Below are 115,343 nucleotides of genomic sequence, written 5' to 3' on the forward strand. Positions count from 1 at the left end.
TGAAAAATGAGCCTTAAAAATGCGTTTTTTATTTTTTAAGGATAATTTTTTTTGAAGAAAAATGATGTTAGTAAATACGCAAAGATGGGTATCTCTAGAAAGGGAGTCGTTTGACAAAAGTAACAACCTGTTGTTAAAATCAAGTTGTTACTTTTGGTAGCTGAGTAAAAAAATTAAAATAAAGGGTTTCTTAGGAAGATACTGAAACTCTAAGTTTTCAAACTAGGGGGAAGAAAAAAGATGAAATTGAAATCGGTAGGACTCACTTTAGGATTAGCCACTATGCTACTTTTAACGGGGTGTGGTGATGGAGATAGTAAAAAAGACGAGGGCAATGCAACAGGCAATGCGCCAAGCATAGGGGAGCAAGTAGATTATAAGATTATTGGAATTGAACCAGGAGCTGGGTTGACTGATCTTGCGGAAAAAACTTTAGAGAAATATGATAACTTAAAAGGATGGGAACTTGAACAAAGTTCAACACCTGGGATGTTAGGTTCTTTAGAGCAGGCTATTCGCAATGAAGATCCAATTATTATTACTGGATGGACACCACATTGGATGTTTTCATCTTATGATTTGAAATTTTTAGAAGATCCTCAAGGGACATTAGGTGGAGAGGAAAACATTAATACACTTGCACGTAAAGACTTGGAAAAAGATTTACCTGATGCGTATAAAATCCTCGACAATTTCTATTGGGAACCAGAAGATATGGAAGCTGTAATGTTTGAAGCACAAACGAGTTCATTTGAAGAAGCAGCAGACAAATGGATAGAAGAAAACCAAGACAAGGTAAAAGATTGGACAAAAGATGCGAAAAAAGTAGATGGAACAGAAATTGAATTAGCTTCTACGCCATGGGATTCAGAAAGAGCTTCAAGTAGTGTACTACAGGCAGTATTTGAAGAACTAGGATACACTGTCACAATTACACCCGTAGATCCTGCCATTATGTTTCAAGCAATCGCTACAGGGGTAGCTGATGCAACAGTAGCTGCTTGGTTACCAACAACACATAGCTCATTTTATGAAAAATATAAGGATGACCTAGATGATTTAGGTGAGAACTTAAAAGGGACAAAAAATGGATTTGTAGTACCTGAATATATGGATATAGACTCCATAGAGGATTTACAGCCTAAAAAGTAATTAATTTTTACACAGAAAATGCCTCGTTGTCTATTTGATCGAGGCATTTTCACTTTTAAGGTTACTTAAATATTTGTTTATTTTAAAAGTATTTTTTGTTACATCTACTATATTGACAGATACCTATTTCACATATAGTATTAATAGTCCTGTCAACTATATGTTGACGTAAAGGGAACTTTAAAAAGTTCATTCTTAGAAAAAAGGGTGGATATTATGAATAAAGAAGTATTAATGGAAAGTGCGCGCAAGATGAAGGCAAATGCTTACGTACCTTATTCCAAATTCCCAGTTGGAGTAGCACTATTGCTAAAAGATGATACTGTAATTAATGGAGTAAATGTAGAAAATGTTTCTCTAGGTGCAACTAACTGTGCAGAGAGAACCGCTATTTTTACGGCAGTAGCAAATGGTTATCAAAAAGGTGATTTCAAGGCTATTGCTGTAGCAGGTGATACGGTTGATTTTCTTCCGCCCTGCAGCATTTGCAGACAAGTTTTAGCAGAGTTTTGTTTACCTGACATGCCTGTATATTTAACAAACGAAAATAAAGATATTTTAGAATTGACTTTAAAGGAATTACTACCATACGCATTTACAGATTTAGAAATGTAAAAATAGAAATACACTGACCAATTTCCTGAGACAGGAGATTGGTTTTTTATTGAGAGAAGCTTAGAGTTAATGGTATTTATAGATCTATTTTAAAATTTTTACTCTACATATTCATTTATCGGATTACCTTTATCTCGCTTTGTAATAAAAAGAATAGCGGGTATTATCAAACAAGAAACAATTAGTAAAACGAAGGAAATAGCATTTTTATTTGCATCATTTACCCCAGAAGCAAACATAACACCATATAAACTAGATGCAAGAATATTTCCTATAAATCTGGAGGTCTGTAGTAAACCTGAAGAAATGCCACTTTGTTCTTTTGAAACAATCGAATAGAGAGAATTTTGTGTACCAATTGATAATGCACCATTACTTATCCCTATAATTGATAACACGGTGAACACCCATAGTAAATCTGAAGTGTGATTAAAGGCAAATAATAATCCAACACCTAAAATTCCTACAATTGCTCCAAACATTAATGGAATTCTAAATCCTACTTTCTCAATCCACCGCGTTGCAATAGGTGTCATCATCATGGCAAACAATGAAATAGAGAGCAACATGATTCCTGCTGATTTGGAGTCAAGCATAATCACATTTTGTAAGTAAGTAGGCATAGATAAAATTAAAGAGAAAAAGACCAGTGTTACTAGTATAAACTGAATATAAACTAATGATATTTTTGGGTTTTTTGCTAAAAACACCACATTTAAAAATGGTTCTTTTTTCTTTTTTTCGTAGTAGTAAAACAAAAGTGAAGTTAAAATCGATAAGACTAACATTCCTACATTAAAACTATTTTCTAATGATTGGAAAAACATCATCCAGCATGACAGTAATGTGCCAAATAAGATTATGCCAAGTAAATCCCATTTGAAAGGTTGACTGGCCATTTTACTATCTTTTGGTATACAAACTAAAGCGAATATTGCTGAAGTTATGATAATAGGGAAATTAACATAAAAAATAACCGACCAACCAGCATACTGAATTAATAATCCACTAATTGTTGGACCGAGTGCTGCTGAAGTAGTGGAACATACAGCTAAAGTTGCGATTACTCTATTTTGATTTTTATCAATATATGAACGGACAATCCCTATTCCAGCGGGAAAAAGAGCTGAGGTTCCAATGGCTTGGATGGTTCTCATTCCTATTAGAAACATGAGATTAGGGGACAATGGTGCTAATAAGGAAGAAATAGAAACTAGGATTAATCCTGATAGATAGATTTTTTTCCTACCATAATGATCACTAAATTTTCCGGCAAGAGGTAAAAAGATGGCACTTATAATAAAGTAGGAAGATATTAATAAAGAAATATCATGTGCTGTAAGTTGAAATTCATGTTGGATGGCTGGCAAAGCTACCGTAATCATAGTTGTATTTAATGGGTTTAAAACGACTCCTAACACTATAGCAGCAACTAATAATTTGGGGTATTTAACCAAATTATCGTTGTTTCTTACTGACATTATTATTCCTTCTTTCTAACGTTTGAAATTTCCAATAGTACGCATAAATTATATCAAAGTTTTAAATTGCTCGCCTGCTCGATTTCCTTTAGTAGGTTGAAATAAAATTGGAATTGCTGATAGACTTGGTAAATAAGCATGAAAATTATCCTTAAAAAAATTGGACGTTCCGAAATGAAATTAAAAAAAAGCATATGTTAGCGAGGTATAAATACGTGATGAAAATAATACCCCCTAAGCCTTTTTTCTATAAAGGTGGAGACAAGGCTGTTTTACTATTACACTCTTTTACAAGTAATACGATTGATATGAAAAAGTTAGGGAAGTTTTTACAGAAGCACAATTATACTTGCTACGCACCATTGTACAAAGGACATGGTTTAACAGCAGAAAAACTGCTCACTTTTAGACCGACTGATTGGTGGCAAGATGTACTAGATGGTTACCAATTTTTGAAGAATGAGGGCTATGAAAAAATAGCTGTAGTTGGTCTTTCGCTTGGTGGTGTATTTGCATTAAAAGTAGCTCAACAGTTATCCGTAACTGGTGTTGTGACAATGTCTGTACCCATACATAGAGAAGCAACTTTTCTACAACAGCGTGTTTTTCATTATGCAAAAGGATATAAACAGCTCGAAGGAAAAAATGAAGACGCAATAAATATAGAAATAACACGTCTACAACAGATGCCTATCAACTCATTAGTTGAATTCCAGCACCTCATTCAAAGAACGATTGAACAATTAGCACTTATTACCTCACCAATTAGTATTTTATATGGTGTATTAGATGATGCGTTATATAAAGACAGTGCAGAGGTAATTTTTCAAAACGTTGCGACACCGCATAAAACGATGAAAGGGTATCCGAACTCTAAGCATTTAATGACATTAGGCACTGACCAAAACGACGTGAACGAAGATATTCTGACATTTTTAAATGATTTACTTTGGTAATTTTTAATCAATAGAAATACGTAAAAATAAAAATACAGTGGGAAATCAATACTTCCCACTGTATAGGGCGATATTTATTGTTTCAAAAATGTAAGTGATTTAATTTCGCCAATGAAGGTTGAGGCTAATAGTAATGCACCACCGAGCATTTGAAGCATTGTCATTTGCTCTTGCAGTACTAAAGCCGAAATCAAGATAGCTACAAATGGATCAACATAGCTTAACATCGCAATACTTTGCCCTTTAAGTTTCTCCATACCAGAAAAGAATAACCAAAATCCAATACCCGTATTAAAGATCCCTAAAATAAAAATAAAGGGAATGGAAGCACTCGATACGTTAAACATGCCAAAGCCAGAAGTTAAGAAAACATAGGGCATAAGAAGAATAGCAGTTGTACCGAGCTGAATAATTGTCAGCTCCAGTTTCTCCATCCCTTTAATAAATTTATTTAATAGCAATAAAGCAGCGTAAAAAGCAGCGGCAACTAATCCATAAAAAAGTCCGAGGAGATCCTCCGTTTTAGATGCACTCAGACCTTCCCCTACAATTAAAACTAACCCCAAAATCGCCACCATAATACAAACTACTTTTTTCAGTGACAATTGTTCTTTCAGTATAATTGGAGAAAGAATCATCACAAACACTGGTGCAAAATAGTAGCCAAGTGTTGCGTTGGCAATGGTCGTATGGTCATAGGATTGGTAGAGAAAAATCCAATTTCCCCCTAATGCAATACTGGAAAATAATAAAATGGATGCATTGGATTTCATTAAATGCCATGATATTTTTTTCTTCATCATAAAGAAAAGTACGGTTAAAAATAAACATCCTATAAGACTGCTTAGTAAAGCTCTTTCGCTCGAAGAAAGATCAATTTTTCGTACAACTAAACCGATTGTACCGAAAATGATCATGGATAAAATAAACTGAATTTTAGATTGCATCGTTTACTCCTTCGAATCTGCGAAACAGCTTATATCTCGCAGATTCTTAATCTGTTTTGTATATAAGCTTGTTCAGTGCTGCCTGAGCAGCTGGAGTAAACGGTGGTGGTGAAGTTGAAAATGGCTTCCAAATGCAAACATTTGTTTTGGATAATGGCATAAAAAATTCCTCCTGTTTCACTTAAAATTTTATTCTTTATTTATTATACTAAATATAGGTAAGGGAATATTTATAATATTTCGATTTTTACGTAATGTATTTTAGTTGCTGAGGGAAAAAAGCAATTGTACATAAAATAAAAAGTATCAGGGGGATTGGCATGGTTACGATTAAAACTGTTGAGAAAAGTGAATTGGATTTTTTGACGGATATGCTTTATGAATCTATCCATATTCTTGAGAACAAACCTAAAAAAGAGGATTTAATCAACTCAAGTCCTATTAAAAAATATCATGAAAGCTGGGGGCGAAAAGGAGATACAGCATTCATTGCAGTAAATACGAATCTCCAACCTGTTGGCGCTGTTTGGTATCGCTTGTTTAACGAGAGTAATAAAGGATATGGCTATGTAGATAATCATACGCCTGAATTAGGAATAGCATTGACTCCAGAAGTTAGGGGAAAAGGAATAGGAACTTTGCTGATGAAGGCAATCATTCAGCAAGCAATTAATGATGGTTATAAATCCATTTCTTTAAGTGTAGACCTTGAAAATAGACAGGCGGTACATATTTATAAAAAATTAGGTTTTGAGGATTATGAATTATTAGGAACGTCTATGACAATGGTTTATAGAGTTAAGGGAGTTTAGATGAATATTTATTGTAAGAGCGCATTACATCAAACCAAAGTCGCTGTCACGACAATTGTTCAAATGATAGATAGGTTAGCAGTACAAGACTTGCAAAAAAGGCCTACAGAGAATAAGTATTCTATTGGTGAGTTATTAACACATATTGCTTTAATTTGTGAAGCGGATTCTCTTATTTCAGACGGATCTTCCAAAGCCAAGATGGATGAATATTATACGAATGTCTCCTATAACAGTCTGGATGAATTAAAACACGGGTTGATAAAAAATTATAAGATTTTAGAAGAAAAATACGAGAGGTTTACTGAGGAAGAACTGCTAGAGGAAGTGACTTCTTATTGGGGTGTTACTTATTCACGCTATGAATGGTTGATAGAAATCGTTGCTCACCTTTACCATCACAGAGGACAACTACATGCCATGCTTGTACATTGTTATGGAATCGATTTACAGGTTACGTTATTTGAATAGTAAAAGCGGAGGGGTGAAAATGAAATATATTGGTATAAATAAGAAAACAAAACGTTTATTTTTTGGGTTTATTTTGTTTTTAGTTTTGGCATTCATAAGTTTGAATTTGGCAGACTATGCTAAATCGAACTATAGAGATGCTCGTAATCACTTTATCAATGAGTTTAATGGAAAAAACCTTAGCGACAAGGATATTATAAATATCGAGCAGACGCTTCAAGCGATGAATGAACAATTTCATACGTCAGAAAGCATTGCAATTTACGACAAAAGAGACGGCATTGAGAATGTTCAATATTTAAATTTAGATTTTAAAGAAGCGAAACATGTGTTTCCTTTCAATGCGGATAATAAATCGAATTTGCTAACTACATCATTTTATAGCATTGAAGGATTTAAAGCAGGAAATTATTATATTGTCCATCGCTATTTTCCCGATTGGTTTTATGTATTCCCGATTGGACTGTTTACGATAAGTGCAGTATTTTTTGTCCTCTGGGCTAGAATTCAACTACCGTTTAAATACGTTACAAAGCTATTTAAATTCAGACTTAAATTTAACTAATCGATGAGGTGGCAACATGTATTGGGAAACCCTTCCTAATTGGGTTTGGATTATTTATTACACATTTATACTAGCAACATTGGGAACTGCAATAGTTAGTATAGTAAAAAAGAAATTAATAATTAGATCTACTATTACAATAATTCTTACAATGACCATACCGATAATTAGTATTCTCAATAGCATCGGTAGAGAAAAAGGCGTGGATGAGTTCGAACACTTTATTACACATTTACAACAAGGATCTACTTGGACTATTTATGTCCTAACAGGATTCTTTTATTTACTTGTTTGGTGGGCTGTTTTTCTAATCAATAGTAAAAAGAGGGATCTATCTTATTGAATACTGTAAAGCTAATTAGTTGAATTAACGGGATAGCTGAGGGAAACTTAAGTTTACAAATGAAACTAGCTAGGAGATGCGAGATGACAGAATTTTGGGAATTGAGTTTTATAGAAAAGCAAACGATGTGGGGATTTGAACCGACTGACTCAGCAATCATCGTAAAGGATTTATTCCTTGAAAGAAATGTTAAGGAGATACTAATACCAGGTGTTGGATACGGTAGAAATGCAAAGGTTTTTACTGACAATGGGATTGATGTAACAGGAATCGAAATTTCACAAACAGCGATTGATTTGGCGAGACAAAATGGAATTGATTTTACTATTTTTCATGGTTCTGTAACTGATATGCCTTTTAATCATAAACAATATGATGGGATATTTTGCTATGCGCTAATTCATTTATTGAATCCTCAAGAGCGTGCGAAGTTTATACAAGATTGCTATAATCAGCTAAAGCCAAATGGATATATGATTTTTACAACAGTTTCTCAAAAAGCACCTATGTATGGAAAGGGGAAACAATTAGCCAAAGACTATTACGAGGTAATGGAAGGCGTTAAAATGTTCTTTTATGATGCTAACTCTATACAACAAGAATTTGAACAATATGGGCTCGTAGAGTTTACAGAAATGGACGAGCCAACGAAGCATGCGGAAAATAAACCGCCTATAAAATTTATTATGATAACATGTAAGAAAGTATAATAAGTACATCGGAACATTGTAAATCGTCGATAAAAAATCTACCCCTATTCCATTTGAGAGAGGCGAGTTTCAATGAAATATTTCACAAAAGAATGGTACGAGCTGTGTCAAAAAACAAGCTTTCATTTGAATTTGGAGGAAGAAAAGCAAGCGGAAACATTCTCTGAAGAATATTTTCAGCAACTTTTCAATTACGAATTAAATAACTGGCTTGAATTACAAGAAGAAATTTCTTCTATATTAGCAACAAATGATGATCATAACGAATATGAACCTTTTAATAGAAATTTGGCCATTAAACAATTCCATGATGGTTTCATTTATAATCAGCATCGTTTACAGAACGATTTACCAGAAACGATACTGAAACAGATAGCAGATATACGAGTTTTTGCTTTATATAAAGCAACGCGTAAAGTTATAAATGCTTTAACGAAATTTTGTGAGCAAAATGAACGGTCTGTTACCGCAACAGGTGCCGCGTATAGAAAATATTTTAAAGAAGCTTCCCTTTCATTTGAAAAAGACATCGTTGAACACTTTGGATTTCATGATTGTACGATTACAAAATCAGTGCAGCATGACATGTCCTTAACATTATACCTAGATAATTCAGGGGGTTTTACAAATATAGAGGAAGTCACTTTTGAAAATTATAAGGTTATAAAACAAGAGGGTTTGTTGGAAGATTCTTGGTGGCTGTATAACGAAATATATAAAGAAAATGACAAATACGAATTTCACGTTTTACTTCAAAATAGAGATATGGAATTAATTGACTTTATCATCTGTGCAGATTACGTTTCCTTAAAAAATAACGATAACGAAGATTAAAAATTAGGGCTTTACTCTGATCCAGAGTAGAGCTCTTTTCTTTAATCATAAAATGTGCTTTATGGTAAAATAAAGGAAATTGCATACTGTATGTTTATGGTTGGATATGAATTTATTTAAAGGTTATGTGTGATTTAGGCAATCGGAGTTATCAAGACCTGTAACAATAGAAATGGATTTGCAATCATTATCTGAACAGTTAAATGCTTAAAAGACGTAAATAGAGTAGGGATTAGATGATAAGAAATAAAATCGTACTTAGTTGTTCAATTGTTATTTTAGGTATATGCATGTATTTATATTTCCCGTTTCCTAACAATGAAATGTTAGATGCTTATTCTACATTCATGTCGTTTCCTATTAGCAATCAAGATGGATACATAGTGCTTGGAATAATTGGTTCTGCAATGTTTCTAATTGCTATTATATTACTGGTGATAGGCATGAAGAAATATCATTTTCGGACTATCGTACTAGTCGTCATTGTCTATACATTTTTACCAAAGCTCCTCATTATGACTTACCAAGAAACATTAGCGAGTGGCATTATGGCCATCTCATATGATGGGGAGGGCCAGTGTAATTTTGAAAATGTAAGTGAAGACTTAATAAATGGTGAATGTAACTTGATATTACATAATCGAAGCAACGAAGCGGTGACATTTGAATTAGAATTTTTAGACTCCTATTTCATGGAAGATGGTGTACGAATGGAATCACTTATGAATGTAGTTGGTCCATATAGTGTAACAATCGAAGCAAATCAAGAAAAATCAATTTTTATAAAGGAACTACTCGATTTATCAGGAATTCCTAAACATATTGAAAGTGGAACATCTTTTAATGTACATGTTTATTTAATTGACGGAGAGACAAAGCGAACGCTGTAGGTCATTTGAGATGGATTATTGACTGTGTGTACTGCGATTAAGAGCTTTCTTGAGGGGTATGTTATCTCTAAAGTTTCATCAGTATTTATGCATATTTGGTTATTTTTTGAAACTTTGTAATAGGTTGAATCGTATAAATAGTAACTACAGAAGTTAATGGGGGTGAAGGCACATGAGTAGAAGGAAAATCTTTGCAATCTTTTTCTTAGTCATCTTTGGAGGACTGATTGTAGCGGGTTTTTACACTATTAATGATGTACAAATTGAAAGCACCTATAAACTTAATGAGCAAAGTATTATAGAAAGAAATGGCGAACACTATTTGTTCATTGATAATCGCGAGTTGTTATTATCGAAGAAGTATTACGATAAACTCGAATTAGATAAATACAACGAATACAAAATTAAGTATGTCTATAATCGCTTGAAAAATAATGAGGGTGAAGTTGTAGCACTTAAAAGATATGGCGAACAGCCTTGGGGTCAATAAAAAATGAAGAATCGCCGATAGAATCGTATGGATCGCCGCTAAAATATAAAAAACCGCCGATAAATCAGCAAGAATCGCCGATACCCCTTAATAAACAAAAAAAGGTCGATATAGCATGTGTTAATAGATAATAGAATAAAGTTAAATGTTTCCATACGTACTTTTAGTTGTTGTTCGAGTTAGTCAAACTAACGTCCTTAATAAAAGGGAGGCTATATATGTTAAATCGAGTTCTTGAACAATTTAGATTGCCAATAAAATCAGTTAATGAGGTGGCAGATTCCCATAGTTCTACGGTTTATAAATGCACATTATTTAATGGAGAAAATGTTTTTTTGAAGATTCCTTATTCAAAATTAAAGTACCAGCGTGAATTAGAAGCTTATGAAATTTTAAAAGGAAAAGTAGCCATTCCAGAAATGTTGGATTATTGGTCAGGTGATGAGGTATGTACAGGTGCATTTGTATTATCCGAATTAAAAGGAAAGCCATTACATTCGGATGCTTCACCATCCGTAGCGTATCAAGTAGGAGTTCTTCAAGCATCAATGCATTCCATTGAACCGCCAACACAAGAGCTTACTGGTATTCAAAATGAATTTCCTAATTGGTCTAGTTTTGTCCAACGGCAATTTTATAGTTTTGCCGAGGATGTAAAAGATGTTTTAGATGAACGTTTATACATATATGCCATTGAAAAATTCGAAAGATTGAAGCAACAGCTCCCTTCTCCTGATGGACCTAGCTTTATACATATGGATTTTCGTCCAGCAAATATCATTGTTGATGGTCATAAAGTGACAGGCACCATCGATTTTGAGTCCGTACGATTTGGTTCAACAGAAATCGATTTTACGAAATTGTATCGGGATTTTCTACGCTTTGATTCGGCATTGTACCATGCGTATCAACAGGGCTATAACAGTGTTAGACCATTAATTGATTTAGAAGTTGTATTACCTTTTTATCAATTTACAGATGCCTTCAATAGTATCGGATGGTGTAAACGTCGTGGTATGGAAGAAAATGCTTTGTTTTTTGAAAAGAATTTAGCGATTTTGAAAAAATTTTTAAAATAATGCTATGTGCAATTTTCATTACGGGGTCAGTGCATGATTTCATTCATTCTTTTTTAATAGGTATGCCTATGTAGTACTGTGGCGCTAGGTCTTGCCCCGTTGCTATTCATAATTTTATAAATGGGATTAAATAACTTCCATCTTTTTATGTTTGTTTTGATGAAGTATCCAAAACTGTATAAACCCTACACTAGTCTGCCAACTGACGGATATCAAATTGTTACAATATTAAAAAGAAAAATGGGATGGCTTTTGCGGGAGGTATAAAAAATGAAAGAAAAAAAGTTTGATATTTTATTGTTATTGCACTTAATGTTTGGACTCCTCGTTTTGGGAATTAGTATTTACGTCAATGTTACGGAAAGTTATCAATTATTCCCGCTTTTATTTGTTTTGATGGGAGTTATGTTCCTAATAATAGGGCTACGAGAATATAAAAGAACAAAAAATTTTTGGTGGGGAATTTTCTTTTTAGGCATTGCATTATTCATGTTATTCGTTGCAGCCCAAGGTATTGTGAATTAAAAGGTTTTTTAACTAAGGTTGCTTTACTCCAACGATGAGGGTAAGGGAATGTTTAATTTAGGAGTGATTGAATGCATTTAGGGAGTGAGCAATATCAGATACATGATAGCTATTTCTTCGTTATTGATTTAGGTATATATGACATTATCGGGATTGTAGGGTGCATTGTGCTTATTTTATTTTTCGTAAGGTATAGAAGAAAAAAGAAAACTATTAATTAAAGGGATAAAGGAGGAGGCAATGGATTATACATTTTTTATTTTATTACCGTTATTATTTTCTTTTTTATGGTTTATGAATTTAGTTCAGTTATTAGAAAAACTTAAACTAAATAAAAATATAAAAAATCAAAAAATACTTGGTTCTCTTTGGAGCATTTGCTTTACATTATCGATTTTATTATTCTTATTAACATTATATTAGCAGACAACATTTCAAAATGTACGTTTATGAATTCAATTTGAAATATAGATAGAGGAGTTATAGGAAAATGATTGTAGCACCAAAAGAGCATTATCGTTTAATAAAGAACAAACTTGAAGACGCACCAACGTTTGTATTTAGTGTCTTGGATTTTACTATTAAAGGTACTGTTTATGCTGATTCTACCGATTATAAATCATTGCTTATTCTAACAGATTCTGGATTGTACTATATTGCAGGGCAGACAATAGATGAGCTATTAATACAGAATCTTGTTAAATTTTTTGAGGCATCTGTAAATCAAGCGAAACGCTTTACATTATTTTCTGCTAATTCTTGTTGGAATCAGGCAATTGAAAAATGCCTTCATAAGAATGTAGGGAAAATTCAAAGATATGCTTTTTCTTTTGATGCAATGAAATATAAAAAGAGAAGAAGCGATACTTACGAGTATGAAGTAGCAAAAATAGAGCAATTTGATATGCAACATTGTTTGGAGTTTGATAAAAAATACTACAATGAATATTGGGATTCTATAGATAATTTCTTTGAAAATGGCATTGGATTTTGTGTGAAGGATAAAGGAAAGGTAATTAGTGAATGTGTTTCGATATTTAAGTCTACACGATATGCAGAAATTGATATCGTTACCGATTTGAATTATAGAGGCAAAGGCTTAGCAAGCATTGTGGCTGAACAGTTTATAGATTATTGCCTTGCAAACCAAATTCAACCGCGCTGGGATTGTGATGTTGATAATAGTGCTTCTATTCGCTTAGGTAGTAAATTAGGTTTTACAAATGCGAGCAAATATAACGTTTATTTTAAAAATAGTCACAATGTCCAACGATAAGCTAATAAGCATTGTTCATTTTTCACTGTGACACTATTTTCGTCTTCCTGTCATACAATAATCGTGGGGTGATTAAATTGCCAAGAGCAAAATACCGTGATGCAGATGTCGCTTTGATGGCGAGGATGATGAGAGCAGAAGCCGAAGGTGAAGGTAAACAAGGTATGTTGTATGTTGGAAATGTCATTGTTAATCGGCTTGTATCAAATTGTTTAGATTTTAAAGATTTAAGATCGATTGACGATGTAATTTTTCAAGTACAGGGTGGAAATTATTCTTTTGAAGCGGTGCAAAAAGGGAATATGTTTTATCAACGAGCAAGGGAAACCGAGAAAAGATTGGCGAAACAGAACTTGGACTATTGGAGAGAGCACCCAGCGAAATTTGCCCTCTGGTACTTTAATCCATATGCACCGTGCCCTCCAACATGGTATGGCCAACCGTTCACTGGTCAATTTAAAAATCATTGTTTCTATGAACCAGCACCAGATACATGTGAAGGGGTTTACACTGGATAAGCAACAGTTTCGAATCGAGGAGCTTTTATTAGCTCCTTTTTCTGTACATAATGTATAAGCCATGCGTATGCATTTTGCTGTTGCATTCACTTAATTTTCCAATATTTTGTTGCCTTTTTCTCTAAAATCTTATAAGGTAAATATAAATAGTGTAAATTTACACTTTTATATAAGAGGAGGACAAGGCAATGATAGTTTTGCAATTAATATTCGTGTTCATCGGTGTGTTATTTTTTACTGGAATAATTGCTTTTACTTTATTATTAAATGGTGCTATTCATTATTTATATCTACTCTTCGTGCTATCGATAAGCTTCTTTTTACTCTATACGTTTCTATTTTTAGATTGGTTTAAGACAAAGAAGCGCAAAGTAGTGGTTTCGACAATTATTGGTGTTGCTGTTTTAATCGCTTCTATTGCACCGATTCAGTATCATTATAAAATGAGTATGGCTACTGTCGATGCTGAAATTGATGAGTATGCCTACGAACCATTCGTAGACCACAATAAGGTTGTGAAGAACGATACAAAAGCTTCATTACAATTGAAAGACCCATTACCGCGCTTAGATGGTGCAACGGCAATGTATCCATTATATGCAGCTTTTGTAGAAGCGACATATCCTAAAAAGGAATACCCGTACTATGATAGTGAGGTTAAAGTAAGTCGAACGCCAGAGGCTTATCAAAATTTAATTTCAGGTGATGTTGATGTAATTTTTGCTGCGGCTCCTTCTGAGTCACAAATTAAGATAGCGGAGATCAATGGGCTGACATTTGAAATGACACCGATTGGGCGTGAAGCATTTGTCTTTTTTGTCCACCATAAAAATAATGTTGAAAATTTATCGCTAGAACAAATTAAACAAATTTACGCTGGAGAAATAACAAACTGGCGAGAGGTTGGAGGAGCCAATGACTCGATTCGTGCATTCCAACGTCCTGCTGATAGCGGTAGTCAAACGACACTAGAAAAAATGATGGGTGATACTGCACTAATGGAGGCGCCAGCAGAAGATGTAGCATCTGGAATGGGCGGCATTATCCATGAGGTTTCTCAATATCGTAATTATAAAAATGCAATTGGTTTTACATTTAGGTACTATTCAACTGAAATGGTCGGCAATAAAGAAATTCAATTACTGTCCATTGATGGTATTGCACCAACAAAGGAAAATATTCGAAATGGTACATATCCACTTACATCTGAATTTTATGCAGTGACGACGGGGACAGAAAATCCTAATGTTAAGCAGTTTATTGATTGGATTGTGTCACCAGAGGGGCAGGCATTAGTTGAAAAGGTGGGCTATGTTCCAGTAGAAAGTTTTTAAATTATTTGCTATACTAAAATGACAACTAGATATGATAGTTTTCTAGGGTTCCGTAGCGATAGCTAGTCTGGTCCGAGAGAAAACCACAAAATGCATTTTTGTGACACGGAAGGATAAAAGCCTGGGAGATACTGTTGAAAAACAGTGTTTCTTAAGGCTTTTTTTATTTGCCCTCAATGCTAGTGCCCTAGATTTTGCTACAAACTAGGAAAGAACTTTGAAGCTATTTTGTGTCTCATATCTAAAATGAAATGGAGGAATACAAATGAACAAACAATGGATTAGTGTCTTAGTTGCCGCCTTTTTTGAGGTAGGCTGGGTAATCGGCTTAAAGCATGCAACAAGCATATTAGAATGGCTTGGAACAGCAATTGCCATCTTTATTAGCTTTTATTTATTAATTAAAGCTGGTGAGCATTTACCTGTTGGGACGGTCTATGCAGTATTTGTAGGACTGGGAACTGCTGGTACGGTTTGCGCAGATAGCCTGCTGTTCGGAGAACCATGGAAGCTCGCTAAAATCTTATGTATTGTCGTGTTGCTTGCAGGTGTTGTTGGTTTGAAGCTTGTAACAGGTGAACCGAAGGATAAAGAGGTGAAAGCATAATGGCATGGGTAGCATTAGTAATTGCAGGAGTTTGTGAAATGATGGGTGTTTTTATGATTAGTAAATACAATGATGAAAAATCCATAAAAAATTTAGCTTTCATGATTGTAGCATTTACGGTTAGTTTTTTAGGGCTTGCCTTCGCAATGGAAACATTACCAATGGGGACGGCCTATGCCATTTGGACAGGAATAGGGGCAGCGGGTGGAGCGTTGTTAGGTATGCTGTTTTTCAACGAGTCTAAAGATTGGCGACGAATCGTTTGTATTGCCCTCGTTTTAGGTGCCGCCATTTGTTTGAAATTATTATCTTAGGTGTCAGGCACACAAACAATTCTGTAAATTATTTTATGTATAACAAAGTAAAAATCCACGAAGCCTCCAGCGGGATTGCACGTACCGCAAGTCGCAACAAACCGCGCTAGCGCTTGTTGCAGCTTGTATCGTGTCCGCTGAAAGCGAAGTGGATTTTTACTACATAGTAAACTTATATTTTGCTAGGTGCACATACTAAGTGTCAGGCACACAAACAATTTTGTTTATTTTTGTTCTTTTACATCTTTCGTCCATTCAGCAACTTTATCTGGATTATTTTTAATCCATTCTTTTGCTGCATCTTTAGGATCATCACCATTTAAAATATCTAACATAACTGCTTCTAAATCTTCTGATGTCCAGTGGAAATTATCTAATACAGAATATACATCTGGTTGATCTTCTTTTAAGCCTTTACGTACAAATGTATTAATCGTTTCTTCTCCGCCATATACACCTTTTGGATCCTCTAAATATTTTAAATCATATTTAGCAAATTTCCAGTGTGGAGACCAGCCAGTAACGATAATGTCTTCTTTATTTTTAATTGCTTTTGAAAGAGCAGTTGTCATAGCACCTGAAGATGAAGTTAATAGATTCCAATCTGAAAGGTTATCATATTCTTCTTGTGCTTTTTCAGTTGCCGCTGTAATGCCAGCACCAGGCTCGATTCCTGTAATTGTATGGTCTGCTTCATTTGTTAAATCTTCAATTGAATTGACGTCCATATAGCTCGGTACAACTAAGCCAATTTTCGCACCAGCAAGGTTTTCACCTAGCTCATCTAAATCTTTTTTATATTTTTCATATTGTGTTGCATGTGTATGTGGAAGCCAAGCAGCGACCATGCCATCTGCTTCTCCTTTAGAAACAGCTTCCCACATAATAGCGTTATCAAGAGGTGTTAATGTAACATCATATCCTAAGTCCTCTAAAACTTGGCCGACAACGTTCGTTGAAGCGATTTCTGTATCCCACTCAACGTAGGTTAAATTTACATCTTTCGAGTCCTCACTTTTAGACGAATCGCTCTCACTACATGCAGCTAGCATAAAGCCAAGCCCTAAAGCCATCCCTAATTTAGATAATGTTTTCAGTTTCATCAAATCTTCCTTTCTTCTCTGGTTATTTAGCATTCTAGTAATACACAAAACGTCGAAGTGCGTTCATGTATATCCTTAAATGCTCAATTAAAGCACTTTCTTTCTATTAAAGCTTTGAGTTAAGCGATCGATAATAATCGCGAAAATCACGAGTCCTAAACCTGCAACGAAACCATTGCCTACTTGTGTACGTTGCAATGCTGTTAATACTTCACGACCAAGACCTGGTGCCCCAATCATAGAAGCGATAACAACCATTGAAAGTGATAGCATAACGGTTTGGTTAATGCCAGCCATAATTGTTGATTTAGCAAGCGGAATTTCTACTTTAAATAATTTTTGTCCAGCAGTACTGCCGTATGAATCAGCTGCTTCCACTAATTCTTTTGGTACTTGTCGAATTCCTAGGTTTGTCATACGAACAGTAGGGGGTAATGCAAAGATAACGGAAGCAAATACACCTGGCACAATGCCGATGCCGAAAAAGGCAACTGCTGGAATTAAGTAAACGAAGCCAGGCATCGTTTGCATGAAATCAAGAATTGGTTTAATAATATTTTCGGCAATGTTTGACTTGGACATTAAAATACCAAGTGGTATGCCTATGATGATAGAAATTACACTAGAGAATAAAACAAGCGTTGTGGTTTCCATGAGATGATCCCATAAGCCTTGGTTATAGATAAATAACAGGCCTATTAGTGTAAAGCTAGCAAGCCCCAATTTTTTGCCTACAGCGAAAAACGCTAATATAACGATAAGCAAAATGAGAATAATAGCTGGTATGCTAATTAATAAATCAGTGACCTGGTTCATGAGTAGTTTTCCGTATTTTTGAATCACATCAAAGAATGCTGAAAAATTACTCGTCAACCAGTCCATAGCTGACTCTACCCATGGGGCAAGTGGTAAGGTTGGAATATTGTCTAAAAATTTATTCATGTGTTACTTCCTCCTCAGTGAATGTTGAAAGTGCTTCGATAACAACACCTCGGATGAGAACACCAAGCAAGCGTTCATCTTTAACAACTGCAATAGGAGTAGGGGAATTATGAATTAAACCTAAAATATCTTGTAAAAGCATATCTGGTGGAACGGTTAACATCTCAGATTGAACGATTGAATGTACCGTTTGTTCCTGTTTTTTAGCAGCCGCTAGTGCGTCATCAGCGGTAATATACCCTTTCAAATGTCGGTTTTTGTCAACAGCTATTAGTAAACTTACAGCTTCTTGGCGCATTCTTTTCAGCGCTACTGTTGGTCCATCAAGGTCGACATTGACATAGACAGGTCGAACCATCACGTTTTCAGCTGTTAGAACTCTAGAGCGATCGACATCTTCAACGAATGTTTTTACGTAATCATTAGCTGGGTTCGTTAAAATTTCTTCCCCAGTCCCAATTTGAATAATGGAACCATCTTTCATAATGGCAATGCGATCACCAATACGAAGTGCCTCATTTAAATCATGCGTAATAAATAAAATCGTTTTTTTCAATGTTCGCTGTAAATCTAGCAATTCATCTTGCATTTCTTTACGAATCAAAGGATCGAGAGCGGAAAAGGCTTCATCCATTAATAAAATCTCTGGGTCGTTTGCGAGTGCACGTGCTAAGCCTACACGTTGTTGCATCCCGCCTGAAAGTTGGTTTGGATATTGATCTTTATAGGCAAGTAAGCCTGCATTTGCAAGAGCTTGTTCCGCTTTTGATTTGCGCTCTTCTTTTGAGATACCTCTAATTTCAAGGCCGTATTCGGTATTTTGTAGAAGTGTACGGTGAGGGAATAAACCGAAGTTTTGAAAAACCATACTCATTTTACTTCGTCGGGCGGTTCGTAAGCTTTCTTTCCCCATTTTAGAAATGTTTTCTCCATCAATATAAATATTGCCACTTGTAGGTTCGATAAGTCGATTTAATAGTCTAATCAGCGTCGATTTACCACTACCTGATAAGCCCATGATGACGAAAATTTCCCCTTCATTTACAGTAAAGCTGGCATCGTATACACCAACTGTTGCACCTGTTTCTTTTAAAATATCTGTCTTACTTTTTTGTTGTTTGACGAGTTCTAAAGCTTGGGGAATATGTTTACCAAATACTTTAGAAACATGTTCTACTTTTATTTTTTCCATAGAACCACTCCTTTCGTGCTCTAATCCCACTTGTAAAAGCGTGAGATGTCTCTCGAATAGTGTTGCTGAATCTAGTTACTCTTAAAAAGAAACATCAAATGGATGAAGAAATTTCATATGACAATTGTTTCGTTTTTATTACACTATTTGAGGATAATGATACCAAAAATAAACAAGTAACAACTTAACACTAACAAAAGGTTGTTACTTTTGTCAAATTGAGAAATTAGAAAAAATCCGCATAAACGCTGTTATAGCAGCGCTTATGCGGATTTTAATTTGGATATAAAAAACTTTGAACACGGCCTAAACTTTCGTCATTGCCGATAAAATAAATAATATCTCCTTCTTCAAATGAAGCATATGGGCCTGGTGAAAGTAATAATTCATTTCCACGACGAATACCAACAATTGTGCTAGAGGTATTTTGCCAAAAATTTAATGCTTGCAAAGTTTGATGAATACATGGGCTTTCAGCTGTCATTTCAATTTGATATGGGATAAAGGGATTGACCGAGCGGAAATGTTCCGTACGACTAATAAGTTGTTTCGTTTTTTCTTGTAAATGCAACAATTCATGTTGTTGCTTTTGAATACTTAATAAAAGTTCATTTTGTAGCTCATGAACGGATTGGACATCTTGGAATTGTCGGACAAAGCGTGCAGCCATTTCATACGATTTAATGATAACTCCACTACCTTTAGAAGCCTCGACAATTTCTAAATCTTGCAAAACGGCTATCGCTCTTCTCGCTGTTTCAGCTGAAACATTGTATTGGCTAGCTAACGAAGATCTTGCATAAATTTTATCACCAATTTGATATTTTTTTTCTACAATTTTTGAGGCAAGATCCACCGCAATTTGCTGGTATTTGGGCTGCCTTACTTGTACATTTTTTTCTAAGTTCATGCTTAAACTTCCTTTCATCATAACAAACCTACCTTCGCTTATTATAGACTAGCCTGCACAGAAAAAATAGCACCTCCATAAGCTATTAGTATATGATTTAAGCATCATTTAACAGCTTTTTATTTAGATATGATATTTTAATAAAAAAGAGCTGTTGTTTGACAGTTTTCAGTTATTATTATAAACTAAGTTACGTTAAGTAAGTTATGTATGTAGAAGCATTAATTTGGAAAATACAACTAAATGTTTAGAATAGAAAGTTGGCGATAAATATGACAATTACTACTAAAGTAGTGGATATAGTGAAGGACAAAATGACAATTGTTAAGCAATCTGAAACAGAAAATATTTGTCTAGTAGGTCCAGTAAAGTTACCTATTAAGCAAGGTGATTTTTCAGCAACTTTTCAATGGTATAACTGGTTAAAAGTTGGTAGCGATTTAACGAAAGAAGAAATAATGGATGGGCTAGCAACGGCAAATTTAGCTTTTTCTCAGCAATCATCCGTACTAGTTTACGGTGATTTCGCCAATGAAGAAGATGCTTTAATTCGTATGCATAGCATTTGCCATACTGGCGATATATTCGGTAGCCAACGCTGCGACTGTGGCTATCAATTACATGAATCTATGAAAATGATTGTCGAACATGGGTGTGGAGCGATTTTCTATTTAGCTGATCATGAAGGACGTGGCATCGGTCTATTTTCTAAATCGCTTGCTTATTTATTGCAGGAAGAAGGATTAGATACTGTAGAAGCAAATCTTGCACTTGGTTTCCAAGATGATACGCGTTCATATGAAGATGCGGTTACCGTTTTAACAGCTCTTCGTGCGAAGCCTGTCACATTGATTACAAATAATCCGAAGAAGCTTACTGCTTTGCAGTTGCACGGCTTAGCAGCAGACGGACATATCCCTTTATGGGGAGGTATAACGGAAACAAATCGTTTTTATTTAGATACAAAAGTGGAGAAATCTGGTCATATACGGAAGTGAAGTAAGTGGAGGGTACAAAGATGACGACAGATGAAAAATATATGCAATTAGCATTAGATTTAGCAGCTAGTGCAAGAGGGAATACGAACCCCAATCCTCTTGTCGGAGCTGTTATTGTAAAAAATGATGTAATCGTAGGCACTGGCTTACATCGAAAAGCGGGAGAACCTCATGCGGAAGTGCATGCTTTTCGCATGGCAGGAGAGCATGCAAAAGGTGCTACACTTTATGTAACACTTGAGCCATGTTCACATTATGGTAAAACGCCTCCTTGTGCTAATTTAGTTAAGGAATCAGAAGTAAGCCGAGTTGTAGTAGCGATGCAAGATCCTAATCCAGCTGTAGCGGGTAATGGTATCCAATTATTGCGTGATGCAGGCATTGAAGTTGAGGTAGGTGTATTAGAGGAAAAGTCGCGCCGTTTAAACGAGCGCTTTATCCATAATATGCTTACGAAACGACCTTTTGTTATTTCCAAATATGCGATGACATTAGATGGGAAAATCGCAGCGCATACAGGGCATTCTAAATGGGTAACGGGTGGAGAAGCTCGAGAGGATGTCCATCATATTCGCCACGAAGTAGATGCAATATTAGTTGGTGTAGGAACAGTAATAGCTGATAATCCATCTTTAACGACGAGACTTCACGATCGCCAGGGCAAAAATCCAATACGCATCATTATGGATAGCTCTCTTCGTACACCGACAGATGCCAATGTATTGAATGTAGAAGAAGCGAAAACGATTATTGTTTGCAGTGAGGATGTTAAGCAAGCGCAAATCGACACGTTAGAGGCTAAAGGTGTCACTGTCTTACCTGTTCGAAAAGGTAATGAAGGTCTTCATATTGATGATATGTTAGAAAAACTATATTTACTTGGTATTACTGATATTTTAGTAGAGGGTGGAAGTACAATCAATGCTTCATTTTTACAAAATGCCGCCATCGATAAATACGTTATATACGTAGCGCCTAAAGTTTTAGGTGGGAGTTTATCTTTAACACCTTTTGCGGGCTATAATGCGCCAACAATGGATGAGGCATGGGATGTTGTATTTGATTCAGTTGATAAGGTAGGGCAAGATTTACGCATTATTGCTTATCCGAAAAATGGTGAAGGTAAGTGAATTTTCAAGCGGATGTATGTATAGTAGGGGCTGGACCAAGTGGTGCACTTCTCGCGCATTTGCTAGCGAAAAAGGGTCTGTCTGTGATACTGCTGGAACAAAGCGCAGCACTTGGGCAGGCTTTTCGTGGTGAACATTTAAATGAAGAAGGTGAAGCTGTTCTCAAAAATCATCATCTTTTTGAAGCCATAGAAGCACTTGGCTTATTACGAATGGAAAAACTAGAATATTATGCGAAGGGCGAAGCGTTTAAAACGATTTTTCCTAATACAACTGTAGGACATTTAGGGATTCATGTTCCTCAAGCACATTTGCTTAAAGGCATACTCCAACATACAGCGCACTTTCAAAATTTTAAGTGTTTCCTAAATACAAAGGTGACATCCCTAGTGACGGATACTACAGGACGATATGTCGGCGTTATTGCAACAAAGGATGAAGAAGTGATTGAAATCAAGAGCCAGCTTATCATAGGAGCGGATGGTCGATACTCAACTATTCGAAAACGAGCACATATCGCCATTCAAAAACAGAAACATGGTTTTGATTTACTCTGGGCAAAAATTCCTGCTCCTCAAGGCTGGGAGCCCGCTATTAAAATGGCGCTAATCGATGGTATGCAATTGTCTCTTTTCTCACAGACAGGGGGCTATATTCAAATTGGTTGGAATATTAAACAGGGTGATTTTCCACAGCTTCGAAAACAGGCAATTACTCCGTTTATTAGCCAGCTTATAAAGGCTTTTCCAGAATTAGAGGAAACCGTTCCTCACCATATTCGTTCTTGGCAAGATTTTGTCTTACTTGATGTGTTTAGTAGTCATTGTGACTGTTGGGGGACACAAGGGCTTGTCCTTTTAGGCGATGCCGTTCATACGATGACACCTACTGGCGCATTCGGCTTAAATAGCGCGCTAAAGGATGCTGATTGTCTTGCATCTTTAATAAATGAAGATTCGATTAAACAATTTAATGTGAGAGATTTTCAACAACTGCGAGAACAGGCCATTGAAGAAGTATTAGCGCAGCAAATTGAAAAAGAACAAACTTTTGCCTTTCACTTTATAGACCAGGCATCTTGAAAGGAAGAAGATATAAATGAAATTTGGCTTTGATATAGATGATACGTTGATCGATTTACGTGCACATGCCTTTTCACTTTATAATAAAAAACTAGGCAAAAATATTACAATCGAAGCATTTCATGCATTGGATAGAGTAGAGATTCACGAACCATTTGGCTTAACGGACGTAGAAGGCTCTGCCATGTGGAACAGTTCTTTGGATGAAATCTATTTTACGGATTGTCCGATTTTTGAAGCTGCACTTGAAACATTGCAAGCATTACATCAGCAAGGACATGAAATTTATTATATTACGTCACGTCCAAAACAACATTGTCAACAAACGCAACAATGGATGAAAGCGCAAGGTTTCCCAGTGGAAGAAGGGCATTTCTATTGTGGTATGCAAGATGTGGAGAAAGTAGCTATTATTAAAGAACTTGATTTAGATGTTTACGTTGATGACAAACCAGCAGTGTTAGAAACGCTACAAGGCATTAACACAAAAGTGATATTAAAAAATCAATCGTATAATCAGCTTGTAGCATTGCCACGTTTAAATCATTGGCATGAGTTTTTAGGCATAATTAATGACTGAAAGGATTGGTATAACGAGTTTCGTTGTACCGATCCTTTTTTTGATTATTTTCGTAATGTAATTATATGAATTTAAAGAAATATGGAGTTAGCCGAGGATAAGATGGATTCATTGTTAGTTACTATTCGAGTATCATTTTTAGTAGTGCTTTTCTAATTGGATGTATTGTTGATTGCAAGATTTAATGAATCTATTTTATAAAGGTGTCATAGCTGTGTACTTCTGACTTAAGATATCAATTCTGTCCCCATATACTTTTAAAGAAAAGCTTTCCTACCCTATTTAATTGCAAAGTATGACATTTTTTTGATGTACCATCATTTTTTATTTCAATATAAGAGACGTTTATTCTAAGTTGTTTTTCAGTCAAGAAGAGAAAATATTACACATCAACCGACAGAAAAACGACGGTTACCGACAGAAAAAATGTCGGTTGAAATGGCGGTTATGGGGATGATAAACTAGTAATAACATTAAATAGTAAGTGGAGATATAGCGGTTTCCTATCATTATGATACAAACAAAATAGCTATATTTCTCTATAAACGAGAGCACTTGTAAAATAATTTATTGAAATAATGTAAAACTGACGGACTTGAATACTGTGATTCTGTTCTAGAAATCGGTAACGCAACGATTATTCCGTTACATATCAGAAGTCGATTCTCCCACATCATATAAACATCCATGCAATGAAACAAATAGAACGAGATTCGACATACTTCGCATTTTTGCAAAATACTTCTAGACAGAAAAAAGGGCTAAATAGTTTTCTAAATAGGAGGAAACATCAAGGTCTTTTATTCCATGAAATAATACCTCAATTCACTATAAAGCTGAAGTCTTTTTAGCAATTACAATTATATTATTCAGCACCGTCACCCCCCTTTCGGAAATAAACACCATTCATAAAACGACGACAACGATTAAAATGTTAGCAATGTGTAAATCTGTGCAACACCTAAGATTTATTTCTGTTTATATAGATAATAATGGTAATTAATACCATTACTAAAAATTAAAGGCTTAATTTTCTGAATATTATAACTAATTAGATGTGGCTAAACTGTTGACATATTAATTTTAATATTAATAAAGGAGGACGAAATAATGTCAAATCTTTTAGAAATTAATAATCTTAGAAAGTCATATGGTGACAAAGTTGTTTTAGACGATGTTTCTTTTAATGTGCCACCAGGCGCAATCGTTGGATTTATCGGAAATAATGGGGCTGGTAAATCGACAACATTTAAAGCGGTATTGGAATTAGTTCATAAAGAGAGTGGTACAGTGAAGCTATTTGGTAAAGAAAATCTAAATAAAGAAGTCAAACTTAAAGAAAAGATAGGGGTGGTATTTGACGCGATTAATCTGCCGTCTAACCTTACAATAAAGCAATTAGGAAAAGCTTTTTCTAAGTTATTTTCTTCTTGGAATCAAAATGAATTTAATCGCTTAGTGGATATTTTCGCTTTACCTAGAAATAAAAAAGTCAGTTCATTCTCACGTGGAATGTCGATGAAAATATCAATAGCTGTGGCATTATCACATAATGCGCAATTATTAATCCTAGATGAAGCAACCGGCGGTCTTGATCCTTCTTCAAGAGAAGTGGTGTTAGATGAATTGGAAAATTTTGCGAAAGAAGCGGATCATGGTATTGTACTTTCATCTCATATTATGAGTGATATTGAGAGAATAGCAAGTCATTTAGTCTTTATTAGTGAAGGTAAAATAACTTTAAATGAAGAGAAAGACATAGTATTTGAGAAATATGCTTTTGTAGATATAGATGATAGTGAACAACTAACACTATTAAATAAGGATATTATTGTCGCTCGAAGAAAACATGGTGCTTCTTTCACATTACTTATATCAGATAAGGAAAAATTGCCGAGTGGGTTGATTGCCCGAAAAGTTTCTATGGAAGAAATCAGTGTATTTTTAACAGGAAGTGCGAAATAATGAAAGGGTTATTGTTTACAAACTTATATTTAGTTCATCGAAGTATTTTTGTGTACACATTGATAGGAATAGGGCTCACTGCTTTTTATTTAAAGCTAACTGGAGGGGCATACGCAGTTTTTAGTGCTATTACGTTGTGTATAGTAATAACAATGCCTGTATGGGAAATCCTAAAAGTTGAGGCTCAGTCCGGTTATAACAAGTATTTACTCACTTTACCGGTTAGTAGAAAAAATATAATACAAAGTTATTATTTAGTCTATTTCTTAGTAGTAGTTATAGGTGTAATACTATTTGTCGGTATCCTTTATATCTATGGTTTATTTTCAGAGGTTTCAATTGAACTTAGCTTATTTCAAACTATTGCTTATACTATTCTCTCGATGTTAACACTTGGGGGAATAATATTCCCATTAATTTTTATTCTGGGGGAAGAGAAGTCAGATTTTATTTTACTACTGAGTCTATTATTTATGGGTTTAGTAGTAAATTCACTCCGCTTGGGTGTGGACTACGTAATAGATCAACTACCGTTGTTAAAGTTTAATCTTAATCCATTAAAACAAGTTCCGTTCATATTCTTATTAATAGGTATTTTAATTTTTCTTATATCTTTTTTTATTTCTTTCTTTATTTATAGTAAAAAAGAATTTTGACTTATGCTATTTATATTAGAGGTGATTAAAATAATGAAAATGACAGGTTTGGTATTGACAAACTTTTATATGGTTTATCGAAGTTTGATAATATACATGGTTGGAGCAATAGTAACAGGTGCTATTCTTTTTATGTATATTGGAGATGATACATTTTTTGGAATTGATGCAGAGTTCTTTGTTCCTAGGGTTATATTCCTATTAAGTATACTTCCTGCATTTGAAGTGTTAAAAGTTGCAGCTAAGTCAGGTTATGATAAGTATGTACTTACCTTCCCAGTTCGAATAGGTACTATTGTGAAAAGTCAATATATTTTTCTTGCTTTTATTACAGTTGTAGGGATAATGGTGGCTCTGGGTGCTCTTTATATATTCAGTCTACTTTCTTGGATATCGCTAGATATTATTTTATATCAAGAGGTGATATCTATGTTTACTATATTTATTTTAACTGGTTCGGTAACATTTCCACTTATCTATCTGTTTGGTACAGCAAAGTCAGATATTTTTGTTTTGCTAACTTTCTTTGCTTCGTATTATGTTGTTGGTTTAATAAGTAAGGCAATGCAGTATACAGCTGGTTTAATGAATATAAATTTACATAAATTTAATATACTTATTGGTTTTTCTGTAATATTTATTTTAATTGGTTTATTAATCTATATTCTTTCTTATTATTGTTCCGTAACTATCAATAAAAAGAAAGAATTTTAAGTCATACTTTTAAAAAAAGGAAGTGTGAAGAGAGATTATGCATATGCTAGGTCTTCAATATACAAACTTTTTTATGGTTTATCGAAGTGTGTTGATGTACGCAGCAACAAGTATAGTATTATCTGGTATTTCTTTGTGGATTTCAGATGTCTCAGAGTCTTTCGTATTGGGTGAGGGCGGTAAGTGGTTAGCCATTCGGTTTATAATGCTGCTTATGATGTTACCAATATTAGAATTGTCAAAAATTGAGGCTAAGTCCGGTTATGATAAGTATGTGCTTACTTTACCAGTGCGTAGAAGTACTATTGTACAAAGTTATTATCTATTCTACTTTTTATTTATCATTATCGGAGTCATACTATCCTATGGCGTCGTATATATATATACACTATTGTTCCAACTTCCCTTTAATAGTAATAACGTTGTTGAGTTGATTGCTGTTGATGCTGTTGCTTTGCTCTTAGCGGGAGCAATAGTATTCCCCCTTCTTTATAACTATGGAGTAGAAAAGTCTGACGTTATTATAATAGCAGGGGTATTTGGATCGTTTATTTCTATAAATAATGTAAGCGAGATACACTATTTGTTGGAACGTCCACCGTTGTCAAATCTTAATTTAAATCTATCAATATATCTGCCATTTTTATTGCTTCTAGTAGGCATTTTGTTATTTATACTATCTTCTCTTATATCACTCTGCATCTATCGTAAGAAAGAATTTTAAGCTACTTAACATAATATTTAGGGGTTTATTGCGCTCCTTATATATGGATAATAAAGTGCTATGCAGAGGAATTATAGTTCCTAAATTCTATCCTAGACCATTGAAAAATATACCATAATCTACTTTATATGAAAAAATCTAAATAGTGAGTATGTATCAATGTAGTATTAAACTAATTGGAGGGGATTTAAATGGAAGGGTTATTGCACTATTTCAAGTATTTGAAGCCCAATTCTGAATACTACGGTGAAATGGAGATAAAAGAAAAGGAAGATACATACCAATTGAGTGATATTCCAGATAATTATTCTGTTATATCAGATAGTGACTCAATTTGGAAATTTTATCATGTGAAAGACGCGATACTTCCAGAACAGGGTTGGAAAATTCATGTAACGTCCTTATTAGAGGATTCAAATATTATATTAGAAAAGGTAGCGCGATTATGCATAGCTAAAAATATTGAGTTTAAGCATCTTAAAGACAAATATAGTATGTTAGCGTTAAATTCAAAAAATGCAAATCGTGCTTCATCTGGAAAGTTTATAACGATTTATCCAATGAATAATGAAATCTTTGTTGAATTGTTAGAACAGATTTCTACAACACTTCAAGATTTTAAAAATGGCCCGTATATTCTTAGTGATAAGAGATGGAAAAATAGCAATGTGTTTTGGAACAAATCGTCCTATGATGCAACTGTATAAAGCGGGGAGGTGTCCCCAACAAACATTTTTTGAGTCCATGAACAATCGGACTTTAGCACATACTGAGAGTAATGTTTTTAATCTTATCGTGTAACGAAAACAACCAAGAGACAATATGTTCTCTTGGTTGTTATTATTTAAGCAGCGGCTAAGCTGACACAGGGGTACATGTGCGGGGGTGGTCAAGTATTTACCTATTAAATAAAACGAGCAATATCTTTTAACGGTAAACGAGACGAGCCATAAGCAGGTGCCGCACCTTTACCGATAGCAATAAGGACTACAGGGAAAATATGCTCTGGTAAGTCAAATCGTTCAGCAAATTTCGCTTTATCAAAACCGCCCATTGTGACAGTATCATAGCCTTTTTCCTTGGCGATAAGCATAAGTTGCATTGAAATAAGACCTGCATCAAATGTTGCGATATTTTTTCGTACTTCTAATGGTGCTGGTGGGTAAGTGCGTAGGGTATTCGCAATCATTAAATCCTTTTGTGCATCCCCCATATGACCTTCTGCAACATTTTGTGTATAAATTTGTTCAACTTGTTGATACATTTCGGCATTTCCTAATACTGCAATAACAGCTGATGATGTTTCAACTTGTTCTTGGTTATTGGCAATCGCACGAAGCTCTGTTTTCACCGCTTCATCTTGAATAACAAGAAATCTCCATGCTTGTAAATTGCTTGATGAAGGTGCACTTGTTGCTTCTTGAATGATTTCTTCAAGTTCTACTTGAGGTATTTTAAAAGTAGGATCATAAACACGCACGGATTTTCGATCCTGCATAATTGTATATAGATCTGATTTGTTATTCGTTGTTGACATAATTTCCTCCTAATAAACTTACTAATGGTAAGTTGATAATAGAATCTTACCATTAGTAAGTTTATACGTCAAATAAAAATTTGTATGTGTTACAATAGAAATAAGGAATGAAAAAATGGGAGGTTATTATATGACTAAATCAAATTGTTCACATATATGTAGTAGCTACCATCAGGCAATTGAATTTATAGGAAAACGTTGGATGGGCATGATTATCTATACGTTATTACCTGGTCCAAAAAGATATCATGAAATCCATGCCACGATCCCTGGAATTTCTGATCGTTTACTAACCGAACGTCTAAATGAGCTTGTTCAAGCAGGACTAATCGAGAAAAAATACATTGATTCATCGATAAAAAAAGTAGAATATGCGTTAACACCGAACGGTTTAGCTTTTCAGGAAGTCATACGGTCTATTCAAAAATGGATTGATTTATGTGATTTTGAACAAACTACGAAAGAGTCAATCTAAAAAAGACAAAGTACCTCGAGAGTACCACTCTCTTAAGGTATTTTGTCTTTTTTCTATAAATCGTAAGAAGCGATCCTATTTATTCTACATGAACATCAAAAATAAATGATTCTTTTCCGTTATTCCATAAGGCATTCAGTTCATAAATATAATATCCTTCTTTAGAAGGCATCGTTATTTTATCCTCTTTAATTTCAACATTTTCAATTGTGCCATCTTCATTCATTTTAGTTGCAGTAATGGCGATTGGACTCTGTTCAATATTAAATTTTAGTATCTCTCCTTTTTTAACATCTAATGTTTCGAAGTTATCTGCTATTTCATTAATATCAGGAGAACCTTTCAGCCTCATTTCAACATCGTCCTCTTTCCATTCAAATTTACTTGGAAGCATATTATATTGTTCACCATCCAAAATAACTTGGCCCACTGGTTGTTTAAAAACACTCTTAGGAAACACATTGCATCCGGTCATAAGAATGACAATTAGTATTGGTATAATTACTTTATTCATTTGACCATTCTCCTTTTTTACGAATTAGGCAATACTATTATACCGTTTTTGTAAAATTTTACTATATACTAGTAGAACAAAAAAGAGACTGTAGGCAAACTCACACTGAGTTTATCTACAGTCTCACGCTTTATTATTAATCTATTTAACGGTCGGTAAAATTTTATTTAAAAGAATGGCAACTATTGCAGCGGTCGCTACCGGAGAACCAAATAAATATTGAACCGTTGTTGGTAAAGAATATAAGAAATCTTTCGGTAATAACGTTAGTGCTAATGTTAAAATGATTGGCACAGCGATAACGTACATTTCTTTTTCACCGATACGTTCATTTTTCATTACTTGTAACCCACTAATTGCAATGATGCCACAAACGATAACGAAGACACCACCGATAACTGCAGAAGGAATGGCAGAAATTAATGCAGCTAATTTACCAGAAAAACCGAACAAAATAAACCAAGCACCTGCAGCAATAAAGACACGACGACTTGCAATACCTGTAATGGAAATCACACCTGCATTCGTTGAATAGCCAGTTACTGGAGTAGAACCTAATAATGAGGCGATGAAGCAGCCGATACCTTCTCCGATAACCCCGCGATTAATTTGCTTATCTGTCAATGGTTTTTCAATAACATTACTAACTGCAAACCATGTACCTGTTGTTTCAGCCAGTAATACAATATAAATAATAATCATTGTTAAAATTGCTGAGAAGTTAAATGTAAAGCCAAAGTCTGCAAAAGGAATTTGTGGTAAGCTAAACCACTTTGCTTTTCCAACTGCTGATAAATCTAATACACCCATTATATTAGCAGCGATACAGCCTATAAGTAACGCGATAATAACAGATGCAATACGAAATGCACGACCTTTTTGACGGAACACAGAGCCTAGCATTACACATACAATTAAAACGATAGCTGAAATAAGCGCTAAATAAATATTTTGGTTAATCGTCGCACCAGCGCCTTCAAAAATATTACTACTTATACCTATAGGCATTAGCGATAATCCAACAACGAAAATAATTGTACCTCCTACAATTGGAGGAATAAAAGTTTTGACAATTTTATTGAAAATACCTGTGTAGCCTAAAATAATGACAAAAATGGCACCAATTAAGCTTGCTCCTAACACAGAGCTCCAACCAAGCTCGCCACTGCCACTAGCTGCATATATACCGACAATTGCTCCTAGTGGTACATAAGACGGCCCTTGTGCAATCGGTAGCTTCATGCAGAAATGTGTTTGTACAATTGTCGCTATCCCTGCTGCAATAAAAGTCGATTGTATCAATGCACTAGATTGACCTGATTGCAAACCTATTAACATTGCAATAAGAAAGGGAACTACATAAACATCCATTGCCATAACATGCTGTAAACCTAGAAGAACAGATTGGCCGAATGGCACTTTTTCATCGGGTAAAACGGTTAAATGCGTGGTATTACTTTTATCGTTTGCTAGATTGTTTTTTTGCGTTTCCACTAAGACGTACACCTCAAAATTTAAGTTTTTATATGATGATTAGGTTGAATCTTACATTGGTTCGTTCGTGTCCTCCTACTGCTGCTAGAGCAAAGAGGAGGGCATTGTTTGCGTTAAATTATTTAGCTCTTTCATGAACTTTAGTGCCTTGCACCCACACTTCACGAATATTTTCAGGACGAACAAGATACATGATTTTTTGGAAAATATCATTCAATGCTTCATTGTTATCATAGATTGGAAGTTTGGCAGAGGCTATTTTTGTATCGATTATTTGAACATCCCACGTATAGTTTTCCTGTAAGCGACCTACTGGAAGGCTTAAACTTTCGCCACCACCTGCTGTTGCTAAATAAAATGCTTCATTGATTGTTATGCGTGAATTTGGCACCCCACGTTTGTCTGCAGAAAGAGCTGTATCAACGCCATCTTCTAACATTCTAGATGACATAACAGCTTGTCTTGCGTTATCGAAAAGACTCGGAGAGAAACCACCCGAAATATCTGATCCTAAACCAATATCCACCCCTTTTGAATGGAAATGGGCAATTGGAATGACACTGTTAGCAAAATAAGCATTTGAAATTGGACAATGACCAATTGCTGTACCCGTTTCAGCAAATAACGCTGCATCATCATCGCTTAAAAAATTGCAATGAGCCATAACAGACTTATCACCTAATAGACCAAAGTCATGTAAAGCATAGGCATCATTTTTGTTAAAGCGGTCTTGTACATAACCATGCTCCCAATCGCTCTCACTACAGTGAGATTGGATATGTGTATCGTATTTAGCAGCTAATTCTCCTAAACCTTTTAAAGCACCATCTGTACAGCTTGGGATAAAGCGAGGCGTTACAACAGGATACACACCTTGTTTTGTAGTTTTAGCTAATTCTTTAACAGCTAAAATAAATTCTTCTGTATCTGCTAACGCTGTATCTGTGTTCGCATCTCGATAAAAATCTGGGTTTTGTTCTTGGTCATCCATGACAACTTTCCCTACTAGACCACGTTGTCCTTTTGTAGCACATATTTCAGCTAATAATAGGCTCGCCTCTTTATGGACAGTTGCAAAGTATAACGATGTAGTTGTGCCATTCGCAAGGAGGGTACTAACTAAATCTTCATACACTTCTTTGGCAAATGCTAAATCCGAGAACTTCGATTCAATAGGGAAGGTATATGTGTTCAGCCAGTCATTAAGAGGAATGTCTAAAGCAGTTCCAGCCTGCGCCCATTGCGGTGCATGGACATGTAAGTCGACAAAGCCTGGGAAGAAATACTGTCCATCAGTTAGTTGGTGGAAGTTATCTTTCCCTTCGTATGTATTAAGTAATGGTTGATAATCCAGATGTTCGGGAGCAACAGCCTTCTCTATCATACCGTCAGCGTTAATGCAAAATAGATAATCTTTTAAAATTTGTACTTCTTTTGGTGACTTACTTGAAAAAGCAGTCCCTTTAAAAATTTGCGTATATTCACTCATGGTTTACACCTCAACGTTCGTATTTTAGTATCAGCAGGGAATATTATAGGACAATTAAACTGTAAAGTCTATAAAAAAACGAATAAAAGCTTTTTGATTTAATAGAGATTTAAGGGGAATTAACATAAAATGAAAAGAGTTTTACAACAATTTTATGGAATGGAAATATATAGTGAGAGGCGGAAGAGGAATGAAAATAAGGGTTGAAAACTTAAAAATTTTTGAATAAAATATAGTTGAGAATCATTATCATTTAAATATCTTGCGAAAAAGGGAGGTAGCCGTATAGTTTATTGAATCCCGCAAGGCATAAAAATAGAGATTAGATTATTATAACTGTCACTGCTAGAGTCACTATATTTCTAAACGGAGAAAGGAGCATACTATGAAAAAAATAAGTAGGGTATTCATTCTATTTGTAGTTATTATAGGATCAGTAATTCCTAATTTTGCTTTGGCAGCAAGTGAGAGTGGACAAGAAAATCCATTTGAAGCGCCAGAAAAATATGTGTCCTATCTAAAGTCATTTGGTGATACTTATGATGAATTCATTCAGCAGTATAGTGAATTATCGAAAGAAAAGCAGGAAATAATTTTAGATGTTCTACAAAATGGTGGAAATTTTGATGTAGAGCTAACTGAAAGCAGTTTGCAAAGCGATGAAAAACACAGGTATACTAGAGCAACAGTAGGTAATAGACCTGTATCATTTGATGCAGATTTTAGATTGTTCGGAATAACTTTTGTGAAAGTAAGATTAGAAGGTAGATTTGAATATAGTAATCAAAAGGTAATCTCAGTACAGTATAAAAATGCTTACATTGTTCAGAATTTTGTTCCTTTAAGTGGATTTGAAAGAACTTCCTTAGATGCGTATGTAAGTGATGATAAATTCTATGCGAGTGCAGCATTTACGGCTTTTGTAGGTGCAAAAATAGGAGATAATATTATTGGCGTGCGTCCAAGAACCTTTAACATTCAATTAAATTCTGATTATAGAGGGAATGTGAATGGAAATGCATGGTAAGAAAGCAATCGTTATAGTGGGATTATGTCTTTTCGTTTTTTTGATCATTTTATTTACCATTATTAGTTTAAGAGCCAATTATTAATTAAATAGATTTATCAAAAGACTCAAGGTAAATACTAGAGTCTTTTTTTGTGAAAAAAATCGGTGAAACATATATAAAATATTGTTTTATAAATTGATTACTGGAAAAATTTTATAAAATATATGTTTGCTTTATTAATATTCATTAAGTATCCTTTTATTAACAATAAAAAGGGGAGGGGATGCGGTGAATCGTCAACATATAGGGGTATTATTTGGAGGAGTATTGTTGCTCGTAGTAGCAATGGGTATTAGCCGCTTTGCTTTTACGCCCATTTTGCCATTTATGCGGGAGGATGTCGGCTTTTCGTTTAATGTTGCCGGCTTTTTAGCATCCAGTAATTATATTGGTTATTTTATTGGCGCATTGTGGGCTGGATTTATTTATCGCCAAAAGAAAAATTTTTTACTGTTGAGTGTTGTGTTAAACGTCATTTCTGTTGTTCTTATGGGGCTAATTGAAATTTATAGTGTTTGGCTTGTCCTGCGCTTAGTTGCAGGAATTACAGGAGGACTTATATTTGTTTTAACTTCTAGTATTATTATGGATTATTTAGCTAAACAGTCACTGACAAAGTGGTCAGGTTATTTATTTAGCGGTATAGGGCTTGGTATTGCCATATCAGGTTTGTTCGTACCTTTCATTGAAGTACGTTTTGCTTGGCAAGGTACTTGGATTGGGTTAGGAATTTTATCAGCCATTTTATTATGTATTACATTTTTCTTATGGAGAAATTTAGAAGTTCAAGACAGTGCCAAAGTTACCAAATCATCTGATACAAAATTGTCGCGAGGTTTTATGCCTTGGCTTATTGCTGCGTATGGTCTTGAGGGACTTGGCTATATTATTACAGGAACATTTTTAGTAGATATTATTCATAACATACCATCGCTCCAATCTTACTCTTCCTATAGTTGGGTCATTGTTGGTATAGCTGCTATTCCGTCTGCTCCAGTTTGGACAGTATTATTAGAAAAGTTTTCTGCAATAAAAATATTGTTTGTGGCTTACATATTACAAGTGCTAGGGATTTTGTTGCCGGTATTTTCACAAACAGTGTGGAGTGTCTTATTGTCTTCCTTTTTATTTGGCTTAACATTCGTGGGCATTGTAACATTAACAACCGCATATGCCAGACAGCTCTTTCCAACTCAGAGTGGTCCAGTCGTGTCAGTATTAACAACATTTTATGCATTTGGACAAATAATAGGCCCAATAATTGCTGGACAACTAGTAGTAGTATACAGCAGCTATAAAGCAGCACTCATCTTTGCTGGAGTCATCGTATTTTTAGCGTTAATAGTGATGTTATGCGGTAAATGGATCGTCATAAAACAACAAGAAAAAGCAGCCAATCTAAACATGCAGTCCACACCTTAGTGGTAGTGTATAGTGAGGGTGCCTGACACTCGAAAGATTCTGAATTGTTCGGGTGTCAGGCACTCTTTTTATTTTTCCCTAAATCGACAAAATGTTATAATTATAGATAGTAAATCAATCAATTGGAGTGATGCGAATGAGTGTAAAGACTTTACGTAAAATCCCACTTGAGAGTTTTGTAGATTTAAAGGTAGATTATGTTTTTAAACAATTTTTTGGTACAGAGCAGAATAAAAATATTACTGTGGTTTTTCTAAATGCTATTTTAAAGCGTACTGGCCGTAATGCTATAAAAGAGATTTCTTTTATGCGGCAAGAATTCGGTAGCGAGCATGTAGATGATAAGCAGTCACGCTTGGATATTTTAGTGAAAACCCAAGATGATTTATTTATTAATGTTGAAATCCAACTAACAAATAAATACGACATGATGAAACGAACGCTGTATTATTGGTCTCGAATTTATACCTCTCAGCTTCGAAAAGGAATGGGTTATTATAAACTTCGACCTACAATAACTATCAATATTTGTAATTTTAGTTTATTTGAACAAACAAATAATTACCATTCTCTTTTCCAACTATATGACTTTGATGAGAAGTTTAAAATGGACGATGTACTTGAAATTCATTTTATCGAAATAAATAAATTTATAAAGCAATGGTACGCAAAGCAATTAAATTCTTGGGAAAATGTGCTTGCTAGATGGTTAATGTTGCTGGCAATGGTTGATGGTCGTAAAGGTAAAGTCTATGAAGAAATCTATTTGGAATTGGAGGAGCTCGCCATGAAAGATGAGGAGTTATTAAATGCTTTCAGTGTTTGGCAAGATTTAAGTCAATCCCCTGAAGATTATTATGCTTACCAATCTCGTTTGAAATATATTCTTGATGAGGCGGCGAAGCTTGAAGATACAAAATATATAGCTGAGCAGGAAGGGCTATTAAAAGGAATAGAACGGGGAATGGAGCAAGGTATTCAGCAAGGTATTCAGCAAGGTATTCAGCAAGGTATTGAACAAGGTATCAAACAGGGAGAAAATAAGATGCAAAAGGAAATCGTATTGAAATTATTAAAAAGAAATACAGATGTTGAAACAATTGCTGAATTAACTGGACTAACAGTTACTGAAATTGAACAGCTAAAAGAATTACTTGATTAATTCTTTAGGTGCCAGACACTCGTAATTTTCAGAATTGTTTGGGTGACTGGCACTTATTACATTTTCTTCTTACGATTTGAAATGAAGAAGTACAAACTGATTACTAGCATGCTGTAAATAAAAATCCATATATATTGCCAATAAAAAACAGCAGGTATTGTTTGGATGCTATCATCTGCACTCATCATTTTTAAAGAAAGATGTACAGGAGGTAGAAGCCATATAAGTCCTTGTACTTGCACGATGACATTTTTTAACGAAGCGATGGCTAAAGAAATGATTAGGATACTAAGTACCCCCCACCAAGAATTTTGTCTATTTTGGACTAGTTCCCTTGTGAAAAGGGAAGAGAGTGCAATACTAAGGATCGAAAGGCTAAAGTGAGCTAGAAAGCCTAATATTATATGTAAGGCCCTTGGTTTTTCACCAAATGCATCAATCATTATCGGATAGAATACTGCAACACAGCTTAAACAAAAGCCAATCATTATACAAATCAAATAAAGCGCCCTAAAATATGCTTTTTCTCCCTTAGAATGGAGTATAGTAATTACTTTTTGTCCTTCATCCTCCCCATGAAATATTGTTACGGTAAACCATCCCATTAACATAAAAAGAAATGTCGAAGTAAACGAGTAACTATCTAATATTGGATTTGGCACAAATGCATAATTGACTACCATACATAAAATGAAAATGAAAAAAGGCGGAATATACTTATACGTTCTTATATAGTTAACTATTTGATAGTGCAATAAACTCATCATTTCCCTTGTAAACCTCCTAGAAATGGGTATGGAATTGATCCTTCTTTGGATTGAGAGGTATGAGCTGTTTAATGGACGCTTGGTGCTGAAGTAATGTCAGAAGGATTTTATCACTATCTGGACTACTAACTTTTACAGTCACCTCTTGATTGCCATTCGTTAATGTACGCATTACTTTAATTTGCATAAGAGAAGAAAGTGCATCAAGTGATTTTTGACTTGATAACTCAAAAATTATTTGATTGTATGGAATATGGTTTTCCTTAAATGATTCCAGTTGTAACACTTGGCCCTCTTGAATTAATAAAACTCGGTCTACAAGATTTTCTAATAATTTTGTTTCATGGCAAGTTAAAATGATACTATATCCATTTTCCTTTAATGACAAAAGAATTTCTTCTAAATCAATTTGAGCGCGGGGATCAAGTCCAGATAAAGGTTCATCTAAGATGAGAAGATGTGTATCTTCAAGCATCGCCTGCATAATCATAATTTTTTGCTTCATCCCTTTTGAAAAATGGGTAATTCTTGTTGAACGAGACTCCTCCATATTAAATATCTTTAGTAGTTGATCTATTTTTTGCTCTAAAGTTTTTTTGGGGATGTCACTAATTTTGCCCATATAAAAAAGATACTCTTCAGGGGAAAATAATAGATGCGAAGGAGTGACTTCTGGTACGTAGCCGATTTTTAAAGATGGTAAATGTTTGTTCACTGTCCCGCTATCTGTATCCACTATGCCACCGATAATTTTGAGTAGCGTACTCTTTCCAGAGCCATTCTTTCCGACGAATGCTATAATTTCTGCGTTATCAATGGAGAATGAAATGTTGTCTAAAACTTTTGTGGCTTTATATTGTTTAGAAATATTTTTGACTACCATTATCGTATTCATAAGGACACACCTTTTTGTAAGTGATAATTCTAATGATTCTATTATAAATTAATCCTACACAAAATACCTCTTAAAATGGTTTTATTTTCTAATTTAGCAAAAATAAAAGGGTCTGCTCATACTAAAGAGTAGACCCTTTTAAAAAGTCACAATGAACGATATTTTTTTAAGCTAATGATATTTAACATAATAAAGACAATAGCAAAGCAAGCTAGAATTACTAAATTTACTAGAATTTCATTAAAGGAAAATCCTTTATACATTACGCCATTTAAGGCATCGGCAGCATAGTATAATGGCATGATGCGACCAATATATTGTAACCATTCCGCCATATGATCTAGTGGGAAAATACCCGAAAAGAATACTTGTGGCACAATAACAATTGGGATAAATTGCATCATTTGAAACTCTGAAGCGGCGAAGCTAGATAAAAGTGCACCTAATGATAAAGATACAAGTGCAATCAAAATATTAATAAGAAACACGAGCCAAATGGAACCTATATGGACGATATCAAGAACATAAATTCCAAATAGAACAATTATAATGGTTTGAATAAGGGCAAAAAAACCGTAACCAATCAGATAACCTGCTACAATTTCGGCACGTTTAATAGGTGTTGCTAGTAATCGCTCTAATGTTCCAGACATACGTTCCTTTAATAAGGCAATACCAGTAATTAAGAAAACAAAAAAGAAAACAAAGAAACCGATAAGCATTGGGCTGAAAATATCAAAAATAACCGTATCTTTGTCACCGTATACATAGTCGGTCATTATCGCCATATTAGAAACTTGTTCTGGTTGTAAAACTTGTGACAACTTCATCATAACGGCTCTAGCAGTAGTAGGATCGTCATTTAATAAGGTAAGCTTCACTTGATTGTTGTGAAGTGCTAACCAACCGTCATATTGTTGCTCTTTTAGTTTGGCAATAGTAAAATCATTTTTTTCAATTACATCAAAATCGGCAGCTTCTAGTTTTTCAATAAGCTCTGCTGGACTATGTGATACAACTAGCGTTACTACAGGCTCATTACTATTAAAAATAAAATACATTAATGAAAGCACGAGGAGGGGGGCAAGAAATAGCAATGCAAGTGTACGCTTATCGCGTCGCATTTGCTGAATAATTCTTAACACTAGGGCGCCAATTCTCATAGTATTGTTCCTCCAGCTTTTAAAAACACTTCATCAAAATCTTTAGCTTGATATTTTGTTTTCAACTCGTTCGGTGTACCTTGTGCAAGAATATGGCCGCTACGAAGTATTGCTAATTGATCACATCGCTCTGCTTCATCCATTGCGTGTGTCGTCACTAAAATTGTTTTGTTCTCTTGCTCTTTAAGACGAATAAGCTCCTGCCAAATTTCTTGTTTCAATACAGGATCTATCCCTACTGTTGGTTCATCCAAAATCAAAAGTTTTGGATTTTGAATCAGAGCAATTGCAAGTGACAATCTTCTTTTCATCCCTCCAGAATAATTTATTACTTTATTATTTAATTCGTCGGTTAAACGAACAAGATGTGCAGCGTACGCGACGCGCTCCATTCGTTCTTTTTTTGATAATTGATAAAGCTTTGCAAAAAAATGGAGATTTTCTGCACCTGTTAAATCTGTATATAGCGCATCGGATTGTGCCATGTATCCAATATCCATTAACAACTGTTCGTGAGGAACTACGTAATTGAATACATGGATAGTGCCACTATCTGGCTTCAACATGCCCATGATTAGCTTAATTAATGTTGTTTTCCCACAACCAGATGGGCCAAGTAAACCAATTAACTGACCAGTTGGAATACCCAAGGAAAGTGGGGCAATAACTTGTTTATGATGAAAACGTTTTTCGACAGCATTTAATGTAATTGCCTGCTCTTCCAAAAAAACAACTCCTTATGAGGTGCCTGACACGCAAACAATTCAGAATTGTTTGCGTGTCAGGCACCGTAATACGTATTTAGTGCTGCTTCCAAGCGTTGTTCTAAATGTTGTGAAATATAGCCAAAAACAAACTGTTCCTTTTCCATCTCAATTTGTGAGGACCTAAAAATTTTTGCGAAAAATCCTGACTTATTTTCGAGTGAAAATTGTTGCAGTGCTTCGGTGCGTAATGTTGAAACGATTTCATTTTCAATATGGCGTTCACGGATTTTTTTTACAATATCCTTTACGCTACCTTCTTGTAACTCTAGCATTTGCTTTTGGAGATTTTCATTTATCTGTCTCAGTTCATTTGTTTCATTTTGGATGTCTTCGATTTTGCGACTCGATTCGGAAGATAGCGCATTTTGAGCTAAAAAATCTTCGTTAATCGTTATGTGCAATGTCCCTTGCTTTTCATTAGGTTCCATATGAAATAGCCCTGTTTGTATCATTTGCTGTAGGACACTACCTAAAACATCGATTTTATTGGCTAAATCATCAGATGAGACAAGAGTGGTAGCAGTAATTTGGTGCTTAATTTGCTGATTGCTATCATCAATTCCTAGAAGAAGTTTTAAGCCCTTTACACGGTATTCGTCCTTTAGAAGTAGTATCATACGAAGTCGTAAAATGGCAGGGAGGTCCAACCGAATATTTGTCATTTGATGATTAGAGGCACTATCAAAAATATACTGGTCAAAAGGCTTAATGTAGTAACGGAGCATAGCATCCGTTATTTCAAACCAACCTGCAACTTCTGAAATACTATAATATTTTTTTTCATGGATGTGTGTTAAATAGGCATCACCATAAAGTGTTTCTTCTAATGGTGTATGTTGTAGAACGACAAACAATGGATCATGCTGCACAATTCCGAGTACTAATTCTTTTGCATCACTTATTTCAAGCATTCCTTCTACACCCCACTTTATTTTTCATTTGCTAAATTTCGCATTATCTCTCTATTAGGTTTCTATTCTTTTTAACCCAATTGTATGCATATTTAGACAAGGATAATTTAATATTTTAATGTTTCTTTAAAGATAGTAGTTTGAAATATCTAAACTGCTCTTTACATTAATCGTTATCCTGCTACCGAATTTGTGGAAATGTAGAACTCATTTGTATGCGGTGATTAATGAATGAAATGATTAATCGACTAGTACTCCTGTAATGATTATACAGTTGAAATAGATGTAATGACCCAGATGGACACCTAAAAATAGGAGAGGACAGGAGAAATAATCCATTACTCAAGCTTAAAAAATAGCTAACGATAGTACGATAAAAGTTAGCCGAGAAATCCACTAACTTTTAAAAATAACTACTTTGAAAGTGGATGGATAGTAATCGTATGATTGCTCAAAAGCTGGTCGTTAAGCATGACTTCCATTTCAGTATATATAACGTTGTCCTTAACGAGTATCTGCATTTCAGTGTACTTATATTGACATTGGAATTCACGAATATATTGCGTGATAATTGATAAATTGTCGTTGTTTTTAACTTCTACTTCCACAAAAAAGGGCAATGTTAATTGTGGTGGTGAAAAACAGCCACGGCGAATCCAAATAGCTTCATTTACATAATAACGGATTGGCAATTGTCGATCACTCGCTATAAATAAGTCCATTTAAATCTCCTTCATTTTGTAAATTCAAGATGTCTCATAACTATTTTAAGTATAGCTTTTTCTGCTCAGAATGTCGTGAAAGAGCCTTAGGTATTGATATTGTGTTGCTTGCAACCATCGTATGTTTGTTGCCTGTTGAAAACTGACGTTCACTTCTGAAGCTGTTGGTACGCTAGAATCGATTCAATGAAATATGTTAGTGCAGGTGGTTGAAAATCATCTTGACGATATATGAACCAAGTAGGGATATGCGTTTGCTTTGTAGCCAATACATGAATAGCGAGTGGTTGCGAAGCGATATATTTTTCTGCGATTGCACGTGGCAGGAGCGTTACTCCAAGTCCTGCTGCTACACAGCCGATAATGCCATCAAGTGTTCCAAACTCCATTCTTTTCTTTGGTTGCACACCGTCTTCATGTAACCAGTGTTCAAAAATTGCCCGATAAGAGCAGCCATGACGGAAAGTAATAAGTGTGCAATTTTCTATATCTCGCAAGTTTTCAATTGGTTTATGCGGGATTGACGAAATGATTACTAGCTCCTCATTGATAAATTCCTTTGCTATAATATGCTCTTTATAAACAGGCCCTACAACAAAAGCACCATCTAACTCATAATTTTCTAATCGTTCAATATTTTCCGTCGATGTACTCGTTGAAATTGTTAACTCTATCTGTGCATACGACTTATGAAAATTAGTTAAGAGCGTTGGTAAATGGAGCGCAGCGGTAGTTTCCATTGAACCAATACGTAAAACACCCTTTTTTTCTCCCGTATCATGGAGTATTTCAAAGGATTTTTCATGCAAATATAGCATTTTTAATACGATTTCATAAAATTGTTCTCCTTTAGCTGTTAAACGGATTCCGCGATGTCCTCGATAAAAAAAGGTTACATTATATAATTCCTCAAGATTTTGTATTTTCATTGAAATATTAGATTGTGAGTAATTAAGTTCTGCGGCTGCTTTAGAAAAACTTCCTGCTTGTACGACCGTCCGAAAAATAAGCAAATCATTAAAATTCAAGATATTCCCTCCTGCTATCAATTTATTTGATATCTATTATAAATAATCGGATCTATTTGTGATATCTAAATATTAGTTATAGTAAATGTGAAGGGGAGGGGAACTATGAATAAGCAAACAGTTCGATATTTAATTGGAGGCGTATTTGCATTCATTGTTGCAATGGGCATTAGTCGTTTTTCCTATACAGTCATTTTACCTTACATGCAAGAAGCTTTTGCGTTTAGTCGAGCAACTGCAGGATTTTTAGCTACGAGCAATTATTTAGGCTATTTTGTAGGTGCTATTATTATTGGGCGTCTACAAATACAAGAGAAACGGATTCCCTTCTTACAACTAGCATTAGTTATAAGTATTGTAACTACTGGTTTAATGGGGTGCACTGAGGTGATTTTTGTTTGGTATGTGCTTCGGTTTATTTCTGGCGTAATGAGTGCTTTTATTTTTGTCATTGCTGCAAGTCTAGTGCTCGATCAATTAGCTACGAGCAGGAAATCACACTTGTCAGGGATTTTTTATAGTGGTGTGGGGATAGGAATTGCATTAAGTGCTTTAATTGTTTCACCAATACATGCTTTATTTAACTGGTATGGCACATGGTTTGCCTTAGCATTATTTAGCAGTATCTTACTAATATTTATTGTCATTTTAATAAAGCCAAACACACTTAAAACACAACAGCATACTAGTGAAACACCAATATTGCGTAAAGCTTTACCGACAAGGTGGATTAAATGGCTAGTACTTGCCTATAGTCTAGAAGGACTTGGCTATATTATTACTGGAACTTTCATCGTATCCATTGCAAATGAATCAACAAGCTTTCAGGGGGATGCAGTCTTTGTATGGTTTGTCGTTGGCATTGCAGCCATTCCATCTTGTTTTATTTGGTCAAAACTCGCACAGCGTTGGGGTTATGTAATGACATTATTTATAGCTATGTTATTGCAGTCATTAGGGATTGTGTTACCAGCATTGTCCACAAATACTTTTACAATTTACACAAGTGCTTTTATATTCGGTGCGACATTTATGGGGATTACAACGGTTGCAACTACTTTAGCAAAGCAAATTGTCCCTTTAAATAGTCATAAAATATTAGGTGTTTTAACAGCAGGCTATGCACTAGGGCAATTGCTTGGACCTTCACTAGCGGGAATATTGGCCAACTATACAAACAGTTATCAATATGCGCTAATAGGTGCATCTGCTGTTGTACTAGTAGGAGCAATCTGTCTAATAAACGGAATAAAATATGAAAAAAACAATAGTGAACTCCAACAAATACGGTAAATAAAAAGAAGTAAGCAAGTAATGATACTTGCTTACTTCTAGTATTAGTGAATATCACGTTTTTTGAAATTACCACCGCGAACTTCTGAAACATCAGAAATAACAACAAAAGCACCGCTATCAATATCTTTAATGATTGTCACAAGCTTATTTTCTTCCATACGGTTAATGACACAGTTCAAAATTTCAGTTGGTTCGTTTGAAAATCCGCCACGCCCTTGTGTATAAGTAACACCACGTCCTAAACGAGCTTGAATGGCGTCACCAATTTCCTCAGATTTTGCACTGACAACACGAACATCTTTTGATTTTTCTAAACCTACTTGAATAATATCAATAACGTTTTTCGCAATATAGTACGTTAAAGCTGAATATAATGCGCTTTCTAATCCGAAAATAAAGCTTGCCCCTAAGAAAATAAAGGCATTAATAAATAATATAATATCTCCGACTGAAAACGGAATTTTACGTGATAATAGTACGGCTAACACTTCAGAGCCATCTAATGCACCACCGTTACGCAAGACAATTCCTATTCCAATTCCAAGTAACATACCACCTGATAAGACAATTAATAAAGGATCGTTTGGACCTAAAATTGTTTTAACATCATGTAATAGAACTGTGGAAATCGATAAAGCCGCTATCCCAGTACTACTCATTAATGCAAAAGTTTTTCCTACTTGTTTGTAGCCAATATAAATAAATGGGATATTAAGTACAAAGAGTAGCACCCCTAACGGAATTCCGAATAAATGGGCACCCATAATACTAATACCTGTTACGCCACCATCAATGACATTGTTCGGTATTAATACCGCTTCAAGTCCATATGCTGCGATGACTGCGCCTATAATAATCATGATAAATTTTCTTATATTTTCAACTGACTTGCCTTTTTTCATAAATCTTCTCCATTTCTTTACAATTTAAATCCAGTAATCGTACCTACATATTGTTACTTAAGATTTTGGAATAATATTTAATGCGATCGTTTTTGTTTCCGTTTTATTGCTTGAATCGGACATATTATAGTATCTCGTTAATAAATCATTTAAATCATTTTGAAAGTTGTTAAACTGTTCCTTTGTTAAAGATAAGTCGAGTAATGAAAAAGTAGCTTGATCCTCGACGCATTCTTCTTCAAATAAGTTTAAGTAATTTTGATATTGAGACAGTAGTGCTAATTGATAGTAAGAAATATAGTTTAGCTTTTGCTTTTTCGTAAGCTTGGACCACTCCTCCGCATCTATTTTTGCTGCTCCCTCATTTAAAGCATAAAATTTTTCCGTGACAGAACGTACTTTGCGTTCTTTCACAATTTTAATAATGTTTTCATCCATTAATATTTGAATATGGCGATATAATGTAGCTTGCGGTACATCTTTAATTAAAGAAATCATCTCTAACGTACTTAAACCGTCTTCTGTATTATGCATCAGTGCCTGCAAAATCTTCATTCTCACTGGATGCATTAAAACCTCCGCTTTATTAAGCATTATCGAGCCCCCTATCTGTAGAAAAGAGATGGTATCAATGGAAAACGCAAATGTTATCAATGTGAGAACATTATCAAAAAATATAATATATTTTTAAACAGATGTACAGTAAAAAGCCAATGAAATTATTATATGAATATGATAATATTATTCGTTTGTTAAAAAACTTTGCGTTTTATTAGGGTGTAATGTGTAGGGATAATTGTTGCCATTTTGTTTTGGATGCGGAACTTGGGGCTAATACTTTCAAAGGTCAAAGCTCTCTACGTAAATTTACAGATGAAAAGGCATCAAGGTGAACTTCTTGATGCCTAGTGTAGAAAAATATAAACAAGCAGATGTTTTTAAATTAAAAATAAAGCAACAATTGTCGTAACAATAAGTCCTATCGCTACAGGCAATAAATTGCGCCGTGCAAGCTCAAAGGGACTGACGTTACAAATAGCAGCAGCGGGAATGAGTGCCCATGGTATAAGTGTACCGCCACCAATAAAAGACATATTATTTAGCTGCAACAATAATAATTTCCCTGGCTTGTTTACTGCTCGTATAATCATCCTTTGTATCAACGATAATTTGCTCGAAGATAGTGGTCATTAATTGCTTGCGTTCGTAATCATCGGCATTCAACCATAGTGTATCAATATTGCGGATAACAGTTCGGATTTCCACATGTTGACGCTGATCCTGCTGCTGTAACGTTTTTAGCTTTGCGTATAACTCCTTTTCTTGATGACGAAGCTTTTCACTTTCTTCTATTAACTCGTCGATGCCGATAATATCATGTTCGAACATGGTTTTCTTCTTATGTGAAAGCTTTTGCACAACAGCTAATTCCTGTTGTAATGACGACAGTTGTGCCATTGGGAATATTGCGTCGCCTTCGTTACTTTGAAAATGGCCACCGACCAAGTCATCCCATTTTGCAAAGATGGTTTGCACTAAATTGCTTTCTAAAATCATATGACTAGTACAAGCTTTTCCAGCTTTCTTGCCAGAACATCGATATGTTTTTTTCTTGCCAGCTTTATGACCAGACATTGCATGCCCGCATCGAGCACATTTTAAAAGTGAGGAAAAATAGTAATTACTTGATTCGCGCTTTCCTCCAAAGGTTCTGCGTTTTTCTAACAAATCTTGTAGCTCCCAAAATTCATCACGATCTATAATCCGTTCATGATTGCCTTCAAACAGCACACGTTCTCGAGGAGGCTTTTTAATGTCTTTCGGATTAGAGCTAAACATTAAGTAACCTGCGTATGTCGGATTATTAGCAATATCTCGCACAGTATCGACATGCCATTGTCCGCCTTTTCGAGTAGGGGTTCCTTTATTCGTTAATTGGCGGGCAAGTGAGAAAAAACCTAATGACTTGGCTAATTTAAAGATATCCTTCACAATTTGGGCTTCTTCTTTATTGATAGCTAATTCACCATCCACTACGTGATAGCCATAGGGGGGCGTGCCACCTTTCCAGTAACCCAACTTCACTTTCTTTTCCATTCCTAAACGGACACGTTCTGCTGTATTTTCTCGCTCCCACTGGGCAATCGCAGCAACAAGTGTTATAAATAAACGACCCATCGCATTTGTCGTATCGTAAACTTCTGTAGCGGATTTAAATTTACATTCATATTGATCTAACTCAGCTAAAATTGTGTGGAGATCAGGGACAGAGCGAGTTAAGCGATCTAGCTTATACACAAGAAGGACAGCGATACCTCCTTGCTGAATGCGCTGTAGCATTGCTTGGAAATGGGGTCTATTTAAATCTTTAGCAGAATACCCATCATCGATGTAGGGCTCCTCAACAATTTCCCATCCTTGTGAAACACAATAAGCCTCTAATTTTTCGATTTGTGCAGCAATCGAAAATCCATGTTTAGCCTGTTCATCTGTGCTGACTCGAACATAGATGACGCACTTCATCAGTATTTCACTCCTTCTAAACTTCCTTTCTTTTATATATTTTACTAACTATAAAAATAATACTTTATATGTAGATGGATTTGGATGTTGATTAAAAAAATTGATTAAAAAAGAACGAGCCGTTTTTCAATAACTGGGTATTATTTTTGATGATGGGAAGAGCCTGTTGTATGTTCAGGCTCTAGCCTTTAGTTAATTAATCAACATGTATGGTAGGGATGCCAGCTTTAGCAAGACACGAAAAAAGGTTGGATTTTGCATTTGTTCAAATTAAGTCATAGGTGTAATGAGGGAAGTATGAGTAATGTGCACAAAATTTAAAATGGAAATGAATTGGACGCTTAATTTCGCCAAATATTTTCGTATGTTTGTGCTTCTAGCTGGAGTGCTTGAAGGATTTTCGAGTTTGTTTGAGAAGCTACATGTAATTTAGCTGTTTTGACGTTTAACACAGCATATACAATGTTTTCTGGGATAGAGTCGTTACATCGTGCTTCTAACATTAAAGTGAGGATTGGTTGAATGTTTCGTTCATTAATTTTTTCAGTGTTTCCTTTAAAAAACAATTTTATTAAGTGAGGAATGCCATCAATAATTAAACCTAATTCGGGAGACGAACGAACAATTAACCCATTATTAGATGTCCATAACGATTTTGGTGGATCAAACCATTCGATTTCTTTGTTACGAGTAAATTTTTTAAATGCCTTTATTGCTTGGGTATAGGAATTAATTTTTCTTTCATGAACTTCAGACAGTAAAGCATCTAAATTTTCTAGAGATTGATTTTTCTCATAGCAAAATTTAATCCGTTCTCTTAATTGTTTCCAATGATCTTTTACTGGGTGATAATCACCTTGATTTTTAATTTCAGTAATTTTGTTCATCTTTGCCAACATTGTTTGCCTAACTGTGAAATCAATGAATTGTGTTAAACCGACAGACAATTTCTCCTTTTCCACTGTCGTTATTTTCAATCACCTTCCTTTCTAAAATCATTTTAACAGAAAGTGGCTCAAATGGAGATAGTAAATTGGATTTAGTTGGTATGCAGCATCCATGGGCAGTATCTGTATTTGGGGGAAATGTATGTTGTGAAAAAAAGTCTGAAATGAGTAAGAAAGAAGGAGCGCTTGCCAAGGTTCTAATTTGAAATATGTCTTAACGAAAGTGACAAGCCTATTCGACATATTCTGATAAAAAGGAGTGTGGAGAATGACGATAGTCAAAATGACAGAAGATAAAGTAAGGAAATTATTTCCGATTATTGAAAGCATTCTGTCTCGTGAATACGGAAGGAAGGTAACGCTAAAAGACTTAACAGTGGGGGGCATTACAGTTTATAAAAATGATTGCGCGAAGTAGCGAAGTTTAAAGATTTTAATACAAGTTTAAATACTTTTATTAAAAAAATAAAAGCACCTAATTAGGTGCTAAATAATAACTAAACTATTAATATTTATTATAGCCATCTAAAAATTTCCTCCAACCAAATTCAGTAATTTTGAAGTCATTATATTTTAGAAGAAAATAATCAATAGTATAGTTGTATCTTTCTAGTTCTTCACGACTATATTGAATTACTGTTGGGGAAGACGGATCACTGTTTGACCGCATTATATTATCATAATCTTCTGGTCGTTCAACCCAAACATGATTCATACTAAGTGGTTCATAATTAGTCCAGCTATATTTTTTTAATGACTGCAAACCTATTTTTATATTAGGGTATGTATACCAATCCTCGTAATTTTGCCCTAGTATTTTTTTGTTTGGCATTTTTTCTATTACATCTTTAGCCATTGTTTCTATAAAATCATTTAGCTGTTGTCTAGCTTTAGCTACATCCTCTTTGGCAGTATCTTGATATTTAATGGATCTTAAGTGTTTATTCATTGCAGATTCAAAATTTAATTCCCACGGCGAAAGAGACAAATGATAGTTTATAAAATAATCATATGGCAATTTTAAATCATCATTTTCAATTACCTTGTATTCAAATTTTACTGTAACAATTTCGGTTATTAATTCTGGGTACTTTTCTTTTAAATATGATTTTAACTGACTAGCTGATTCAATTTTAGTATCAACTTTTTTAGCTTCCATTTCATTAGTGTTATCTTTTTTCTTTTGGTTTTTATTAAACTTAACTGTAGATTCTACTTTCTGATCAACTTCTTTAGCGTTTACAGTTTCCGTTAGTACGGGGGTAAATAACATTGATATAAGAAAAGTGCTTGTAACTAAAGGTAATGATAGTCTTTTCATTAATAAAACCTCCTTTTATTAAAAATTATACCATATTTTAGATGTTTAAAAGAGGTATTTATTAATAAAATATTGAAGAAAAAGGGTATTTCATAATGCGAGATTTTTCAATTCAATATAGAGCCAAGTTAGATAGACATTTTAAAAGAGTATTTGGTTTTTTAATTAAAAAATAGAAATACGCTATAACTATATCTAATTTAGATGTAGTTATAGCGTATTGAAAAAAAGTACCAAGTAGTTTTACTCTAGATACTTTTTATACTGTTGATTGGAGCGAATGTCAGCGACTTGGAATACGTGGTCACTCCGCGCTTACGGTGTGATAGACCTCACTATTTAGTAGATTTTACTTCATTTAAATAGAAATCATACAATTGATCGATAGAACCATTTGATAACAAAGGAATAGCCTTTTCAATTTTCTCTCGTTCCCAATCAAACCAACGCATTTCTAATAATTTATTTATTTCTAAATCAGAAAAACGTTTTCGTATTTCTTTGGCTGGATTTCCTCCGACAATCGTATAAGGCGGAACATCTTTTAATACAACAGATCCTGCAGCAATAATCGCACCTTCACCGATAGTAACCCCAGGCATAATCATTGCATTCATACCAATCCAGGCATCACTTTTAATAACCGTATTTCCTTTTGGCTCATAAGAACGTTCTATTTGTTCCGTAAAAGGATACACTGTTATCCATTCTGAATGGTGATTATGATTACCACCCATTAAAATGATGACACCACTGGCAATACAAACGTAGTTTCCGATAATCAGTTTATCTAAATGCCAACCAAAATCATTAATAGGATTAAATAGTTCACGAGATTTATGGTCACCCCAAAGGTATCTGACACACCCGTCCTCAAAATTTTGATTTCCATAATAACCCGAGTAGTATGAATAGTCTCCAACTTCAATGAGCGGATTTGTCACTAAATCCTTAATATATTTAATTTCTGACCAATGATTATATTTTTGATTGTTCATTATGCTTACCTCGCTTCTAAGTAATTAGTTTTCATGTATCTACCTAGAAGCTTAATCGCACAGCGACGTTTTTAAGTTTTCTTAAACGACGTATCATCGTCCTCAACCTCTCACATTTAATGAGGAAATAGTAACTTATATAAATTAGTATGTCAAACGAGATATTGTGATTAGATGTACCGTTGTTTAAAAACTTGAGGGAATGGGTAGATGGATGAAAATAAGTTATGGAAAAACAAGTTAAATTTATATTTTTTTACATGATTCATTGCTGTTGATAGAATACTACAATATTCGTATAGAAAGAAATTAATATAAAGCTGTGAAGGAGGAGAATAATGAAAAAATTAATTATGGTGTTTTTAGCTGCATTAATAGTAGCAGTAATTCATCCGACAATAACAGAAGCAAAAGTAATGCATGATGGAGCAGAAGTTGTCAAAGGTCAAACAGGTAAAATGACTTTTACAAAGGATATCAAGGTATATAAGAAAAATCCAAACGGCACATTTGATTCGTTAGTAGTAAAGCGAAATAACTTCTTTAGAACATATGATATTGAAAAATATGATGGTAAAACTTTTTATCAGATGGGGCAATATCGGGTACAAGCAACAGATTTAGTAGTGTTCAAAGAAGTCCCATTAAAAATTCGTGCTTCCTTCTATCAAAATCCATCGTATATTAATATAAATCGTGAGAATGGAAATTATGGAAGGTACTTCAGAAAAGAGGACTCCTTTTCTATTTATTTTAAGGATACCCCAAATGGACAAATAGTGGAATATTGCGATGACATTAATGATGGGACTTACGATTCTTGTAGACGTTATCTTGGTACAGATCTTAAAATTGCTGACACGATACTAGGAGAAGAAAAGCGTTATGAGCTAATAGAAAATACAATTGGAAAACACGCTCCATTAAAAGAATCGCAACCAGATGTCATGTATGAAAAGGGAAGCATTTTTGTCACAGGTGGGTTGATTATTAACGGGTATGTATTAGTCTTTGTAACGGAAAAAGGCTATTATATTTGGCTACCTGATAATGTATTAAAGTTAGTCGGAGATAAATAAAGCTTTTTTTAAATAACTTAAGGAGTTGCTTTAGAATAACCAAGATAGCTTAATCGTCATCTTGGTTATTACTTTTCTTTAAAAAGTTTATGTTAGAAAATAAAATTTTTAATCCGATTATAAAATAAATAAACCCAAATGTCTTTAATGTTATATTCGTGGTTATGTCACTATCGGTTATGCTCATTAATAAATTGCCGAAGAAGACTAAAATAAGTCCAATTAATCCAGTAATATATCTCAATGATTCATCTCCTTATTACAAAAAGCCACTCGGGTGAGTGACTTGTATTGTGTCTTACACATTAAATGCAGTCGAGATTATTCTAAATGATCAATAGCATATTGAGCTTCTTCTTTGGTGAATTTTTCTCCGTATTCAGATATTAATTGATCGTAAATAGCCGAATTTGACATATTCATCATATCAGCGTATGATTTTGCTTTTTTCAATGCATTTTCTTTCCAATCAAATACAATATTATTTATAGCGTATTGAGCAGCATCCGCAGGGAAATTCTCCCCATATTCCGATGTTAATTGATCGTAAATCCCTGCCTTTGACATATGCATCGTTTTAGCATATTGCTCTGCTTTTTTTAACGCCGACTTATGCTCACGTGGGACACTTGCCTCTTTTGCCTTCGCTTCTGCTTTAGCTTTGGCCTCTGCTTTAGCTTTAGCTTCTGTATCTGCCTTAGCTTGTGCTTCTGCTTTCTCTTTAGCTTTCTGTTCTGCTAACGCTTTTTCTTCTGCTTCCTTCGCCTCACGGGCAGCTTTTTCTTCTGGCGTTTCTTCCACTTTCGCTACAGTTTCTACTTGTTTTTGTGTATCTTCTTTTTCTGTAATTTCTACTGGATCTGCTGTCATGCCAAAACCAATAAAGGAAACAATCATTACCGCTACTGATATTCCAGTAAACTTAATTTGCTTTTTAGCTTTTGAAACATCCTTTTTAATAAATTGAATAATAGTCAAAATTGCAAAAACTATAATAGCTAAAAAACTTAACACTGCTACAATTAAAAATAAATTATCCATGAATATATCCACGCTCCTTATTGACTATTTTATTGGTAAAATTGGAAAAATTATATATAAAAATAAACAATTTTATATTATTAAAGCCTATTATTGATATTGGTTTTCAAATGTTTGCTAAAAAATGGTCAACGAAAAGTTGTGGAAAAACGAGTTAATTTTGTTATATTTTTGACATTCTTGTATTCGGTTGATAAAATAATACGATATTAGTAGGCAAAGAAATGAGCTACAAAAATGATTAGGAGGAGCATAATGAAAAAATTATTTATCGTTTTATTAGCAGCATTTATATTTGCAATCGTGAATCCAACAAAATCAGAGGCTATTAGGTTTGATGGAGCCGAGGTGCATAAAGACCAAACGGGGAAAATGACGTTTACAAAAGATATTAAAATTTATAAGAAAAATGAAGACGGTACGTTTGATTCGTTAGTAGTGAAGCGCAATAATTATTTTAGAACGTATGAAATTGAAAAGTATGATGGTAAAACATTTTATCAAATGGGACCATATCGTGTACAAGCAACAAATCTAGTAGTTTTTAAAGAAGTACCGATGAAAATTCGCGCATCTTTCTATCCAAATGTAACGTATATTAATATCAATCGAAATAGTGGCGAGTATGGGAAACTCTTTACGGAATGGCGTGACACTTCCATCACGGATATGAACGGTGATCAAATGTTGAGATATTGTAGGGACACAGGAAATGGCTTAAAGTGCGAAAAGCATTATCCTGGTTCAGATATGAAAGTAGCCGATACAATATTTAAAAAAACCGGTGTACGTTATGAAGTAACGGAAGACTCTGAAGCGAAAACCTATCCATTAGAAGGTTCTAAAACGGAAAAAGCGATGCCAAAAGGAAGCATGGTTTATTCAGTGAGTGATTCCATTAATGCTTTTCTATGTGTAAAAGAAGACTTGGAAGCTAATGACGACCAATGTACTTGGCTTCCTGTAGGGATATTAAAGCCGATTTATTAACGTGCTTAATAGGAATGCATACTATACAACAAATAAGCCCAGAACTTCAATGAGCCTGGGCTTTTTATTTTAATTTTTTTTTATCTAGTTTAAGGCCATGTACGTTATTGGTAGAGGCAAGTAAAGAAAATTCCTCCCATAGATGCTGCAATACCCACAGCATTTCTTTCCGGCTCTTTGTAATCTTAACGTAGCAGATTTGTAGTCTTTCTCTTTTATATAAGCTATGACTGAACTAATAACAACTGTGGGAATAAGATCTTTAGAAGTGAATGTAATAAATTCACTAATAATTTAACTCTCTCTTTTTATTTTCGGCTTGATAATTTCAAGCCGTTTTTTTACTTTATTCGAATTCTTTACGTATTGCTTTAAATTGTTGCCTTTTTTTAGAAGCCTCTTTATCATATGTCTTCCATTGGTGACAGTGTACCGCCACCCACCCAAATGCCAGTGATTTGTCCGAGTGCGGTAAGGGTTGCTGTACCTCCACCAATAGCATTGCCGAATAAACTACCGACAGAACCAGCTAATGAAATGCCAGAGAAGCCCGAGCCGTCTAAACCTGTAATGGCACCTACAACTGCAAGGGTAATGACTGCAATTTCCTTCGTTAATGGAACAACAGCGGCTAAACCGACGCCTAAATCATTCACAATACCATGAGAAGCGGCAGGGAGAAAGTCACCGATAATTTTCGTAAATCCTGAGTCACCAAGGTAGAAGAAGGCTGCTATTGGGATAACGGGTCCAAATACTTTAAATCCAAATTGGAATCCTTGAATTAAGTAACTTGTCGATTTCTCAAATCCTTGTTTTTTGTGTGCCACAAGACAGAGCACTAACAAAATAAAGACAGCTGTTCCACCAATAAGGGCAGTGGCATCACCGCCTTGTAATTTCAATACGGACATAGCGATAACATCGAGTAAAAAGGTGATCGGAATTAGAAGGGCAAAAAATCGTTTTTGTCCAGATGTTAGCAAATGTTCATCTTTCACTTGCTCGATACCATCAGTTGTTTCGTGTGCTGTATGAAAATGAAGTGTGCCTCGTTTCATATCACGTTTTAAAAAGTAAAAAGCAACAATTGTTGTAACAAGCCCCATTGTAATGACAAGTGGAATGCTTGCGGATACAACATCTCCTACTGGGATACCCGCAGCATCAGCAGTTAGCTTCGGCGCCCCTTGAATGACAAAATCACTAGACAAAGCAATTCCGTGACCAAATAAATTCATCGCCATTGCGACACCTAATGCTGGTAATCCTGCACGAATGGCGACGGGTAAAAGAACAGCTCCTAATAGTGCAACAGCAGGAGATGGCCAGAAAAACCAAGAAATAATCATCATTAAAATCCCAATTGTCCAATAGGCAAGAGTTGGTGTTTTAATGAATTTTGTAAAAGGTGCAACCATGACCTCATTAATACCAGAAGTCATTAATACACGACTCATTGCAACAATAATGGAAATAATTAGTATGGTAGATAACAGTTCGGTAATCGCGTAAATAAAGCTGTTAAAAACACCACTTATAGAAGAAGTGAGATCACCAGTAGCGACAATCGCAAGTAGGAATATGCCTAGAATGCAAATGAGGGTAGTATCCCGACGTTTAACCATAAAGCCAATGATTAGGACAATAAACACAACATAAATCCAATGGAGAGCAGTAAGTTCAATCCCCATAATTTTTCCCCCTCAAAATAGGTCTAATTATAGAATATGAGAGGAAATTTAGATGGTGATTTGTTGCGAAAATAAAATGTGGGAGTCGATATGATAAAAATACACAGCTAGTTCATATCGTGAGAATTATGTTTAAACTAGGACCTGTCGCTATTAAGCCTTCAACATAACTTATGGAGAAGTTACTGCCATTCCTATTGGTGCTCGTACAGTATTGCATTTTCTTAAGAAAGCGGGTAAAAAGAGTGGTCAATCGGTTGTAGTGAATCGTACTTCAGGAAGTGTAGTAAGTTATGCCAGTAAACCCTAGTAGCAATGTTAAACAAAATAAAAAAATGTACACTATTAAAATTGAATTTAGTAATGTACATTTTAATAAATTTGCAACATTATTAACAAGTTATGATGTAAGAAACCATCAAGAACAATTACTTTTCTTTAATAATACAGATTTGTTTGCAGGTGTTGGATTAAATCGTTTACTAACTGTCTCGTTTTTGGTGAATAGCTGTTTTATTTAAACAAGTTGAGTTATTATCAACTATTGTGAAGGAATTTATTTTTTTACTGCATACTTTTCTAAATCTGCACTTGCCCGGTTTACCATCGCTGCCATTTGACCTCTCGTGACATGATCAAATGGATAAAATCCTCCATCATCTTTTCCTTGAATAATCCCTTTACTACTTAATTTTAAAATATCTGCATATGCCCAAAAATCTTTTGGAACATCATAAAAACTGGACTCATCTGTAGGCAATGGATAATGTAACACTCTCGATAATATACCTGCTAATTGTGCTCTTGTGATATTGGCATTTGGATCGAAAATGTTTTCATTTGTTCCATTCACAATATGATACTTATAGGCAATTTCAATAGCCCGTTTTGCCCAATGATTTGCTGGCACATCCTTGAAATAATTAGGTACAGTTTCGTTTGTTTTGTCTAAACCGATGGCACTAATAAGGATAGCAGTAGCTTGAGCTCTTGTTAAATTACCATTTGGATCGTAAGTGTATTCGTTTTTGCCGCTAATCCAACCTTTTTGGTAAATGGCCATAATATCCTGTTCTGCCCAATGGTTTTCCGTATCTATAAAGTTATGTTCCCCATTCGCCCAAGAAGAATAAAATTTCCAAATACCATTATCCGCTTGAGGTAACTCCCAGCTACCTGTTCCTCTTAAATGATATTTCTCTACAAGTCTTAACTTATATTTTAAAGATAAATCATTTTCGTACCATATCGTGTATTTTCCTGGTACAAGCTTTTTGCCATCGATATAAGTAGGAGAGTCACTGCTTTTTACTGTAAATTTGGCAAATGCTGATTTTGAAGTATTATCAAAAAGAAATTTTCCATTATGGCTATTCACAATAGATTTTACTGCATTATTAGCAATGCCGTCGCCTCCTATTGCCACATCATCCTTCCATATTCGTCCATAAAAAGGGAGGCCTAATACTATTTTATTGGGATTAATCCCTTTATCTAATAAATATTTAATCGAATTTTCAACAAATGATAAACTTGCGACAGGACCAACTGAACCACCATTATAGCTTTCATCATACGCCATCACCATTAAATAATCGCTATACTCACTTAGTTTCATGTAATCATAAGAACCATGCCACCCAGTTGTCCACCCATTTGGATTTGCAGCTACTGCTATGGATATTGTTTTATTATTAGGCATTTTTTCACGTAATAATCGGATGAAATCTGTAAACTCTTCTTTATTTGTATAGTTTAAATTTTCTATATCAATATCGACGCCATCTAAATTATTTTTTAAAACTGAATTAACGATTTGAGTAGACAATATTTCTCGATTTGTCATTGCGATTTGTGCCAATTTACGGTCCCAATGATTAGAAATGAATGGCACAACTTTTAATCCTCTATTATGTAATGCATCGACTAAACTTTTATCAATCGTAGCACTCAAACTTCCATCTGCATTTAAATCAAAAAAGCCGGGTGTTGCCGTATTTAACGCACCTTGAGTCATATCTATATTTTTTATGAAAGAGCTAGTATTGCCGCTATATAAATATGACATATGTATATCATTCGCTGAGGCGTTAGCACTAAATGGAGTAGCTAATAATGTAGTGAGCAAAGCTGGTAGTATCAAATATTTTTTTAATGGATTCTTCATTACTTTCTTCCTTTGTAATAGATTTTATCCACTTTATTATCTATTACTTTAGTAAACGATATCAATTATTAAAATATGGTTTCATTGAGTTGTTTTGTAAATTTATGATATTAAGAGTTTAATAAAATAAAACTTTCAAGCAGGCTTTTTTTACATGTTGAGAATTTGCACTTCTCATAAAGTTTCATTAATTGTAGTTGAAATTGAAAAATTTCGTTTATGATTAGCATTTACATAATTGGTGTGGGAGGCATTTTGGATAGGAGAGAGAAGTGCAATTGCGAGCTTGTGTAGTATACTGAAAAAAATAATTAAATTAATTTACAAATAGATTTTCGCATGATAAGCTAAAAAAGTCCTAAAATGAACGGAGGTTCACGTATGCAATATTTAAAAGAGGAAATAAAAAATCGAATCTTATTAGCTGCATTGGATGAATTTAAAGAAAAGGGTTATTCAAGTGCATCCATTAGAAATATAGCTAGTAACGCTGATATTGCATTAGGTACAGTATACAAATATTTTAAAAACAAGGAGGATTTATTTAATTCGATAGTAGACCCCGTCTATAATGATTTGTTTGCTGCCATTAATAAAATCATAATGACTGAAGTTAACCCGGATGATAAATTGATTGAAATTAAAAATAAGATTTTGGATATTTTCAAAGGGCACAGTAAAGAACTATTAATACTTTTTGGTAAAAGTAAAGGTTCTAAATATGAGAATTTTAAGGACGAACTTGTGGATGTACTACATAAAATTCTTCAAAAAGAAACATTCTCTCGTTTTGAAGATAAAAGCGTTGTGAAAGAACCATTTATTTTCTATGTCCTTTCAGCAAACTTTATAGATGGAATATATACCATTTTGAAGACCCAAGAAAATGGTGAAAAAATTGGTATGCTCATTGATCAGTTAATATTTTTATCATTTCACAGTATTGAAAGACGATTTAAAGAAATGTCTCACATTTACTAATGTGGGTATTTTTTTAAAACAAAAATGAACGTATGTTCACGGTTGTTCATTATAGTAATTTTACGTATTTTAGCACATTCAACAGGAGGAGATTACAATAGCAAAGTATCTTTATAAATTAGCAAATTGGTCAACGACACATAAAAAATCTGTTCTTTTTAGTACTTTAGGGATACTGATTATACTAGTAGCCTTAGTATTGTATTTTAAACCATCATTTAATGGAGAACTTACTATTCCAAATACGCCAGCTGACAAAGCAGCTGAACTAATTAAAGAGGAATTTGCAGGTGCTGCCAAACAATCTACCCTAAACATTGTATTTAAGGCTCCCGATAATGAAACATTAGAATCAGAAGATGCTCAAAGCAGTATTTCAGACCTTCTAAAGGAGATAAGTGAAGATACTAAAGTAGCAAGTGTGTTATCACCGCTAGAACTAAACAATCTAAATGAGGATAAAACGATTGGTTACGCACAAGTTACATTTGCAGTAGAAGCAGATAAAGTTTCAGAGAAGTCGAAAGAACATATTTTAGATAGTATTAATATCACAAGAAATGCAGGTATCCAAACAGAAATAAAAGGTGGAGATATAGTTTTCTCTGATATAGAGTTTGAGGGAATTTATGAAGTTATCGGAGTAGTAGTTGCCTTTATCGTATTAGCAATAACATTTGGATCATTTATTGCAGCAGGCCTACCAATTCTTATAGCGGTATTAGGTTTAGGTATTAGCTTATTAGGAATTATGTTTGGTGCTTATTTTATTAATTTAAATTCTATTTCTATAATTCTAGCAGCAATGCTAGGTTTAGCAGTAGGGATTGACTACTCCCTATTTATTATTACACGATTTAAAATGGAATTAGCAAAGGGGCATACTGTAAACAATTCAATTGCAATTGCTATCGGAACATCTGGGAGTGCTGTAGTATTTGCGGGGTTAACTGTTATTATTGGTTTACTAGGGTTATCAGTAGCCCAAATACCATTCTTAACGCTTATGGGCGTTTCAGCAGCTATAAGTATATTTGCAGCTGTTCTTATTTCAATTATCACGTTACCAGCAATTTTAGGTATGGTAGGCCATCGTTTGTCGCCTGCGAAGAAAAATTTATTATCGAAAAAGATTGCTGGTAATAGCAAGAAAAAGGATGGAACGAAAGCGGACTTGTGGGGGAGATTAGTTACTAAACACCCTATCGTTGTATCGTTATTAGCTATTGCATTCCTTGCCATTCTTACAATTCCATTCTTCCATATGAATTTGGGTCTGCCATCTGATGGGACAGCTAAATCAACAGAGATGACGGAAAGAAGAGCGTATGATTTACTAACCGAAGCATACGGAGAAGGTGTTAATGCACAATTAATTGTTGCCGCAAAAGTAGATGCATTGACAGAGGAAATGCAACTAGCTGCAGGTGAGATAGTTCAAGAATTAAGTGAATTAAAAGATGTAAAAACGGTTTCACCACCAATTCCAGGCCCTTCAGGTAAAGTCTTTATGATACAAATTACACCACAGTCTGGACCAGATGATATAAAGACAAAGGATTTGGTAAATCTTATAAGAGACAAATCTAAAGAAACCAAAAATGAACATGGTATTGAACTAATGGTAACTGGAACAACGGCCATGAACATTGATATATCACAACAATTGAATGATGCTCTCCCATTGTTTGCATCCTTGATAGTCGGGCTTGCCTATATACTTTTAGTAATGGTCTTTAGATCACTATTAGTACCGTTAAAAGCTGTTTTAGGTTTCTTGCTTTCTTTAGGAGCAACATTAGGATTTATGGTATTCGTTGTGCAGGACGGACATTTCGTCCATTTCTTTGGCTTCCCAGCACAATCTCCAATACTAGCATTTTTACCTGTTATTACAATCGGAATATTATTCGGATTAGCTATGGACTACGAAATATTCTTAGTTAGTAAAATGAGAGAAATTTATATCCATTCTGGAGATAGTCGGAAAGCTATTTTATATGGCATGAGAGATAGTGGCGGAGTAGTAACTGCTGCAGCTCTCATCATGATGGCAGTATTTTTCGGATTTATGATGAATCCAGATGCGATGATTAAATCAATAGGAATGGCCCTCGCTTTTGGAGTATTCTTCGATGCATTTATAGTAAGAATGACCATAGTTCCTGCTGTCATGTCTCTAATGGGGAAAACGGCTTGGTATATTCCTAAGTGGTTAGATAGGATTCTTCCGAATATTGATGTAGAAGGCGAATCTATTACACATACAGAAAAAAATAATATAAATTAAGAAAGCTGCATAATGCAGCTTTTTTTTGTAGCAAGAAAATGAGGTGGGACATCCCTGTATTTAGCAGTAGGTAAAAATCACAACTTATTTAAGAATTTGCGTAAGATATTTAAGTTAAAAACTAGATAATTCATGTTTTAATATAGGTAAATCTAATATAGGGGAATACTATGATAAAGATTGTAAAGTTATTGTTTACGTCTTTTTTATGTATTAGCATTTCCTTATCATTAATCACCAATGTTTCTGCGAGTGAAGATGGAAAACTTGAAAAGTTTATTACTCCATAAGAGATATGAGTCCAGAGGAATTAGAAAATATATTAAGTGAACAGTATAAAAAGTTTTTAGGAGATTCTTATAAGGATATGAACTCAAATAGCAACTATTTAATTTCGACATTATCTATAAGTGAAGATATTACGCAACAAGTAGCCTTACGTAATAATTCATCAATGTACTTGAACTCCAAAATTTTTAGTGCAACAGGTAATCCAGGCACTTACACATACCAAAGTATAAAATCAAACTTAGCCATCTGATTATACAGACTATCATTGGAAAGTTGATCATGCTTCACATAAATTAAGCAGTGATTCAAAAAGTTGTACAGTCTATCTAAGAGGTCATCCTGAAAATGCTTACGGAATTGCACTTGCACTTTCTTTAACTGCATCACATACTTTTTATGCAAATTAATTGAAGCATTTAGGTAAAATAAATCTATTATATTTTAAGTTGCATTTTGACAGATAAAATAAGGGAGAGGAAACGAATGAGGAAAGGTATAAATATCACATTAATTTGTCTAATGGTTTCTGTTTTTTGTTCAACTACTCATTATCGTGCTGAGTCAACATATGACAACGATCCTGACCTATTACTCATACCTTACAAAAAAATATTAGAAAACTTAAGTAATGAATATGGGGTAAGAATGTATATTCCAGAAAAAAATAAAGAAAAATTTTTAAATAGCGTCCAAGATATGACACTACAAGAATTTGAAAAACGATTAAGACAACAATACAAAGATGCAGAAAAGTATATAAATCAATCTGCTGGAGAAAGCGTTGAATTCTATCCTCAACCAATTCCTAACGCAAACCAAGAGGTATTAGCAATTCCGTTACATTAATACTCTAAATATAAAGATTGGGCACCCATAAAAGTGAGTGTCCGATCTTTTTAAATTTTAAGGAGGACATTAAGCGTCGGACTATTGATACAAAAGGATATTTAATCAAATATTTTAACTTTCTTGACAACAATAATGAGAAATATATAATTAAATTATAATGAGAATCATTATCAATTAAAGACTTTAATACATTTATGTAATAAACCATAGATGTTTTATTTTGTTGTTAATTGAGAATGGTAATCATTTAGGGGTAGTAGTAGTAAAAGCTTTAAAAGGAGGTAGAAACGCTCAAGATAGGTCTAACTAATCAAAAATTCTGGATTCCTTGCGATTGAAATAATGTAATATTCAGGAGGTCAGAGTAGGTATGAAGAAATTTATACAATATGTAGCAATGGTGTTGCTCATTTTTGGTGCAGTATTACCTAACCTTGGCATGGAAGTAAAGGCGGCGGTGAATACCGAAGCTAGTTGCACAATTGACTATTCAGCAAGTTTAAATGTTTTAAAAGCTGATTCAAAAACTGGTTCCGTAACGGAAGAAACTTCAGTTATGGTTAAGAGTGGCTATGTAAAAACAGAAGCTGCTATTAAAAAACAAAATGGTCAGTATACAGTTGATATTACGGTGCCAGGAAGGTTTTCAACTTGGTATAGAGGTTTTAAAGTTGAATCAGGTGGGGAATTAAAGGAAGCTATTAAAAGACAAAAAGACACAGATGGCAATGAAGTATATACATTCGCAATCGACCAATATAATAACCCCATCCGAGCATGGGTTGACATATACGTTAAATTGGAAAAACCTATACCTTTCACATACGACAATAGGTACACTGTTTACCTAGTCCTTTCAAATGTTGAGGAGAGCAAACGGGTTTGTGAGGAAGCAGAACAACAACTAGAGCAAACACAGCAAGAAGAACAATCTCAGCAAACAGGCCAAACTGAGCAAACAGGCCAAACTGAGCAAACAAAACAACCCGAACAAAAAGCACAATCTCAGCAAACAGGCCAAACTGAGCAAAAAGAACAGTCTCAACAAACAGGCCAAACTGAAGTAAAAGCACAATCTCAGCAAACAGGCCAAACTGAGCAAAAAGAACAGTCTCAACAAACAGGCCAAACTGAAGTAAAAGAACAAACTCAGCAAACAGGCCAAACTGAGCAAAAAGAACAAACTCAACAAACAGGCCAAACTGAGCAAAAAGAACAAACTCAGCAAACAGGCCAAACTGAGCAAACAGGCCAAACTGAGCAAAAAGAACAAACTCAACAAACAGGAAAAACTGAGCAAAAAGAACAGTCTCAACAAACAGGCCAAACTGAGCAAAAAGAACAGTCTCAACAAACAGGGCAAACTGAGCAAAAAGAACAGTCTCAACAAACAGGGCAAACTGAGCAAAAAGCACAAACTCAACAAACAGGGCAAACTGAGCAAAAAGCACAAACTCAACAAACAGGCCAAACTGAGCAAAAAGAACAGTCTCAACAAACAGGCCAAACTGAAGTAAAAGAACAAACTCAGCAAACTGGTAAAACTGAGCAAAAAGAACAGTCTCAACAAACAGGAAAAACTGAGCAAAAAGAACAAACTCAACAAACAGGCCAAACTGAGCAAAAAGAACAAACTCAGCAAACTGGTAAAACTGAGCAAAAAGAACAGTCTCAACAAACAGGCCAAACTGAGCAAAAAGAACAAACTCAACAAACAGAAAAAACTGAGCAAAAAGAACAAACTCAACAAACAGGAAAAACTGAGCAAAAAGAACAGTCTCAGCAAACAGGCCAAACTGAGCAAAAAGAACAAACTCAGCAAACAGAACAAACAAAGGGTAGTTCAGAAGGAAATACCAAAGGCAGTGAATCAGGTTCTGGGGAGAACAATAATAATTCAAATACCGATGGCAATTCCAACTCTAGCACTGGAAACTCTGAACAAACAACAAGTAATGGGACAACTACGATAGAAGGGGATACAGGGAACTTTACTCAAGAAGGACAAGTTCGATTTGAAATTCCACAAAATGCAAAAGAGATCACAACATTTATAGAAAAAGCAAGTACAGTATTTCAAGATAACAAATATAAAGTGACACTTGCTTTAAATACTGGCAATAACTTGCGAGAATTTGTTGTGAAACAAAATGGTAAAGAAATTGCAAAATGGTCCAATCCAAAAGTAGCTTCATTAGTATTTTTTGCAAATACAAAATCTTCTACACTTTCATTTGAAATAGACACATTAGAGAACCTTGTTTTTGAAGCAGTAACGAATAATAAAACGATCACAGCAAACGTAATAGCTACTAAGATTGATGAAGCATCACTTCCAAAAGTTAATGATAATGCAAATGTTCCGAATGCAGGAGCATTACCTAGTGGTGGTGCAATGCAATCAACTAATGGGCTGTATACAGTGGACTATACATTCATCAAGGGGTCAGGTTCTGGGACTTCAATGATGGACCAATATGTAAGGAAACCAGCGTATGTCGTGAAAAATGGTTCTTCATATGAAGTTCAATTAACTTTAACAAATAGTTCATGGATTACAGGGTTTATGGTGAATGGTGTAACACCTACTACAATTACTGATACAAATGATATCCGAATAGTTCAATTTGCATTACCAAGCATATCTGGGCGTTATAATGCATGGGTAAAAGTAGATATTGAGGATTTGAACTATCATCATGACTATAATATCTATTTAGAATTTCATGAATCTTCACTTTCAAAAATAAGTGATAGTACAACCTTCCTAATTACAGGTGGCCCAATTATTCCAATTCCTCAGATGAAAAAGGATTTACCTAAAGATGAAACAAAGCTAGACCAAACGGTAGGTAACTTTATTCAAGAGGGCGCAGTGAAATTTGAGATTCAACAGAATGCAAAAGAACTAACGGCATTCTTACAAAAAGCAAACACTGTATTTGAAGATAACAAATATAAAGTGACGCTTACATTGAATACAGGTAACAATTTGCAACAATTTATTGTGAAACAGAATGGTAAAGAAATTGCAAAATGGTCAAATCAAGCAGCATCACGAGTGCTTATAGCAAATGACAAAACAGCTACACTTTCATTTGAAATGGAGACACTTGATAACCTTGTTTTTGAAGCGGTAACTGCTAATAAGACAATTACCTCATATGTAACTGCAATGAAGACAATGACAAATGAAAAGATTACTCGCCAGCCAATCACATATAAAATGGAAGCTGATCCAAATGGTAAAATACCTGATTTTATTACGAACTATCTAGCACCTTACTTCACGAAAGCAGAATTAGTGACGATTGATGGTAAACGTTATATCGAAATGACACTAATCGGTAAGGCGTATGGTTTCGAAACACTTGCTTATATTGATGCAGAAGGTAAGCAACAAGATATCGAGATTATTAGTTCGAAAGGTGAAAAATTGGATCAAGTGCGCGTAGTCCGTTTACCATTAGTGCAAGATAAAAATGGCGTAACGAAAATATTTGTCGATTCTGGAAGCTTAGGCTATGGGGCGTACACATTATTCTTTACGTTTAATGTCCCAGCTTTAGAGGAAGAAGCAACGATTGTAGAAGAGGATACAAATATTGTGAATAATACTATTGTTGAAAATCCATTTACAGATATCGACAATGTATTCAGTAAGGATGAAATTTTAGCTTTATATGCTGCTGGCATTACAACAGGTACATCAGCCACAACATTTAGTCCAAATAGAAATATCACGCGTGCGCAATTTGCAGTGATGATAGCTCGTGCTTTAAATATTTCATCCAATAAAGAAACTGCGTTTACGGATGTGAAAGGCAAATGGTATGAAAAAGAGGTACAAGCACTTGCAGAGATTGGTATTGTTAAAGGTGTCAATGCCACAACATTTAACCCAAATGCAAATATTACACGTCAACAAGCAGCAGCAATTATATTGCGTATGCTTGAATATAAAGGCTATAAAGTAACAGTGGATAAAAATGCTTTAACATACAAAGATGCTAATAAAGTATTTGACTACGCAAAGCAAGCCGTGTCTGAATTACAAGCACTAGACATTATGACGGGATCCAACGGCTATTTAAACCCGCAAAGTAATTTAACACGTGCACAAATGGCGAAAATTTTAAAACGGTCACTAGAGTTAGTAAATTTAATCTAAAAGATTAATAATTTTAAGTTAGGTACTATTACTATCCCGACTACTCTTTCTAATAGGTGGATGAGGTGATTGTGCTTGCATATACATCGCTAAACTATTTTAGCCTTTCGCAGTTACCTCATCCAATTAAAAATGCAATTCTAGTTAAAACTGAATTGCATTTTTTAGCTTTTATAATAATTTGGATTTCTTCTTTTTGTAACAACCTCGATAACCTCATCTACTCCTTGACTCTAATTTTTTTAAAACCCCCCTCTATTTGAAATCGCTCGATTAACTTGAGACGCATAATTTTCTGGATGTTTCCAAAAATAGATAGGTTGAGTTCTAGCAACCTTCAAATATGCCACTTTGCCCTTTCTTATTTGAAATGTATAGAAGCTAAACGTAATTGATTGAATATAATTTTACTGACGAAGCTTTAACATATCCGAGGAAGCGATGCAATAGTATTAAATGATATGGCATATATTGTACTTTAATCCTTAAACATAGGAGTGGGGCAAGTGACAGATGTAGATTTGTTTTTAAAGAACTTACATTATTTTGATAAAAGATTTACGTTAATAATCAATCAAAACAATAATCAGCTAAATATAGCGTATTTAGAGTTGTGTGAGTTAATCGATAATTATTCTTCTTTTATTACAAATCGAGACAATGAAAAACATTGGAATCAACTAAAGCAATCGATTGAAATAATAGCATTAATCGAAAATCTCAGAAATAACTCTGCTGTTTGTATCCAAATTATCGAAAAATACCGAGCGTTAGTATTGGCATATGAAAAAAAAGGGATGTCCGATTATTTTCGTAATATAGGGGATTGCATTGAAAAGGAATTTGGAGACTTTCAAATTAACAGTCAGTCGAAAGTACTTATGGTAGGTTCTGGGGCTTTCCCTTTAACATTATTAATGGTTGCAGAACGAACAGGCGCAGAAGTTTTTGGAATTGATATTGATGATGAAGCGGTTCAATTAGGAAGGCATGTAGTAAATAAGTTAGGAAGTCATTTAGCGATTCAAATTGATAAGAAGAGCGTAGGGGAATTAGAAATTATTAAACAGATTAGTCATATAATATTTAGTTCCACTGTTAGCAATAAATATGACATATTAGATCAATTGTATGGGCTAACGAATCAAAATGTGCTCATTGCTATGCGTTATGGTAATGGGGTTAAGTCTCTTTTTAATTATCCAATGCAGAAAGTAGACGAAACCAAGTGGCATATAGTTGAGGAAATTATACACCCTCAAAGTGTATTTGATGTTATTTTATATCAAAAAGTACCATGACTTATATAGATGAGGTGAAGGCAATGACTGATTTTAATAATGTTTTACTGTTAGGAACTGGGCCAACAGCAATTCAATTAGCTGTAAATTTCAAAAATTATTTTAATAGTAAAGTAGCAATCGGCGGTCGCGAATCTTTACGCTCCAAGGCTTTCTTTAAAGCAGTCGTACAGCATCACCTTGTATTTAAGGTAAATGTACAAAATCAACAACATCAGTCAGTTGCAGGACAATGTACGATTGATGCTTTTTTTAAAGGTTATCATTTAGTATCTGGTAATTGGGATACCATTGTGCTTAGCATTACAACAGATTCGTATATATCAGTTTTAGCGCAAATCGATTCTACAGTATTGAAGAGAGCTAACTGTTTTATCTTGATTTCTCCTACATTTGGCTCTAGTCATTTAATAACTCATTTCTTAAAAAAAATATCACCTCAGGCTGAGGTAATTAGCTTTTCAACCTATTACGGAGATACTAGATGGCTAGGTAATATACCCTCAAATGAAGTATTGACAACAGGCGTAAAGAAAACAGTTTATATTGGATCAACTTACTCAATATCGAATAGAGTGGCTAAATTAACTAAACTGTTTCGTCATTTAGGGATTCAATTAATAAAATTAGCATCACCTCTTGAAGCAGAGACAAGAAACATTTCGTTGTACGTCCATCCTCCCTTATTTATGAATGATTTTTCATTAAAAGCAATATTTGACGACAATACTATACCGAAATATGTTTATAAACTTTATCCTGAAGGACCTATTACTTATACAATGATTCGTCATTTATTAAATTATTGGAAAGAGTTGATGGAAATTGTGCAACACTTCAACATTCAACCACTCAATCTATTACAGTTTATGATAGATGATAATTATCCTTTACACTCAAAAAGTATCGACAGACAAGACATAGAGAATTTTAATCATCTTGAGCCCATCCATCAAGAATATCTACTTTATATTCGTTATGCCTCCTTATTAATTGATCCATTTTCTATACCAAATGAAGAAGGAAGGTACTTTGATTTTTCAGCAGTCCCTCTTAGAGAAATTTTTATAAATCACGATGGAGAATGGGATATTCCTAGAATGCCAAAAGAGGATTATTATCGTGTGAAAATCATCCAAGGGATTGCCAATGCACTAAAATTGAAAACGCCAACGCTTGATCATTTTGTACAAACTTATGAAGAAAAACTGCGACAAGTAGTGGCATCATCTGAGAATAAAATTTTTTCAGAAGCATTCCAAGTAAAATCTTTTTCACAAGATATCGAGATGATTTATAAGGAAATTAAACTTTGAAAAACAAGATAATGTAGAGGAATACACATAAAAAACTAGGTGCTCATGAAATATGGGTCCCTGGTTTTTTAAATGTAGTATTGCAAAGGTACTTTGATCACTTGATACATCTATTGCTGATATTTTTTCGAGAAACCTAATAGAGGAATCCCTAGGCAAAGCGGGTATTCCTTCATTTTTGTAATTCTCTTAACAATGAAAGAAGATAGAATCTCCTATAGATAATGAAGGGTATTTTTAAAATTGTTAATTCTCAAACCATTAACATTTGTCAGTATTATTCGGTATCTTTCTTTAGTATTTTTAATTTGAGTGTACTTTTTGAAAGGAAATATAATGATACTTTTTGTAATGATGATTACAATCACATATTTTACAGCACTCATTTACTTATATATACATTTTATATATTGATTCTATTAAGGAAGTGATTGTACACAAACATATCAATCAAAGTCTAGAGATACTATTTTAGTTCAAAATAAAGTTGTGAAATGTGGCTGATATCAACGCTACATTATAGTAGCGTATTTGGTATAAAACACGCTTAATTAGTACTTAATTTTATATCTTTACAGTAAGGAATGTTTTAAGTTAAAAATTTTAAAGGATGGTGTTAGTAATGGAACAATACATCGGAGAAATTCGCATGTTTGCAGGGAATTATGCTCCCGAAGGATGGAGTTTGTGCAATGGGCAAATATTATCTATTGCTAATAATGAAGTGCTATTTACACTAATTGGTACTACGTATGGAGGCAATGGACAGACGACATTTGCCTTGCCTAATTTTCAAAGTAGGGTCGTCTTACACCAAGGACAAAATCCAGGAACTGGCACTAATTACGTAATAGGTCAAATGGGAGGGGTAGAGTCTGTGACGTTACAAGCATCACAACTTCCAGCTCATACGCACCAAGTAAATGCTTCTTCACTAGAAGGCACAACACCTAGTCCAGAAAATGCGGTATGGGCAAAAAATATGCAATACTCGACGCAACCACCAACAGCCACATTGGATACAACAATCGTTTCAAGTGTTGGAGGAAATATACCGCATGACAATGTTATGCCGTTTTTAACAATTAGTTATATCATCGCGCTTTCCGGTAATTACCCGTCATTTGAATAGGAGGAATGTAAAATGGATCCATTTGTAGGTGAAATTAGATTATTTAGCTTTGGACGCGTTCCAAGAGGATGGGCATTATGTAACGGGCAAATATTGTCAATTAATACAAACCAAGCTTTGTTTTCCTTATTGGGCACAACTTATGGAGGGGATGGAAGGACAACTTTTGCTTTACCTGATTTACGAGGAAGGGTTCCTGTTCATGTAGGGAACAGTGTGGCACTCGGACAAAAAGCTGGACAAGAGACACATGCATTAACAAGTAATGAGATGCCAGCACATACCCATGTTGTGACTGCTAGCTCGGAAAGTGCTACGTCGAAAGTGGCTACTGGTAATGTATGGGGCTCAACCGATATTAATATGTATGCATCTAATCAATTGAATACGATTATGAATGCACAAGCGTTATCGCCAGCAGGAAATGGGCAATCACATCAAAATATGCAGCCCTTTATTGTGGCAAATTATTGCATTGCTTTATTAGGCATATATCCTCCAAGAAATTAATAACAAAGGAAGTGAAAAAAATGTCAGAAGCGTATATTGGAGAAATTAGAATTTTTAGTGGTAATTTCCCACCTCAAAACTGGGCTTTTTGTAATGGTCAGCTAGTAAATATTGCGTCGAACAGTGCCTTATTTGCCATTTTAGGAACCATGTATGGAGGAGATGGAAAGACAACCTTTGCTCTACCAAATTTAAATGGTCGGGCAGCGATTCATCAAGGAACAGGTGCAGGATTAACGACAAGGAATATAGGCGCAGCTGGAGGTTTGGCAACTGTTACATTATTAACAACACAAATGCCTAGTCATAATCATCACGCTACTTGCAATAATGACCAAACAACCAATATTGAGCCAGCAGGAGCATTATGGACGGAACAACAAGGGAGAGGTTCTCGCCCTGTCTATTCTGATTCAGGGAATACAACAATGAACGCTTTAACGGTTGGGCAAGCAGGTGGAAGTCAAGCACATAATAATATGCAACCGTATTTGGGAGTAAATTTCATTATTTGTTTAGTTGGAGAGTGGCCTTCTAGGAGCTAAGACTGCATTGACCGAAGGATGTGAGACAACTAAAAAGGAGTACAAAAATGGGGAAAAAGATTTTAATTATAACACTATGTGTAATGCTAATTACTTTTAGCCAAATGACGGGCATAAGCTTAATGTCTCCTTTAAAAGTGGAGGCGGCAACTTGCAATACGCCGAATTTTCCAAAGTGTACACAAGATTTAACGCAAGCTTCCTGGCTAAATGATACAACGAATGGTTTTATTGTAAGTGGTATTCCTAGTAATGATGGTTTTGATTTATTAAAGTATAGTGATGGTTCATCATATCCAGCAGGTTATTATATTGATGCAGATGAACATTCACCACCAAAATCAATTAAAATTTCTGCTGGAGAAGGTTTTGCGGGTGGTATCTTCGATTTAAAATCATTAACGATTGATACGATATATAAACATTCGGAAAATGATGTGTTCGGCTTATCGATTCAAGGGTATGATATAGCCGGAAATCCAAAGGGAAATCCCGTAACCTTTAAAACAATTGCTAATCATGACCCTATTTATGATATCCCTATAAATGTAGAGGGCATTAACTCATTTGTCATTACTGCGAGTGTACTATATATACCTACTATTTCTGCGGGCATATGGGATTTAACATTTACTCAATTTACAATTGATGTTCCTACCCCAAATAATCCACCAATCGTTACAAATGATGCGATTACAGCCTCAAATATTACTGCAACAGGCGTGCAGTTGGACTGGGCTAAAGCATCTGACGATCTAACAACTCAAGGGGATTTACAGTACCGTGTCTATCAATCTAGTAGTAATAATATTGATACGGTTAGTACTATTGAATCGAATGGTACAGTTTTAGGAAGCGGTTATACCAAAGACATTACTTCCTTAAATGTTATAGGTCTTACCGCCAATACAACCTATTATTTTAATGTCATTGTCAAAGATGCTGATGGCAATAAGAGTGCTTATTCGATGCAACAGGTAACAACCGTTGGATTAAATAAACCTCCAACATCGAGTGATGGAACCGTAAATGTAAATGAAGGTCAAGTGTATACATTTAATAGTACTTCTTTTGCATTTTCTGATGAAGATGCTGGAGATACGATGCAAGCCATACAAATCGTTACAATCCCAAATAGCGGGCAGCTCTTTGTTGATAGCAATCTTAATGAACAGTTTGATGCTGTCGAAGCGATTACAAATGGTATGACGATTAGTAAGGTTGACATAGATGCAGGTAAATTAAAATACATTACCAACAATAGCACCGCATCATCTTTTACATTTATGGTAAGTGATGGTCTTAATCTTAGTCCAAGCTATACGATGACTTTAAACGTTAATGCACATCTAACCGTGACAATAGCATTATTTCAAGCTAATCCAACAAATAGCAATCCAATTTCTATAACTATTGTTTTCAGTGAGCTAGTGATAGGCTTAACAACTTCCGATATAAATGTAACAAATGGAAATGTTATGTCTGTGTCAGGAAGTGGTACCACATATACGGCACAAATATCACCTATTACTGATGGAACGGTGAAAATCAAAATTCCTGAAAAGGTTGTGACGAACAGTAGTGGTTCATTCAATAAAGCATCCAATGAATTACAAATATTCTATGATGCTACACCGCCTACTAATATTGACCTTACTAATACGATAGTCCAAGAAAAGGCGCCTATAGGGACACCTATTGGGATATTGACAGCAACTGATTCAGGAAGTGCACAAACATTCAGGTATGCTTTAAAGTCTGGGGATACAAATTTCTTTACGATTGATGGCAATGTATTAAAGACAAATGCGCTATTTACCTATGATACTAAAAATAGTTACAGGATTACGATAAGCGTAACGGATCAGGCAGGCAACTCGTCTGATAAGGAGTTTACTATCCAGATTACTAAAAATAACGCTCCTACAGGTACTATACTAATTAATAATGGAGCAGCGTATACAAGTTCTTCGAATGTTACTTTAACAATGACGGCAACGGATACAGAAGGAGAAGCGATAGATATGCGCTTTTCAAATGATGGTTTTACTTGGTCCAGTTGGGAGTCAAAAGTGTCTACAAAAAGTTGGATATTATCAAGCGGGGATGGTAGTAAAACCGTATATATGCAACTAAAAGATGCAGCAGGTAATATATCGAATGCATTTTCAGATACAATTGGGGTAGATACAACGCCTCCATTCATAACAGGGGTTACAAATGGAGGTATTTATAACACGGATGTAACCATTAGCTTTAATGAAGGAACGGCTACCTTGAATGGATCTTCATTTACAAGTGGCAGCACTGTATCGTCAATTGGAAGTTATACGTTGGTTGTAACAGATAGGGTCGGTAATGCCTCAACGGTTTCATTTGTGATTGATAAAACTCTGCCACAAGCTATAGAGGTGACAATCAAATCGACTAATTTCGATTCGACAAAAGCTAAGGCAGGCGACACTATCATATTAGCAATAAAAACAGATAAAAATATCCAAATACCAACAGTTACCATTGTAGGGAAAACAGCTAATGTAAGCGGAAATGCAAAGAACTGGCAAGCGACATATGTTATAGCCAATGGTGATATTGAAGGTACAGCACCTTTTACAATTAACTTTAAGGATTTACTAGGAAATTCGGCAACAACTGTAACGGACGTAACGGATGGAAGCTTTGTCATAGTGGATAGTATAAAGCCAACTGTAAAGAAGGTGACAATGACTTCAACTAATGCCAACACTGCCGTTGCTAAAGTAGGCGATATTATTACAATTGATATTGAGACAAGTGAGGACATTCAATCACCAAATGTTACGATTCTAGGACAAAAAGTAAATGTAAGTGATAAAGGTGATGGCGATGCTAAAACATGGCTAGCAAACTATACACTAAAGTCAGTAGATACAGATGGACCTATTAACTTTACAATTGATGTTCAAGATTTAGCGGGGAATGATGGCTCACAGGTTACAGAGATTTCAACAGGAGCAGTGGTGGAGTTTGATAAAAAGGCTCCTGAAATAACAACCTATTACCCAGCACACCTTGCAACTAATGCGCTGCCTACAGGTAATCTCGTGTTAAAGTTTAATGAAAAAATCTTACCTGTAGCTAGTAAAAACATTCTCATTCGAAATGCTTCAACTAATCAAATTATCGAAACAATCGGTATTTCACAAGCAAACGTTTCGATCACTAATGAAACTGTGACAATAAATCCTACAGTGGATTTGGACGATAACACCGTTTACAGCATTCAAATTGACGCAGGAGCATTTAAGGATTTAGCTGGAAATATGTATGATGGAATTACGAATAATACTACTTGGCGTTTTACGACGAGTGCAATACCAACATACACCGTTACGTATGACAGTAACGGAGCTGATGGAGGGAAAGTGCCAATAGACTCTAAGCAGTATAAAGGTTACCAAACAATTACAGTACTAGGAAATACAGACGATTTAAGGAAAACAGGCTATACATTTGTAGGATGGAATACGAAGGCTGATGGCAAAGGTGTTACGTATAAAGCTGGACAAACGCTTCAAATGGCCAAAGGAAATCTACTATTGTATGCTATATGGTCTAAAAACGATGTACCAGCAGATGGAGGAACATCAACCTCAAGTCCAGACCCTGTTGAACCAAATAATCAATTCATGGTGAATGTTATAGACCCAAGTATGCCAGATGAGGTACTCATACAAACAGTATTAACACGTGTAAATGTTAACGGTAGTTTCCAAGACAGAGTGAATTTTACTGTTGCCAACGCAAACGAGTTTCTTCGCAAATTAGCGAACAAAGAACAAAAGAGAACTCGACTTATAATTCCCGATGTGGAACAACCAGCTAGTGAAACAAAGGTCATACTTGATCGAGAAGCTGCGAAACGATTAGTAGAAGGCAAATCTAATTTTGGTATAGATATGGGAATAATCAACATAGATGTTCCTTTTGCGTCAATGAATGCTTTTAATGACGATATTTATTTCCGAATTGTGCCGATTAAGAATGCACTACTTCAAAAAGCTATCGAAGATCGGGCTAAACAAGCAGAATTAGTTTTACAACAAAGTCATGGGGCGAATGTAAAGCTCATCGGTCAACCAGTAACAATTGACACAAACCTTCAAAATCGTACAGTGACGTTGTTATTGCCTATACCCGTAAACCTAACATCAGCTCAACAAGAACGAATCATGGTTTATGTAGAGCATAGCAATGGAACAGTCGAATTAATTCGTGGGCGTATTGTAGAATTTCCGAAAGGACAAACAGGTATTGTCTTCGATGTACAGCATTTTTCAACTTTCTCTTTACTATATGTTGAACAAGGGCAGGAAGAAGAGCAACAACCAGAAGAGGTAGATAGGACATTTACTTCATATATACAAGGCTACACAGATGGTACTTTCCGTCCGAATGCATATGTCACACGTGCTCAAATGGCAGCAATGCTCGCAAGAAATTTGAGTGATAATGATGTACCAGTAGCATCTCAACTCTTTTATGTGGATACGGCTGCTACTTGGGCAAAAAACGAAATTGAGTATATTCGGACACAAGGAATTATGCAAGGACGTTCCAATCGTACATTTGCACCGAATGATATGATGACGAGAGCCCAAATGGCGGTTATTGCTGTAAGGTGGATCGATAAGCAATGTGCAGAAGAACCTAAAGATAACCCGTACTGTCAGCTTGCGGCGAATGGCGAAACGTACAGTGATGTCGCGTCTACGCATTGGGCAGTAAAAGAAATCGACCGCATCAGCGCAATGGGCATTATGGTTGGCTCAGGAGACGGTCAATTTAGACCGGAAGAGAATCTAACACGTGCGCAGGCAGTAAAGGTATTAAATCGAATTTTTAACCGACCAATACCAACTGAAGAAAAGGAACAAATCTTTATCGATATTCCTAAAGAACATTGGGCTTTCTTTGAAATTCAAGCAGCTACATCGAAATGAAAACCGAATGGGCAGTAGCAGAGTGTGCACAAGGGATTGTCATTTGCGAACTTCTTTTCACTCAGTGGATTTTGAGCTTTTGAGTCGTCTATAGGACAAATTAAAAATAGGGTCCTCCTGTTTGATGTAGAGTCAATTACTTTGACATGTATGCATCATACAGGGGGGCTTTTACTCTTTCCAACTAATGTTTCACTCCATTATATTCCTTTTAAAGGTATGTTGAAAAAATTTTAGGTGAGGGCATTAATAGAAAAATATAATATTAGTAGAAGGTGTTGACTCTTAGAACTACTATCCTGTAGAGTATATAATGATATTGATAATCATTATCAATTATGTCGAATATAAATATTTTAGGAGTGTAAACAAATGAATTGGAAATACCCATTATCAGCTATAGCCCTTTCTGCATTATTAGTCGGCTGTAATCAGTCAGGCAATGCAAATAAATCTGCATCGAATGGAACAATGGAAACGAAAGAAGAGGCCATTATTAAGGACGAGCTAAATCGAAAAGTAACAATCCCCATGAATCCTGACCGTGTTGTAGTAGGAGGCATTCTACCATATTTCTCAACATGGTATATTGCAACAAATTCGACGAAAGAAATTGTTGGTATGCATCCGAACTCTTATAATGCAGCTTCGCATTCAATCCTAAAAGATATTTCACCTGATATATTGAAAGCAGATACATCCTTTATTCAAAATGGGGAAGTAAATATTGAAGAATTGATGAAAGTGAATCCTGAAGTCTATTTTGAGATTGCATCGGATGAAAAATCTATTAATAAATTAGAAGAAGCAGGGGTTCCGACAGTTGCACTCCAAGCAACAGCCGATTCTGATGATCCATTAGAAATTTTAAATCGTTGGTTAACATTAACGGGTGAAATCACAGGGACAACAGATCGCCCTGACCAAATCATTCAAGAAGGGAAAAAGAATCAACAAGAAATTAACGATAAACTAGCCAATGTACAAAAAGAGGATATGCCTCGAGTAATGATTCTTCAATACCATAACGATAAAGAAATATCGGTAGCAGGTTCGAATATGCATGGCAATCGATGGATTAAAGCTACGGGTGGTATAGATGTCGCAGAAGCGGATGTTCAAGGTATTAAGGCAGTCAATATGGAACAAATATATAACTGGGATCCAGATATTATCTACATTACTAACTTTACTGAAACACAGCCAGAAGACTTATTCAATAATACGATTAATGGCCAAGATTGGAGTCAGCTAAAAGCAGTGAAAAATAAACAAGTGTATAAAGTACCGCTAGGTATTTATCGCTGGTATCCACCAAATGGAGATGCACCACTTATGTTGAAATGGATGGCACTTCACAATCATCCAGAACTTTTCGACTATAATATGAACGAAGAAATTCAAAATTACTACGCGAAATTTTACAATTATGATGTGACAGAAGAACAAATAAAAGACATTTTAAATCCATCTTCTGAAGCTGCAAAATATTAAGAATTGAAAACAAATTTACTTGCTATCAACATTTGAGTGGTGAACGTTGTTAAAATGGTTAAGGATATGGACAATACAAAAATTCACTATGTGCTCTACACTATTGGAGAGTAAAAATGAAAACATAAACTATTTATATTTTTTATTATCATAGTTGTCCAAACATTTGAGAAGATATAAAATGAATGAGTGTAATTTACAAACATTTTTTCAATGATTGCTATAAAATAGAAAATAGTGTATGAAAATTAAACGGTTGCCATTGCAAAAATTCCTTGGCTACCGTTTTATTTCATATTCTTTACAATTAGTTGAAGGATTACTGAAAGTAATAGAGTTGGGAGAAAAGTTATGCAAATACTATTAATACGACACGGAGAATCAGAAGCAGATATTTTAAACGTACATGAAGGAAGAGCTGATTTTGAATTAACAGAAAGAGGGAGAAAGCAAGTGGGATGCTTATCTCAAAAAGTAAAAAATGATTTCCCACCAGATTTTATATGGGCGAGTACGTTAAAACGAGCACGTGAAACCGCCGAAACATTAGGAGAAATTATTGGTTGCCCAGTGCAATTGGAAGAAGAATTAATGGAGTTTAATAATGGTGTTCAAGCTGGACTATCCTTTGAAGAAGCAAAAAAGTATCCAGAGCCAAAATTTTTTCATGAGCGTTTCGAAAATGGAGAATCATTCATAGAATTTCGAATGAGAATTGAAACGATATTTTCTAAAATTGTGACTGGAAATAAATATAAACGAATTGCGATTGTTGCTCATGGGGGCGTAATTAATAATATATTACGTGCTTTTTACCAAATGCCAATGAACATGGATTTTTATTTTAAAATCGGAGATACAGGAATTAGTTTAATTGAACTTACTGATAAGGAAAAGGTAATTCACTTTCTAAATGATACGAATCATTTAAAAAATATATAAGATACCTTTGTTGGAATTTTATTTTAGTCTACTTTAAATAGCTATTAAATCAATTAAATCCCACCGATTAGATAAATTTTTTGAAAACGGTGGTGCTTTAAACTACTTGCAGCATATTTTGGGGAGGACATGTATTTGAGGACAGATATAGATAATTGGGAATCCATCACCGTAACAGCTATTTATAAGCTCTTTTCAACTATTCCAATTAAATGGGGTATTGCAGGGGGATGGGCTTTAGATTTACATTTAGGAAAGCAGACAAGGGTACATGATGATATAGATGTAATAATACTTCGAGAGGAACAATTAACTATCTATAATCATTTATCAGATGAATGGATGCTATACAAAGCAGAGAATGGGAAACTAGTTCGATGGCAAGAAGGTGAATTTTTAAAAACCACAAATGACATCTGGGCTAGCAAAAGTAATAGTTCTCCCTGGGCTTTTCAAATGATGTTAGTAGAGACAGAGCAACAATCCTGGATATACAGGAGAGAAAAATCTATTAGAAGAGAAATAGAGGATATATTTTTAATAACAGATGAGGAGATACCTTACCTGAGGCCTGAGATCCAACTCCTTTATAAAGGTGGTAGTGCAAACGTTAGAGAAAAAGATATTAAAGATCTAAAAATTATGCTTGCTTCTTTACTGCCTGAACAAAGAGATTGGCTAAAAACTACATTGAAAAAACAATTTCCAACTGGCCATTCGTGGCTTGACTATATCTAGTATAAAGATAAATAAATGACCACTTTAGGAAAACGACATAAACGTAAGAGAAGGAAACACCCACACATTAGGTCAAGGCATTTTCTTCTCACTAACATGAAACTCTCCTATATATAAGCTCTCTAATTTTCTTGTCGTTTTTTGAACATATTCCTCTAGTTGTTCTGCAGGACGAAATACCGTGTTTCCATGACACACTTCTAATCGCTCAGGTTTTAATTCTTTTACAATTAAACTACTCTGTAATACTTCATCCATATAGGGGGTGAACATGGGTGGATGAAGCTTTCCTTTTTTAGAGTTGAAAAGGTCACCTGCTAGAAGTACTTTATCGTTTTCATGGTAATAAACTACATGTCCTGGAGAATGACCGGGTGTTAAATATGGTGTAAGCCCTGCAATAGTTTGTAACTTTCCATGCGTACTCTTTGTGAGAGGTTGGGCTAATTGTTTAGGCAAGTTGTATTCAAGTTTCTTTCTTTTTGGATAAAGAACTGTACCTTCCATATAAGGTATTTCTATATCGTGTGCATATACAGGTACATTATTTTGAGTCAATAATATTTTCTGTATTGCACCTACATGATCTGAATGGCCATGTGTTAACAGAATTCTACGTAAAGGCCCAGCATTCAATTGCTTTATAAATTTGATAATTCCTTTTGCCATCATCGGCATTCCTGCATCTACTAAAGTGACCCCATCTTCCTCAATGACTATCCACACATGAATCGGAACAATCATCCACGATTTTAGGCTCCAAATATGCTCAGAGATTTTTTCAGCTTTCATTTTCATTTCCCCTTTGTAATTTTTCTTTAAAGCCTAATAGAAGAATTTCAATTGCAAGATCAAAAGTTGGTGTTAATCTTTCCATTAAAACGTTAAGCGTTTCGTGTTGATACGAATAAGTGCTTAAAATGCCATTGAGGTTGAAGTAATAAATACGTGAAAAAGCTAATAATTGTTCTTCATTTGAAATAGCAAGACATTCTTGAATTATTTTTTTCATTATTTCAAAAATTTCAATTCGCAATCTATTAATCTCAAGTTTTGGGTCCTCTTGATCTACTCTTGTAGACTTTGCATTGAAGAAAATATCATACAAATTTCGATTCTGTAGGCAAAAGTGAATATATTTAAGACTGATTTGTTTTAATTTGCTTTCTGAAGATAAAGTACTTACGTCCGAAAGATACAGAAATTGTTTGTGTAGCTCTTGCAAAGGAGGCATAGAGAGCTGATGTAATAACTCCTCCTTATCTTTAAAGTAAAGATAAATGGTTGTATGAGAACACCCTGCATCCTTCGCGATTGCTCGTATTGTCACTGAATCGTATCCATTTTCGGAAAATAACCTGCCTGCTGATTCGACTATCTGCTTTTTTGTTTCTTCAGACCGTTCCGCCTGTTTACTTTTCATTATAGGACCTACTTTCCATATTTACTAACCAATGGTTATATAATAACCATTGGTTAGTAAACTGTCAATAATTAATGTTTAAAGGATTTAATACCTTAAAAAGCCAACGGAATGATTAGTGGGGAAGAGGATAATAAAATTCCCAAAGAAAAAGTTCCGATTTTTTGGTGCATGAAATTTTTTTTATTGATTTTAATAAAATGATAAGTTATGGAGAAATGCACTAAATAAGAAAAAGGAATCTTCATAAAAAGAAGTTTCTATATAAGAATTCATACACTTGTTGTTTGCTCGTAAGTTATATTAAATTCCGATTTTACTTATAAATTTATTAAGGGAAAATAATCTATTTTGTATTAGTATTGACAATTTAATAAATACATATTATCATTTATTTAATGATAATGATAATGATTATCATTATCATTAAATAATATGTCGAACACGCAGAATAAAAAGGGGTATTTTTTAATATCCCTTTTTATTTACATAGTGTTGATAATGATTATCAATGGAAAGGAGGTTTTACTATCAAAAGGTTAGTTTCAGTAATGTTAATCGCATTATTAGCAATTTTTGTAACACCTTATTTAGATGCGTCTGCCGCACTTGCAGATGGGAAATACACAATTAATTATCAAGTGAATAAACCAGATTCTTCATCTGCTTCCATTGCAAACGATTATTTTTTAAAGCCTGCGACAATTATAGTTCAAAATGGCACTTCGGTTGTACAACTGAAGATGAAAAAAAGTGCGTGGATAACGAAATTTGAATCGAGTACAGGCGGTAATAAAGTCGTAAGCGAAAATAAGGCAGAGGATACTCGTATTGTCCAATTTGCATTACCTTCTTATACATCAAAAACGGCTGTTACGATGAAGGTGGATATTGATGACTTAAATTATCATCATGAATATACAGTAGATTTTGTGTGGGATGCAGCGTCATTAAAAAATGAAGATGGTAGTGCAGTAACAGCTACAACAGTGCAAAATAACACTAACACGACTAAAAAAGATGCTAATACTGGAGTAACAAATACTTCGACAGTAAAAGAAAAAGAAGCAAATCCTCAAACAAGTGATGCTTTTCCAATAGGTATACTTTTATTGTTCGGTGTTAGTGGATTTATCTTATTTAATTTTAAAAAACGAATGAAGGAAGAAATCAATTGAAATATTTCGGAAGCACCCTCATCTACTTCGCTAAGGTAGGAGTAGGGTGCTTTTTAAAAGGAGTGAATGACCATGATAAAAGCTACAAAAGTTAATTTTAATAAGTTACATATTGTGGCGCTATGTATTATTTTTGTCGTTCTTTCAGCATGTACTAGTTCAAATAAGGAAAATGAAAATACGGTAGAAAAAGATAAAGAAGAAAATAATACAACGGTTCAAGATGAAAATCGAATTATTCCAACGACAGTTGCAGTTGCTCACATTTTAGATGCACTAAATTTAGACGTCGTTGCTGTTCCTACGACTGTTTATGATTTACCTAAACGATATGAAGGTTTACCCGAGGTTGGTAGTCCAATGTCACCAGATATGGAAATTGTAAAATCTTTGAACCCAACAGAGGTCTTTTCAGTAACCACGTTGGAGACAGATTTAAAAAAGATATTTGATGAGGTTGGTATTAATGCTTCCTATGTAAATTTACAAAGCATTGATAATATGAAAGCTGCCATTTTAGAAATAGGGAAAAAGTATAATCGGAGTGATGTGGCAACAAAGTTAGTGTCAGAGCTGGAAGGAAAGATTGCGGCCCTTCGAATGCAAATAGAATCAAAAGAATCCCCTAAAGTTTTAATTTTACTTGGTATTCCAGGTAGCTATTTGGTGGCAACAGAAAATTCGTATATTGGGGACCTAGTGAGAATGGCTGGAGGTCAAAATGTCATGAGCGGGCAAGAACCTGAGTATTTACCGTCTAATACAGAGTTTTTACAACAAAGTAATCCAGATATTATTATTCGTCTGGCACATGGATTGCCCGATCAAGTTGTGGAAATGTTTAATGAGGAATTTGCTACAAATGATATATGGAAGCATTTTGATGCAGTGAAAAATGGACGTGTATATGATTTAGAGGAACCTTTATTTGGAACAACAGCAACGCTTGCAGTACCTCAAGCACTTGAAGAACTGATTAACATTATGTATCCATAATGAGAAATGTAGAGGGCTCAGATGAATAAAAAAATTAGTAGTTTTATAGTTGTAAGCATATTGCTTTTAGTTGTAATTATATATTCTGCAATCACAGGCTCTATTAAAATGGAGATTGCGGAATTTATTAGAGCCATATTTGGTGAAGAAAATTCAAATTACGCAGTTATTAAAGATTTACGGTTTCCACGGATTATCGTCGCAATTTTTGCAGGAGCAGGCTTATCAGTTGCTGGGGTATTATTGCAGGCAGTGATGCGTAATCCATTAGCTGATGCAGGTGTAATCGGTATTTCGGCAGGGGCGTCATTTGTACAATTATTAGTCATTACATTATTCCCAATGACGTTTTTCTTCACACCAATATTGGCTTTTTTGGGTGGAGCATTTGCTTGCTTTTTAGTATTTATGTTGTCGTGGAAATCAGGCTTAAATCCTTTGAAAATTATTTTAGTAGGTATTGCGATTAATGCGATGTTTACTGGTCTAACAGAAGCGTTTGTTACGCTATGTAGCTACATGAATATAATGGTTGGTGGAGCAGGGAGCTCTAATTTGTCAATGCGAACTTGGAGTGATGTACGTTTAATTTCATTTTATGGTGTTATCGGCTTACTCGCCTCGCTACTAATAGCTTCGTGGTGCAATTTATTGGCTTTACAAGACAAAACAGCAAAGAGCTTAGGTTTTAATGTGACACGTGCACGATTAATTATTGCAGCAATAGCGGTATTACTAGCGGCAATTTCAACTGCTACAGCAGGCGTTATTGCATTTGTTGGGTTATTAATTCCGCATATTTCAAGAAGATTAGTAGGTTCCGACCATAAATGGTTAATTCCATTCTCAGCAGTAGCTGGTGCATTACTGATTTTGACTGCTGATACGCTAGGCAGAATAGTGGTTGCACCATTAGAAGTCCCAGCATCAACAATAATGGCCATAATCGGTGGGCCGTTCTTAATATTCTTAATCCGAAAAGATAAGTAAAGGGAGGTGAGTGCATTGAAAGTATCTCAAATTGAACTATCTTATGATCAGAAGAAAAATCATTTAGATGGAGTTACAACAACAATTGAAAAGGGAAAAATCACCACGATTATTGGCCCGAATGGTTGTGGGAAATCCACATTACTAAGTGTTATCTCCCGGAATAATATGCCACAAAAAGGATCAGTAACGTTAGAACAGAAAGATATAATGACGTACAAGGCAAAGGAATTTGCGAAAAAACTAGCGATTGTTTATCAACAAAACATCGTGCCGCAAGATATTACAATTGAAAAACTAGTTGCTTATGGACGAGTACCTCATCAACAATTGATGAAAAAAAATGTGGAAGAGGATGAGGCGGCAGTAAATTGGGCATTGGCAGCAACCAATTTAACACAAAAACGTACGAGTAAATTGGATGCCTTGTCAGGTGGTGAACGTCAGCGTGTTTGGATTGCAATGGCACTTGCTCAAAAATCATCCATTCTATGTTTAGATGAGCCAACAACATATTTAGATATTTTTTATCAAATCGAATTAATGGAGCTAGTGAAGAAATTAAACAAAGAAAATTCGTTAACAATTGTCATGGTGTTGCATGATATTAATCAAGCAATAAAATATAGTGACCATATAATTTTGATGAAAGACGGAAAAATTTTATGTGAAGGCACACCTATAGAAACAGTAACAGCGGAACGTATGAAAGAAGTATATGGTGTAGAAGTCATTATTCAAAAGCATGAAAGTGTTGGTACTTATATGATGCCAGTAAGAATTTAGGAGTTTTTTAGACATATCATATTATTAATTACTTTATAAGCTACATTGTTCATCTCTTAATATTTTCCTTTGACCTTACTTCTTTAGACTATTAACAAAAAAAGTTATCTCATAACATATCTGCACTTTCTTGACAATAATAGTATGTGGGTTATAATGAATGAGAATGAGAATCATAATCAATTAAAAGAGTAGTATACTATCAAACATCCATGTAATAAATAGATGTTTTTTTATGAATTTTAATTGAGATGATAATTATTCGAGTTAAGGGATAGTATTAAAAAATCTTTTAATACAAAGGAGGTAGAACCAGCCAAGGTAGGTCAAAATATTTAGGAAAATTCAGGAGGTCAGTGTATTGAAGAAATTTTTGCAATATGTAGCTATGGTAGTGCTGATGTTAGGTGCAATATTACCGAGCTTTGGAATGGAAGTAAGGGCGGAAGAAAATACCGTACCGAGTTGTGCAGTTAACTATTCAGCAAATATCAAAATTCTTAATGAACAACAAACAGCAGATTCAATGATGAATAGCTATGTTCAAAAAGAAGCTACTGTTAAACAAGAAAATGGTCTATATACAATAGACATTACGGTGCCACAAGCAAATACAACTTGGTATCAGGACTTTAAAGTTGAATCAGGTGGCGAATTAAAAGCAGCGATCAATAAAACAACAGATAGTAATGGTAACGATATTTACACATTCGTAGTTGACCAATTTGAGCAAACAATAAAAGCATGGGTCGATGTTTACATTCCGATGATAAATTATGATCATGACTATATTGTATATTTAAAAGTTGCCGATGTTACGGAAGTTAATCGTGTGTGTGAAGAAGCACCAGAACAACCAGAACAACCAGAACAACCAGAACAACCAGGGGATAACACAGAAGAAGTTATCACAAAGAACGTTCCTTTCACATTTCTAACAAATAATAAGTCATATGATACTTATTTTAAAAGCTATATTAACTATGCTGATTTAGCTACTGCTGGTTTAGAAAAATATGCATATATTAAACTAACAGGTCACACATATGCATTTACGACACTAAAAGTAGGCAGTGAAAATGGGGAAGACGTAGAAATCGCAAGCTCTGAAGGAGAAGGCAACTCATTAGTACGTGTTATCAAAGTAAAGTTAGATGCTGATTTAAAAGCAACAGTTATCATGTCAGGTGACAAATATCCAGCAACGCCTTTTACATTTGATTTTAAACCTGTAAAAGAAACTATTGTTTATTTACCCGAGCATTTTAACTCGAACAATCAAGTGATTGATTTTGGACTAACGCCTGTCAGCGCTGGTGCACCAGCTCATACAATAATCGCATCACTTTTAGGACAAGCATATGCAACAAAAACAACAGACAATAAAATTGCTGTAACAATGAATTTAGTTGTAAATGATACGACGAAGGGCTTTTCTGTAAAACAAGGAAATAAAACAGTTGCAGAATGGGCAGCAGGAAGCACGAAAAGTGTAATTAAATTTACAGTTGATTCATTAGAGAATTTAGCATTCACGTTAACAACTGAGCGAAATGGGTCTGCTTCGACAATGGGTACGACAGTTGAAAAAGTACTATTAACAGGTGAAATTGCTAAACAAGAGGATAATAGTTCAGAAGAAAATACCAACGGCAGTGAATCAGGTTCTGGGGAGAACAATAATAATTCAAATACCGGTGGCAATAACAATTCTAACACTGAAAACAATGAACAATCAACTAATGGGCTGTATACAGTAAACTTTACGTTTTTAAATGAATCAGGTACTGGTAGTTCTATTATGAACACATATGTAGATAATCAAGCATATGTCGTGAAAAATGGTTCCTCTTACCAGGTTCAATTAACATTAAAAAATAGTTCATGGATTACTGGATTTACAGTGAATGGTGCAACACCTAGTACAATTAGCGATTCAAACGATGTACGAGTAGTGCAATTTACAGTATCAAGTCTAACTGCGCTTCAAAATGCGTGGGTAAAAGTAGATATTGCTGATCTTAACTATCATCATGACTATAATGTTCTTTTGAAATTTGATGAAGCGTCACTTTCAAAGATTAATGATAGTACAACATTCCCAAGTACAGGTGGTTCATCTAATAGTGGTTCTACAAATGGTAATTCTACAAATGGTAGTTCGACTAATAACGGAACAAACACAGGTACTACTGGGAACTTTAGTCAAGAGGGAATAGCTAAATTTGAATTTGCTAACAATGCAAAAGAGATAGCTGTATTCCTACAAAAAGCAAAAACAGTATTTGAAAATAACAAATATAAGGTTACGCTTTCATTAAATATTGAAAATAACTTACAAAATTTTATTGTTAAACAGAATGGTAAAGAAATTGCGAAATGGTCAAATCAAGTAGCTTCATTAGTACCAGTTGCAATTGCAAAAACAACAACACTATCATTTGAAGCGGATACACTGGATAATCTTGTTTTTGAGGCCGTAACGAAGGATAAGACAATTTCTTCAAATGTCACAGCAACGACGACAAATACAAATACAATTGAAAAGAATAATCGTCAGTCAATTACGTATAAAATGGTGGCTGATCCAAACGGAAATATGGCTGATTTTATTACAAACTATTTAGCACCATACTTTACGAAAGCTGAACTAGTGACGATAGACGGTAAACGTTATATTGAAATGACGCTAGTTGGTAAAGCTTATGGTTTTGAAACACTTGCATATATTGATGAAAATGGTAAACAACAAAATATCGAAGTGGTTAGTTCTACTGGTGAGAAAATGGATCAAGTACGAGTTGTTCGTTTACCATTCGTTCAAGATAGCAATGGAATTACGAAAATATTTATTGATTCAGGCAGTTTAGGTTATGGGGCGTACACATTATTCTTTACTTTTGATGTACCAGCTTTAGAGGAAGAAACAAATAACTCGAATAATCCTAATAACCCTAATACTACTATCAAAAATCCTTTTGTAGATATCGATAATGTATTCAGTAAGGATGAAATATTAGCTTTATATGCAGCTGGCATTACAACAGGTACCACAGCCACAACATTTAGCCCAAATAAAAATATCTCACGTGCACAATTTGCAGTGATGATTGCTAGAGCTTTAAATATTCAATCAGCTAAAGCTACTGCTTTTAAGGATGTTAAAGGTCAGTGGTATGAAAATGAGGTACAAGCACTGGCAGAGGTCGGTATTGTAACAGGTGTCAATGCAACGACATTTAACCCAACAGCAAATATTACACGTCAGCAAGCAGCTGCAATGATATTGCGTATGCTGGAATATAAAGGCTATAAAGTAACAGTTGATGAAAATGCTTTAACGTATAAAGATGCTAATAAAGTATTTGACTACGCTAAACAAGCAGTTTCAGAACTGCAAGCACTAGATATTATGACGGGATCTAATGGTTATTTAAACCCACAAAGTAATTTAACACGTGCTCAAATGGCAAAAATTTTAAAACGCTCATTAGAATACGTCCATTTAATTGATTAATAATTTAAGTATGTAAGGTACTATTACTATCCCTTAAGCTTTTTCTAAAGTTGGATGTGGTGACTACGCTTCTTAGAAGTTAAGTAGTTCCGCTATCGCTATAGAATCCTTCTCTAATAAAAAAAATGCAATTCAAATTTAACTTGAATTGCATTTTTTAAACTATTAAACAGCCAACTATTATTAATGCAAGCTCGTCGTTTTTTAGTAATTTATGAGTTATTAATTGTATATGTTTAACTGAGAAGGGGCAGCGTTCTAAATATAAAATTTGGCCAAAAGGATGCTATTAAAAGTAAAAAATGCCTACTTTACATGGCTATTAAAACTAATGACTTTGAAGAAGAACCCACAATAGTTAATTGTGGGTCGTTAGAAAAGAGAAATTTAAAAGCGTTCTTAAACGGATTGAGTTAGAATTTTAGCCTGTAACTCAATGAAAAAGCGTCTGAGAACGTAAAGTTTATATTCTTGTATTTTTACGAATAGCGTACTGTTAATTACTAAGATTAGTAGAGCCTTTTAAGAATCTTATATGAAATTACTTTATTAATGTAGCAGCAATTTCAGAAATCACAACCCGATTACCTATTATTGGGGATGCTTCACTGTTTTCTTTGTTCCCGATTGCTTCACGTCGGTGTAAATTTTTAAAGTCATCAGAATCACGCCAAGCCTTGAATTGCTCAACTGTATCCCAGAACATCATAACGTTCATTTCATCATGATCTTCTGGTTCTGAGCAAACGTTCACTTCAACTTTATTAAAGCCTTCCCAGTTCAATAAGTTTTTATCAGATATAAACAATGGTGCCATTTTATTCGCAAAGCCTTTTTTTACTAAAAAGCGGTTAGTAACTGTAATCATATTCATGACCCCTTTATAACAGTTTTTAATTGATATTGATTTTCATTATCAATTAAAACATACATTAATTGGCTATGCAATAAAAAAATTAAAAAAACAACATTAAAAACGTTTGTTGACAATTTTTTTTATTTAAAATAGAATCATAAACAATGGTATGAGAATGATTATCAATTTCATTTCAATTTTTAAATAAAAAGAAAAGGTTGGTAGTTAACATGAAGAAGTTTAAATTTCTATTAGTAGGTGCGTTGGCATTATCATTAGCTGCATGTGGAGAAGAAAGTAAACAAGCGGAGATGGATTCTTCCAAAGATAAAGTAGAAATGGAACAACAAGTTGAATCAGGAGAGGCAGTAACATTCATAGATGACCTTGGAAATAAGCTTGAGTTTGAAGCAACACCGAGATCAGTCGCAACGTTAAATCCAGGAATGATGGACATTTTGCTTGCGCTAGGAGCAAATGTTACTGGACGACCTACGATTACAACAGAAATGAAGGAGGACGTAAAAGCTATTCAAGAAATAGGTAACCCACATGAACCGTCATTTGAGCAGATTGCTGCATTGAATGCGGAAATACTTATTGTCCCACCAAGCTTCCAGCAGTTCGCTACAACGGTAGAGGCTACTGGTACGAAAATTGTCTACCTGAACATGAATTCAGTAGATGATATTAAAAAAACAATTACTCAGTATGGCGAATTATTTAATAACACGGCAAAAGCCAATGAGTTAGTTGCACAAATTGATGAGAAAATTGCACAAGGCGCTACAGAATCAACGTTAGATGCCCTCATTGTTTATGGAGCACCAGGTACATATTTAGCAGCGCTAGATAATTCGTTATACGGGGATATCTTAAAGAAAGCGGGAGGTAAAAATATCGCAGCCGATTTACCAGCTACAGAAAAGTTTCCCAGCTATGCGACTTTAAGTGTTGAAAAAATTGTGGAGCGTAACCCAAAAGTAATTATGCTGATTACGCATGCAAATCCAGCGACAGTAAAAGAAGGGTTTGAAAAACAATTGAAAGAAAATGCAGCGTGGAAAAATTTAGATGCAGTAAAAAATAATCAGATTATCATTTTACCAGCAGAGCTGTTTGACAATCCTGGTACACAGGTTGTTGAAGCCATTGATTATATGCGAGAAGTTTTAAAGACAGCTGAAGAAGCTGTGAAATAATTCTTTTATAGCGGGGAATAACGATGATAATAGAAGAGGAAAAATATGTACACCCGCTTGCTAAAAAACGAAGAATGGCGTTAATTTTGTTACCAATACTTTTGGTCATAGTGAGTGTCGGTAGCCTTATGATTGGGCAAGTTTCGTTTTCAGTAAGTGAAGTGTTTAATGGAATTATTAGCTCTGAAGATACAATGGCACGGCGAATTGTGTGGGAAATCCGTATGCCCCGTATACTAACAGGTATGATTGTAGGCGTTTGTTTGGCTATTGCAGGTTCGATTTTACAAGGTGTTATGCAAAATCCATTAGCTGATCCAGGGGTTATAGGAATTACATCTGGCGCGGGCATTATGGCGGTGGCTGTAATGGTTGTTTTTCCTGGCTATATCATATATTTACCTATTGCAGCCTTTTTAGGTGCTTTTGTCGCCGCAATGATTGTGTATTCTTTGTCGGTGAAAAAGGGTGGTACATCCCCAATGCGAATAATTTTAGTGGGTGTAGCCATTAATGCACTTTGTGGTGCAGGAACAAATGCACTTATGATTTTGTATAGCGATCGTGTACAATCTGTCCTACCATGGTTGTCTGGTGGCTTGACAGGTGTTGGTTGGGTGCAATTTAAAATGATTATTTACTATGTTCTTGTAGCACTTATATTTTCAATTTATGCAATTAAACATATTCGTATCATGCGTTTAGGAGATGAAATGGCAAGCCTTTTAGGGCACAATGTAGAACGCAGTCGATTCTTTTTAATTGCCTTAAGTACGTTATTGGCGGGAATTGCAGTAAGTGTTGCTGGTTTAATTGGGTTTGTAGGTTTAGTTGTACCACATATTTTGCGACTAATTATTGGTGGAGATCATAAATATTTACTACCTACTTCCGCGTTGGCAGGTGGCTTACTTGTTGTGTTTGCTGATACAATAGCGAGAACCGTATTTGATCCTATTGAGTTTCCTGTAGGCATTTTGCTAGCATTCGTTGGTGGACCGTATTTCCTTTATTTAATTCATAGAAAGGGGAATTCCATTGCTACGAACTGAGCACATACAGTATCAACATGAGTTCACTCATTTTCAATTAAATGATATAAACCTAAAAATTAATGAAGGAGAAGTTGTAAGTTTAATAGGTCCGAATGGCTCTGGGAAATCAACATTATTACGTGTAATATCACGTCTTTTAAAACCGAATAGTGGGACAGTTTTTTTAAATGAGCGTAACATTCATGAAATGAAGTCTAAAGAAGTAGCTAAAACATTAACGATGCTCCCGCAAATGAATAATCATCAATTAGATTTAACAGTGCGTGAGTTAGTAGAGTTTGGGCGTCATCCACATAGCGGAGGAAAGACGGTCCTGTCAAAAGAGGATAAAGAAATTGTTGATTGGGCGATTGACGTAACTAGACTGAAAGACTTACAAAATCGGGTACTACCTTCGATGTCTGGGGGTGAGCGTCAACGTGCTTGGATCGCAATGACTGTAGCACAGCATCCCAAAGTGTTACTTCTCGATGAACCAACAACATATCTAGATATTGCACACCAATTAGAAGTGATGGAGCTTGTAAAAGAGTTAAATCAAAAATACAATATGACCGTTATAATGGTGTTACATGATATTAACCAAGCCGCACAAAATAGCGAACGTCTGATTGTATTAAAGAAAGGCAAAATCTATTACGATGATTCACCACATTGTGTATTATGTAAAGAAATGTTTCAATCAATTTTTGAAATAGATGCGGAAATTTATATGCAAGACGGAAATCCAATCTTTACGCCGATAAAATTGTGCTCAAGTTCTTGTGAAAAATCGTAGGCTATTTTTAAAAAGAAATTAGAACTAAAACTACAACACTATATACATTAATCTATTGAAGAAAAGGAGACTAAAAAATGATTGGTATAATTTATTACGCATATGGCGCACCGAAATCTTTAGACGATGTAACACCTTATTTTACACATATAATGAAAGGTAAAACACCACCACCTCATGTAATTGAAAATGTGACGGCACAATTTAAAAAATTAGGTGGTGTTGATCTATTAGCAGCAAATACGGGGCGTATTGCTAAAGGGCTGGAACATGCTTTACAGCAACGTGTAACACAGCCTGTAAAAGTATATAACGCATACAAACATACAGAACCTTATATTCCAGATGTTGTCGACACAATGCTTAGAGAAGGTATTACAACTTTTATTACATTACCTGTAAATCCGATTATGTCTACAGGGGCAGCAGCGTTTCATGATGAAGTTAGTACGTTATTAGCTTCTCATGACGTTAAGGTCATTCATGCGAAAAATTGGCATTTAAATCATGATTTACTTGCTGTTTATAAAGACCGTGTTCAACGTGCATTTGAATGGATTCCTGTTGAAAAACGAGCACAGACGCATGTTTTATATACAGTCCATAGTCAGCCTATTGACCCTGAAAAAAATGAGCACTATGTGCGCCAGTTTTCCGAATTAGCCGAAGCCATTTCTAAAGAAGCACAAATAGCGAACTGGCATGTTACATATCGAAGTGGCCATGGGAAAGGTGACTGGCTAGGTCCAAATGTAAAAGATAAAATTAATTCATTGCAAGGCGAGGGTGCTCAAGGTATCGTCACATGTGAGCTTCTGTCACTTTCAGCGGATATTGAGTCCTATTTTGAAGTTGGAAATGAATGTCATCGATTGTGTGAGGAACTGCAAGTTGAATTTGCACAATCAGAGTTTCCAGGTGATAGCTATGATACCATTCAAGCTTTAGCTGCCATTGTCGAATCATTTATTCCCGCACAATAACTGAACAGGTTAATAAATTACGAGTAACTATTGTAAAATCTATATTGCCATCTGATGTCGATATTCCATTGATGTCAGATGGTTATTTGTTTTATATCAATATAGCGAACAGAACAGCCATGAATAAAGACACTACATTCTACTCTGAACTAGCATTAATGATATCTAATAAACGGCAAATCTATTTTAATATTTTTTTGTGTGTATAATGAAAAATTGAATAGAAGTTATAGGGCTTACGATAGTGGCTAAAATGTGATAACAGCTATAAAATTATATAAGTACATATTAAATATAATACGCAGTTTAATTTAGGCTTCAGTAGGTAGAATAATAATTGCTTAACATATGATAAAGCTTATCATGGAAAATCGTCTATCATTCTTTAGAACTATTGACGATATTATTAATTATACTAACCTAGCTAGTCATTTTTCATTTATTAACCGTTTGTTGTTCCTAAAGAAAATAGTGAAAAGTTACACTATAAAGAATTCGCTTTTCTTGATTTACTTTTTACTTGAAGGATGGTACACTTAATTGTGTTCAACAACAATATATTGTGTTAGTTTTATATAGGTACTACTATATGTAGTTTAATAGGGAAGTTCGGTATATCCGACGCTGTCCCCGCAACTGTTAAGCTGACGATGATTTAATCCACTGTGCATTCGTATGGGAAGGATATCAGAGAATGAAGCAAAGCCAGGAGACCTGCCTATAATAAAACAATTCAACCTTTCTTCGGGGAATAAGAAATGGGGACGTGACGATTTTTTTGTTTTTTTACGTTTCTAACTTAGGCTGTCTCTCCCAAGAGATAGCCTTTTTATATTATGAAAAGAGGGAATTTAAAATGAAACTTTATACGAAAACTATATGCCCAAAATGTCTTTGGGTCAAATCGGAATTACAACGTGCAGGACTTGAAGCAGAAATTGTGAATATTGATCACGATGAGCAAGCAAAACAAAAAATTATGGACGCAGGTTTTTTAAGTGTGCCTGTTCTTGAAGTAAATGACACATTTATAGGAGATGTCAAAGAAATTGTTTCTCAAATTGAGATGATTGCAATATGATCGTTTATGCTAGTCGTACAGGTAATGTGCGAAGTATTGTGACGAAATTAGATGGGGAATCTATTGAAATTTATGATGGATTGTTGCTGACTGAGCCCTTTCTATTAATTACATACACGGACGGCTTAGGTGATATTCCTGCAAAAGTAGCTCGCTTTTTAGAGCAAAACAGGGAGTATTGCAAGGGAGTAGCTGTCAGTGGTAATAGTAATTTTGGGCACCATGTGTTTGGTGGAGCTGGCGAAAAAATTGCAGAAACCTACCAGGTCCCGCTAGTGCGTAAATTAGATTTACGTGGATACCAGGCTGATTATGAAGTAATACAAACGTTTTATGAAACGAGGGTGAAGGGATGAAAACATACTTAAAGCTTAATAATGAGGTGCTTAATCGCTATAGCACGACGGGTCAATTAGAGCTTGAAAAGGACCGTGAGGCAACACGCCGTTATTTTTTAGAATATGTAAATGTGCGTCTACGTTATTTTATTGATATTGAGGAGAAAATACGCTATTTAGTCGATGAGGGTTATTACGAGAAAGAGTTTATCGACATGTATGAGATAGATTTTATTAAACACTTATACAAAAAAGCATACGATTACAATTTCCGCTTCCCATCTTTTATGAGTGCAAGTAAATTTTACGATAGTTACGCAATGAAAAGTCGTGACGGGGAAGAAATTTTAGAAAAATACGAAGATCGTATTGTTATCATCGCTTTATATTTAGCACAAGGGAACACGGTGTTAGCAGAACGTTCCGTTGAAGCAATGATGGAGGCGTACCAACCAGCAACGCCAACCGCGTTAAATAGTGGAAAAAAAGCGCGTGGCGAATTAGTAAGCTGCTTTAAACTATCAATGGACGATTCAATGAATAGTATTGCTGAAAATATTGGTTATTGTTTAGAGCTATCACGCCTTGGCGGTGGAGTAGGGGTAAACTTAACAGATTTACGTCCATTAGGAGATCCAATTAAAGAAATTTTAAATCGTGCAAGTGGTGTGATTCCAGTTGCTAAACTTTTAGAAAATTCCTTCAGCTATTCCAATCAGCTTGGACAACGTAACGGCTCTGGCGTTGTTTACCTAAATATTTTCCATGCTGATATAGAGAATTTTATTTCATCGAAAAAGCCAAATGCTGATGATAAAATCCGACTTGCAACGCTATCAACAGGTATTATTATTCCAAGTATTTTCTTTGAACTTATGAAACGTGATAAAGATATTGTGTTGTTCAGTCCATATGATATTTATAAAGAATATGGGAAACGAATGTCTGAAATCTCCATTACAGAGATGTATTATGAGTTACTAGATAACCCAAATATCCGTAAGATTAAACGCTTGAATGCGCGCAGATTATATACAGAAGTGAAAAAAGCGCAATTTGAATCAGGCTATCCTTTCGAAATCTTTGATGATAATGTCAACGACGTACATCCACTCAAAAATATAGGTCGTGTAAAAATGTCGAACCTATGTACAGAAATTTTACAAGTACAAGAAACAAGTATCATTACTGACCAAAATGAATCAAATGAATACGGACTAGATGTATCGTGTAACTTAGGCTCAATTGATATACATGCCGCAAGTAAAGTAAGTGATTTTGGTACATTAGTAGATACAGCAATGCATCTTTTAACGAATGTGTCACAAATGACGAACATTACGAATGTACCGCCTGTAGCTAAAGCCAATAAGTTAATGCATTCTGTAGGGCTTGGATGTATGAATCTACATGGTCATCTTGTTACAGAGGGGATTATGTACGGCTCTAAAGATTCAATTGCTTTTATGGATAGCTTTATGGAAGCGATGAACTATTATTCACTTAAATCATCGATGGAGATTGCTAAGGAACGAGGCGAAACTTTCTACCGTTTTGAGGATAGTGATTATGCGTCAGGCGTTTATTTTGATCAATATGTTAATAAACTTGAAGAAGAGCTTTCACCAGTTGTATTAAAAGCATTAGGAAATATTCCAATCGTGACATCAAAAATGTGGGAAACATTAAAGCAGGATGTTATGGAATATGGTTTATTCCATTCTTATCGTCTAGCTATTGCACCAACTGGTAGTATTTCATATATTCGTAGCTGTACAGCTTCAATTGCACCAAGTACTGAGCGTGTAGAGGTGCGTGATTATGCGGATAGTCGAACAATTTATCCAATGCCACATTTAACAAATGACAACAGTCATTTATATGTGGAAGCATATGATGTGAATCCATATGATTTAATCGATTTATACGCAGCATCTCAAAAACACGTAGACCAAGGGATTTCGATGACGCTGTATGTCACGGATAACTGGACAACGGAACAGTTAGCGAAAATTTACATTTACGCTTGGGTAAAGGGGATTAAGTCAGTTTATTATGTCCGTCAACGTTTGCAAAGCTTAGAGGAGTGTGTCGCATGTCAAATATAATTTACGAAGCGGTCAATTGGAATAAGTCAACGAGTGAACTCGCACAAGTATTTTGGGACCAACAATGGAAACAAATTTGGTTTCCAGAGGAAATTGCTGTAAGTAAGGATATTCAACAGTGGAAAAACTTCGAACACCAAGATACGTATAAGAAAGTATTTGCAGGCTTAACATTACTTGATACAGTTCAAACGAATATTGGGATGAACCGTGTTGCTGCATATACATCGGACCTTCAAGAAAAGGCTGTTCTTACTGTATTTGATGCTTTTGAAGCAATCCATGCAAAATCGTATTCTTATATTTTCACAACGCTTTGTACAAATGAAGAAATTGACGCGCTATTTGAATGGGTTAAGAAAAACGAATACCTACAATATAAGGCAAATAAAATTGCGGATATTTATAATGGCATTGAAGAAGGGGATTCAGAAAGTTTATGGAAAGCGATGTTCTCGTCCGTAATGCTAGAATCGTTCCTATTCTACTCTGGTTTCTTCTATCCATTGTACTTAGGCGGACAGGGTTTTCTTCGCAATAGTGCAGAAATTATTTCTCTTATTTTACGTGATGAATCCATCCATGGTGTGGCAGTAGGCTTCTTCGCACAAAATTTATATAAGCAATTTTCGAAGGAAAAGCAAGAAGAGCTGACTTTATGGGGATATGAATTATTGCTGGATTTATATCAAAATGAAATGAATTATACAGAAGATATTTATGCAGAAACAGGGTTATCACCTGAAGTAAAAGCGTATGTTCGCTATAATGCCAATAAAGCGTTAATGAATGTTGGTTTTGATCCAATGTTCCCTGAAGAAGAAGTGAATCCAATCGTAATGAATGGTATTCGCAATGAAGGTTCAACATATGACTTCTTTTCACAAAAGGGTTCTACTTACGCAAAAGCAAAAGTAGCGCCAATTACAGATGACACATTTAAATTTAATCGTTAAGGATGAAAAAAATGAACTTAGACGTAAAAATCAAAAGAATTCATGCTGATGCATTGCTACCTTTGCAAGCAAATCCAGGTGATGCTGGAATGGATCTTTATTCAATTGAAGCAGTAGAAATTCCTGCTGGTGAAGCCAAATTAATAAAAACAGGCTTACAAATAGAATTACCAAAAGGGACAGAAGCACAAGTTCGTCCAAGAAGTGGACTAGCACTAAAACATAGTGTAACGGTTCTCAATAGTCCTGGAACAATTGATGAAGGCTACAGAGGGGAAATTGGTGTTATATTAATTAATCATGGTAAAGAAACATTTATCGTGGAGAAATCAATGCGCATCGCCCAAATGGTAATCCAGATGGTTCCTTCTATTCAATTGCAGGAAGTAAATGAATTATCAGAAACGGTTCGTGGAGCTTCTGGATTTGGAGCAAGCGGCACAAAATAAGTGCCAGTCACCCACACAATTATAAACAATTTGCAAAACCCTGTTTTCACAGGGTTTTTTGCATACATTTAAAACAACTTTCAAACTGCTATACACCCTAATATACATTACTACATGAGTAAGTATATTTATGGTAATATTAGGTATAACGATGGTTATAATAAATAGTTATTAAAATATGAAAGGAGCATTAAAGTCATGGTTATAAGAAAAAGTGCGCTTTTATTAATATCACCTTTATTTTTTTTAGCAGCTTGTAGTGATGAGGAAGAAAGTAAAAATAATAATGAGAAAATGTATATATCTTCAATTCAGAAAAAGGAAACATTCGAAATTCAACAACCCGCTAAAATGAATGTAGCAAGAGGATTAATTGTTAGTAATATGAATAATACGATAAATATCAATGAAATAGAAAAAGGGTTAATGAATTTATCAGTTAATTATTTTTCACCTAATAGTTTTTATATGCAAGAAGGCCAATATTTAGATAAAAATATGATTAATCAATGGTTGGCAAGAAAAACGGAAGAAGGCTTAGGTTTAAATCCACCGATAAAAAATAGTACTGGAAATGTGTTAGAGGATGAAAAACAGAATCCACTTTTTTTATCCCATATATTAGAACAAAATTACATTAACAAAAAAAGTGGGAAAATAGAAGGGATGTCATTAGCTATATCGTTGAATGAATATTATGACATACGAGTATCTGATGATAAAGGATTAATTTATACAGACCAAGTGAAAGTTGATAATACCGATGATGATGTCAATGATGTAGAGAATTACGGTAAAAAAATAGCAGAAACAATAGTAAAAAATATAAGAAATCATGAAGCAATGCCGAATGTTCCAATCTATTTAACGTTGTATCAAGAATCCAATAAAAATGATATACTGCCAGGTATTTTTTTAGCTGAAACCTTTATTGGGGAGAGTAAGGATAGAATAGATAAATGGACGGAGATAGATAAAAAAGATTATACATTTCCTTCTGATGCATTATATAGTTTGGATCAAGATACATATAATAAATTATTAAGTTTTAAGGAAGAAATTCAAAAGAATTTCAAGCATTTAAACCCTAAAGCTTTTGGGAAGCTACGATATGAAGAGGGAAAATTAGCAGATATTAAAATAGAAGTACATGCACCTCTAATAAATGATACGGAATTGATTGGTCTTTTGCAGTTTATTAGTACAAAATTAAATGCCATTTTATTTGACTATGTTCCTGTAACAATTCGTATTATCGATCAAAAACAAGATGTTGGAATTATTTTATGGGACCCAGCAGAAAAACAAATTTTCGCCACTCCAATAGAGTGACAGGCACCGAAACAATTCTGATAATTCAATAGGCTATGTTTTGTTCACTTTTCGACTCCATAAAAAAAGAGTATTATTAAATAGGAAGAAACTCTATATAAAAGGATGACGTTCGGACATGAATGAGCAATTAGTGAATTGGATTATTCGCTTTCAAAGGGATAAAGATATTGAAGCACTAGCGAATTTAAAAGACTATTGTTATGAGATGATTGAGCCTTTAATTGCGGAATTTACAGCGAAGTATGGTGAAGATGCAGGAGAGTTATTACGTTTAAAATGGGATAAACGGTTTTATTTTATTTTTACGAAATATCAGGTGAATGTAGGGCTACCTTTAGATTCATTCGTCCAAAATACGTATCGTTTTTATTTCATGCAAGTACTAAAAAAGGCGGGTTATTTGTAACAGAAAAAATCCCTTGATTTGTGTAAAAGCAAATCAAGGGATTTCTGTTTTATTGATGTAGTAAATCTTCTGCTAGCTGAGTAAATATTTCGCCGATAATTGTATCTTCATCATATACCGAGGAGCCTGTATTTTCTTCAGGTTGGGCGAAAGGAATATGAGCTATTACTTGGGCTTGCAGTAAATCTGCCAAATGTTCGGCTCCACCTTGTCCAAACAGATAGTTTTTTTGACCATCTGCCCCTGCAAAATAAGCCATGTTTTCTACTACACCAAGTATAGTATGCTTCGTATGTTGTGCCATCAAGCCTGCACGTGATGCGACATGAGACGCGGCAAGATGCGGTGTTGTCACGATGATTTCTTGTGCTTGTGGAATCATCGCTGCCATATCAATGGCTACATCCCCAGTACCTGGAGGTAAATCAATCAAGAGATAGTCCAAATCGCCCCATAACGTATTGACAAGGAAATTGCGAATCCATTTGTTAAGCATAGGACCGCGCCACATAACAGGCTGGTTCCCATTTGTGAAAAAGCCCATCGACATCAATTTAACCCCATGACTTTCAACTGGAATAGCTGTTTGGTCAATCATGGTAGGTTTTTGCTCAATGTTCATCATAGCAGGAATACTAAAACCATAAATATCAGCATCAAGTATGCCTACACGTTTACCAAGACGGGCAAGAGCGACCGCCAAATTAATCGTAACAGTCGATTTCCCAACACCGCCTTTGCCACTTGTGATAGCAATGAATTGCACACCAGAATTAAGCTGCAACATGTGAGGCATGCCTTGTGCATCAACATTTTTCTCTTGTAAAGAGGCCGTTAATGCACGACGTTCCTGATCTGTCATGGCCCCAAAGGTAATGGCAACACTGGAGGCACCAATCGCTTGTAATGCTTCCTCCACATCTTGCTTGATTTTCGCTTTTAACGGACATCCTGGAATCGTTAAAATAATATCCAGTGATAGATCGGTGTCGTTTATATGAATATTGCGCACCATATTCAATGTGACGATACTCTGATGAAGCTCAGGATCTTGAACTTGTTGTAATGCGTTGATTACATCTTCTTGTACTAACATAACAGAACCACCTTATTCTTTTAAACCTTTGCCAAGTCCCTTTAAGAAATGGACCCCAAAATTGAGCGCACGATTGACATCTGGATCATTTAACATTTTTACAAGCTTAAAGGCACTTACTTTTTCATCGGATTCAAGTGCTTTGTTGGCTTCCTCTACACCTGAATTTAAGCCATCAATTAGCTTTGTCGTTGTTTCAGGACTTAGCTCCGTCAATGCTCCCGCAACACCCATTAAATTATTAATGATATTAGTTACAGGTTTACGTGTTAATTGTCCAAGTGCAACATGGGCGACTTCTTCTTTAGCTTCTAGTAGCTTCATTGCTGCTTCTAATGCACCGATATCATTTAATTCAGCCATAATAAGCAACACTTGATTGACCGCTTCTTCTTGATCAGAAAGTAGTTGTTTGAGATTATCTAATTTTTGTTCCTTTAGCTGTTCTTCTGTTACTTGTTGTTTTTTTATATTTGTAATGGGTGCAGCCATGCTCTCACTCTCTTTCGTTTATGGTTGTTAAGTGAACGTAGCCAGGACGATTCCATTTTCGTTGTACCTCAACACCATTTTGAGGATGACGCTTTTTATAGCGAGGGTTAGTGCGAGGAAGTGGTGTTTTGCCTTTTGCTTTTAGCACTTCTACTCGTACTTTTGTTTGTTTATAAGCTGGTGTTGATGTATTAACATCTGCTGCAGGACCAGTTAAGAAGTTGATAGCTGAATCTTTGCTAACAGAGTTCATTGGTAAAAATAATTCATTTCCTTGTACGCGATCTGTAACAAGGGCATTTAGCTTTAATGCGCCATATGGAGATACTAAACGGAGTAGGGCCCCATCTTCAATGCCTCGTTCTTTAGCCAATTCTGGTGAGACTTCAACGAAAATTTCAGGTACCTTTGATTGAATACCTTTCGATTTATTTGTTAAATTTCCTTCGTGGAAGTGTTCAAGCATACGACCATTGTTAATATGACAATCGTATTGTGCCTCAAATTCAACTGGTTGTACCCAATCATTTAAAGCAAAACGGGCTTTTTTGTCAGGGAAGTTAAAGCCGTCTTCATATAATAACGGTGTATCTTTACCATCGTGGCTACCCCAACAGAAACTACCCCAGCCTTCTAAGACATCATAGTTGGCTTGTGAAAATAGAGGAGACAGGCTCGCCATTTCATCAAAAATATCACTTGGATGATCATAATGCCAATCTGCTCCTAATCGACGTGCTACGGCTTGAAGGATTTCCCAATCTGCTTTTGATTCACCAAGTGTTGGTAAAACTTGATACAGGCGCTGAACGCGACGTTCAGTATTTGTAAATGTACCTTCTTTTTCAAGGGAAGGGGCAGCTGGTAAAATAACATCTGCATATTGTGCTGTACGTGATAGGAAACAATCCTGTACTACAAAAAATTCTATTTGTGAAAGGACCTCATCTACATGGTTGGCATTACAGTCAACAAGTGCCATATCTTCGCCCACTAAATACATCGCTTTCATTTTACCTTCCATAATGGCATCTAACATTTGCATATTAGTACGACCTGGTTGGGACTGAATAGGAACACCATAAGCTTTTTCGAATTTTGCACGTGCCACATCATCAGTCACTTTTTGATAGCCTGGTAATAGATTTGGTAATGTTCCCATATCACAAGCACCTTGAACATTGTTATGACCGCGGAGAGGATAGGCCCCAGCACCAGGACGGCGATAGTTACCAGTTGATAATAGTAAATTTGAAATAGCTGCTGATGTGTATGAACCTCCAGTATTTTGTGTTACACCCATGCCCCAAAGAACGCATGTACCGTCTGCATCACGAATCATCTCAGCAACTTCAATCAATGTTTCTTTCGTAATACCAGTCATTTCTTGTGCATAATCAAGTGTATATGTTTCAAGCACTTGTTTGAAATCATCAAAATGAAGGACATTTTCTTGAATAAAGGCTTCATCATGCCATCCTTGATCAATGATATATTTAGTAACTGCCATTAACCAAACTTGGTCAGTACCTTGTTTCGGACGCATAAAGATATCCGAACGCTCAGCCATTTCATGTTTACGTATATCGGCAACGATTAATTTCTGACCATGTAATTTATGCGCACGTTTCACACGTGTTGCTAAAACGGGATGACCTTCAGCTGGGTTAGCACCAACAATAATGACAAGACCAGCTTTGGCAATATCTTTTATTGTCCCAGCGTCACCGCCTAAACCTACTGTTCGTAATAAACCATCAGTAGCAGGAGATTGACAATAACGAGAACAATTATCGACGTCATTTGTTTCAAATAACTGACGAGCCATTTTTTGAATTAAGTAATTTTCTTCATTTGTAATTTTAGAAGAAGAGATAAAACCAACAGAACCAGGACCATATTGTTGTTGAATACCACCAAGTTTTGTTGCAATTAGATCCAGTGCTTCATCCCATGATGATTCAACAAACTCATCATTTTTACGTATAAGTGGTTTTGTAATTCGTTCTTCTGAATTGACGAAATCCCATCCGAATTTCCCTTTGACACAAGTCGAAATCGCATTTACTGGACCATCGGAAGGCTGTACTTTTAAAATTTTTCGGTCTTTTGTCCATACTTCGAATGAACAGCCTACACCACAGAAAGTACAAACTGTTTTCGTTTTTTTAGTGCGTTTACTACGCATGGCTGCTTCTACTTCAGAAACGGCAAAAATACCGCTATATCCTGGTTCCACTTCCTTAATCAAACTGATCATTGGATCTAACATATCCTGTTTTAAACCAGTCATAAATCCAGCCTCTCCAAGCATGGATTTTTCCATTAAGGCGTTACATGGGCAAACGGTTACACATTGACCACAACTTACACAGGAAGAATCGTTAATGGCAGCCCCTTTATCCCAAATTACACGTGGTCGTTCTGCTTCCCAATCGAGTGATAATGTTTCGTTAACTTGTAAATTTTGGCAAACTTCTACACATTGCCCACATGCAATGCATTGGTTGGGATCATATCGGTAAAATGGATGCGACATATCCAATTCATGTGGTTCAACTTTGGGCGTGTACGGATATTTTTGATGCTCGATTTCCATTAATTCGGCTGTGTTGTGTAATGTACAATTTCCATTGTTATTATCACATACTGTACAGTACAATAAATGGTTTTCGAGTAGACGGTCCATTGCTTCTGTTTGTGCAGCTTTTGCTTTGTCAGAAGTTAATAAAATATTCATGCCGTCTACTGCCTTTGTGGAGCAGGAACGAACTAATTGGCCATTCACCTCCACAATACAAGTATCACATGTTTCAATTGGGTCTACAGCTGGCACATGACAAATCTGAGGATGAGGAATGCCATGTTGATTAATGGTATCAAGGATTGTAGCTCCTTCTTTTACATTATATGGAGCGCCATTAATTTTAATTTGAGTCAAGGTAACTTCCTCCTATTCACTTTGAGACTTATAGGACAACTTGTTACGGCTAAAGACAAAAGGGAATAACAAATCGAGTTGGTTATTTTTGAGGCGATTGTCTTGTTATTATTGTAATTCCCTATTGTTCTTTAATCTACCTCGAAATAGGTGTAAATTCTAGATTATAACAAATTATCCATGTCTCGTTTTTTAAAATAAAAAAATCCACCATGAAATTACATGTCCAAAACATGCTAATCATTCATGGTGGATAAAATTCTTAGCAGGTCTTGCTAAAAACTCAATCTACTTTTATTTTTAATAACAATAGAATTCAAATATTAAAAACACTATGCAACATCGTGAGATAGGGATTAAAATAAATCAATTCCATTTGTGATATGTATTATTATAGACTTATCCTTCAAAATGAACAATATTAATCATAAAATTTATTAAATGAGAATGATTATCAAAAAATATTATCTCTTTTAATTTTTTTCAAGTTGCTATATCATTAACAAACTGTAAGGGTGACCTCATATCAATTTGCCTAAAAAAGTTTATTTACGATGGGAGAATCGTTGCTATGTCAAAAAAAATTCATGAATTTAATGATATGATTCGAAAGTTAAGAAAAGAAGTATTTGGAAAAGGGCCAGAGCGTATTCATACTGTTTTTGTCGAGAATATGGCTGTATCGACTTTATACGGAAATATCACACCGACGGAAAAATTTATTGCCAGTACACCCGAAGGGCTAAAGATGGTACATGCTGCAAGGACGAGTATGATTCAGGATTTATATACACAATCACCACCCGAGGGGATGGAAGAATTGATAGGCAGCAAATTACTGCACTTATTTTCAGATATAAAAATTGAAGAGGATTTTGCGATTTCCGTCTTTGTTTTTGAAAAAAATATTAGTGTGTAAAGGAGATGCCTTATGGATCGAGCAATAACAAGGAAAATTACGCGTGTCGAAGGCCAGCAAGTAAAAGAAATAGATGATTTAATCGTCTCAGAATACGCTGTGACTGTAAAAATTAATCAGCAAGAGTTTGTTACGATGGTTTGTACACCAGAGTATGTGGAAGATATGGTTATCGGCTACTTAGCTTCTGAACGAGTGATACGTAGCTTTGAGGATATTGAGGACATTTGGCACCAAGAGAAAGAGGGCTTTGTGCATATTAAAACAAAACATGTCAATCCCTATTACCAACAGACGCAAAATAAACGTTATATTACCTCTTGTTGTGGCATGAGTCGGCAAGGATTTGTTTTTACCAATGATGCATTAGTAGCGAAAAAAATGGATGATGTTCATGTGCAAATGACGACCGAGGATTGTTTTCGTTTAATGCATGAGATGCAGGACGGTGCAAACATTTTTAAGAAAACGGGTGGTGTGCATAATGCCGCACTATGTAATGTCAATGGCATTGTCTTAAGCCGCATGGATATAGGACGTCATAATGCGTTAGATAAAATATACGGCTATTGCCTCCGTAACAATATTAGTATGCAAGATAAAATCATCGTCTTTAGCGGACGGATATCGTCTGAAATTTTACTAAAAGTCTCCAAAATAGGCTGTGAAATTGTGCTATCTAAATCAGCACCAACTGAATTAGCATTGCAATTAGCAGAGCAACTTGGCATTACGACGGTAGGATTTATCCGACAACATACACTGAATATTTATACACATCCGAAACGCATCCTATTACCTACTCAGAATTCACTGAAAGAAGGAGATTAAATGCATGATCTACAAGACCAATTAAATAGACCTTTAAGAGATTTAAGAATATCCGTAACAGATCGTTGTAATTTTCGTTGCCGCTATTGTATGCCAGCTGAAGTATTTGGTCCAGATTACGCATTTTTACCGTCTAATAAAATATTAACTTTTGATGAGATTGAACGATTAGTAAAAATCTTTGTTTCTTTAAATGTGAAAAAGGTGCGTATTACAGGCGGAGAGCCCTTACTTCGTCGTAATTTGCCTGAACTAATTGCGCGCATTCATCGCATAGAAGGTGTAGAAGATATTGCATTAACTACAAATGGTTCTTTATTAAAAAAATTTGCACAACCATTGGCACAAGCTGGCTTATCTCGTGTTTCCATTAGTCTCGATTCACTGGATGATGAGCGTTTTTCTGAGATGAATGGTCGCCGTGGCAAAGTATTAACAGTGTTAGAAGGAATTGAAAAGGCTGCAGAAGCGGGTTTAAAAGTGAAAATTAATATGGTTGTGCAAAAAGGAAAGAATGATCAAGATATCGTTACAATGGCACAATTTTTTAAAGAAAAACAGCATATTTTACGCTTTATTGAATATATGGATGTAGGAAATTCAAATGGTTGGCGCTTAGATGATGTTGTGTCCAAAAAGGACATTATTGAGCAAATTCATCAATTTTCACCGTTACAGCCAGCAGCGCCAAATTACAAAGGGGAAGTGGCAACACGTTATCAATATCAGGACGCACAAGGTGAGATTGGCGTAATATCGTCTGTTACAGATTCTTTCTGTTCCAGTTGCTCACGTGCTCGTCTCTCGGCAGAAGGAACATTATACACTTGTTTATTTGCAACAGAAGGAACGGATTTAAGAGAGCTGTTACGGTCAGGGCAAGATGATGCTACCATCATCAAATGTATTACAAAGGTATGGGAAACAAGAGATGATCGTTATTCAGATGAACGTAATGAGCAAACAATGGCAAAAAGGAAAAATTCAAAAATTGAAATGTCTCATATTGGAGGGTAGTGTATAAAAAAACAGAAAAAATCGGCAAAATAATGCCGAATTTTTTTGTTTATTTATGCACAAAAGTACCACTTTTCCCACCAGTTTTTTCAACAAGATAGGTTTCTTTAATGACCATTGTTTTATCAACTGCTTTACACATATCATAAAAAGTTAATGCAGCAATAGACACAGCAGTAAGTGCTTCCATTTCAACACCAGTTTTCCCACTACATTTGACCGTAGCTTGGATATGGAGCTCATAGCCATTCTCTGCCTTTTCGTAATTAAATTGAAAATCTGTGCCTTGTAGCATGATGGGATGGCACATGGGAATGATATCTGCGGTTTTTTTTGCACCCATAATCCCTGCAATTTGAGCAACTTGCGTTGGATCACCTTTTTTAATGTCACCTTGTTGGATGGCTTCATAGACAACATCAGATAAAGTTATGATACTACGAGCAATTGCAGTACGTGTCGTGATTTCCTTTTCTGAAATATCAACCATTTTAGGACGACCTTCGTCGTTCCAGTGTGTAAAATTATTCATTGTTAGACTCCTTTTTATTTGTTTTTAACCAATCTTGCTGTGCATTAATATTGATAAATGTCGAGTTATCATCATCAAAAGGGACATAACAAACCCGTAGTTGTTCTAACAGCACTTTCATACTTCGTTTGTTTTGTTCCATTAATTGTTGTGCCTTGGATAAAGCTGTACGGCGATATAATGCAGCTAATGGTTGATCGCGTAGCGTTTGCAAAGGAACAATCGCATCATAATCGTCATGAATGAAGGTGACCATTTTTTGGATAAAATCAGCATTCATATAAGGCATATCGCTTGCTACGACAAAAAACCATTCCACATCAGGATAGGTTGTCATAATATGATGCAAGGCAAAAAGGGGCCCTTGATGTAGCTGCTTTTCGATGACCCAGTGGACGTTTTCCTCTTCAAACTGATATTGTAAGTGCGCATTTGTAGCAATGATGAGAGGGGAAAGCTGATTTTTTTGCAACGCTATGAGACTATGCTTATATAAAGGTTGCCCAGCAAACATCTCAAACATTTTAGGTTTACCATACCGAGAGGATTGACCGCCAGCTAATACAATACCAGCAATTTTCATTTTCATAAGCGATGCAACTCACCAACAAAATGTTTGACAGTCGGTAATATGAGCTTCGTCATAGCCAGTGTCACCGCATTTGTGGAGCCTGGTAAAACGTAAATGGCTGTTTGTTGAAGACTCCCAGCAGTAGCACGACTAAACATCGCTCTTGGGCCAATTTCTTCATAGCTGAGTGTTCGAAATAATTCACCAAACCCCATCATTTCTTTTTCAAAAAGAGGCAAAATGGTGTCGTAAGTTTGATCTCTTGGTGTAAAACCTGTTCCACCCGTGACGATAATGGTATTAATTGTTGAATCACTGCACCATTTTTTTACATGACTAGCGATATCCAATGGCTCATCCTTTGTTAGTTGATAGTCCACAACGTCAAATGTAGCTTCTTGAAGTAATGATTGAATACGCTGTCCAGCATGATCATCTGCCTTTGTGCGTGTGTCACTGACCGTTAAAATAGCAACTTGTATTGGTTGCTGATGATGTGTGGGATGCACAGTAAAGACCTCCTTCGAACATGTTTTACTTAAAAACATTGCCTTTATTATAATGCTATAAATGAAAAGGTCAAACGAAAATTCATAGAAAGAAAGGCCATATACTTATGCAAAATAGATATTCTAGACAACAATTATTTAATCCTATCGGACAAACAGGGCAAGCCTCCATCCAACAAAAACATGTCCTAATAATAGGTGCGGGTGCATTAGGGAGTGCTAGTGCTGAAGCGCTTGTGCGTGCGGGTATTGGCAAACTGACACTCATTGACCGTGATTATGTAGAGTGGAGTAATTTACAACGACAACAATTGTATACAGAGCTAGATGCACAAGAGAAAATGCCGAAAGTTATTGCAGCTAAAAATCGTCTCCAACAAATTAATGCAGAAGTAGAAATCAATGCGGTCATTATGGATGCTTGTACACAATCGCTGCTACCATTGTTAAAAGGTGTAGATGTGTTGGTCGATGCGACTGATAATTTTGATGTTCGTTTTTTTATGAATGACCTTGCTCAAAAATATGGTATTCCTTGGGTTTACGGCTCCTGTGTTGGAAGTTATGGTGCGACCTATACGATTGTACCTGGCAAAACACCTTGTTTACATTGCTTATTAAAAGTAATGCCCCATACAGGGATGACTTGCGATACGGTAGGAATTATTAGCCCAACGGTCCAAATTGTTGCTGCCTATCAAGTGGCAGAAGTTTTAAAATTGCTTGTTGGTGATGAGAAAGCGTTAAGAAAAAGCTACTTAACGTTTGATGTTTGGCAAAATCAACACTATGAAATCAATGTAGATAAAATAAGGCAGTCCGATTGTCCATCTTGTGGTAATCACCCAACATATCCTTACTTATCCTATGAAAATCAAACTAAATTACAGATACTTTGTGGACGAGATGCGGTACAAATTCGACCACCAAAGCCAATCTACTATCAGTTCGAGCAGCTGGCAAACCAGCTTCGCGCCTATGGTGAAATTCAGATGAATCCTTATTTGCTTTCTTGTCAGGCTGACGATTACCGAATCGTCATTTTCCAAGATGGGCGAGTTGTAATTCATGGTGTACAAGATATACAAAAAGCTAAAACCATTTATTATCGTTTATTAGGTTAAAGGAGTGTGTAAAATGCTAGAAAAAAGACAACCAATTCCAGTAGCAGAAGCTGTTCATCGTGTAATGGACCATGCTTTTCAAGCAAAAAAAGAGCTTGTGTCATTAACGCAAGCCCATGGTCGCTTTATTGCAGAAGCTATTAGGGCCGATCATGATGTACCCGCTTTTGACCGTTCACCATATGATGGCTATGCTATTCGCTCCGTCGATAGCAAAGAAGCTTCTTCGCAGCATCCAGTCCCATTTCAGGTTGTTGGGGAAATTGGCGCAGGCTATATTTATAACGAAGTAGTAGGCGAACGACAAGCTGTCCGCATTATGACAGGGGCTCCTATACCACAAGGCTGTGATGCAGTGGTCATGCTAGAATTAACCCATACTTTTGAAGAAAATCATCAAAAGTATATGTCGATTAAACGATCTTTTGAAGCAGGGACAAACATTTCCTATAAAGGGGAAGATGTACAGCAAGGCACTGTTCTCATTGAAAAAGGTCAATATATTAACCCAGGTGTAATGGCATTACTCGCTACTTTTGGCTATGAGCAAGTACCTGTTTATCGTAAAACGGTCATTGGTGTCATTGCAACTGGTAGCGAATTACTAGAGCCAGGCGAATCTTTACAACCTGGTAAAATTCGAAATAGTAATGCCTATATGATGATGGCGCAAATTGAGCGGGCTGGAGCACAAGTGAAATATTACGGCAAGTTTAGCGATGACCTTGAGTTATGTATTAAAAACGTTGAAAACGCCTTACAGGAAGTAGATATTCTAATTACAACGGGAGGCGTTTCTGTAGGTGATTATGATTATTTACCAGCCATTTATGAAGCGATTCATGCAAACGTACTGTTTAATAAAGTGGCGATGCGTCCAGGTAGTGTGACAACGGTGGCAGCTCGCGACGGCAAATTATTGTTTGGGCTTTCTGGTAATCCTTCAGCTTGCTACGTTGGCTTTGAGCTTTTTGTACGCCCGATTATTCGCACTGCATATAGTAATGCTCAACCCCATTTACGTAGAGCGCAAGCGATTTTAGGGGCGGATTTTACAAAGCCAAATCCCTTTACACGTTTTGTACGCGCACAAGCCTATTATGAAGAAGGTAAGCTAGTTGCAGTACCATCTGGCTTTGACAAATCGAGCGCAGTTTCTTCGTTGGCGTCAGCCAATGCTTTCATCGTCTTACCTGGTGGTTCACGAGGCTATGAAAAGGACATGTCAGTAGCAGTTTTATTGTTAGAAGATTTGCAAGGAAGTGAGTGGCCTTGGGACAACATCGAAAAATCTTACAGATAGTTGGTTATCAAGATAGTGGAAAAACGACGCTGATGGAGCAATTGATTAAACAAGCTACAAAGGAAGGGTTACGAGTAGGAACGATTAAGCATCACGGACATGGTGGTGTGCCAATGGTTGAAACTTCGAAAGATAGTAGTCGGCATGAGCAGGCGGGTGCGATGATTACAGCAGTGGAGGGGGAGGGTACTTTACGGATGAGTATTCACCAAAAAAGCTGGCAACTGGCTGAGATACTAGCGATATATGCTTCCTTTCCAATGGATATCATTTTGATTGAAGGGTATAAATGCGAACATTATCCAAAGGCTGTGCTTCTACGAACAGCACAGGATCATGTGCTACTACAGCGAGTAACCAATATTATTTGTGTAATTTATTGGCCAAGCTATCCACTCGATTCGTCCCTAACGATTCCAGCATTTTCGATACATGATGAAACACAATATATGGAATTTTTATTGAAAGAAATGAGGGGAAAATGATGACTGCAACGTTGTTTGAAATAATTGATAAACCGATTGATGTAGAGCAAGTAAGACAAAAAGTACTTAATCGAAATGCAGGAGCTATTACACTATTTATTGGGACAGTGCGTGAAATGACAAATGGTAAAAAAACATTGCATTTGGAATATCAAGCCTATCCTGCGATGGCGATAAAAATGTTTGAACAGATTGCGAAGGAAATAGAAGAGCAATGGCCAGAAGTAAAAATAGCCATTTCCCATCGTGTAGGGCATTTAGCTATTTCTGATATTGCGGTCGTAATTGCGGTGTCATCACCACATCGTAAAATCGCATATTTGGCAAATGAATATGCGATTGACCGTATTAAGCAAATTGTTCCTATATGGAAAAAAGAACATTGGGAAGACGGGACAGAATGGATTGGTGATCAATTAGAAAATATCCCTTATCCGCAAGGGGAACCAGCTATTCAGGAGGAGGAGGAAAAGTGTGATTAACATCTTATTATTTGCACACCTACAGGAAATGGTTGGTGAATCAAAGCTAACTGTAGAGCTGTCAGATGTGACGGTTGCTCACTTGAAAGAGTGGATGGAAGAGCACTATCCACAGCTATCATTACAACAAATAATGACGGCAGTAAATGAGGAATTTGCAACGGATACTACAATCGTCAAATCGGGCGACACTATCGCCTTTATCCCACCCATCAGTGGGGGATGAAGACAAAAGAACGGCATACAACGTTAAGTTTAATAGGTGTTATAAATTTTGCTATGTAACATGAAAGAAGCTATGCAGTTACGCACAGCACATAAGACGTGTACACTCCGCGAACAAGTGAGGGTTGCGTCTTACAGTGTGCTAAGTGAGGAAAGCACCCGCCGTAACGAACAACAACGGCACAGCAAAAAAAGTGTTAGATTGATCGCGGTCAATCTAACACTTTTTCTCTTATACTTTTAGGATATGGATACTAAGAAGCAAAAGAAAGGAAATAGCAATCATACACAAAACCCATGTCCAGGCAAGGGTCATGTTTCCCGAATCAATTGCCATATAAATAGCTAGCGGTGTTGTTTGTGTTTTCCCTGGAATATTCCCCGCGAACATTAATGTCGCTCCAAACTCGCCTAAAGCTCGTGTGAAGCTTAAAATCCCGCCAGATACAAGTGCTTTTAAAGCAAGGGGTATGGACACATAAAGAAAGACTTGCCATTCGTTAGCCCCATCTACACGTGCTGCATTTTCAATATCACGATCAACAGAGGCAAAGCCCGTTTTAGCTGATTGGTACATTAAAGGAAAGGCAACAATCGTAGAAGCGATAACAGCCGCCCACCATGTGAACATGACTGGCTGATCGAAAAGCCACACAATTAGATTTCCAAAAAAACTATTTTTCCCAAAAATAACGATGAGCAGAAAACCTACTACAGTAGGAGGTAATACTAAAGGTAAGAGCAACACGGTTTCTAGCAATAGCTTCCCTTTAAAATGATAGGTTGTCATCCATTTACCAAGTAAAATTCCTGCTATAATAGCGAGAATCCCCGCAACAAAGGCAATTTCAATTGAAAGTTTAAGTGGAGACCAAAAATCGGTACTCATTTTTAGTGAGCTCCTTTAAACCCATACTTTTTAAAAATATTCATTGCTTCGTCACTTTGTAAAAATTGATAAAAATCTTCCGCTTCTTGAGCATGCTTACTCGCTTTTAAGACACCTACAGGATAAATAATTGGAGCATGCATAGCTTCATCCGCAGTCGCAACGATATCAACTTTATCGGAGACAAGGGCATCTGTCTTATAAACCATTCCAGCATCTACGTTTTCTGTTTCTGTGTAAGTAAGTACTTGACGCACATCTTTTGTATACACCACTTTCGATTCAAGTGAATCCCAAAGTTGCATATTTTTTAATGTGTCGACGCCATACTGCCCAGCAGGAACCGTTTCGGGTGTACCAAGCGCGATTTTTCCTGCTTGTTGTAAATCTTCAAAGGATTTGATTTGTTTTTCATTATTTTTAGGAACAATTAATACTAATTCATTGGCTAAAAGATCCGTTCCTTGCTTTTGATCAATCATTTCTTTTTCTACAAGCGCATCGAATTTATCTTCCGCGGCTGAAAAGAAAAGATCTGCAGGAGCACCCTGTAAAATTTGTTGCTGTAATGCACCAGAACCACCAAAGTTATAGAGGATTTTGATCGTATCGTGTTGTTTTTCATAAGTTGTTTTAAGTTCTTCTAAGGCATCCTGTAAACTAGCTGCCGCAGAAATCGTTAATTCAACGGGTTCGTTTGCTGTCACCTCTTTTTCTTGGTTACCACAGGCTGCAAGTAGCCCAACTAGTAATGCTAGTGTCGCAAATAAACTATAAAATTTTTTCACTATGATAATACTCCTTTTATAACTCGTTATAACAAGACATAACAAATTATAAACAGTTATAAGTAAAAAAGAAAGATAGAATTGGTAGAAAATTTCAAGATGTTCATAAAGCTATAAATACGTTACCATGTAAATAGAGGCATATAGGAGGAGAATTTTTATGTCACAAGAACAATCCTATACGATTGAAGAGGTTGCACAATTATTAAAAGTTTCGAAATTGACGATTTATGATTTAGTGAAAAAGGAAGAATTGCCAGTCTTCCGTGTAGGAAGGCAAATGCGGGTAGATCGTGCTGACTTGCAAGCCTATATACAAAAACGAAAAACAGGTAGTGCATCATTGACATCCGTAGCTACTCCGACTAAAAATTATTCAAAAATAATTATAAGTGGACAAGATTTAGTATTAGATATTTTAGCCAAAAATATTGAGAAAAGGCAGTCTACGAAAGTATTGCGTTCACATGAAGGTAGTTTTAATGGTGTGATGGCATTGTATAATGGAGACTGTGATATTGCGAGTTTACATATGTTTGATGGGGATACAGAAGATTATAATACGCCTTATGTAAAGAAAATCTTTGTGAGCCATCCGTTTATCCTCATGAATGTAGTATCACGTAGAGCAGGTTTCTATGTTCAAAAAGGAAATCCATTGCAAATCCACACATTTGAAGATTTTCAAACAAAGTCATTTAATTTCATCAACCGTGAGAAAGGCTCAGGTGCTCGCACTTTGTTAGATGAGCAATTGCGTATTCATAATATTGTACCGACCACTATTGAAGGCTATTCCCGTGAAGGAATGAGCCATCTTGATGTTGCTTCTGCTGTTGCCAATGGACACGCTGATGTTGGGATAGGAATT

General features: G+C 35.2%; 113 protein-coding genes and 2 riboswitches (1 of these 115 only partly in view). Of the genes, 75 read left to right on the forward strand and 38 right to left on the reverse strand.

Annotated elements, in window-relative coordinates:
* Positions 1 to 240: 240 nt before the first annotated feature.
* Both ACIQ1H_RS12830 and ACIQ1H_RS12835 read left to right on the forward strand, forming a co-directional pair.
* Positions 241 to 1,152: a glycine betaine ABC transporter substrate-binding protein gene (locus ACIQ1H_RS12830; RefSeq protein ID WP_402889226.1), complete on the forward strand. Its 912-nt coding sequence runs from the start codon at positions 241 to 243 to the stop codon at positions 1,150 to 1,152.
* A gap of 216 nt (positions 1,153 to 1,368) precedes the next feature.
* Positions 1,369 to 1,767 carry a cytidine deaminase gene (locus ACIQ1H_RS12835; protein ID WP_402889228.1) on the forward strand — a complete coding sequence of 133 codons (399 nt, stop codon included), beginning with the start codon at positions 1,369 to 1,371 and terminating at the stop codon, positions 1,765 to 1,767.
* Between the two features lie 98 nt (positions 1,768 to 1,865).
* Here ACIQ1H_RS12835 and ACIQ1H_RS12840 read toward each other — a convergent pair whose 3' ends face one another.
* Positions 1,866 to 3,248: an MFS transporter gene (locus ACIQ1H_RS12840; protein ID WP_402889230.1), complete on the reverse strand. Its 1,383-nt coding sequence runs from the start codon at positions 3,246 to 3,248 to the stop codon at positions 1,866 to 1,868.
* A gap of 218 nt (positions 3,249 to 3,466) precedes the next feature.
* Here ACIQ1H_RS12840 and ACIQ1H_RS12845 point away from each other — a divergent pair, with 218 nt between their 5' ends.
* Entirely contained in the window at positions 3,467 to 4,204 is a 738-nt protein-coding gene (locus tag ACIQ1H_RS12845) for an alpha/beta hydrolase (RefSeq protein ID WP_402889503.1), read from the forward strand.
* A 74-nt stretch (positions 4,205 to 4,278) separates the two neighbouring features.
* On the opposite strand, the gene ACIQ1H_RS12850 is transcribed toward ACIQ1H_RS12845, so the two are convergent.
* Positions 4,279 to 5,151 (reverse strand): DMT family transporter, encoded by an 873-nt coding sequence (locus ACIQ1H_RS12850; RefSeq protein ID WP_402889232.1) that lies wholly within the window; start codon positions 5,149 to 5,151, stop codon positions 4,279 to 4,281.
* A 320-nt stretch (positions 5,152 to 5,471) separates the two neighbouring features.
* On the opposite strand from ACIQ1H_RS12850, the gene ACIQ1H_RS12855 reads away from it, so the two are divergent.
* From ACIQ1H_RS12855 to ACIQ1H_RS12925, 15 genes are all read left to right on the forward strand, one after another.
* Entirely contained in the window at positions 5,472 to 5,963 is a 492-nt protein-coding gene (locus tag ACIQ1H_RS12855) for a GNAT family N-acetyltransferase (RefSeq protein WP_402889234.1), read from the forward strand.
* Positions 5,964 to 6,434, forward strand: coding sequence for a DinB family protein (locus tag ACIQ1H_RS12860; RefSeq protein WP_402889236.1), 471 nt, complete (start codon positions 5,964 to 5,966; stop codon positions 6,432 to 6,434).
* A 19-nt stretch (positions 6,435 to 6,453) separates the two neighbouring features.
* Complete coding sequence (locus ACIQ1H_RS12865) at positions 6,454 to 6,999, forward strand: hypothetical protein (protein WP_402889238.1); 546 nt, start codon at positions 6,454 to 6,456, stop codon at positions 6,997 to 6,999.
* A gap of 426 nt (positions 7,000 to 7,425) precedes the next feature.
* Positions 7,426 to 8,052 carry a class I SAM-dependent methyltransferase gene (locus ACIQ1H_RS12870; RefSeq protein ID WP_402889240.1) on the forward strand — a complete coding sequence of 209 codons (627 nt, stop codon included), beginning with the start codon at positions 7,426 to 7,428 and terminating at the stop codon, positions 8,050 to 8,052.
* A gap of 72 nt (positions 8,053 to 8,124) precedes the next feature.
* Positions 8,125 to 8,886 carry a DUF4085 family protein gene (locus ACIQ1H_RS12875; protein WP_402889241.1) on the forward strand — a complete coding sequence of 254 codons (762 nt, stop codon included), beginning with the start codon at positions 8,125 to 8,127 and terminating at the stop codon, positions 8,884 to 8,886.
* Positions 8,887 to 9,122: 236 nt separating this feature from the next.
* Entirely contained in the window at positions 9,123 to 9,776 is a 654-nt protein-coding gene (locus ACIQ1H_RS12880) for a hypothetical protein (RefSeq protein WP_402889243.1), read from the forward strand.
* Positions 9,777 to 9,948: 172 nt separating this feature from the next.
* A complete protein-coding gene (locus ACIQ1H_RS12885) occupies positions 9,949 to 10,266 on the forward strand; it encodes a hypothetical protein (RefSeq protein WP_173478313.1) in 318 nt (105 codons plus the stop codon).
* Positions 10,267 to 10,484: 218 nt separating this feature from the next.
* Entirely contained in the window at positions 10,485 to 11,345 is an 861-nt protein-coding gene (locus ACIQ1H_RS12890; protein ID WP_402889245.1) for an aminoglycoside phosphotransferase family protein, read from the forward strand.
* A gap of 270 nt (positions 11,346 to 11,615) precedes the next feature.
* The gene (locus ACIQ1H_RS12895; protein WP_402889247.1) at positions 11,616 to 11,870 is read left to right on the forward strand and encodes a DUF3953 domain-containing protein; all 255 of its coding nucleotides are present in this window, start codon (positions 11,616 to 11,618) and stop codon (positions 11,868 to 11,870) included.
* Between the two features lie 240 nt (positions 11,871 to 12,110).
* Positions 12,111 to 12,293 (forward strand): hypothetical protein, encoded by a 183-nt coding sequence (locus ACIQ1H_RS12900; protein WP_402889249.1) that lies wholly within the window; start codon positions 12,111 to 12,113, stop codon positions 12,291 to 12,293.
* Positions 12,294 to 12,360: 67 nt separating this feature from the next.
* Positions 12,361 to 13,146, forward strand: coding sequence for a GNAT family N-acetyltransferase (locus tag ACIQ1H_RS12905; RefSeq protein ID WP_402889251.1), 786 nt, complete (start codon positions 12,361 to 12,363; stop codon positions 13,144 to 13,146).
* Positions 13,147 to 13,223: 77 nt separating this feature from the next.
* Positions 13,224 to 13,664 (forward strand): cell wall hydrolase, encoded by a 441-nt coding sequence (locus ACIQ1H_RS12910; RefSeq protein ID WP_305068711.1) that lies wholly within the window; start codon positions 13,224 to 13,226, stop codon positions 13,662 to 13,664.
* Between the two features lie 188 nt (positions 13,665 to 13,852).
* Positions 13,853 to 14,998, forward strand: coding sequence for a PstS family phosphate ABC transporter substrate-binding protein (locus ACIQ1H_RS12915; protein WP_402889253.1), 1,146 nt, complete (start codon positions 13,853 to 13,855; stop codon positions 14,996 to 14,998).
* Between the two features lie 31 nt (positions 14,999 to 15,029).
* Positions 15,030 to 15,128, forward strand: a riboswitch (guanidine-I (ykkC/yxkD leader).
* A gap of 135 nt (positions 15,129 to 15,263) precedes the next feature.
* On the forward strand, positions 15,264 to 15,605 hold the full coding sequence (locus ACIQ1H_RS12920; protein ID WP_173478319.1) for a DMT family transporter: 342 nt from the start codon (positions 15,264 to 15,266) through the stop codon (positions 15,603 to 15,605).
* Positions 15,605 to 15,919: a DMT family transporter gene (locus tag ACIQ1H_RS12925; protein ID WP_402889255.1), complete on the forward strand. Its 315-nt coding sequence runs from the start codon at positions 15,605 to 15,607 to the stop codon at positions 15,917 to 15,919. Before ACIQ1H_RS12920 ends, ACIQ1H_RS12925 begins: the two co-directional genes overlap by 1 nt.
* A gap of 224 nt (positions 15,920 to 16,143) precedes the next feature.
* Here the strand turns inward: ACIQ1H_RS12925 and ACIQ1H_RS12930 are convergent, their stop codons facing one another.
* From ACIQ1H_RS12930 to ACIQ1H_RS12945, 4 genes are all read right to left on the reverse strand, one after another.
* A complete protein-coding gene (locus ACIQ1H_RS12930) occupies positions 16,144 to 17,022 on the reverse strand; it encodes a glycine betaine ABC transporter substrate-binding protein (protein WP_217270253.1) in 879 nt (292 codons plus the stop codon).
* 87 nt (positions 17,023 to 17,109) lie between these two features.
* Positions 17,110 to 17,964, reverse strand: coding sequence for an ABC transporter permease (locus tag ACIQ1H_RS12935; RefSeq protein WP_217270254.1), 855 nt, complete (start codon positions 17,962 to 17,964; stop codon positions 17,110 to 17,112).
* Entirely contained in the window at positions 17,957 to 19,156 is a 1,200-nt protein-coding gene (locus ACIQ1H_RS12940; RefSeq protein ID WP_402889257.1) for a quaternary amine ABC transporter ATP-binding protein, read from the reverse strand. The genes ACIQ1H_RS12935 and ACIQ1H_RS12940 overlap by 8 nt, the downstream gene beginning before the upstream one ends.
* A gap of 274 nt (positions 19,157 to 19,430) precedes the next feature.
* Positions 19,431 to 20,066 (reverse strand): GntR family transcriptional regulator, encoded by a 636-nt coding sequence (locus tag ACIQ1H_RS12945; protein WP_402889258.1) that lies wholly within the window; start codon positions 20,064 to 20,066, stop codon positions 19,431 to 19,433.
* Positions 20,067 to 20,338: 272 nt separating this feature from the next.
* Here ACIQ1H_RS12945 and ACIQ1H_RS12950 point away from each other — a divergent pair, with 272 nt between their 5' ends.
* The 9 genes from ACIQ1H_RS12950 to ACIQ1H_RS12990 all read left to right on the forward strand — a co-directional run bounded on the left by ACIQ1H_RS12950 (position 20,339) and on the right by ACIQ1H_RS12990 (position 28,622).
* Complete coding sequence (locus tag ACIQ1H_RS12950) at positions 20,339 to 21,064, forward strand: GTP cyclohydrolase II (RefSeq protein ID WP_173478323.1); 726 nt, start codon at positions 20,339 to 20,341, stop codon at positions 21,062 to 21,064.
* Between the two features lie 20 nt (positions 21,065 to 21,084).
* Positions 21,085 to 22,194 carry a bifunctional diaminohydroxyphosphoribosylaminopyrimidine deaminase/5-amino-6-(5-phosphoribosylamino)uracil reductase RibD gene (ribD, locus tag ACIQ1H_RS12955; RefSeq protein WP_402889259.1) on the forward strand — a complete coding sequence of 370 codons (1,110 nt, stop codon included), beginning with the start codon at positions 21,085 to 21,087 and terminating at the stop codon, positions 22,192 to 22,194.
* Complete coding sequence (locus ACIQ1H_RS12960) at positions 22,191 to 23,276, forward strand: FAD-dependent monooxygenase (RefSeq protein WP_402889261.1); 1,086 nt, start codon at positions 22,191 to 22,193, stop codon at positions 23,274 to 23,276. The genes ribD and ACIQ1H_RS12960 overlap by 4 nt, the downstream gene beginning before the upstream one ends.
* 16 nt (positions 23,277 to 23,292) lie before the next feature.
* Positions 23,293 to 23,856, forward strand: a complete 564-nt coding sequence (locus ACIQ1H_RS12965) for a 5' nucleotidase, NT5C type (protein WP_402889263.1) — start codon at positions 23,293 to 23,295, stop codon at positions 23,854 to 23,856.
* Between the two features lie 1,110 nt (positions 23,857 to 24,966).
* Complete coding sequence (locus ACIQ1H_RS12970) at positions 24,967 to 25,821, forward strand: ABC transporter ATP-binding protein (RefSeq protein WP_402889265.1); 855 nt, start codon at positions 24,967 to 24,969, stop codon at positions 25,819 to 25,821.
* Complete coding sequence (locus tag ACIQ1H_RS12975) at positions 25,821 to 26,477, forward strand: ABC-2 transporter permease (protein WP_402889266.1); 657 nt, start codon at positions 25,821 to 25,823, stop codon at positions 26,475 to 26,477. The genes ACIQ1H_RS12970 and ACIQ1H_RS12975 overlap by 1 nt, the downstream gene beginning before the upstream one ends.
* A gap of 33 nt (positions 26,478 to 26,510) precedes the next feature.
* Positions 26,511 to 27,191, forward strand: coding sequence for an ABC-2 transporter permease (locus tag ACIQ1H_RS12980; RefSeq protein WP_402889268.1), 681 nt, complete (start codon positions 26,511 to 26,513; stop codon positions 27,189 to 27,191).
* A 43-nt stretch (positions 27,192 to 27,234) separates the two neighbouring features.
* Positions 27,235 to 27,915: an ABC-2 transporter permease gene (locus ACIQ1H_RS12985; RefSeq protein WP_402889269.1), complete on the forward strand. Its 681-nt coding sequence runs from the start codon at positions 27,235 to 27,237 to the stop codon at positions 27,913 to 27,915.
* 191 nt (positions 27,916 to 28,106) lie between these two features.
* Positions 28,107 to 28,622, forward strand: a complete 516-nt coding sequence (locus ACIQ1H_RS12990; protein WP_402889271.1) for a class III lanthionine synthetase LanKC N-terminal domain-containing protein — start codon at positions 28,107 to 28,109, stop codon at positions 28,620 to 28,622.
* 197 nt (positions 28,623 to 28,819) lie between these two features.
* On the opposite strand, the gene ACIQ1H_RS12995 is transcribed toward ACIQ1H_RS12990, so the two are convergent.
* Positions 28,820 to 29,452, reverse strand: coding sequence for a nitroreductase family protein (locus ACIQ1H_RS12995; protein ID WP_402889273.1), 633 nt, complete (start codon positions 29,450 to 29,452; stop codon positions 28,820 to 28,822).
* 130 nt (positions 29,453 to 29,582) lie between these two features.
* Between ACIQ1H_RS12995 and ACIQ1H_RS13000 the strand changes: the two genes are divergently transcribed.
* Entirely contained in the window at positions 29,583 to 29,927 is a 345-nt protein-coding gene (locus ACIQ1H_RS13000; protein ID WP_402889275.1) for a winged helix-turn-helix transcriptional regulator, read from the forward strand.
* Positions 29,928 to 30,006: 79 nt separating this feature from the next.
* On the opposite strand, the gene ACIQ1H_RS13005 is transcribed toward ACIQ1H_RS13000, so the two are convergent.
* The 3 genes from ACIQ1H_RS13005 to guaD form a co-directional block, all read right to left on the reverse strand.
* Positions 30,007 to 30,441, reverse strand: coding sequence for a hypothetical protein (locus ACIQ1H_RS13005; protein ID WP_402889276.1), 435 nt, complete (start codon positions 30,439 to 30,441; stop codon positions 30,007 to 30,009).
* A gap of 141 nt (positions 30,442 to 30,582) precedes the next feature.
* Positions 30,583 to 31,935, reverse strand: coding sequence for a uracil-xanthine permease family protein (locus tag ACIQ1H_RS13010; RefSeq protein WP_402889278.1), 1,353 nt, complete (start codon positions 31,933 to 31,935; stop codon positions 30,583 to 30,585).
* Between the two features lie 118 nt (positions 31,936 to 32,053).
* On the reverse strand, positions 32,054 to 33,424 hold the full coding sequence (gene guaD / locus ACIQ1H_RS13015) for a guanine deaminase (RefSeq protein ID WP_402889280.1): 1,371 nt from the start codon (positions 33,422 to 33,424) through the stop codon (positions 32,054 to 32,056).
* Positions 33,425 to 33,809: 385 nt separating this feature from the next.
* Here guaD and ACIQ1H_RS13020 point away from each other — a divergent pair, with 385 nt between their 5' ends.
* The 3 genes from ACIQ1H_RS13020 (at position 33,810) to ACIQ1H_RS13030 (ending at position 37,078) form a co-directional block, all read left to right on the forward strand.
* Positions 33,810 to 34,451: a hypothetical protein gene (locus ACIQ1H_RS13020; protein WP_402889282.1), complete on the forward strand. Its 642-nt coding sequence runs from the start codon at positions 33,810 to 33,812 to the stop codon at positions 34,449 to 34,451.
* A 271-nt stretch (positions 34,452 to 34,722) separates the two neighbouring features.
* On the forward strand, positions 34,723 to 35,916 hold the full coding sequence (locus tag ACIQ1H_RS13025) for a YbfB/YjiJ family MFS transporter (RefSeq protein ID WP_402889284.1): 1,194 nt from the start codon (positions 34,723 to 34,725) through the stop codon (positions 35,914 to 35,916).
* Between the two features lie 136 nt (positions 35,917 to 36,052).
* Positions 36,053 to 37,078, forward strand: coding sequence for an Rpn family recombination-promoting nuclease/putative transposase (locus ACIQ1H_RS13030; RefSeq protein WP_402889286.1), 1,026 nt, complete (start codon positions 36,053 to 36,055; stop codon positions 37,076 to 37,078).
* A 56-nt stretch (positions 37,079 to 37,134) separates the two neighbouring features.
* Here ACIQ1H_RS13030 and ACIQ1H_RS13035 read toward each other — a convergent pair whose 3' ends face one another.
* From ACIQ1H_RS13035 to ACIQ1H_RS13065, 7 genes are all read right to left on the reverse strand, one after another.
* Positions 37,135 to 37,845, reverse strand: a complete 711-nt coding sequence (locus ACIQ1H_RS13035; RefSeq protein ID WP_402889287.1) for an ABC transporter permease — start codon at positions 37,843 to 37,845, stop codon at positions 37,135 to 37,137.
* A 16-nt stretch (positions 37,846 to 37,861) separates the two neighbouring features.
* Positions 37,862 to 38,740 carry an ABC transporter ATP-binding protein gene (locus tag ACIQ1H_RS13040; protein WP_402889289.1) on the reverse strand — a complete coding sequence of 293 codons (879 nt, stop codon included), beginning with the start codon at positions 38,738 to 38,740 and terminating at the stop codon, positions 37,862 to 37,864.
* Between the two features lie 146 nt (positions 38,741 to 38,886).
* On the reverse strand, positions 38,887 to 39,903 hold the full coding sequence (locus ACIQ1H_RS13045) for an ABC transporter permease (protein ID WP_402889291.1): 1,017 nt from the start codon (positions 39,901 to 39,903) through the stop codon (positions 38,887 to 38,889).
* A complete protein-coding gene (locus ACIQ1H_RS13050; RefSeq protein ID WP_402889293.1) occupies positions 39,900 to 40,628 on the reverse strand; it encodes an ABC transporter ATP-binding protein in 729 nt (242 codons plus the stop codon). Before ACIQ1H_RS13050 ends, ACIQ1H_RS13045 begins: the two co-directional genes overlap by 4 nt.
* Before the next feature lie 56 nt (positions 40,629 to 40,684).
* Positions 40,685 to 41,581, reverse strand: coding sequence for a hypothetical protein (locus ACIQ1H_RS13055; RefSeq protein ID WP_402889294.1), 897 nt, complete (start codon positions 41,579 to 41,581; stop codon positions 40,685 to 40,687).
* A 413-nt stretch (positions 41,582 to 41,994) separates the two neighbouring features.
* A complete protein-coding gene (locus ACIQ1H_RS13060) occupies positions 41,995 to 42,303 on the reverse strand; it encodes a glycoside hydrolase family 25 domain-containing protein (protein WP_402889296.1) in 309 nt (102 codons plus the stop codon).
* 149 nt (positions 42,304 to 42,452) lie between these two features.
* A complete protein-coding gene (locus tag ACIQ1H_RS13065; protein WP_402889298.1) occupies positions 42,453 to 43,331 on the reverse strand; it encodes a LysR family transcriptional regulator in 879 nt (292 codons plus the stop codon).
* Between the two features lie 105 nt (positions 43,332 to 43,436).
* On the opposite strand from ACIQ1H_RS13065, the gene ACIQ1H_RS13070 reads away from it, so the two are divergent.
* Positions 43,437 to 44,624 (forward strand): YbfB/YjiJ family MFS transporter, encoded by a 1,188-nt coding sequence (locus ACIQ1H_RS13070; protein ID WP_402889300.1) that lies wholly within the window; start codon positions 43,437 to 43,439, stop codon positions 44,622 to 44,624.
* 44 nt (positions 44,625 to 44,668) lie between these two features.
* Here the strand turns inward: ACIQ1H_RS13070 and ACIQ1H_RS13075 are convergent, their stop codons facing one another.
* The 5 genes from ACIQ1H_RS13075 to ACIQ1H_RS13095 all read right to left on the reverse strand — a co-directional run bounded on the left by ACIQ1H_RS13075 (position 44,669) and on the right by ACIQ1H_RS13095 (position 49,029).
* Complete coding sequence (locus ACIQ1H_RS13075) at positions 44,669 to 45,529, reverse strand: YitT family protein (protein ID WP_139859914.1); 861 nt, start codon at positions 45,527 to 45,529, stop codon at positions 44,669 to 44,671.
* 57 nt (positions 45,530 to 45,586) lie between these two features.
* Entirely contained in the window at positions 45,587 to 46,123 is a 537-nt protein-coding gene (locus ACIQ1H_RS13080) for a helix-turn-helix domain-containing protein (protein WP_139859916.1), read from the reverse strand.
* A gap of 344 nt (positions 46,124 to 46,467) precedes the next feature.
* Positions 46,468 to 46,641, reverse strand: coding sequence for a hypothetical protein (locus ACIQ1H_RS13085; protein ID WP_337982252.1), 174 nt, complete (start codon positions 46,639 to 46,641; stop codon positions 46,468 to 46,470).
* Positions 46,625 to 48,052, reverse strand: coding sequence for a recombinase family protein (locus ACIQ1H_RS13090; RefSeq protein ID WP_402889302.1), 1,428 nt, complete (start codon positions 48,050 to 48,052; stop codon positions 46,625 to 46,627). The genes ACIQ1H_RS13085 and ACIQ1H_RS13090 overlap by 17 nt, the downstream gene beginning before the upstream one ends.
* A 341-nt stretch (positions 48,053 to 48,393) precedes the next feature.
* Positions 48,394 to 49,029: a hypothetical protein gene (locus ACIQ1H_RS13095; RefSeq protein WP_402889303.1), complete on the reverse strand. Its 636-nt coding sequence runs from the start codon at positions 49,027 to 49,029 to the stop codon at positions 48,394 to 48,396.
* 238 nt (positions 49,030 to 49,267) lie between these two features.
* Here ACIQ1H_RS13095 and ACIQ1H_RS13100 point away from each other — a divergent pair, with 238 nt between their 5' ends.
* Positions 49,268 to 49,417 carry a hypothetical protein gene (locus ACIQ1H_RS13100; protein ID WP_402889305.1) on the forward strand — a complete coding sequence of 50 codons (150 nt, stop codon included), beginning with the start codon at positions 49,268 to 49,270 and terminating at the stop codon, positions 49,415 to 49,417.
* An 87-nt stretch (positions 49,418 to 49,504) separates the two neighbouring features.
* On the opposite strand, the gene ACIQ1H_RS13105 is transcribed toward ACIQ1H_RS13100, so the two are convergent.
* Both ACIQ1H_RS13105 and ACIQ1H_RS13110 read right to left on the reverse strand, forming a co-directional pair.
* Complete coding sequence (locus ACIQ1H_RS13105; protein ID WP_402889307.1) at positions 49,505 to 50,320, reverse strand: hypothetical protein; 816 nt, start codon at positions 50,318 to 50,320, stop codon at positions 49,505 to 49,507.
* 335 nt (positions 50,321 to 50,655) lie between these two features.
* Complete coding sequence (locus ACIQ1H_RS13110) at positions 50,656 to 51,318, reverse strand: CatB-related O-acetyltransferase (protein ID WP_402889309.1); 663 nt, start codon at positions 51,316 to 51,318, stop codon at positions 50,656 to 50,658.
* 338 nt (positions 51,319 to 51,656) lie between these two features.
* Between ACIQ1H_RS13110 and ACIQ1H_RS13115 the strand changes: the two genes are divergently transcribed.
* A complete protein-coding gene (locus tag ACIQ1H_RS13115; protein ID WP_402889311.1) occupies positions 51,657 to 52,397 on the forward strand; it encodes a hypothetical protein in 741 nt (246 codons plus the stop codon).
* Between the two features lie 321 nt (positions 52,398 to 52,718).
* Here ACIQ1H_RS13115 and ACIQ1H_RS13120 read toward each other — a convergent pair whose 3' ends face one another.
* Positions 52,719 to 53,438, reverse strand: coding sequence for an Ltp family lipoprotein (locus ACIQ1H_RS13120; protein WP_402889313.1), 720 nt, complete (start codon positions 53,436 to 53,438; stop codon positions 52,719 to 52,721).
* A 255-nt stretch (positions 53,439 to 53,693) separates the two neighbouring features.
* On the opposite strand from ACIQ1H_RS13120, the gene ACIQ1H_RS13125 reads away from it, so the two are divergent.
* Complete coding sequence (locus tag ACIQ1H_RS13125) at positions 53,694 to 54,428, forward strand: hypothetical protein (protein ID WP_402889315.1); 735 nt, start codon at positions 53,694 to 53,696, stop codon at positions 54,426 to 54,428.
* A gap of 404 nt (positions 54,429 to 54,832) precedes the next feature.
* On the opposite strand, the gene ACIQ1H_RS13130 is transcribed toward ACIQ1H_RS13125, so the two are convergent.
* Positions 54,833 to 56,122, reverse strand: a complete 1,290-nt coding sequence (locus ACIQ1H_RS13130; protein WP_402889317.1) for a hypothetical protein — start codon at positions 56,120 to 56,122, stop codon at positions 54,833 to 54,835.
* 293 nt (positions 56,123 to 56,415) lie between these two features.
* Here ACIQ1H_RS13130 and ACIQ1H_RS13135 point away from each other — a divergent pair, with 293 nt between their 5' ends.
* The gene (locus tag ACIQ1H_RS13135; protein ID WP_402889319.1) at positions 56,416 to 56,643 is read left to right on the forward strand and encodes a hypothetical protein; all 228 of its coding nucleotides are present in this window, start codon (positions 56,416 to 56,418) and stop codon (positions 56,641 to 56,643) included.
* Between the two features lie 35 nt (positions 56,644 to 56,678).
* Here the strand turns inward: ACIQ1H_RS13135 and ACIQ1H_RS13140 are convergent, their stop codons facing one another.
* Complete coding sequence (locus tag ACIQ1H_RS13140) at positions 56,679 to 58,289, reverse strand: glycosyl hydrolase family 18 protein (protein WP_402889321.1); 1,611 nt, start codon at positions 58,287 to 58,289, stop codon at positions 56,679 to 56,681.
* 381 nt (positions 58,290 to 58,670) lie between these two features.
* On the opposite strand from ACIQ1H_RS13140, the gene ACIQ1H_RS13145 reads away from it, so the two are divergent.
* The 14 genes from ACIQ1H_RS13145 to ACIQ1H_RS13210 all read left to right on the forward strand — a co-directional run bounded on the left by ACIQ1H_RS13145 (position 58,671) and on the right by ACIQ1H_RS13210 (position 79,831).
* On the forward strand, positions 58,671 to 59,270 hold the full coding sequence (locus ACIQ1H_RS13145; protein WP_402889323.1) for a TetR/AcrR family transcriptional regulator: 600 nt from the start codon (positions 58,671 to 58,673) through the stop codon (positions 59,268 to 59,270).
* A gap of 199 nt (positions 59,271 to 59,469) precedes the next feature.
* Complete coding sequence (locus tag ACIQ1H_RS13150; RefSeq protein ID WP_402889324.1) at positions 59,470 to 61,560, forward strand: MMPL family transporter; 2,091 nt, start codon at positions 59,470 to 59,472, stop codon at positions 61,558 to 61,560.
* A 295-nt stretch (positions 61,561 to 61,855) separates the two neighbouring features.
* Positions 61,856 to 62,101 (forward strand): hypothetical protein, encoded by a 246-nt coding sequence (locus ACIQ1H_RS13155; RefSeq protein WP_402889326.1) that lies wholly within the window; start codon positions 61,856 to 61,858, stop codon positions 62,099 to 62,101.
* Between the two features lie 233 nt (positions 62,102 to 62,334).
* Entirely contained in the window at positions 62,335 to 62,697 is a 363-nt protein-coding gene (locus tag ACIQ1H_RS13160) for a hypothetical protein (protein WP_402889328.1), read from the forward strand.
* A 373-nt stretch (positions 62,698 to 63,070) separates the two neighbouring features.
* Complete coding sequence (locus ACIQ1H_RS13165; RefSeq protein WP_402889330.1) at positions 63,071 to 66,871, forward strand: NEAT domain-containing protein; 3,801 nt, start codon at positions 63,071 to 63,073, stop codon at positions 66,869 to 66,871.
* Positions 66,872 to 67,377: 506 nt separating this feature from the next.
* Positions 67,378 to 68,172: a nicotianamine synthase family protein gene (locus ACIQ1H_RS13170; protein ID WP_402889332.1), complete on the forward strand. Its 795-nt coding sequence runs from the start codon at positions 67,378 to 67,380 to the stop codon at positions 68,170 to 68,172.
* 23 nt (positions 68,173 to 68,195) lie between these two features.
* A complete protein-coding gene (locus ACIQ1H_RS13175) occupies positions 68,196 to 69,488 on the forward strand; it encodes an opine metallophore biosynthesis dehydrogenase (protein ID WP_402889334.1) in 1,293 nt (430 codons plus the stop codon).
* A 622-nt stretch (positions 69,489 to 70,110) separates the two neighbouring features.
* Positions 70,111 to 70,620 (forward strand): phage tail protein, encoded by a 510-nt coding sequence (locus tag ACIQ1H_RS13180; protein WP_402889336.1) that lies wholly within the window; start codon positions 70,111 to 70,113, stop codon positions 70,618 to 70,620.
* A gap of 12 nt (positions 70,621 to 70,632) precedes the next feature.
* Positions 70,633 to 71,130, forward strand: coding sequence for a phage tail protein (locus tag ACIQ1H_RS13185; protein ID WP_402889338.1), 498 nt, complete (start codon positions 70,633 to 70,635; stop codon positions 71,128 to 71,130).
* Positions 71,131 to 71,150: 20 nt separating this feature from the next.
* On the forward strand, positions 71,151 to 71,675 hold the full coding sequence (locus ACIQ1H_RS13190) for a phage tail protein (protein ID WP_402889340.1): 525 nt from the start codon (positions 71,151 to 71,153) through the stop codon (positions 71,673 to 71,675).
* 47 nt (positions 71,676 to 71,722) lie between these two features.
* On the forward strand, positions 71,723 to 76,657 hold the full coding sequence (locus ACIQ1H_RS13195) for an S-layer homology domain-containing protein (protein WP_402889341.1): 4,935 nt from the start codon (positions 71,723 to 71,725) through the stop codon (positions 76,655 to 76,657).
* A 372-nt stretch (positions 76,658 to 77,029) separates the two neighbouring features.
* Positions 77,030 to 78,151 carry an ABC transporter substrate-binding protein gene (locus ACIQ1H_RS13200; RefSeq protein WP_402889342.1) on the forward strand — a complete coding sequence of 374 codons (1,122 nt, stop codon included), beginning with the start codon at positions 77,030 to 77,032 and terminating at the stop codon, positions 78,149 to 78,151.
* Positions 78,152 to 78,502: 351 nt separating this feature from the next.
* Positions 78,503 to 79,093, forward strand: a complete 591-nt coding sequence (locus ACIQ1H_RS13205; protein WP_402889344.1) for a histidine phosphatase family protein — start codon at positions 78,503 to 78,505, stop codon at positions 79,091 to 79,093.
* Positions 79,094 to 79,222: 129 nt separating this feature from the next.
* On the forward strand, positions 79,223 to 79,831 hold the full coding sequence (locus tag ACIQ1H_RS13210) for a nucleotidyltransferase domain-containing protein (protein WP_402889346.1): 609 nt from the start codon (positions 79,223 to 79,225) through the stop codon (positions 79,829 to 79,831).
* Positions 79,832 to 79,903: 72 nt separating this feature from the next.
* On the opposite strand, the gene ACIQ1H_RS13215 is transcribed toward ACIQ1H_RS13210, so the two are convergent.
* On the reverse strand, positions 79,904 to 80,623 hold the full coding sequence (locus ACIQ1H_RS13215; protein WP_402889348.1) for an MBL fold metallo-hydrolase: 720 nt from the start codon (positions 80,621 to 80,623) through the stop codon (positions 79,904 to 79,906).
* The gene (locus ACIQ1H_RS13220) at positions 80,613 to 81,254 is read right to left on the reverse strand and encodes a TetR/AcrR family transcriptional regulator (protein WP_402889350.1); all 642 of its coding nucleotides are present in this window, start codon (positions 81,252 to 81,254) and stop codon (positions 80,613 to 80,615) included. Before ACIQ1H_RS13220 ends, ACIQ1H_RS13215 begins: the two co-directional genes overlap by 11 nt.
* Positions 81,255 to 81,805: 551 nt before the next feature.
* On the opposite strand from ACIQ1H_RS13220, the gene isdC reads away from it, so the two are divergent.
* The 5 genes from isdC (at position 81,806) to ACIQ1H_RS13245 (ending at position 88,721) form a co-directional block, all read left to right on the forward strand.
* Positions 81,806 to 82,432 carry a heme uptake protein IsdC gene (gene isdC / locus ACIQ1H_RS13225; protein ID WP_402889352.1) on the forward strand — a complete coding sequence of 209 codons (627 nt, stop codon included), beginning with the start codon at positions 81,806 to 81,808 and terminating at the stop codon, positions 82,430 to 82,432.
* Positions 82,433 to 82,504: 72 nt separating this feature from the next.
* On the forward strand, positions 82,505 to 83,428 hold the full coding sequence (isdE, locus tag ACIQ1H_RS13230; RefSeq protein ID WP_402889354.1) for a heme ABC transporter substrate-binding protein IsdE: 924 nt from the start codon (positions 82,505 to 82,507) through the stop codon (positions 83,426 to 83,428).
* 21 nt (positions 83,429 to 83,449) lie between these two features.
* On the forward strand, positions 83,450 to 84,418 hold the full coding sequence (locus tag ACIQ1H_RS13235; RefSeq protein ID WP_402889356.1) for a FecCD family ABC transporter permease: 969 nt from the start codon (positions 83,450 to 83,452) through the stop codon (positions 84,416 to 84,418).
* 15 nt (positions 84,419 to 84,433) lie between these two features.
* Complete coding sequence (locus ACIQ1H_RS13240; protein ID WP_402889357.1) at positions 84,434 to 85,204, forward strand: ABC transporter ATP-binding protein; 771 nt, start codon at positions 84,434 to 84,436, stop codon at positions 85,202 to 85,204.
* Positions 85,205 to 85,565: 361 nt separating this feature from the next.
* Entirely contained in the window at positions 85,566 to 88,721 is a 3,156-nt protein-coding gene (locus tag ACIQ1H_RS13245) for an NEAT domain-containing protein (protein WP_402889359.1), read from the forward strand.
* A gap of 541 nt (positions 88,722 to 89,262) precedes the next feature.
* Here ACIQ1H_RS13245 and ACIQ1H_RS13250 read toward each other — a convergent pair.
* A complete protein-coding gene (locus ACIQ1H_RS13250; protein WP_402889361.1) occupies positions 89,263 to 89,589 on the reverse strand; it encodes an antibiotic biosynthesis monooxygenase in 327 nt (108 codons plus the stop codon).
* Between the two features lie 218 nt (positions 89,590 to 89,807).
* On the opposite strand from ACIQ1H_RS13250, the gene ACIQ1H_RS13255 reads away from it, so the two are divergent.
* The 11 genes from ACIQ1H_RS13255 (at position 89,808) to ACIQ1H_RS13305 (ending at position 100,268) form a co-directional block, all read left to right on the forward strand.
* On the forward strand, positions 89,808 to 90,779 hold the full coding sequence (locus tag ACIQ1H_RS13255; RefSeq protein ID WP_402889363.1) for an ABC transporter substrate-binding protein: 972 nt from the start codon (positions 89,808 to 89,810) through the stop codon (positions 90,777 to 90,779).
* Between the two features lie 23 nt (positions 90,780 to 90,802).
* Positions 90,803 to 91,831, forward strand: a complete 1,029-nt coding sequence (locus ACIQ1H_RS13260) for a FecCD family ABC transporter permease (protein WP_402889365.1) — start codon at positions 90,803 to 90,805, stop codon at positions 91,829 to 91,831.
* The gene (locus ACIQ1H_RS13265) at positions 91,818 to 92,612 is read left to right on the forward strand and encodes an ABC transporter ATP-binding protein (RefSeq protein ID WP_402889367.1); all 795 of its coding nucleotides are present in this window, start codon (positions 91,818 to 91,820) and stop codon (positions 92,610 to 92,612) included. The genes ACIQ1H_RS13260 and ACIQ1H_RS13265 overlap by 14 nt, the downstream gene beginning before the upstream one ends.
* A gap of 77 nt (positions 92,613 to 92,689) precedes the next feature.
* The gene (locus ACIQ1H_RS13270) at positions 92,690 to 93,595 is read left to right on the forward strand and encodes a ferrochelatase (RefSeq protein WP_402889369.1); all 906 of its coding nucleotides are present in this window, start codon (positions 92,690 to 92,692) and stop codon (positions 93,593 to 93,595) included.
* 560 nt (positions 93,596 to 94,155) lie between these two features.
* A riboswitch (cobalamin riboswitch) is annotated at positions 94,156 to 94,331 on the forward strand.
* Between the two features lie 120 nt (positions 94,332 to 94,451).
* The gene (locus ACIQ1H_RS13275; RefSeq protein WP_173478376.1) at positions 94,452 to 94,676 is read left to right on the forward strand and encodes a glutaredoxin family protein; all 225 of its coding nucleotides are present in this window, start codon (positions 94,452 to 94,454) and stop codon (positions 94,674 to 94,676) included.
* A complete protein-coding gene (gene nrdI, locus ACIQ1H_RS13280; RefSeq protein ID WP_402889371.1) occupies positions 94,673 to 95,032 on the forward strand; it encodes a class Ib ribonucleoside-diphosphate reductase assembly flavoprotein NrdI in 360 nt (119 codons plus the stop codon). Before ACIQ1H_RS13275 ends, nrdI begins: the two co-directional genes overlap by 4 nt.
* Positions 95,029 to 97,122, forward strand: coding sequence for a class 1b ribonucleoside-diphosphate reductase subunit alpha (gene nrdE, locus ACIQ1H_RS13285; protein ID WP_402889373.1), 2,094 nt, complete (start codon positions 95,029 to 95,031; stop codon positions 97,120 to 97,122). Before nrdI ends, nrdE begins: the two co-directional genes overlap by 4 nt.
* The gene (nrdF, locus tag ACIQ1H_RS13290) at positions 97,110 to 98,078 is read left to right on the forward strand and encodes a class 1b ribonucleoside-diphosphate reductase subunit beta (RefSeq protein ID WP_173478379.1); all 969 of its coding nucleotides are present in this window, start codon (positions 97,110 to 97,112) and stop codon (positions 98,076 to 98,078) included. Before nrdE ends, nrdF begins: the two co-directional genes overlap by 13 nt.
* Positions 98,079 to 98,089: 11 nt before the next feature.
* A complete protein-coding gene (gene dut / locus ACIQ1H_RS13295; RefSeq protein WP_402889375.1) occupies positions 98,090 to 98,527 on the forward strand; it encodes a dUTP diphosphatase in 438 nt (145 codons plus the stop codon).
* 198 nt (positions 98,528 to 98,725) lie between these two features.
* On the forward strand, positions 98,726 to 99,859 hold the full coding sequence (locus tag ACIQ1H_RS13300) for a CamS family sex pheromone protein (protein ID WP_402889377.1): 1,134 nt from the start codon (positions 98,726 to 98,728) through the stop codon (positions 99,857 to 99,859).
* 118 nt (positions 99,860 to 99,977) lie between these two features.
* The gene (locus tag ACIQ1H_RS13305; RefSeq protein ID WP_402889379.1) at positions 99,978 to 100,268 is read left to right on the forward strand and encodes a hypothetical protein; all 291 of its coding nucleotides are present in this window, start codon (positions 99,978 to 99,980) and stop codon (positions 100,266 to 100,268) included.
* 49 nt (positions 100,269 to 100,317) lie between these two features.
* On the opposite strand, the gene ACIQ1H_RS13310 is transcribed toward ACIQ1H_RS13305, so the two are convergent.
* The 3 genes from ACIQ1H_RS13310 to fdhF are packed head-to-tail and all read right to left on the reverse strand — an operon-like array spanning position 100,318 to position 104,797.
* A complete protein-coding gene (locus tag ACIQ1H_RS13310; protein WP_402889380.1) occupies positions 100,318 to 101,364 on the reverse strand; it encodes an Mrp/NBP35 family ATP-binding protein in 1,047 nt (348 codons plus the stop codon).
* A 12-nt stretch (positions 101,365 to 101,376) separates the two neighbouring features.
* The gene (locus ACIQ1H_RS13315) at positions 101,377 to 101,856 is read right to left on the reverse strand and encodes a helical membrane plugin domain-containing protein (protein ID WP_402759823.1); all 480 of its coding nucleotides are present in this window, start codon (positions 101,854 to 101,856) and stop codon (positions 101,377 to 101,379) included.
* 4 nt (positions 101,857 to 101,860) lie between these two features.
* Positions 101,861 to 104,797: a formate dehydrogenase subunit alpha gene (gene fdhF, locus ACIQ1H_RS13320; protein WP_402889382.1), complete on the reverse strand. Its 2,937-nt coding sequence runs from the start codon at positions 104,795 to 104,797 to the stop codon at positions 101,861 to 101,863.
* Positions 104,798 to 105,368: 571 nt separating this feature from the next.
* Between fdhF and ACIQ1H_RS13325 the strand changes: the two genes are divergently transcribed.
* The 3 genes from ACIQ1H_RS13325 to moaA are packed head-to-tail and all read left to right on the forward strand — an operon-like array spanning position 105,369 to position 107,564.
* A complete protein-coding gene (locus ACIQ1H_RS13325; RefSeq protein WP_173478387.1) occupies positions 105,369 to 105,716 on the forward strand; it encodes a Na-translocating system protein MpsC family protein in 348 nt (115 codons plus the stop codon).
* Between the two features lie 12 nt (positions 105,717 to 105,728).
* The gene (fdhD, locus tag ACIQ1H_RS13330) at positions 105,729 to 106,547 is read left to right on the forward strand and encodes a formate dehydrogenase accessory sulfurtransferase FdhD (RefSeq protein ID WP_402889384.1); all 819 of its coding nucleotides are present in this window, start codon (positions 105,729 to 105,731) and stop codon (positions 106,545 to 106,547) included.
* Complete coding sequence (gene moaA / locus ACIQ1H_RS13335) at positions 106,548 to 107,564, forward strand: GTP 3',8-cyclase MoaA (RefSeq protein WP_173478389.1); 1,017 nt, start codon at positions 106,548 to 106,550, stop codon at positions 107,562 to 107,564.
* A 49-nt stretch (positions 107,565 to 107,613) separates the two neighbouring features.
* Here the strand turns inward: moaA and moaC are convergent, their stop codons facing one another.
* From moaC to ACIQ1H_RS13350, 3 genes are read right to left on the reverse strand one after another with little or no spacing between them, the layout of a single operon-like run.
* Positions 107,614 to 108,096, reverse strand: coding sequence for a cyclic pyranopterin monophosphate synthase MoaC (moaC, locus tag ACIQ1H_RS13340; RefSeq protein WP_173478390.1), 483 nt, complete (start codon positions 108,094 to 108,096; stop codon positions 107,614 to 107,616).
* Positions 108,089 to 108,685: a molybdenum cofactor guanylyltransferase gene (gene mobA / locus ACIQ1H_RS13345; protein ID WP_402889387.1), complete on the reverse strand. Its 597-nt coding sequence runs from the start codon at positions 108,683 to 108,685 to the stop codon at positions 108,089 to 108,091. Before mobA ends, moaC begins: the two co-directional genes overlap by 8 nt.
* On the reverse strand, positions 108,682 to 109,176 hold the full coding sequence (locus ACIQ1H_RS13350; RefSeq protein WP_402889389.1) for a MogA/MoaB family molybdenum cofactor biosynthesis protein: 495 nt from the start codon (positions 109,174 to 109,176) through the stop codon (positions 108,682 to 108,684). Before ACIQ1H_RS13350 ends, mobA begins: the two co-directional genes overlap by 4 nt.
* 107 nt (positions 109,177 to 109,283) lie before the next feature.
* On the opposite strand from ACIQ1H_RS13350, the gene ACIQ1H_RS13355 reads away from it, so the two are divergent.
* The 5 genes from ACIQ1H_RS13355 to moaD are packed head-to-tail and all read left to right on the forward strand — an operon-like array spanning position 109,284 to position 112,796.
* Positions 109,284 to 110,300, forward strand: coding sequence for a thiazole biosynthesis adenylyltransferase ThiF (locus ACIQ1H_RS13355; RefSeq protein ID WP_402889390.1), 1,017 nt, complete (start codon positions 109,284 to 109,286; stop codon positions 110,298 to 110,300).
* Positions 110,301 to 110,313: 13 nt separating this feature from the next.
* Positions 110,314 to 111,603 (forward strand): molybdopterin molybdotransferase MoeA, encoded by a 1,290-nt coding sequence (locus tag ACIQ1H_RS13360; protein ID WP_139860664.1) that lies wholly within the window; start codon positions 110,314 to 110,316, stop codon positions 111,601 to 111,603.
* Entirely contained in the window at positions 111,573 to 112,088 is a 516-nt protein-coding gene (gene mobB / locus ACIQ1H_RS13365; protein ID WP_217270258.1) for a molybdopterin-guanine dinucleotide biosynthesis protein B, read from the forward strand. The genes ACIQ1H_RS13360 and mobB overlap by 31 nt, the downstream gene beginning before the upstream one ends.
* On the forward strand, positions 112,088 to 112,570 hold the full coding sequence (locus tag ACIQ1H_RS13370) for a molybdenum cofactor biosynthesis protein MoaE (protein WP_402889505.1): 483 nt from the start codon (positions 112,088 to 112,090) through the stop codon (positions 112,568 to 112,570). Before mobB ends, ACIQ1H_RS13370 begins: the two co-directional genes overlap by 1 nt.
* On the forward strand, positions 112,563 to 112,796 hold the full coding sequence (moaD, locus tag ACIQ1H_RS13375; protein ID WP_401018811.1) for a molybdopterin converting factor subunit 1: 234 nt from the start codon (positions 112,563 to 112,565) through the stop codon (positions 112,794 to 112,796). Before ACIQ1H_RS13370 ends, moaD begins: the two co-directional genes overlap by 8 nt.
* A gap of 231 nt (positions 112,797 to 113,027) precedes the next feature.
* Here moaD and modB read toward each other — a convergent pair whose 3' ends face one another.
* Positions 113,028 to 113,684 carry a molybdate ABC transporter permease subunit gene (modB, locus tag ACIQ1H_RS13380; RefSeq protein ID WP_402889392.1) on the reverse strand — a complete coding sequence of 219 codons (657 nt, stop codon included), beginning with the start codon at positions 113,682 to 113,684 and terminating at the stop codon, positions 113,028 to 113,030.
* Positions 113,685 to 113,686: 2 nt separating this feature from the next.
* Positions 113,687 to 114,472, reverse strand: coding sequence for a molybdate ABC transporter substrate-binding protein (gene modA / locus ACIQ1H_RS13385; protein WP_402889394.1), 786 nt, complete (start codon positions 114,470 to 114,472; stop codon positions 113,687 to 113,689).
* Positions 114,473 to 114,632: 160 nt separating this feature from the next.
* Between modA and ACIQ1H_RS13390 the strand changes: the two genes are divergently transcribed.
* A protein-coding gene (locus ACIQ1H_RS13390; protein WP_402889396.1) for a substrate-binding domain-containing protein crosses the window boundary here: on the forward strand, positions 114,633 to 115,343 show its 5' portion. Its footprint extends 210 nt past the window's final position; only the first 711 of its 921 coding nucleotides appear in the window; the start codon lies at positions 114,633 to 114,635; its stop codon lies off the right edge, out of view.

This window comes from Lysinibacillus sp. NPDC097279, assembly GCF_044761745.1.
Lineage (GTDB): Bacteria > Bacillota > Bacilli > Bacillales_A > Planococcaceae > Lysinibacillus.

Bases quoted from the DNA above. Each gene is read 5' to 3' on its own strand.
- ACIQ1H_RS12830 (WP_402889226.1), top strand. From the start codon at position 241: ATGAAATTGAAATCGGTAGGACTCACTTTAGGATTAGCCACTATGCTA.
- ACIQ1H_RS12835 (WP_402889228.1), top strand. From the start codon at position 1,369: ATGAATAAAGAAGTATTAATGGAAAGTGCGCGCAAGATGAAGGCAAAT.
- ACIQ1H_RS12840 (WP_402889230.1), bottom strand. From the start codon at position 3,248: ATGTCAGTAAGAAACAACGATAATTTGGTTAAATACCCCAAATTATTA.
- ACIQ1H_RS12845 (WP_402889503.1), top strand. From the start codon at position 3,467: ATGAAAATAATACCCCCTAAGCCTTTTTTCTATAAAGGTGGAGACAAG.
- ACIQ1H_RS12850 (WP_402889232.1), bottom strand. From the start codon at position 5,151: ATGCAATCTAAAATTCAGTTTATTTTATCCATGATCATTTTCGGTACA.
- ACIQ1H_RS12855 (WP_402889234.1), top strand. From the start codon at position 5,472: ATGGTTACGATTAAAACTGTTGAGAAAAGTGAATTGGATTTTTTGACG.
- ACIQ1H_RS12860 (WP_402889236.1), top strand. From the start codon at position 5,964: ATGAATATTTATTGTAAGAGCGCATTACATCAAACCAAAGTCGCTGTC.
- ACIQ1H_RS12865 (WP_402889238.1), top strand. From the start codon at position 6,454: ATGAAATATATTGGTATAAATAAGAAAACAAAACGTTTATTTTTTGGG.
- ACIQ1H_RS12870 (WP_402889240.1), top strand. From the start codon at position 7,426: ATGACAGAATTTTGGGAATTGAGTTTTATAGAAAAGCAAACGATGTGG.
- ACIQ1H_RS12875 (WP_402889241.1), top strand. From the start codon at position 8,125: ATGAAATATTTCACAAAAGAATGGTACGAGCTGTGTCAAAAAACAAGC.
- ACIQ1H_RS12880 (WP_402889243.1), top strand. From the start codon at position 9,123: ATGATAAGAAATAAAATCGTACTTAGTTGTTCAATTGTTATTTTAGGT.
- ACIQ1H_RS12885 (WP_173478313.1), top strand. From the start codon at position 9,949: ATGAGTAGAAGGAAAATCTTTGCAATCTTTTTCTTAGTCATCTTTGGA.
- ACIQ1H_RS12890 (WP_402889245.1), top strand. From the start codon at position 10,485: ATGTTAAATCGAGTTCTTGAACAATTTAGATTGCCAATAAAATCAGTT.
- ACIQ1H_RS12895 (WP_402889247.1), top strand. From the start codon at position 11,616: ATGAAAGAAAAAAAGTTTGATATTTTATTGTTATTGCACTTAATGTTT.
- ACIQ1H_RS12900 (WP_402889249.1), top strand. From the start codon at position 12,111: ATGGATTATACATTTTTTATTTTATTACCGTTATTATTTTCTTTTTTA.
- ACIQ1H_RS12905 (WP_402889251.1), top strand. From the start codon at position 12,361: ATGATTGTAGCACCAAAAGAGCATTATCGTTTAATAAAGAACAAACTT.
- ACIQ1H_RS12915 (WP_402889253.1), top strand. From the start codon at position 13,853: ATGATAGTTTTGCAATTAATATTCGTGTTCATCGGTGTGTTATTTTTT.
- ACIQ1H_RS12920 (WP_173478319.1), top strand. From the start codon at position 15,264: ATGAACAAACAATGGATTAGTGTCTTAGTTGCCGCCTTTTTTGAGGTA.
- ACIQ1H_RS12925 (WP_402889255.1), top strand. From the start codon at position 15,605: ATGGCATGGGTAGCATTAGTAATTGCAGGAGTTTGTGAAATGATGGGT.
- ACIQ1H_RS12930 (WP_217270253.1), bottom strand. From the start codon at position 17,022: ATGAAACTGAAAACATTATCTAAATTAGGGATGGCTTTAGGGCTTGGC.
- ACIQ1H_RS12935 (WP_217270254.1), bottom strand. From the start codon at position 17,964: ATGAATAAATTTTTAGACAATATTCCAACCTTACCACTTGCCCCATGG.
- ACIQ1H_RS12940 (WP_402889257.1), bottom strand. From the start codon at position 19,156: ATGGAAAAAATAAAAGTAGAACATGTTTCTAAAGTATTTGGTAAACAT.
- ACIQ1H_RS12945 (WP_402889258.1), bottom strand. From the start codon at position 20,066: ATGAACTTAGAAAAAAATGTACAAGTAAGGCAGCCCAAATACCAGCAA.
- ACIQ1H_RS12950 (WP_173478323.1), top strand. From the start codon at position 20,339: ATGACAATTACTACTAAAGTAGTGGATATAGTGAAGGACAAAATGACA.
- ribD (WP_402889259.1), top strand. From the start codon at position 21,085: ATGACGACAGATGAAAAATATATGCAATTAGCATTAGATTTAGCAGCT.
- ACIQ1H_RS12965 (WP_402889263.1), top strand. From the start codon at position 23,293: ATGAAATTTGGCTTTGATATAGATGATACGTTGATCGATTTACGTGCA.
- ACIQ1H_RS12970 (WP_402889265.1), top strand. From the start codon at position 24,967: ATGTCAAATCTTTTAGAAATTAATAATCTTAGAAAGTCATATGGTGAC.
- ACIQ1H_RS12975 (WP_402889266.1), top strand. From the start codon at position 25,821: ATGAAAGGGTTATTGTTTACAAACTTATATTTAGTTCATCGAAGTATT.
- ACIQ1H_RS12980 (WP_402889268.1), top strand. From the start codon at position 26,511: ATGAAAATGACAGGTTTGGTATTGACAAACTTTTATATGGTTTATCGA.
- ACIQ1H_RS12985 (WP_402889269.1), top strand. From the start codon at position 27,235: ATGCTAGGTCTTCAATATACAAACTTTTTTATGGTTTATCGAAGTGTG.
- ACIQ1H_RS12990 (WP_402889271.1), top strand. From the start codon at position 28,107: ATGGAAGGGTTATTGCACTATTTCAAGTATTTGAAGCCCAATTCTGAA.
- ACIQ1H_RS12995 (WP_402889273.1), bottom strand. From the start codon at position 29,452: ATGTCAACAACGAATAACAAATCAGATCTATATACAATTATGCAGGAT.
- ACIQ1H_RS13000 (WP_402889275.1), top strand. From the start codon at position 29,583: ATGACTAAATCAAATTGTTCACATATATGTAGTAGCTACCATCAGGCA.
- ACIQ1H_RS13005 (WP_402889276.1), bottom strand. From the start codon at position 30,441: ATGAATAAAGTAATTATACCAATACTAATTGTCATTCTTATGACCGGA.
- guaD (WP_402889280.1), bottom strand. From the start codon at position 33,424: ATGAGTGAATATACGCAAATTTTTAAAGGGACTGCTTTTTCAAGTAAG.
- ACIQ1H_RS13020 (WP_402889282.1), top strand. From the start codon at position 33,810: ATGAAAAAAATAAGTAGGGTATTCATTCTATTTGTAGTTATTATAGGA.
- ACIQ1H_RS13030 (WP_402889286.1), top strand. From the start codon at position 36,053: ATGAGTGTAAAGACTTTACGTAAAATCCCACTTGAGAGTTTTGTAGAT.
- ACIQ1H_RS13035 (WP_402889287.1), bottom strand. From the start codon at position 37,845: ATGATGAGTTTATTGCACTATCAAATAGTTAACTATATAAGAACGTAT.
- ACIQ1H_RS13040 (WP_402889289.1), bottom strand. From the start codon at position 38,740: ATGAATACGATAATGGTAGTCAAAAATATTTCTAAACAATATAAAGCC.
- ACIQ1H_RS13045 (WP_402889291.1), bottom strand. From the start codon at position 39,903: ATGAGAATTGGCGCCCTAGTGTTAAGAATTATTCAGCAAATGCGACGC.
- ACIQ1H_RS13055 (WP_402889294.1), bottom strand. From the start codon at position 41,581: ATGCTTGAAATAAGTGATGCAAAAGAATTAGTACTCGGAATTGTGCAG.
- ACIQ1H_RS13060 (WP_402889296.1), bottom strand. From the start codon at position 42,303: ATGGACTTATTTATAGCGAGTGATCGACAATTGCCAATCCGTTATTAT.
- ACIQ1H_RS13070 (WP_402889300.1), top strand. From the start codon at position 43,437: ATGAATAAGCAAACAGTTCGATATTTAATTGGAGGCGTATTTGCATTC.
- ACIQ1H_RS13075 (WP_139859914.1), bottom strand. From the start codon at position 45,529: ATGAAAAAAGGCAAGTCAGTTGAAAATATAAGAAAATTTATCATGATT.
- ACIQ1H_RS13080 (WP_139859916.1), bottom strand. From the start codon at position 46,123: ATGCTTAATAAAGCGGAGGTTTTAATGCATCCAGTGAGAATGAAGATT.
- ACIQ1H_RS13090 (WP_402889302.1), bottom strand. From the start codon at position 48,052: ATGAAGTGCGTCATCTATGTTCGAGTCAGCACAGATGAACAGGCTAAA.
- ACIQ1H_RS13100 (WP_402889305.1), top strand. From the start codon at position 49,268: ATGACGATAGTCAAAATGACAGAAGATAAAGTAAGGAAATTATTTCCG.
- ACIQ1H_RS13105 (WP_402889307.1), bottom strand. From the start codon at position 50,320: ATGAAAAGACTATCATTACCTTTAGTTACAAGCACTTTTCTTATATCA.
- ACIQ1H_RS13110 (WP_402889309.1), bottom strand. From the start codon at position 51,318: ATGAACAATCAAAAATATAATCATTGGTCAGAAATTAAATATATTAAG.
- ACIQ1H_RS13115 (WP_402889311.1), top strand. From the start codon at position 51,657: ATGAAAAAATTAATTATGGTGTTTTTAGCTGCATTAATAGTAGCAGTA.
- ACIQ1H_RS13120 (WP_402889313.1), bottom strand. From the start codon at position 53,438: ATGGATAATTTATTTTTAATTGTAGCAGTGTTAAGTTTTTTAGCTATT.
- ACIQ1H_RS13125 (WP_402889315.1), top strand. From the start codon at position 53,694: ATGAAAAAATTATTTATCGTTTTATTAGCAGCATTTATATTTGCAATC.
- ACIQ1H_RS13130 (WP_402889317.1), bottom strand. From the start codon at position 56,122: ATGGGGATTGAACTTACTGCTCTCCATTGGATTTATGTTGTGTTTATT.
- ACIQ1H_RS13135 (WP_402889319.1), top strand. From the start codon at position 56,416: ATGCCAGTAAACCCTAGTAGCAATGTTAAACAAAATAAAAAAATGTAC.
- ACIQ1H_RS13140 (WP_402889321.1), bottom strand. From the start codon at position 58,289: ATGAAGAATCCATTAAAAAAATATTTGATACTACCAGCTTTGCTCACT.
- ACIQ1H_RS13145 (WP_402889323.1), top strand. From the start codon at position 58,671: ATGCAATATTTAAAAGAGGAAATAAAAAATCGAATCTTATTAGCTGCA.
- ACIQ1H_RS13155 (WP_402889326.1), top strand. From the start codon at position 61,856: ATGAGTCCAGAGGAATTAGAAAATATATTAAGTGAACAGTATAAAAAG.
- ACIQ1H_RS13160 (WP_402889328.1), top strand. From the start codon at position 62,335: ATGAGGAAAGGTATAAATATCACATTAATTTGTCTAATGGTTTCTGTT.
- ACIQ1H_RS13165 (WP_402889330.1), top strand. From the start codon at position 63,071: ATGAAGAAATTTATACAATATGTAGCAATGGTGTTGCTCATTTTTGGT.
- ACIQ1H_RS13175 (WP_402889334.1), top strand. From the start codon at position 68,196: ATGACTGATTTTAATAATGTTTTACTGTTAGGAACTGGGCCAACAGCA.
- ACIQ1H_RS13180 (WP_402889336.1), top strand. From the start codon at position 70,111: ATGGAACAATACATCGGAGAAATTCGCATGTTTGCAGGGAATTATGCT.
- ACIQ1H_RS13185 (WP_402889338.1), top strand. From the start codon at position 70,633: ATGGATCCATTTGTAGGTGAAATTAGATTATTTAGCTTTGGACGCGTT.
- ACIQ1H_RS13190 (WP_402889340.1), top strand. From the start codon at position 71,151: ATGTCAGAAGCGTATATTGGAGAAATTAGAATTTTTAGTGGTAATTTC.
- ACIQ1H_RS13195 (WP_402889341.1), top strand. From the start codon at position 71,723: ATGGGGAAAAAGATTTTAATTATAACACTATGTGTAATGCTAATTACT.
- ACIQ1H_RS13200 (WP_402889342.1), top strand. From the start codon at position 77,030: ATGAATTGGAAATACCCATTATCAGCTATAGCCCTTTCTGCATTATTA.
- ACIQ1H_RS13205 (WP_402889344.1), top strand. From the start codon at position 78,503: ATGCAAATACTATTAATACGACACGGAGAATCAGAAGCAGATATTTTA.
- ACIQ1H_RS13210 (WP_402889346.1), top strand. From the start codon at position 79,223: ATGTATTTGAGGACAGATATAGATAATTGGGAATCCATCACCGTAACA.
- ACIQ1H_RS13215 (WP_402889348.1), bottom strand. From the start codon at position 80,623: ATGAAAGCTGAAAAAATCTCTGAGCATATTTGGAGCCTAAAATCGTGG.
- ACIQ1H_RS13220 (WP_402889350.1), bottom strand. From the start codon at position 81,254: ATGAAAAGTAAACAGGCGGAACGGTCTGAAGAAACAAAAAAGCAGATA.
- isdC (WP_402889352.1), top strand. From the start codon at position 81,806: ATGTTAATCGCATTATTAGCAATTTTTGTAACACCTTATTTAGATGCG.
- isdE (WP_402889354.1), top strand. From the start codon at position 82,505: ATGATAAAAGCTACAAAAGTTAATTTTAATAAGTTACATATTGTGGCG.
- ACIQ1H_RS13235 (WP_402889356.1), top strand. From the start codon at position 83,450: ATGAATAAAAAAATTAGTAGTTTTATAGTTGTAAGCATATTGCTTTTA.
- ACIQ1H_RS13250 (WP_402889361.1), bottom strand. From the start codon at position 89,589: ATGATTACAGTTACTAACCGCTTTTTAGTAAAAAAAGGCTTTGCGAAT.
- ACIQ1H_RS13255 (WP_402889363.1), top strand. From the start codon at position 89,808: ATGAAGAAGTTTAAATTTCTATTAGTAGGTGCGTTGGCATTATCATTA.
- ACIQ1H_RS13260 (WP_402889365.1), top strand. From the start codon at position 90,803: ATGATAATAGAAGAGGAAAAATATGTACACCCGCTTGCTAAAAAACGA.
- ACIQ1H_RS13270 (WP_402889369.1), top strand. From the start codon at position 92,690: ATGATTGGTATAATTTATTACGCATATGGCGCACCGAAATCTTTAGAC.
- ACIQ1H_RS13275 (WP_173478376.1), top strand. From the start codon at position 94,452: ATGAAACTTTATACGAAAACTATATGCCCAAAATGTCTTTGGGTCAAA.
- nrdI (WP_402889371.1), top strand. From the start codon at position 94,673: ATGATCGTTTATGCTAGTCGTACAGGTAATGTGCGAAGTATTGTGACG.
- nrdE (WP_402889373.1), top strand. From the start codon at position 95,029: ATGAAAACATACTTAAAGCTTAATAATGAGGTGCTTAATCGCTATAGC.
- nrdF (WP_173478379.1), top strand. From the start codon at position 97,110: ATGTCAAATATAATTTACGAAGCGGTCAATTGGAATAAGTCAACGAGT.
- dut (WP_402889375.1), top strand. From the start codon at position 98,090: ATGAACTTAGACGTAAAAATCAAAAGAATTCATGCTGATGCATTGCTA.
- ACIQ1H_RS13300 (WP_402889377.1), top strand. From the start codon at position 98,726: ATGGTTATAAGAAAAAGTGCGCTTTTATTAATATCACCTTTATTTTTT.
- ACIQ1H_RS13305 (WP_402889379.1), top strand. From the start codon at position 99,978: ATGAATGAGCAATTAGTGAATTGGATTATTCGCTTTCAAAGGGATAAA.
- ACIQ1H_RS13310 (WP_402889380.1), bottom strand. From the start codon at position 101,364: ATGTTAGTACAAGAAGATGTAATCAACGCATTACAACAAGTTCAAGAT.
- ACIQ1H_RS13315 (WP_402759823.1), bottom strand. From the start codon at position 101,856: ATGGCTGCACCCATTACAAATATAAAAAAACAACAAGTAACAGAAGAA.
- ACIQ1H_RS13325 (WP_173478387.1), top strand. From the start codon at position 105,369: ATGTCAAAAAAAATTCATGAATTTAATGATATGATTCGAAAGTTAAGA.
- fdhD (WP_402889384.1), top strand. From the start codon at position 105,729: ATGGATCGAGCAATAACAAGGAAAATTACGCGTGTCGAAGGCCAGCAA.
- moaA (WP_173478389.1), top strand. From the start codon at position 106,548: ATGCATGATCTACAAGACCAATTAAATAGACCTTTAAGAGATTTAAGA.
- moaC (WP_173478390.1), bottom strand. From the start codon at position 108,096: ATGAATAATTTTACACACTGGAACGACGAAGGTCGTCCTAAAATGGTT.
- mobA (WP_402889387.1), bottom strand. From the start codon at position 108,685: ATGAAAATGAAAATTGCTGGTATTGTATTAGCTGGCGGTCAATCCTCT.
- ACIQ1H_RS13355 (WP_402889390.1), top strand. From the start codon at position 109,284: ATGCAAAATAGATATTCTAGACAACAATTATTTAATCCTATCGGACAA.
- ACIQ1H_RS13360 (WP_139860664.1), top strand. From the start codon at position 110,314: ATGCTAGAAAAAAGACAACCAATTCCAGTAGCAGAAGCTGTTCATCGT.
- ACIQ1H_RS13370 (WP_402889505.1), top strand. From the start codon at position 112,088: ATGACTGCAACGTTGTTTGAAATAATTGATAAACCGATTGATGTAGAG.
- modB (WP_402889392.1), bottom strand. From the start codon at position 113,684: ATGAGTACCGATTTTTGGTCTCCACTTAAACTTTCAATTGAAATTGCC.